Origin of the sequence: Paracoccus sp. S1E-3 (assembly GCF_013868135.1) — a bacterium.
Classification (GTDB): Bacteria; Pseudomonadota; Alphaproteobacteria; order Rhodobacterales; family Rhodobacteraceae; genus Paracoccus.
Genome location: NZ_JACEMU010000015.1, coordinates 112,235 through 217,958, shown reverse-complemented (window position 1 = coordinate 217,958; position 105,724 = coordinate 112,235). Strand labels below are relative to the sequence as shown.

The 105,724-nt window shown below is 65.5% G+C and carries 88 protein-coding genes, 2 tRNA genes and 1 pseudogene; 44 read left to right on the top strand and 47 right to left on the bottom strand.

What is annotated here, in order from left to right:
* Nucleotides 1–68: 68 nt before the first annotated feature.
* The 5 genes from tuf to H1S04_RS14440 all read right to left on the bottom strand — a co-directional run bounded on the left by tuf (nucleotide 69) and on the right by H1S04_RS14440 (nucleotide 6,020).
* On the bottom strand, nucleotides 69–1,244 hold the full coding sequence (gene tuf, locus H1S04_RS14460; RefSeq protein ID WP_181745627.1) for an elongation factor Tu: 1,176 nt from the start codon (nucleotides 1,242–1,244) through the stop codon (nucleotides 69–71).
* A gap of 67 nt (nucleotides 1,245–1,311) precedes the next feature.
* Nucleotides 1,312–3,435 carry an elongation factor G gene (gene fusA, locus H1S04_RS14455; RefSeq protein WP_181746233.1) on the bottom strand — a complete coding sequence of 708 codons (2,124 nt, stop codon included), beginning with the start codon at nucleotides 3,433–3,435 and terminating at the stop codon, nucleotides 1,312–1,314.
* 18 nt (nucleotides 3,436–3,453) lie between these two features.
* Nucleotides 3,454–3,924: a 30S ribosomal protein S7 gene (rpsG, locus tag H1S04_RS14450; RefSeq protein ID WP_166331338.1), complete on the bottom strand. Its 471-nt coding sequence runs from the start codon at nucleotides 3,922–3,924 to the stop codon at nucleotides 3,454–3,456.
* Nucleotides 3,925–3,936: 12 nt separating this feature from the next.
* Nucleotides 3,937–4,308, bottom strand: a complete 372-nt coding sequence (gene rpsL / locus H1S04_RS14445) for a 30S ribosomal protein S12 (protein WP_022705687.1) — start codon at nucleotides 4,306–4,308, stop codon at nucleotides 3,937–3,939.
* 362 nt (nucleotides 4,309–4,670) lie between these two features.
* On the bottom strand, nucleotides 4,671–6,020 hold the full coding sequence (locus H1S04_RS14440) for an ATP-binding protein (RefSeq protein ID WP_181746232.1): 1,350 nt from the start codon (nucleotides 6,018–6,020) through the stop codon (nucleotides 4,671–4,673).
* Between the two features lie 61 nt (nucleotides 6,021–6,081).
* Here H1S04_RS14440 and H1S04_RS14435 point away from each other — a divergent pair, with 61 nt between their 5' ends.
* Both H1S04_RS14435 and H1S04_RS14430 read left to right on the top strand, forming a co-directional pair.
* The gene (locus H1S04_RS14435) at nucleotides 6,082–6,921 is read left to right on the top strand and encodes an MBL fold metallo-hydrolase (protein WP_181746231.1); all 840 of its coding nucleotides are present in this window, start codon (nucleotides 6,082–6,084) and stop codon (nucleotides 6,919–6,921) included.
* Between the two features lie 59 nt (nucleotides 6,922–6,980).
* A tRNA-Asn gene (locus H1S04_RS14430) sits at nucleotides 6,981–7,055 on the top strand.
* 852 nt (nucleotides 7,056–7,907) lie between these two features.
* Here the strand turns inward: H1S04_RS14430 and H1S04_RS14425 are convergent.
* Together H1S04_RS14425 and H1S04_RS14420 are read right to left on the bottom strand one after the other, a co-directional pair.
* Nucleotides 7,908–8,996, bottom strand: coding sequence for a PHB depolymerase family esterase (locus tag H1S04_RS14425; RefSeq protein WP_181746230.1), 1,089 nt, complete (start codon nucleotides 8,994–8,996; stop codon nucleotides 7,908–7,910).
* Nucleotides 8,997–9,027: 31 nt separating this feature from the next.
* A complete protein-coding gene (locus H1S04_RS14420; protein WP_181746229.1) occupies nucleotides 9,028–9,444 on the bottom strand; it encodes a CopG family transcriptional regulator in 417 nt (138 codons plus the stop codon).
* Between the two features lie 183 nt (nucleotides 9,445–9,627).
* Between H1S04_RS14420 and H1S04_RS14415 the strand changes: the two genes are divergently transcribed.
* The 4 genes and pseudogenes from H1S04_RS14415 to H1S04_RS14405 all read left to right on the top strand — a co-directional run bounded on the left by H1S04_RS14415 (nucleotide 9,628) and on the right by H1S04_RS14405 (nucleotide 12,486).
* Nucleotides 9,628–9,807, top strand: coding sequence for an AIR carboxylase family protein (locus H1S04_RS14415; protein ID WP_220185249.1), 180 nt, complete (start codon nucleotides 9,628–9,630; stop codon nucleotides 9,805–9,807).
* A complete protein-coding gene (locus tag H1S04_RS18810) occupies nucleotides 9,801–9,950 on the top strand; it encodes a hypothetical protein (RefSeq protein ID WP_255435629.1) in 150 nt (49 codons plus the stop codon). The genes H1S04_RS14415 and H1S04_RS18810 overlap by 7 nt, the downstream gene beginning before the upstream one ends.
* 21 nt (nucleotides 9,951–9,971) lie before the next feature.
* Nucleotides 9,972–10,325, top strand: a pseudogene (locus tag H1S04_RS14410) (NAD(P)/FAD-dependent oxidoreductase); the annotation flags it as partial.
* 100 nt (nucleotides 10,326–10,425) lie between these two features.
* Complete coding sequence (locus H1S04_RS14405; protein WP_181746227.1) at nucleotides 10,426–12,486, top strand: catalase; 2,061 nt, start codon at nucleotides 10,426–10,428, stop codon at nucleotides 12,484–12,486.
* Nucleotides 12,487–12,619: 133 nt separating this feature from the next.
* On the opposite strand, the gene H1S04_RS14400 is transcribed toward H1S04_RS14405, so the two are convergent.
* The 7 genes from H1S04_RS14400 to H1S04_RS14375 form a co-directional block, all read right to left on the bottom strand.
* Nucleotides 12,620–13,231: a hypothetical protein gene (locus H1S04_RS14400; protein WP_220185248.1), complete on the bottom strand. Its 612-nt coding sequence runs from the start codon at nucleotides 13,229–13,231 to the stop codon at nucleotides 12,620–12,622.
* A gap of 139 nt (nucleotides 13,232–13,370) precedes the next feature.
* On the bottom strand, nucleotides 13,371–13,544 hold the full coding sequence (locus H1S04_RS18985) for a hypothetical protein (protein ID WP_367275798.1): 174 nt from the start codon (nucleotides 13,542–13,544) through the stop codon (nucleotides 13,371–13,373).
* Between the two features lie 213 nt (nucleotides 13,545–13,757).
* A complete protein-coding gene (locus H1S04_RS14395) occupies nucleotides 13,758–14,273 on the bottom strand; it encodes an Imm26 family immunity protein (protein WP_181746225.1) in 516 nt (171 codons plus the stop codon).
* Nucleotides 14,274–14,288: 15 nt separating this feature from the next.
* Entirely contained in the window at nucleotides 14,289–18,644 is a 4,356-nt protein-coding gene (locus tag H1S04_RS14390) for an RHS repeat-associated core domain-containing protein (protein WP_181746224.1), read from the bottom strand.
* A gap of 6 nt (nucleotides 18,645–18,650) precedes the next feature.
* Complete coding sequence (locus H1S04_RS14385) at nucleotides 18,651–19,088, bottom strand: DcrB-related protein (protein WP_181746223.1); 438 nt, start codon at nucleotides 19,086–19,088, stop codon at nucleotides 18,651–18,653.
* A gap of 61 nt (nucleotides 19,089–19,149) precedes the next feature.
* Complete coding sequence (locus H1S04_RS14380) at nucleotides 19,150–21,276, bottom strand: type VI secretion system Vgr family protein (RefSeq protein WP_255435628.1); 2,127 nt, start codon at nucleotides 21,274–21,276, stop codon at nucleotides 19,150–19,152.
* Complete coding sequence (locus tag H1S04_RS14375) at nucleotides 21,273–21,425, bottom strand: hypothetical protein (protein WP_181746222.1); 153 nt, start codon at nucleotides 21,423–21,425, stop codon at nucleotides 21,273–21,275. The genes H1S04_RS14380 and H1S04_RS14375 overlap by 4 nt, the downstream gene beginning before the upstream one ends.
* A gap of 299 nt (nucleotides 21,426–21,724) precedes the next feature.
* Here H1S04_RS14375 and H1S04_RS18980 point away from each other — a divergent pair, with 299 nt between their 5' ends.
* The 3 genes from H1S04_RS18980 to H1S04_RS14360 are packed head-to-tail and all read left to right on the top strand — an operon-like array spanning nucleotide 21,725 to nucleotide 27,237.
* Nucleotides 21,725–23,650 (top strand): ATP-binding cassette domain-containing protein, encoded by a 1,926-nt coding sequence (locus tag H1S04_RS18980; RefSeq protein ID WP_181746221.1) that lies wholly within the window; start codon nucleotides 21,725–21,727, stop codon nucleotides 23,648–23,650.
* A gap of 12 nt (nucleotides 23,651–23,662) precedes the next feature.
* Nucleotides 23,663–25,918 (top strand): glycoside hydrolase family 3 N-terminal domain-containing protein, encoded by a 2,256-nt coding sequence (locus H1S04_RS14365; RefSeq protein ID WP_181746220.1) that lies wholly within the window; start codon nucleotides 23,663–23,665, stop codon nucleotides 25,916–25,918.
* Nucleotides 25,906–27,237: a glucoamylase family protein gene (locus tag H1S04_RS14360; protein WP_181746219.1), complete on the top strand. Its 1,332-nt coding sequence runs from the start codon at nucleotides 25,906–25,908 to the stop codon at nucleotides 27,235–27,237. Before H1S04_RS14365 ends, H1S04_RS14360 begins: the two co-directional genes overlap by 13 nt.
* Here the strand turns inward: H1S04_RS14360 and H1S04_RS14355 are convergent.
* Nucleotides 27,171–27,911, bottom strand: a complete 741-nt coding sequence (locus tag H1S04_RS14355) for an alpha/beta hydrolase (protein WP_181746218.1) — start codon at nucleotides 27,909–27,911, stop codon at nucleotides 27,171–27,173. The genes H1S04_RS14360 and H1S04_RS14355 overlap by 67 nt on opposite strands.
* A 175-nt stretch (nucleotides 27,912–28,086) precedes the next feature.
* Entirely contained in the window at nucleotides 28,087–28,485 is a 399-nt protein-coding gene (locus tag H1S04_RS14350; RefSeq protein WP_181746217.1) for a cupin domain-containing protein, read from the bottom strand.
* A 292-nt stretch (nucleotides 28,486–28,777) separates the two neighbouring features.
* Between H1S04_RS14350 and napE the strand changes: the two genes are divergently transcribed.
* The 7 genes from napE (at nucleotide 28,778) to H1S04_RS14315 (ending at nucleotide 35,664) form a co-directional block, all read left to right on the top strand.
* Nucleotides 28,778–28,960, top strand: coding sequence for a periplasmic nitrate reductase, NapE protein (gene napE / locus H1S04_RS14345; RefSeq protein WP_181746216.1), 183 nt, complete (start codon nucleotides 28,778–28,780; stop codon nucleotides 28,958–28,960).
* A gap of 1 nt (nucleotide 28,961) precedes the next feature.
* Entirely contained in the window at nucleotides 28,962–29,459 is a 498-nt protein-coding gene (locus H1S04_RS14340; RefSeq protein WP_220185247.1) for a ferredoxin-type protein NapF, read from the top strand.
* A complete protein-coding gene (locus H1S04_RS14335) occupies nucleotides 29,452–29,739 on the top strand; it encodes a chaperone NapD (protein ID WP_220185246.1) in 288 nt (95 codons plus the stop codon). Before H1S04_RS14340 ends, H1S04_RS14335 begins: the two co-directional genes overlap by 8 nt.
* Nucleotides 29,736–32,243: a periplasmic nitrate reductase subunit alpha gene (gene napA, locus H1S04_RS14330; RefSeq protein WP_181746215.1), complete on the top strand. Its 2,508-nt coding sequence runs from the start codon at nucleotides 29,736–29,738 to the stop codon at nucleotides 32,241–32,243. The genes H1S04_RS14335 and napA overlap by 4 nt, the downstream gene beginning before the upstream one ends.
* Nucleotides 32,240–32,725 (top strand): nitrate reductase cytochrome c-type subunit, encoded by a 486-nt coding sequence (locus H1S04_RS14325; RefSeq protein ID WP_220185245.1) that lies wholly within the window; start codon nucleotides 32,240–32,242, stop codon nucleotides 32,723–32,725. The genes napA and H1S04_RS14325 overlap by 4 nt, the downstream gene beginning before the upstream one ends.
* On the top strand, nucleotides 32,726–33,424 hold the full coding sequence (locus tag H1S04_RS14320; protein ID WP_181746213.1) for a cytochrome c3 family protein: 699 nt from the start codon (nucleotides 32,726–32,728) through the stop codon (nucleotides 33,422–33,424). It begins immediately after the preceding gene.
* 227 nt (nucleotides 33,425–33,651) lie between these two features.
* The gene (locus H1S04_RS14315; RefSeq protein ID WP_255435627.1) at nucleotides 33,652–35,664 is read left to right on the top strand and encodes a TonB-dependent receptor domain-containing protein; all 2,013 of its coding nucleotides are present in this window, start codon (nucleotides 33,652–33,654) and stop codon (nucleotides 35,662–35,664) included.
* A 129-nt stretch (nucleotides 35,665–35,793) separates the two neighbouring features.
* Here the strand turns inward: H1S04_RS14315 and H1S04_RS14310 are convergent, their stop codons facing one another.
* Complete coding sequence (locus H1S04_RS14310) at nucleotides 35,794–37,380, bottom strand: alpha-amylase family glycosyl hydrolase (protein ID WP_181746211.1); 1,587 nt, start codon at nucleotides 37,378–37,380, stop codon at nucleotides 35,794–35,796.
* Between the two features lie 90 nt (nucleotides 37,381–37,470).
* On the opposite strand from H1S04_RS14310, the gene H1S04_RS14305 reads away from it, so the two are divergent.
* From H1S04_RS14305 to H1S04_RS14235, 15 genes are all read left to right on the top strand, one after another.
* A complete protein-coding gene (locus tag H1S04_RS14305) occupies nucleotides 37,471–39,930 on the top strand; it encodes a glycogen/starch/alpha-glucan phosphorylase (protein ID WP_181746210.1) in 2,460 nt (819 codons plus the stop codon).
* Nucleotides 39,866–42,106, top strand: coding sequence for a 1,4-alpha-glucan branching protein GlgB (gene glgB, locus H1S04_RS14300; protein WP_181746209.1), 2,241 nt, complete (start codon nucleotides 39,866–39,868; stop codon nucleotides 42,104–42,106). Before H1S04_RS14305 ends, glgB begins: the two co-directional genes overlap by 65 nt.
* 24 nt (nucleotides 42,107–42,130) lie before the next feature.
* A complete protein-coding gene (glgC, locus tag H1S04_RS14295) occupies nucleotides 42,131–43,399 on the top strand; it encodes a glucose-1-phosphate adenylyltransferase (RefSeq protein WP_181746208.1) in 1,269 nt (422 codons plus the stop codon).
* 143 nt (nucleotides 43,400–43,542) lie between these two features.
* Entirely contained in the window at nucleotides 43,543–44,994 is a 1,452-nt protein-coding gene (gene glgA, locus H1S04_RS14290) for a glycogen synthase GlgA (protein ID WP_298948305.1), read from the top strand.
* 9 nt (nucleotides 44,995–45,003) lie between these two features.
* Entirely contained in the window at nucleotides 45,004–47,100 is a 2,097-nt protein-coding gene (glgX, locus tag H1S04_RS14285; RefSeq protein WP_181746206.1) for a glycogen debranching protein GlgX, read from the top strand.
* The gene (locus H1S04_RS14280; protein ID WP_181746205.1) at nucleotides 47,097–48,728 is read left to right on the top strand and encodes an alpha-D-glucose phosphate-specific phosphoglucomutase; all 1,632 of its coding nucleotides are present in this window, start codon (nucleotides 47,097–47,099) and stop codon (nucleotides 48,726–48,728) included. Before glgX ends, H1S04_RS14280 begins: the two co-directional genes overlap by 4 nt.
* Before the next feature lie 181 nt (nucleotides 48,729–48,909).
* Complete coding sequence (locus H1S04_RS14275; protein ID WP_181746204.1) at nucleotides 48,910–49,497, top strand: ANTAR domain-containing response regulator; 588 nt, start codon at nucleotides 48,910–48,912, stop codon at nucleotides 49,495–49,497.
* Nucleotides 49,494–50,651, top strand: coding sequence for a CmpA/NrtA family ABC transporter substrate-binding protein (locus H1S04_RS14270; RefSeq protein ID WP_181746203.1), 1,158 nt, complete (start codon nucleotides 49,494–49,496; stop codon nucleotides 50,649–50,651). The genes H1S04_RS14275 and H1S04_RS14270 overlap by 4 nt, the downstream gene beginning before the upstream one ends.
* A 226-nt stretch (nucleotides 50,652–50,877) precedes the next feature.
* Entirely contained in the window at nucleotides 50,878–52,239 is a 1,362-nt protein-coding gene (locus H1S04_RS14265) for a CmpA/NrtA family ABC transporter substrate-binding protein (RefSeq protein ID WP_181746202.1), read from the top strand.
* Between the two features lie 11 nt (nucleotides 52,240–52,250).
* Nucleotides 52,251–53,324: an ABC transporter permease gene (locus tag H1S04_RS14260; protein WP_181746201.1), complete on the top strand. Its 1,074-nt coding sequence runs from the start codon at nucleotides 52,251–52,253 to the stop codon at nucleotides 53,322–53,324.
* Nucleotides 53,325–53,327: 3 nt separating this feature from the next.
* A complete protein-coding gene (locus tag H1S04_RS14255; RefSeq protein WP_181746200.1) occupies nucleotides 53,328–54,971 on the top strand; it encodes an ABC transporter ATP-binding protein in 1,644 nt (547 codons plus the stop codon).
* Nucleotides 54,968–57,400 carry a nitrite reductase large subunit NirB gene (gene nirB, locus H1S04_RS14250; RefSeq protein ID WP_181746199.1) on the top strand — a complete coding sequence of 811 codons (2,433 nt, stop codon included), beginning with the start codon at nucleotides 54,968–54,970 and terminating at the stop codon, nucleotides 57,398–57,400. The genes H1S04_RS14255 and nirB overlap by 4 nt, the downstream gene beginning before the upstream one ends.
* On the top strand, nucleotides 57,397–57,744 hold the full coding sequence (nirD, locus tag H1S04_RS14245; protein ID WP_181746198.1) for a nitrite reductase small subunit NirD: 348 nt from the start codon (nucleotides 57,397–57,399) through the stop codon (nucleotides 57,742–57,744). Before nirB ends, nirD begins: the two co-directional genes overlap by 4 nt.
* 6 nt (nucleotides 57,745–57,750) lie before the next feature.
* Nucleotides 57,751–60,306: a nitrate reductase gene (locus H1S04_RS14240; protein WP_181746197.1), complete on the top strand. Its 2,556-nt coding sequence runs from the start codon at nucleotides 57,751–57,753 to the stop codon at nucleotides 60,304–60,306.
* A 105-nt stretch (nucleotides 60,307–60,411) separates the two neighbouring features.
* On the top strand, nucleotides 60,412–61,068 hold the full coding sequence (locus H1S04_RS14235; RefSeq protein WP_181746196.1) for a trimeric intracellular cation channel family protein: 657 nt from the start codon (nucleotides 60,412–60,414) through the stop codon (nucleotides 61,066–61,068).
* Here the strand turns inward: H1S04_RS14235 and H1S04_RS14230 are convergent.
* The 7 genes from H1S04_RS14230 to H1S04_RS14200 form a co-directional block, all read right to left on the bottom strand.
* Nucleotides 61,035–62,297 (bottom strand): NAD-dependent epimerase/dehydratase family protein, encoded by a 1,263-nt coding sequence (locus H1S04_RS14230; protein WP_181746195.1) that lies wholly within the window; start codon nucleotides 62,295–62,297, stop codon nucleotides 61,035–61,037. The two genes, H1S04_RS14235 and H1S04_RS14230, sit on opposite strands and share 34 nt — an antisense overlap.
* 149 nt (nucleotides 62,298–62,446) lie before the next feature.
* Entirely contained in the window at nucleotides 62,447–63,106 is a 660-nt protein-coding gene (locus tag H1S04_RS14225) for an LUD domain-containing protein (protein ID WP_181746194.1), read from the bottom strand.
* Nucleotides 63,103–64,509: a lactate utilization protein B gene (locus H1S04_RS14220; protein ID WP_181746193.1), complete on the bottom strand. Its 1,407-nt coding sequence runs from the start codon at nucleotides 64,507–64,509 to the stop codon at nucleotides 63,103–63,105. Before H1S04_RS14220 ends, H1S04_RS14225 begins: the two co-directional genes overlap by 4 nt.
* Entirely contained in the window at nucleotides 64,509–65,264 is a 756-nt protein-coding gene (locus H1S04_RS14215; protein ID WP_181746192.1) for a (Fe-S)-binding protein, read from the bottom strand. Before H1S04_RS14215 ends, H1S04_RS14220 begins: the two co-directional genes overlap by 1 nt.
* Before the next feature lie 61 nt (nucleotides 65,265–65,325).
* A complete protein-coding gene (purN, locus tag H1S04_RS14210; RefSeq protein ID WP_181746191.1) occupies nucleotides 65,326–65,913 on the bottom strand; it encodes a phosphoribosylglycinamide formyltransferase in 588 nt (195 codons plus the stop codon).
* The gene (purM, locus tag H1S04_RS14205; protein ID WP_181746190.1) at nucleotides 65,910–66,956 is read right to left on the bottom strand and encodes a phosphoribosylformylglycinamidine cyclo-ligase; all 1,047 of its coding nucleotides are present in this window, start codon (nucleotides 66,954–66,956) and stop codon (nucleotides 65,910–65,912) included. Before purM ends, purN begins: the two co-directional genes overlap by 4 nt.
* A gap of 84 nt (nucleotides 66,957–67,040) precedes the next feature.
* The gene (locus H1S04_RS14200) at nucleotides 67,041–67,235 is read right to left on the bottom strand and encodes a hypothetical protein (RefSeq protein ID WP_181746189.1); all 195 of its coding nucleotides are present in this window, start codon (nucleotides 67,233–67,235) and stop codon (nucleotides 67,041–67,043) included.
* A 90-nt stretch (nucleotides 67,236–67,325) separates the two neighbouring features.
* Here H1S04_RS14200 and H1S04_RS14195 point away from each other — a divergent pair.
* From H1S04_RS14195 to H1S04_RS14170, 6 genes are all read left to right on the top strand, one after another.
* Nucleotides 67,326–67,401 (top strand) — tRNA-Ile (locus tag H1S04_RS14195).
* A gap of 167 nt (nucleotides 67,402–67,568) precedes the next feature.
* Nucleotides 67,569–68,795 (top strand): integrase arm-type DNA-binding domain-containing protein, encoded by a 1,227-nt coding sequence (locus H1S04_RS14190; RefSeq protein WP_181746188.1) that lies wholly within the window; start codon nucleotides 67,569–67,571, stop codon nucleotides 68,793–68,795.
* A 294-nt stretch (nucleotides 68,796–69,089) separates the two neighbouring features.
* Nucleotides 69,090–71,174 carry an AAA family ATPase gene (locus tag H1S04_RS14185; RefSeq protein ID WP_181746187.1) on the top strand — a complete coding sequence of 695 codons (2,085 nt, stop codon included), beginning with the start codon at nucleotides 69,090–69,092 and terminating at the stop codon, nucleotides 71,172–71,174.
* A 17-nt stretch (nucleotides 71,175–71,191) separates the two neighbouring features.
* A complete protein-coding gene (locus H1S04_RS14180) occupies nucleotides 71,192–71,413 on the top strand; it encodes a YozE family protein (protein ID WP_181746186.1) in 222 nt (73 codons plus the stop codon).
* A gap of 103 nt (nucleotides 71,414–71,516) precedes the next feature.
* Entirely contained in the window at nucleotides 71,517–73,310 is a 1,794-nt protein-coding gene (locus H1S04_RS14175; protein ID WP_181746185.1) for a site-specific DNA-methyltransferase, read from the top strand.
* Between the two features lie 26 nt (nucleotides 73,311–73,336).
* Complete coding sequence (locus H1S04_RS14170; protein WP_298948323.1) at nucleotides 73,337–75,919, top strand: DEAD/DEAH box helicase; 2,583 nt, start codon at nucleotides 73,337–73,339, stop codon at nucleotides 75,917–75,919.
* A 1-nt stretch (nucleotide 75,920) separates the two neighbouring features.
* On the opposite strand, the gene H1S04_RS14165 is transcribed toward H1S04_RS14170, so the two are convergent.
* The 12 genes from H1S04_RS14165 to paaG all read right to left on the bottom strand — a co-directional run bounded on the left by H1S04_RS14165 (nucleotide 75,921) and on the right by paaG (nucleotide 87,797).
* Nucleotides 75,921–76,490, bottom strand: a complete 570-nt coding sequence (locus H1S04_RS14165; protein WP_181746183.1) for a recombinase family protein — start codon at nucleotides 76,488–76,490, stop codon at nucleotides 75,921–75,923.
* A gap of 701 nt (nucleotides 76,491–77,191) precedes the next feature.
* Nucleotides 77,192–77,482, bottom strand: coding sequence for an RNA-binding S4 domain-containing protein (locus H1S04_RS14160; RefSeq protein WP_181746182.1), 291 nt, complete (start codon nucleotides 77,480–77,482; stop codon nucleotides 77,192–77,194).
* 12 nt (nucleotides 77,483–77,494) lie between these two features.
* The gene (locus tag H1S04_RS14155) at nucleotides 77,495–77,914 is read right to left on the bottom strand and encodes a TIGR01244 family sulfur transferase (RefSeq protein WP_181746181.1); all 420 of its coding nucleotides are present in this window, start codon (nucleotides 77,912–77,914) and stop codon (nucleotides 77,495–77,497) included.
* Nucleotides 77,915–78,012: 98 nt separating this feature from the next.
* Nucleotides 78,013–78,150 carry a cytochrome bd-I oxidase subunit CydX gene (gene cydX / locus H1S04_RS14150; protein WP_181746180.1) on the bottom strand — a complete coding sequence of 46 codons (138 nt, stop codon included), beginning with the start codon at nucleotides 78,148–78,150 and terminating at the stop codon, nucleotides 78,013–78,015.
* Nucleotides 78,151–78,161: 11 nt separating this feature from the next.
* The gene (gene cydB, locus H1S04_RS14145; protein WP_181746179.1) at nucleotides 78,162–79,325 is read right to left on the bottom strand and encodes a cytochrome d ubiquinol oxidase subunit II; all 1,164 of its coding nucleotides are present in this window, start codon (nucleotides 79,323–79,325) and stop codon (nucleotides 78,162–78,164) included.
* 4 nt (nucleotides 79,326–79,329) lie between these two features.
* A complete protein-coding gene (locus tag H1S04_RS14140) occupies nucleotides 79,330–80,925 on the bottom strand; it encodes a cytochrome ubiquinol oxidase subunit I (RefSeq protein ID WP_181746178.1) in 1,596 nt (531 codons plus the stop codon).
* An 81-nt stretch (nucleotides 80,926–81,006) separates the two neighbouring features.
* Nucleotides 81,007–82,614: an amino acid ABC transporter ATP-binding/permease protein gene (locus tag H1S04_RS18885; protein ID WP_181746177.1), complete on the bottom strand. Its 1,608-nt coding sequence runs from the start codon at nucleotides 82,612–82,614 to the stop codon at nucleotides 81,007–81,009.
* Nucleotides 82,611–84,245, bottom strand: coding sequence for an ABC transporter ATP-binding protein/permease (locus H1S04_RS14130; protein ID WP_181746176.1), 1,635 nt, complete (start codon nucleotides 84,243–84,245; stop codon nucleotides 82,611–82,613). The genes H1S04_RS18885 and H1S04_RS14130 overlap by 4 nt, the downstream gene beginning before the upstream one ends.
* Nucleotides 84,246–84,538: 293 nt before the next feature.
* Entirely contained in the window at nucleotides 84,539–85,135 is a 597-nt protein-coding gene (locus H1S04_RS14125) for a TetR/AcrR family transcriptional regulator (RefSeq protein WP_181746175.1), read from the bottom strand.
* An 89-nt stretch (nucleotides 85,136–85,224) separates the two neighbouring features.
* Nucleotides 85,225–86,541: a phenylacetate--CoA ligase PaaK gene (gene paaK / locus H1S04_RS14120; RefSeq protein WP_181746174.1), complete on the bottom strand. Its 1,317-nt coding sequence runs from the start codon at nucleotides 86,539–86,541 to the stop codon at nucleotides 85,225–85,227.
* A 21-nt stretch (nucleotides 86,542–86,562) separates the two neighbouring features.
* Nucleotides 86,563–86,988 carry a hydroxyphenylacetyl-CoA thioesterase PaaI gene (gene paaI / locus H1S04_RS14115; RefSeq protein ID WP_220185253.1) on the bottom strand — a complete coding sequence of 142 codons (426 nt, stop codon included), beginning with the start codon at nucleotides 86,986–86,988 and terminating at the stop codon, nucleotides 86,563–86,565.
* A gap of 14 nt (nucleotides 86,989–87,002) precedes the next feature.
* Nucleotides 87,003–87,797, bottom strand: a complete 795-nt coding sequence (paaG, locus tag H1S04_RS14110; protein ID WP_181746172.1) for a 2-(1,2-epoxy-1,2-dihydrophenyl)acetyl-CoA isomerase PaaG — start codon at nucleotides 87,795–87,797, stop codon at nucleotides 87,003–87,005.
* Between the two features lie 234 nt (nucleotides 87,798–88,031).
* Here paaG and H1S04_RS14105 point away from each other — a divergent pair, with 234 nt between their 5' ends.
* From H1S04_RS14105 to H1S04_RS14085, 5 genes are read left to right on the top strand one after another with little or no spacing between them, the layout of a single operon-like run.
* On the top strand, nucleotides 88,032–89,168 hold the full coding sequence (locus tag H1S04_RS14105; protein WP_181746171.1) for an ABC transporter substrate-binding protein: 1,137 nt from the start codon (nucleotides 88,032–88,034) through the stop codon (nucleotides 89,166–89,168).
* Nucleotides 89,169–89,220: 52 nt separating this feature from the next.
* Entirely contained in the window at nucleotides 89,221–90,093 is an 873-nt protein-coding gene (locus H1S04_RS14100) for a branched-chain amino acid ABC transporter permease (protein WP_181746170.1), read from the top strand.
* Entirely contained in the window at nucleotides 90,093–91,049 is a 957-nt protein-coding gene (locus tag H1S04_RS14095; RefSeq protein WP_181746169.1) for a branched-chain amino acid ABC transporter permease, read from the top strand. The genes H1S04_RS14100 and H1S04_RS14095 overlap by 1 nt, the downstream gene beginning before the upstream one ends.
* The gene (locus tag H1S04_RS14090) at nucleotides 91,046–91,825 is read left to right on the top strand and encodes an ABC transporter ATP-binding protein (RefSeq protein ID WP_181746168.1); all 780 of its coding nucleotides are present in this window, start codon (nucleotides 91,046–91,048) and stop codon (nucleotides 91,823–91,825) included. The genes H1S04_RS14095 and H1S04_RS14090 overlap by 4 nt, the downstream gene beginning before the upstream one ends.
* Nucleotides 91,818–92,519 (top strand): ABC transporter ATP-binding protein, encoded by a 702-nt coding sequence (locus H1S04_RS14085; protein ID WP_181746167.1) that lies wholly within the window; start codon nucleotides 91,818–91,820, stop codon nucleotides 92,517–92,519. Before H1S04_RS14090 ends, H1S04_RS14085 begins: the two co-directional genes overlap by 8 nt.
* On the opposite strand, the gene H1S04_RS14080 is transcribed toward H1S04_RS14085, so the two are convergent.
* Nucleotides 92,504–92,971, bottom strand: a complete 468-nt coding sequence (locus tag H1S04_RS14080; RefSeq protein WP_298948334.1) for a MarR family winged helix-turn-helix transcriptional regulator — start codon at nucleotides 92,969–92,971, stop codon at nucleotides 92,504–92,506. The two genes, H1S04_RS14085 and H1S04_RS14080, sit on opposite strands and share 16 nt — an antisense overlap.
* 367 nt (nucleotides 92,972–93,338) lie before the next feature.
* Nucleotides 93,339–94,436 (bottom strand): branched-chain amino acid aminotransferase, encoded by a 1,098-nt coding sequence (locus H1S04_RS14075; RefSeq protein ID WP_181746166.1) that lies wholly within the window; start codon nucleotides 94,434–94,436, stop codon nucleotides 93,339–93,341.
* Nucleotides 94,437–94,709: 273 nt separating this feature from the next.
* On the opposite strand from H1S04_RS14075, the gene H1S04_RS14070 reads away from it, so the two are divergent.
* Together H1S04_RS14070 and H1S04_RS14065 are read left to right on the top strand one after the other, a co-directional pair.
* Nucleotides 94,710–94,913: a dodecin family protein gene (locus tag H1S04_RS14070; RefSeq protein ID WP_181746165.1), complete on the top strand. Its 204-nt coding sequence runs from the start codon at nucleotides 94,710–94,712 to the stop codon at nucleotides 94,911–94,913.
* A gap of 319 nt (nucleotides 94,914–95,232) precedes the next feature.
* Entirely contained in the window at nucleotides 95,233–95,931 is a 699-nt protein-coding gene (locus H1S04_RS14065) for a Crp/Fnr family transcriptional regulator (RefSeq protein ID WP_181746164.1), read from the top strand.
* Here H1S04_RS14065 and H1S04_RS14060 read toward each other — a convergent pair.
* From H1S04_RS14060 to H1S04_RS14020, 9 genes are all read right to left on the bottom strand, one after another.
* Nucleotides 95,928–96,188: a cytochrome C oxidase subunit IV family protein gene (locus H1S04_RS14060; protein ID WP_255435626.1), complete on the bottom strand. Its 261-nt coding sequence runs from the start codon at nucleotides 96,186–96,188 to the stop codon at nucleotides 95,928–95,930. The two genes, H1S04_RS14065 and H1S04_RS14060, sit on opposite strands and share 4 nt — an antisense overlap.
* Before the next feature lie 8 nt (nucleotides 96,189–96,196).
* Nucleotides 96,197–96,742, bottom strand: a complete 546-nt coding sequence (locus H1S04_RS14055; RefSeq protein ID WP_255435625.1) for a cytochrome c oxidase subunit 3 — start codon at nucleotides 96,740–96,742, stop codon at nucleotides 96,197–96,199.
* The gene (locus tag H1S04_RS14050; RefSeq protein WP_181746163.1) at nucleotides 96,739–98,676 is read right to left on the bottom strand and encodes a nitric oxide reductase activation protein NorD; all 1,938 of its coding nucleotides are present in this window, start codon (nucleotides 98,674–98,676) and stop codon (nucleotides 96,739–96,741) included. The genes H1S04_RS14055 and H1S04_RS14050 overlap by 4 nt, the downstream gene beginning before the upstream one ends.
* A gap of 83 nt (nucleotides 98,677–98,759) precedes the next feature.
* Complete coding sequence (locus H1S04_RS14045; RefSeq protein ID WP_181746162.1) at nucleotides 98,760–99,572, bottom strand: CbbQ/NirQ/NorQ/GpvN family protein; 813 nt, start codon at nucleotides 99,570–99,572, stop codon at nucleotides 98,760–98,762.
* 3 nt (nucleotides 99,573–99,575) lie between these two features.
* Nucleotides 99,576–100,964, bottom strand: coding sequence for a cbb3-type cytochrome c oxidase subunit I (locus H1S04_RS14040; RefSeq protein ID WP_181746161.1), 1,389 nt, complete (start codon nucleotides 100,962–100,964; stop codon nucleotides 99,576–99,578).
* Nucleotides 100,965–100,975: 11 nt separating this feature from the next.
* Nucleotides 100,976–101,428, bottom strand: a complete 453-nt coding sequence (locus H1S04_RS14035) for a cytochrome c (protein WP_181746160.1) — start codon at nucleotides 101,426–101,428, stop codon at nucleotides 100,976–100,978.
* Nucleotides 101,429–101,525: 97 nt separating this feature from the next.
* Nucleotides 101,526–102,398, bottom strand: a complete 873-nt coding sequence (locus H1S04_RS14030) for an FAD:protein FMN transferase (protein WP_220185243.1) — start codon at nucleotides 102,396–102,398, stop codon at nucleotides 101,526–101,528.
* Nucleotides 102,395–103,585, bottom strand: a complete 1,191-nt coding sequence (locus tag H1S04_RS14025) for an NnrS family protein (protein WP_181746159.1) — start codon at nucleotides 103,583–103,585, stop codon at nucleotides 102,395–102,397. The genes H1S04_RS14030 and H1S04_RS14025 overlap by 4 nt, the downstream gene beginning before the upstream one ends.
* Nucleotides 103,582–105,681, bottom strand: a complete 2,100-nt coding sequence (locus H1S04_RS14020; protein WP_181746158.1) for a NosR/NirI family protein — start codon at nucleotides 105,679–105,681, stop codon at nucleotides 103,582–103,584. The genes H1S04_RS14025 and H1S04_RS14020 overlap by 4 nt, the downstream gene beginning before the upstream one ends.
* Nucleotides 105,682–105,724: the final 43 nt, after the last annotated feature.

The window sequence follows — 105,724 nt, the reverse complement described above, 5'->3', positions numbered from 1 at the left end:
CAACGCAAAAAGGCCGCCCTGTCGGGCGGCCTTTCCATCCTGATCTCCGCGGGCCCGAGGGCCGGGGATCACTTGATGATTTTCGACACCACGCCGGCGCCGACCGTGCGGCCGCCTTCGCGGATGGCGAAGCGCAGCTTTTCTTCCATCGCGATCGGGGCGATCAGCTCGACCTCGAACTTCAGGTTGTCGCCCGGCATCACCATTTCCGTGCCTTCCGGCAGCTTCACCGTCCCGGTCACGTCCGTGGTGCGGAAGTAGAACTGCGGGCGGTAGTTGGCGAAGAACGGCGTGTGGCGGCCGCCTTCTTCCTTGGTCAGGATATAGGCCTCGGCTTCGAAGGTGGTGTGCGGGGTCACCGATTTCGGCTTCACCAGAACCTGGCCACGCTCGACGCCGTCACGGTCGATGCCGCGCAGCAGGACGCCGACGTTGTCGCCAGCCTCCCCGCGGTCCAGCAGCTTGCGGAACATTTCCACGCCGGTGCAGGTGGTCTTCTTGGTGTCGCGGATGCCCACGATTTCCAGTTCGTCGCCGACGTTCACCGCGCCGCGCTCGATCCGGCCGGTCACAACCGTGCCGCGGCCCGAGATCGAGAACACGTCTTCGATCGGCAGCAGGAACGGCTGGTCCACGGCGCGCTCGGGCGTCGGGATGTAGTTGTCAACGGCTTCGATCAGCGCCTTGATCGAGTTCTCGCCGATCTCCGGGTCACGGCCTTCCAGCGCCGCCAGAGCCGAGCCCTTGATGATCGGAATGTCGTCGCCGGGATAGTCGTACGAGCTCAGCAGCTCGCGCACTTCCATCTCGACCAGTTCCAGCAGTTCCTCGTCATCCACCTGGTCGACCTTGTTCAGGTAGACGACCATGTAGGGAATGCCGACCTGACGGCCCAGCAGGATGTGCTCGCGCGTCTGCGGCATCGGGCCGTCGGCCGCGTTCACCACCAGGATCGCGCCGTCCATCTGCGCCGCGCCGGTGATCATGTTCTTCACATAGTCGGCGTGGCCGGGGCAGTCCACATGGGCATAGTGACGGGTCGGCGACTCGTATTCCACATGCGCCGTCGAAATGGTGATCCCGCGGGCCTTCTCTTCCGGCGCGCCATCAATCTGGTCATAGGCACGGAATTCGCCGAAATACTTCGTGATCGCCGCCGTCAGCGTCGTCTTGCCGTGGTCAACGTGACCGATCGTCCCGATGTTGACGTGCGGTTTCGTCCGTTCAAACTTAGCTTTTGCCATGGGCTTAGCTCCTCATTGGTTCAGAGTGTCATGACGGGCGGGGCCGCAAAGCCCCGCCCTGCCCTTGTCAGGCATATTTCTTCTGGATCTCGTCCGAGATGTTCTGCGGCACGGCATCGTAATGGTCGAACTGCATCGTGAACACTGCGCGGCCCGAAGACATCGAGCGCAGGTTGTTGATATAGCCGAACATATTGGCCAGCGGCACGAAGGCGTCGATGACGTTCGCATTGCCGCGGCTGTCCTGACCACGCACCATCCCGCGACGGGAGGTGAGGTCGCCGATGATCGAACCGGTATATTCTTCCGGCGTCACGACTTCGACCTTCATGATCGGTTCCAGCAGCTTCGCGCCGGCCTTTTTCAAACCGTCACGCATCGCAGCGCGCGAGGCGATTTCGAAGGCCAGGACCGACGAGTCAACATCGTGGAACGCACCGTCCAGCAGCGCGACCTTGAAGTCGATCACCGGGAAGCCGGCCAGCGGGCCCGAATCCATGACGGACTTGATGCCTTTTTCGACGCCGGGGATGTATTCCTTCGGCACCGCACCACCCACGATCTTCGATTCGAACGAATAACCTTCGCCCGGCTCGGTCGGGGTGATCGCCAGCTTGACGCGCGCGAACTGACCGGTCCCGCCGGTCTGTTTCTTGTGCGTATAGTCGATCTCGGCAGGCTGCGAGATGGTCTCGCGGTAAGCCACCTGCGGCGCACCGATATTCGCCTCGACCTTGAACTCGCGCTTCATGCGGTCGACCAGGATGTCGAGGTGAAGTTCGCCCATGCCCTTCATGATCGTCTGACCCGATTCCAGATCGGTTTCGACGCGGAAGGACGGGTCTTCGGCCGACAGGCGCTGAAGGGCGAGGCCCATCTTCTCCTGGTCCGCTTTCGACTTCGGCTCCACGGCGATCTCGATCACCGGCTCGGGGAAGGTCATGGTTTCCAGAACCACCGGCTTGGCCGGATCACACAGGGTATCCCCCGTGGTGGTTTCCTTCAGGCCCGCCAGCGCGATGATGTCGCCGGCGAAGGCTTCCTCGATCTCCTCGCGGTTGATGGCGTGCATCACCATCATCCGGCCGACGCGTTCCCGCCGACCTTTGGTCGAGTTCATCATCTGGTCGCCCTTCTTGAGCTGACCGGAATAGATGCGAGTAAAGGTCAGCGAACCGACGAAGGGGTCGTTCATGATCTTGAACGCCAGCGCCGAGAAGGGCGCCGCATCATCGGCGGGACGCTCGATGTTGCGTTCTTCGGTTTCGTCATCGGGGCTGAAGCCCTTCAGGACCGGAACATCCTGCGGCGAAGGCAGGAAGTCGATCACCGCGTTCAGAAGCGGCTGCACGCCTTTGTTCTTGAACGCCGAACCGGCCATGACCGGGAAGAAGGACAGCGACAGCGTGCCCTTGCGGATCAGCTTGCGCAGGGTGTCTTCGTCCGGCTCGTTGCCTTCCAGATAGGCTTCCATGGCGTCGTCGTCCATTTCGACGGCCAGTTCGATCATGTTGGCGCGCCATTCGTCGGCCAGATCTTTCAGCTCGTCGCGGATCGGCTGACGAACCCAGCTTGCGCCGAGATCCTCACCCTTCCAGACCCATTCTTCCATCTTGATCAGGTCGATGATGCCTTCCAGCTTGTCCTCGGCGCCGATCGGCAGGGCGATCGGGCACGGGGTGCCGCCGGTGCGGTCCTTGATCATGCGCACGCAGTTGAAATAGTCGGCGCCGATCTTGTCCATCTTGTTGACGAAAACGATGCGCGGCACGCCATAACGGTCGGCCTGACGCCACACGGTTTCGGTCTGCGGTTCAACGCCGGCATTGGCGTCGAGCAGACAGATGGCACCATCCAGAACCGCCAGCGAGCGTTCGACTTCAATGGTGAAGTCGACGTGGCCGGGGGTGTCGATGATGTTGAAGCGGTTGCGCGCCTCGGGATCTTCCGCGTAATCGGGATCTTCGTGGCGCTGCCAGAAGGTGGTCGTCGCGGCGGACGTGATGGTGATGCCGCGCTCGGCCTCCTGCTCCATCCAGTCCATGGTCGCGGCGCCGTCATGGACTTCGCCGATCTTGTGGGACTTGCCGGTGTAGTAAAGGATACGCTCGGTCGTCGTCGTCTTGCCGGCATCGATGTGGGCCATGATGCCGAAGTTACGATAACGCTGAAGCGGATATTCGCGTGCCATGGTGGGCCTTCCTTCCGGTTACCAGCGGTAGTGGCTGAACGCCTTGTTGGCGTCGGCCATCTTGTGCGTGTCTTCGCGCTTCTTCACGGCGGTGCCGCGGCCGTTGACGGCATCGGCCAGTTCGCCGGCAAGGCGTTCTTCCATCGTGTTTTCGTTGCGGTTCTTCGCGGCGGTGATCAGCCAGCGGATCGCCAGCGCCTCGCGGCGGGTCGGACGGACTTCGACCGGAACCTGGTATGTGGCACCACCGACGCGGCGCGAACGCACTTCGACGGAAGGTTTCACGTTTTCCAGCGCTTCGTGGAAGATCTCGACCGGCTCGCGCTTCAGCTTCGACTGCGCGCGCTCCAGCGCGCTGTAGACGATGCGCTCGGCGACGGATTTCTTGCCGTCAACCATCAGGTTGTTCATGAATTTCGTGAGGACGCGATCGCCATATTTGGCGTCGGGCAGCACTTCGCGCTTTTCAGCGGCGTGACGACGGGACATCTATGGCTCTCCTTACTTCGGACGCTTCGCGCCGTATTTCGAACGGCGTTGACGACGGTCTTTGACACCCTGGGTATCCAGCACACCGCGCAGGATGTGGTAACGGACACCCGGAAGGTCTTTCACCCGGCCGCCGCGGATCAGCACGACGCTGTGTTCCTGCAGGTTGTGCTTTTCGCCCGGAATGTAGGAGATGACTTCGAAGCCATTCGTCAGGCGCACCTTGGCGACCTTACGCATGGCGGAGTTCGGTTTCTTCGGCGTCGTGGTGTAGACGCGGGTGCAGACGCCGCGCTTCTGCGGGCATCCTTGAAGGTGCTGCGACTTCGAGCGCTGCACCTTGGGCTGCCGCGGTTTGCGGATCAGCTGTTGGATCGTAGGCATTCGGTTCCCCGTTTTGCTCTGTCAATACTCGCAACCAATGGTTGCGCCACTTCTCGACGGCCAGTTGCGCGAATCGCAAAAAGCCAAAGCCCTTCCGTTTCCCGTCGCGGGGAAGTCGGAGGGGCTCTCCTAGCGAATTCAGGCGATTAAGCCGAATTCTGACCATCAGGTTCGGTGCCCCAGCGGGGCGAACCCTCTGGGTCGGGCGGGCTATAGGCGGAATCGGCTTGGCTGTCAACACGGTCAGCCCTGCTTGGCCACCCGTCAGATCAGGCGATATAAGCACGCCCCGCCGGCGCGCAACCCCATCGGCGGCAAGATTTCCGCCCCGACCCCAATCCCTTGTGGCAGGGGGCGGGCGATCAGCGGGGAAAGGCGATCTCGGCGCGCAGCCCCCCAAGATCGGCGCTGCGCGACAGCCGCAGTTGCCCACCCAGAAGCCGCGCCGTATCGGCGGCGAGCGCCAGCCCCAGCCCCGCGCCTTCGCCCTTGTTGCGCGAGCGGCCGGGATCCAGCCGGCTGAACGGGCGCATCGCTTCCTCGTGCCGATCATCGGGAATGCCGGGGCCGTCATCCTCGACCGCGATTCTGACCACCCGCGGGCTGAGCGACAGGTCGATGCGGACTCGGGACCCGTAACGCGTCGCATTGCCGATCAGGTTATCCAGCGCTCTGCGCAACGTGTCGGGGCGGAAGGTCGCCTGTGCATCCGCGCCGACATTGGCGGTGGTCAGCTCGATCTGGTGGCCCGCGCGGGCGGCGTCGTCGATGATGCGCTGGATGAAGGGCAGCAGCGCCACCTTTTCGGTCGCACCATCCGCCGCCGCATCGCGCGCGAAGGCCAGAAAGGCGTTGACCATATGCGACATCTCCTCGACATCGCGGCGCATGGCGGCGATTTCCTCGTCGTCGGCGGGCATGTCGGGCGACAGCATCGACAGCGACAGCTGCAACCGCGTCAGGGGCGTGCGCAGATCATGGCTGATCCCGCTGAGCATCAGGCCGCGCTGCTCGGCCAGCCGTTCCAGCCGATGGCGCATATCCAGAAAAGCCGCCCCGGCGCTGCGGATCTCGGCCGCGCCGCCGGCCCGGTAAGGGGTCACGCGGCCCTTGCCGTAATCCTCGGCCGCCTGCGCCAGCCGGCGGATCGGACGCAGCTGGTTGCGCAGGAAAATCCCCGCGATCACCGTCATCAGCGCCGCCGTGAAGCCCAGCAGAACCAGCAGCTGATGCGGGTTCGAGGCACTGACCCGGCTGCGCGCGAAAGTCAGCGTGTAAGGACCGTAAGGGCCCTCCAGACCCACCCGAACCTGCTTCAGATCGCCAAGTTCCACCGCCGTCAGCAGGGGCAAGCTGGCGCGCAGTTCGTCCGCGACGATCCGGCCCGAGACGTCATAGAACACCCGGCTGTTGGTCACCGCCGCGCCGGGTAGGTCGAATTGCAGGTTCAGATTGCGGCTCAGATTGCTGCCGCGGGCGATGGCCGCGGCCAGATCGGGCGCCTGATCAACACTGCGGGCGACGAACCCCACCTCCTGCGCGACCGAGGCCGTCATCTGCCGGGTCACGCCCTCGAAATGACGCTGCAGGAACATCACCGTCACCACCAGCACCATGGTGAAGACCGGCAGCAGCAGGATCAGTACTGCACGCCCATAAAGCCCGCGCGGCATGAACCGCTTCAACCAGCCGAAACTTGGTCCGAATTGCATGGAACCCCCTGCCTGTCGGTCGTAACCTAATCATCGACGCCCCCAAGGAAAACCCGGACCGATGCTGCAGACGATCCTCGCGCCCAATCCCTCGCCCCTGACCGGGCCGGGGACCAACACCTTCCTGCTGGGCGAGGCCGAGATCGCCGTCATCGACCCCGGTCCCGATATTGCCAGCCACCATGCCGCGATCCTGCAGGCGGGGCGCGGCCGCATCACCCATATCCTTGTGACGCACGCGCATCTGGACCACTCTGCCGGCGCTGCGGCGCTGTCCGCGGCAACCGGGGCGCCCGTGCTGGCTTTCGGCGATGCTGATGCGGGCCGCTCGCCGATGATGCAGTCGCTGGTCGAGACCGCCGGCGGCGGCGAGGGCCGCGATACCGCCTTCCGCCCCGATCGGCTGCTGCGCGACGGCGACCGGATCGAGGGCGCGGACTGGGTCCTGACCGCCATCCACACGCCAGGCCATATGGGCAATCATCTCAGCTTCCTGTGGGAGGACCGGCTATTCTGCGGCGACGTGATTCTCGGCTGGTCCTCCACGCTGATTTCCCCGCCGGACGGGGATCTGCTGGATTATTTCCGCAGCCTCGACCGGATCGCGGCCCTGCGCCCGGCCCGCCTTCTGCCAGCCCACGGCGATCCGGTCGCGGGTCCCCTCCCCCGCATCGCCGAATTGCGCGCTCACCGTCAGGACCGCACCGCCCAGATCCTCGCCGCGCTGCGTGACGGCCCCGCGAAGGCGGCGGATCTGGCCGCCCAAATCTACGATATCCCGCCACCCCTGCTACCCGCCGCCGCGCGCAATGTGCTGGCCCACCTGATCGCCCTGACCCAGCTTGGCGTCGCCGCCACCTCCACGAAAATCACCGCGGAGTCGGATTTTTCGCTTCGGTGAATTTTTTGCGTCAAACCCTCTGGACGCCTCCGAGAGTGGTTGCTATACGGCCCACGTGTTCCGGCGTAGCTCAGCGGTAGAGCAGTTGACTGTTAATCAATTGGTCGTAGGTTCGATCCCTACCGCCGGAGCCAAAAATCCACGATGACTCAAAGATTTACGAGATAAGTCCGCGCAAGGGGGCTTTCTTGTATGACTTCTGGGGAACACCGTGGGAACGGCCAAGGGCGCTAAATTTGGCCCCTTAACCCTCCCGCGCCTTCGCGCGCCGCTGGGGTTCATACCGGCACGGCTGCGAACAGCAGACCTGTTCCGGGCGATGCGGCTTGAACGTGGCCTGACAGATCGGGCACTCCCTCGGGCGCAGGGTCCGCTTGCTCTTGCCGTAGCAGTCATGGGTGCAGAACTTCCCGAAGCCCCGCAACACTTTGCCGCAACGCTGGCACGTGCGGCGGGTCTTTTGCATGTCGGACTGTGACCGGCCCTGACAGGTCTTGCTGCAATAGATCACATCGCCGCGCGCCTCTGACGGGATCGGGCCGCTGCACCAGAGACATTTGCGGTCCTGCGGCGCCTCGACCCGTTCCGCCTGCCGCTGATCCCTATAGGTGGCTTCCTTACATACCCCGCAAGCTTCGGCCCGGATCTGCATCCAAGCTGCACCACGTTATCAGCGCCACCCTGCACCAGTGACAGAACGAACCGCCCCCATCCGTAACGTCCGCCGCGAGATTGAGGATATCGGCATGCTGGAAACGCCCGCCGTAGTTCGGGCAGACCCCGGCGCTGACGACATCGTCGATCCACATCATGCGGTCTCCGGCGCCATCCGCGGTAACCGCCCGGTTGTCACCGCCAGCCTGACTTTGGGTCGATCGGCTATCCTGCGAAAGCAGAAGGCGTCGGTCCATCTTTGCCCCCTTTTCATGCGCACAGAGTGGCGAGGGGCCAGCCGCAAGGCAAGGCGCCACCCCGCCGCCGGTTCGTCAGGACGTACTGACGCCATCCTCGGCTATCTGCGTGAAGAACCGCAGCATCTCGGCAGAGGCGTCAGGGCCCAGAGGGTCGGTATAGGACCCTGCCGGATCGCCGCCGAACCAGGCGTGTCCCGCGCGCTCGACCCGCCACAGCTCCGAGCCGTCGCTGTCGATCAGCCGGGACCAACTGCGGCCATTGCCTTCATGCCGGGTCTCGATGCCCGATCCGCCGATCAGCCGGTCGCCGTTGACCGGGGCGACCGTCGCATCCGCCATGCCATGAAAGACGATCATCGGTGTGGTCCGTGGCCGGGACCTTGCGCCAGCGTCGCCCCGCATGGCGGCAAAGGCAGAGACCACGTCGCTGGCGGCACCGGCTGGCAGGCCGGAATGCACGCCGGCGGCGGCAAACAGGTCAGGATAGGCCTCGGCCATGATCGCGGCCATTGCGCCGCCTGCCGACAGCCCGGCCACAAAGGCCCGCCCCTGAGGCAGGTTGAATTCGGCCAGCAATTCGCGCGCGATCCCGGCCAGAATCTCTGGCTCGCCCCGGCCTCTGCTCTGGTCCTCGGGGCGGAACCAGTTCCAGCAGGATTGCAGGTTGTGGGCACGCGACTGTTCGGGATAGGCGACGATATAGCCCGCCTTTTCCGCGGCATCGTTCATCCGCGTGCCCCGCGCGAAATCGTCGGGCGATTGCGTGCAGCCATGCAGCATAAGAATGACGCCGCGCAATCCCTCGGGGCGCTCGCTGGGGATATAGAGTGTGTAGCTGCGCGATCCTGCAGGCCCGGAATGCTCGCGGCTGGTATAGCTTGCCCCGTCCGGCACCGTGATTTGCTTGCCCAGGGCGGCAGGGGGCAGTTTCAGCCCTGACATCAGGCCGCCGCCCGCACAGGGGGTGCATCCGTCGCGCAGCAGGCTGACAAAGGGGTTCGCCGCGGGCGTCTTCGGTGCGTTCTCTGCTTGGGGCGTCGTCTGCGCAGGCTCAGCCCTGCCAGCCAGCGCCTGCTGAATGATCGAAGTTGCCGCAGCGGGATCAGCGGCACGAGCTTTTCCAAGCGCCCGGCGCATGGCCGTCGCGAAATCAGTGGTCATCATTCTGTTCCTTGTGTGGAGGCGCGCGGCCTCAGGTGATGCGGTCTTGAAGGGCGGCCTTGACGGCTTTGGACGCCTGAAGCGAACCCAGCACGTTCAGAGAGCCGATCGCCGCCACCGCCAGTTCCGGCGTGACATCCGCCGCAATCCGCGCCAGCCCGACGACTTTCAGGTGAAGCTTTTCACCAGCGGCGGTGACGGCCTCGAGATCGGCGCGGGTGATGTCGAAAAGACCCAATTGCAGTTCATAGCGGTCAATCGACTGTGCGACCGAGCTGCCCTCGCTGGTCAGCTGGTTGCGGATCGCGGTGCGGATGAAATCCGTCCGGTTGGCATAGAATCCCTCGCGGACCAGCAGGTCGATGCGGCCAAGGTCGACATGGCCGAGATTGATGGTGATCTTTTCAGGTTCTGCTTGCCGCTCGGGCAGGCGTGTGATGTTCTGCATCGTTTTCTCCATCCATGTGGATGGTATATGGATTGTATATGGCTCTTTGCAAGCGGGTCGCGACCCGAACTTGCATATATCAATCCGCCTGCAACCCTGATGTGCCCGCCTTCCATGGATTTTCCAGAACGTTTCCAGCGAGAAACGCATTGGCACATGCCACAGATATCAGCGGAGGGGAAAATGGCCGATCGCGACGCAGAAACGCTGAAGGATGACCTGCAAACGGGCAGGCCGTTCTGGGTCAGGACGCCGCATTCGACCGTGACCGCCGGACGCAAATTGGATGGCCGCCATGTCGAGGTCATCGTGGCTGGCGCCGGCATCAGCAGCGCGCTGATGGCCGCGGCGCTGAGGTGCTGACGGCCGCTCATGCGGTCTTCTGCACCGGCTATGAGCATCTGCCGCAGATGCAAAGCACGTCGCACAGCGCCACCTTGACCTGGGCGCTGGCGTCGCGGCCGCTGAAAAATCTGCCGGACTGGACGGCCGACACCATCGTCTGAGAGGCCGCCGAGCCTTATCTTTACTTCCGCACGGAGGCATCGGGCCGGATCATCGTCGGCGGCGAGGACGAGGATGCAGCGACGACCAATTCGGACCCCGCAAAGCAGGCCCGAGAGGCGAAGGTCATCGCGGCGAAGCTGCGCGAACTGGCCGGCGTGGATATCGGCAAGCCGGCCTATGCCTGGTCGGCGCCATTCAGCGTGACCAAAGACGGCATGCCGATTGTCGACACCGTGCCCGGTTACACGCGCATCCACACGATCATGGGCTTTGGCGGCAATGGCATCACCTTCTCGGTCATCGGCGCGCAGATCATCGCCGCCCGGATCGCGGGCCGAGCCGACGCGGACGCGGCGGTCTTCGCCTTCAGATAAGTTAACTGGCGGAACCGCGATATGGCCGGATCAGTTCTGCTTGCGCGGCAGCGAGACCATTCGCCGCCCGAGCTTAATCCATCTTTGAAAGGCAAGATCGATGGCCGACGACAAGCATTTCAAGACCGAAGAAGGCAATGCGGGCGAACTCCATCAGATCGCAACCGGCGATACCCCTGCCCTGACGACGAATTTCGGGGTTCCGGTTTCGGATAACGAGAACAGTCTGAAGGCTGGTGCACGCGGCCCGACGCTGCTGGAAGATTTCGTCCTGCGGGAGAAGATCTTCCATTTCGACCATGAGCGCATTCCGGAACGGATCGTGCATGCGCGCGGTTCGGCCGCGCATGGCTATTTCGAATGCACCGATCCGATCCCCGAACTCAGCCGAGCCAGCCTGTTCGCCAAGAAGGGCAAGAAGACGCCGGTCTTCACGCGCTTTTCGACCGTGGCTGGCGGCGCAGGTTCGGTCGACACGCCCCGCGACGTGCGCGGTTTTGCGGTGAAGTTCTATACCGACGAGGGCAATTGGGATCTGGTCGGCAACAATATTCCGGTCTTTTTCATTCAGGACGCGATCAAGTTTCCCGACCTGATCCATTCCGTGAAGATGGAGGCCGATCGCGCCTATCCGCAGGCGGCCTCGGCCCATGATACCTTCTGGGATTTCATCTCGCTGATGCCGGAAACCTTCCACACGCTGATGTGGGCCATGTCGGATCGCGGCATTCCGCGCAGCTTGCGGATGATGGAGGGCTTTGGCGTCCACACCTTCAAGCTTGTGAACGAGAAAGGCGAGGAAAGCTTTTGCAAGTTCCACTGGCGGCCAAGACTGGGGACGCAGTCGCTGGTCTGGGACGAATCCGCCAAGTTGCAGGGCGCGGATAACGATTTCCACCGCCGTGACCTATGGGAGGCGATCGACCGGGGCGATCACCCCGAATGGGATTTCGCCGTTCAGGTCTTTGACAAGAAACTGGCGGATTCGTTGCCCTATGACGTGCTGGACGCGACCAAGATCATCCCCGAGGAAATCGTGCCGCTGCGCGTGATCGGCCGCATGGTGCTGGACCGCAATCCCGACAATTTCTTCGCCGAGACCGAACAGGCAGCCTTCCTGCCCTCGAACGTGGTGCCGGGGATCGATTTTACCGACGACCCGTTGCTGCAGGGGCGGCTGTTTTCCTATCTCGACACGCAGAAATCGCGGCTGGGGACGACGAACTTCCACCAGATCCCGATCAACGCGCCGAAATGCCCCTTCGCCAATATGCAGCGTGACGGGATGATGCAGACCCACGTGCCGAAGGGCCGCGCGAATTACGAACCCAACAGCCTGAACGAGGCGGGCGAGGATCCCGGCCCGCGCCCCGTCAGCACCGGTTTCCGCACCGCCGAACAGCCGGTCGAGGGCGACAAGCTGCGGATGCGGCCAGAGACATTCGGCGATGTCTACAGCCAGCCCCGGATGTACTGGAACTCGCTGACCGGAAATGAGCAGGCGCATCTTGCCTCGGCCATCGTGTTCGAATTGTCCAAGGTCTCGCTGGATCATATCCGTGAACGGATGCTGGGCCATTTGCAGGTGATTCACCCCGACCTCGGCAAGCGCGTGGCCGAGGGGATCGGGATGGATCTGCCCAAGCCGGTCAAGCCGTTCAAAGAACCGGTCGATCTGGACCCGTCCGATGCGCTGTCGATCCAGAAGAACTGGAAGGATACGCTGGAAGGACGTCAGGTCGCGATCCTCTTTGACGAGGGGTCCAGCAAATCCGAGATCGAGGCGCTGACAAGGGCGGTCGAGGCCGCCGGGGGCACGGTCTTCACCATCGCGCCGAAGGTCGGCGGCCTGTCCTTGGACGGCGGCAAGATGAAGGCCGACGGGCAATTGGCCGGCTCGCCTTCGGTCCTGTTCGATGCGGTGGCCCTTGTCCTGACCAGCGATGCCGCGGCCCGGCTGGCAAAGGACAGCGCCGCTGTTGGCTTTGTCTCGGACGCCTTCGCGCATCTGAAAGCCATCGGCGCGACGGACGGGGCCAAGGCGCTGCTCGACCGCGCGGGGGTAGAGCCGGATGACGGCGTGACCGATCTGGCCGGCCTGCCGAAGGCAGCCAAGCTGAGATACTGGAGCCGCGAGCAGAAGGTTCGTGACCTGGCGTGACCTGCAGATCTTCGTGATCGGAGCGTGTGCGCGCGACCTGAGTCGTTAACGTCACGGGCACAGGAGAAGAGCATAACCCGGTCGTAAAGGCGCATGATGCCGCCGCCGGCGGGCATATCTGGCGAAGCCACACTCATTGTCCCGCCGCCTGATCGTCTGTCAGCGCCGCGCGCAGCGTTGCGGCGTTTTCCGGCGCAGCCTTTTCCAGCCGATTCCAGACCACGCCATGCGCCAGATCGTGATAGGCTTGGGCTGCTGCGCCCTCCAATGCGACCACCTCGACGCCCGCCGCCGCCTGCGCGGCATCCTCGGTTGCGACCATCGCGGTAAAGGTATCGACCGTCTCGGCCTCGCGCCGAATGGCGGCGTCTTCGATGATCTTGCGTGCCTCGGGAGGGAGGCTGTCGAATTCATCGGCGTTCATGATGATCAGCGTGTCGATCTGCCAGACCTGCGGATCGATGCGCGCCTTGATGAAAGGCGTGATGCCAAGGTCGCCGAAATTGATCGCGGCAATGGCCAGACCATCGACAATGCGCCGTTCAAAGGCTGAAAAGGTCTCGGCCGGGGCCATCATCACATTTGTGGCGCCCAGCCCCTCGAACCATTCCTTATAGGCCGCAGAAGATCGCAGCTTCAGCCCGCTGATATCCGGCTGGCCGCCCGCCGTCATCCGCGGTGGCTCGCTGAGATAAAGGTGAAATCCAGTCCCTCCGCGGAACCAGCCGAGAATGACCGCGTTCATCCGCCCACGCCAGATATTCGACAGGAGCCGCGTTGCACCCGTTTCGCGCGCTTGGATCGGCGACAGTTCCGAAGCTTTCAGCGCGTCGGCGAACAGTGCCCCCTCCCGGTAGCTGGGTAGAACTTCTTCTCGCCATCGATCAACTGCACGATCCCTGCCTCGGACGCTGCGGTTTCCGCACCGCTGAAGCCGCGAATATTGAAGCTCTGTCCGAAGAAGCTTGCGGAGCCGACGCCCGCAACGCCCGGACGGTCGCCAGCGCGTCGCCGATATTGCCGGCGGCAATGTCATTCAGCTCCTGCTGGTCGACCACGGTGACCGATTGCGGAACGGAGGAGGCGACGTTCTCGACCCCCGCGGTCAGAACAATGGGGCGCGGCCGGAACACAGGGCTCCCCGCCGCCGCGCTATCGATCAGCTTTGCGTCGCTGTCAGGATAATGGAGCCTGCGCTATCATGCGAGGCTGTGGGACCCGCTAAAGCCAACGCGCCGGCAACCTCTTGCAACGGAGGGCGCGTGGCAGAGTCAGATGCCTTGCCGCTCCATCTGGCGGACGATTGCCTTGGTGATCTGCTCGGGGTGCTGCGGCATGATCGACCCGACGCGCCAGTTGCCGATATCCTCGTCCGACACCGGGCCTAGCGTTTCACGCTGGTCATTAAGCGTGTAATAGGTCCAGGTTCCCGACCCCATTCCCTGAAAGAACCGCAAATCATACAGGTCATCGGGATAATATTCCGGGTCCTTGTGGATCACCTTCCACGGCCGTTTGCGATTGCGGCTTTCGATGTCGGTGATCAGGATCCCGGTGGGTGCGAACAGCCGCCCCGACTGCACGATCCCTTCATCGAAATCTGGGGTATCGCGCCGCGCCCGGAAGAATTCGGCGATGGTCGCGCCATCCTTGGCGTTCATCAGCCGGCCAAAGGCATATGACCCGTCAGGCAGCGGCACGGCAAATATGTCGCCCGCTTCTACTCCCTTGAACTTGCGCTGGAACCAATCGAAGCCATCGCGCGCCGTCCGTCGTTTTTCTTGCATGGGGTCACCCTTCGGTTAGCTACAGGTCCTGGTCGTCTTGGCGACGCGCTCTCTTTCCTTGTCGTAACCCTTGTTGAACGCGGTTCCGCGGGGGTCAGTGCGGCTCCTGTCGAAAGAGCCCACGCGATTGGCTTCCATCCCCGGACCATATCTTTGCCCCTTGGCTTCATCATACCAGCCGCCGCGCTGTGACGTGTCCAGCGTTCCCTTGCCACCATTGGCGTTTTCCATGTGATACTGCTCGGCACCGCGCGCCTCGGCATAGGTGTCGGCATGGGCGATCCGATATGGGCGCAGGCCGCCGTGCAATCTGCCCGAGTCCCGGTGCTCCTGCATGCGATCGGTATATCGCTGGCTCTCGGTTTGGCCGACATAGACGGTCCGTATCAACTTGCCATTTTCGTCGAACTCACCCAGGCCATAGATGTCATATCCTTGGCCGCCGGCGCCCCGGTAATCCAGTTCGACCAGACCGAACGGGTCGATCCCGGACAGCGGATCCGTCGGATAGGCATAGATATTCGCGCCGCCCAGCAGCCCCAGCGGATCCTGGTTCAGATAGATCCCCGCCGCCGGATCATAGTGGCGGAAGCGGTTGTAATGCAGGCCGGTCTCGACGTCGTGGTACTGGCCCTGGAAGCGAAGGTTCTGTTCGACCCGCTCGATAAGCATGCGGTCGACGCCACCCCAGGCCTTCAGCGAGACCTGCCAGACAAGTTCGCCGTTTTCGTTCGAAAGTTCCTGCGGGGTGCCCAGATGATCCAACCAGTAGATCAGCACCCGCGCCTCCTCGGCGGCCGAGTGGCGGCGGATCTGGGCGGCGGGGCGGAAGCTTCCGGGTTCGTGAACATAGACGATGGCCAGCGGGTCGGCTGCCCCCTCGCCACCGCCACGCCCCTCGGCCAGCAGGACCGGGCCGTTCCAGAGGAACCAGATGGTGTCGTCGCGGACCAGCTCAGCGCTGCTGTCGGTGCCGGGGGCGGTCGGGGTATTCGCCGCCGCGATGATCTCGCGATGGGCCTTGCTGACGCGGCGGCCAAGCGCGTCATAGGTGAAACGGGTGTGGCGTTGGGTGCGGCCACGGGTCTCGTGGACCTCGATCAGGCGATTGTCGTCATTGTAGACATAGTGGAACTGATGCGCCCCGCCCTGCCCGCGCCGCATGGCGATACGGTTCCCGGCATCGTCATAGTCATAGTGGCAATCCCCGCGCATCCGCAGCAGCCCGCGCTCGACCGAGGCGTCGCGCGGATTTTCCACGCCGACCAGCACCGTGTTGGCGGGATCGAAGCCGAAACGCTCCTCCTGATCGGCCGAGGCCGCGCTGCGCAGACGGTCGCGTTCGTCATAGCGGAAGGCGAATTCGCCACGCGTCGCGTCCTCGATCGAGGTGATGTTCGATACGCTGTCATAATTGTAGCCGCGGGCGAAGACCTGCTCGCGCGTGGTGGTGCGGTAGGCCGCCTGCCGGCGGATCCGGCCCTGCGGGTCATAATCGGTCTGGCGCGCGATGGCGCCGGCCTGCCGGTGCAGCTCGCGCCCAATCCGGTCGCGGCGGATATCGACAATCCGCCGGTCGCCGTAATGGATGGCATCGAGCGCGTTGTTCCGGTCATGGCCGTAGCGGATGAAGCGGCCATCGGGCAGCACGGTGGTCAGGCGCATCCCGCGTTCGGCATAGCTGTGCAGCAGCTCGGCCCCGCCCTGCGTCTCGGACAGCACCCGGCCGACCGGATCATGGGTATAGCGCAGGCGGCGCGCAGGGTTGTCGGCGGCGTTCATCCGGCCCAGCAGGTCATAGCCAAATCGCGCCCAGCCGCCATCGCTGCTTTCGGAATGCAGCAGCCGCCCCATCGGGTCGCGCTGATAGCGGTGGTGACGATGCCCGTCACGCATCGACACCAGTTCACCCGCCGGATCATAGCCATATTCCATCCGGCGCCCGTCATAGGTCGTCTCGGCGATCATGTTGCCGTTCAGATCGTATTCCAGCCGGTAGACATCGCCGACCTCGTTGGTCAGCGTGGCGAGGCGCATTTCGGTATCGTATTCATACGTCATGCGGCTGCCGTCGGGGTTGATCCTCAGCACCGGCAGCGACAGGCCGCGCCAGTTCCAGCGCCAGACCGCCCCGCGCGAGTCGCGAATCTCGGCCACGTTGCCGGCCGCGTCATAGGCGGTCCGGGTGCGACTGCCATCCGCCCGGCGGGCTTCGATCACCCGGTCGCAGGCGTCATATGCGTAGCGCACGGGGTCCTGCCCCTCGATCTGCTCGGCGATCAGGCGGCCGAAGCGGTCGCGTTCATAGCTGATGACGCCGCCGGCGGGGGTGCGTTCGGCTTGCAGATAACCGGCCCCGCTCCAGGAATAGCGGCCGAGCGTCCCCTCGGAGTCCTGCACATTCAGCAGCAGCCCGCGGGGATCGCGCAGCAGCCGGACCGTATAGCCGTCGCGGTCGGTGAACTGGACCATGTTGCCGCGCGGGTCGTAATCGCGCTCGGTGGCGTGTCCCAGCGCATCCTGCTCCGATCCGACCTTGCCGAACTTGCGGCTCAACGGGTCGTCGCTGGCATAGCTGATGCGGGTGACCGCGCCGGCGCGATCGGTCAGTTCGATCGTCCGGCCGAATGCGTCCCGCCCCCAGCGGGTTTCGGCGCCATTCGCGTCGCGGATCCGCAGGATCTCGGCGAAGCGGTTGTATTCCATCACGGATTTCTGTCCGGACGGGCCGGTGACATGGGTGACAAGCCCATATTGGTCATAGCCGAAGATCTCGACCGCACCGGTGCCGGTCATGACACGAGTGACGCGCTGAGCCGGGTCGAATTCGAAACTGCGCCAGAACAGATTGCCATCGCCCCAGGTGCGGATGCAGCGCGCCTCGGTGCCACGGGCGGTGTCGTCCCATTCGAAGTGATAGGACAATCCACCCCGCAGGGTCTCCTTCACCAGCAGGTGGCTGCGATAGGCATAACGTTCCTGCGCGCCCAGCGGATCGGCGGTTGCGATCAGGTCGCCATGCTGGTCATAGCGATATTCGACCAGCAACTGCTGTTCGGTACCGTCGCTGCGCGCCACCGAAGCGAAGCGGCCTGTCGCGTCCAGCGTGAACAGATAGACGATGCCATCGGTGCCGGTGACGCGGGTCAGGTTCCCGCCGGCGTCATGGTCGAGGGTGACATGGTTGCCATTGCCGTCCTCCACCCGGTTCAGTTGCAACTGGCCCGCTCCCGCGGGCGCCGGTCCCAGCAGGAAGTCCAGTCCGTTTTCCAGCCGGATCACCCAGTCATCGGCGCCCCGGCAGGTTGCCACCAGCTTTTCGGCGCGGTGATAGAAGCTCTGCCCCGGTTCCAGGTCGGGCAGCATGACCAGGCGTCCTTCCTCGACCCGCAGCAGGTTACAGCCGCGCGCAGGCGCCAGCGCCATGTCCAGCGGGTGATGCCATTTGCGCCCCAACTGGCCGTTCTGGCTGGACGAGGACAGCCACAGCCGGGTCCATTCGATCTCGATCAGGCCCGAGATGGTGAAATCGACCTGTTTGGTGAACAGCTCGCCCGAGGCGACATCGACCGGGTGGCCCGAGAACATCCGGTTGCGGAAGCCGTTCGCGACCCGGCCCCCCAGACCACCGCCGATCATGCCGAACAGCTCCTCGCCGATGATGGCACCGGCTTCGCCGAACAGCGCCCCCCCGATCTGCCCCCCGATCGGAGCGAGAATTGCGGAGCCGACAATGCCGCCGATCGCACTGGCACCGAAGGTCAACAGGCTGCAGATGCCACCGGCGACGAAGGCGGCGGCGGCCCCGAAGACCAGAGCCACCGCGGCGCCGCCGATCACCATGCCCATGGCGACATCGACCATCCATTGCGGAACTTCGGACTGGATTTCCAGGTATTGGGCGGTCTCGGCGCCGATGAAGATATGGTCGATGTCGGATTTGACCGTGCCGTCGCATTCCGAAACATCCTCGTTCCGAACGGCGGGATATTCGTTCAGAAAGACGCTGTCGCTGCCGGTGGCCAGCCGCTTCTTGCCATGGTTCTGGCAGTCGACCGTATCGATCACCGCACGGGCGGCGGCGATGCGGGCGGGGCCGTAAAACACGTTCGACGACCCGGTCGAAATCGGTCCCTTGGGGCTTTTGGCCAGCTGCCCCAGTCGCATGCCTGTCAACGCGCCCCCGCCGGTGGCGGCCACGATCCCGCCCACAGCAGCGATCACCCCCAGCGCAGCGCCGCCGGTGCCGACGATCGCCACCACCGCCACCGCCGCCGCCAGCCCGACAAGCGCCCCCATCAGGAAGCCGAACATGGCCGAGCTGTGTTCGATCTCGTGCCCGATATGGGCGGCTGCGAGGGCGGCGGGCATCAGGCCTTACCGTGTCCAGCTGACGGAGTTCAGGATCTCGTCGAAAACCGGGGTCAGCTCCTCGAAATTGTCACGCGCGGCGGTCAGCACGACGGTCTGCACGATGGGCGAATTCAGGTCGGTCTGGAAGAACAGCTGCTTTTGCTGCAGCATCACGCCCTGCGGGCGCATGGTGAAGCTCAGTTCGACCGCCGGGACGCCGCCGAAGCTGGTCTGCTGCCGGCTGATGAGATCGAAATTCTTGACCCGCCCCATCAGCTCCTTCAGCTGCCGGTTCACGAACTTGTCGAGATCCTCGCCGTTCTGCAATTCGCCCTTGGAGCAGAGCAGGTTTGGCAACACCTTGTAGCTGGGCTTCGGCGGCGCGACCCAGGTAATCATGCTGCGGTCGGCCCATCCGTCGGGAATGGCCAGGGTGAAATTGTCGATCAGGCAAACGGACATGGCGGCTCTTTGATGAGGTCGGGTGTCGACGAGGATGCGGATCTTGCGGCGCGGGTGCGGATCACTCCACGGCAACGGCCTGCGGGCCGCCGCCCGAGGGGGCCGAGCCGCTGGTATCGGGGGCGGTCTCGCGGGGGTTCACATAGGTCTCTGCCCCCTCGATGATGACCTGGCCCTTCGAGACCTGGATGAAGTTGTTCGCATCGGCCTTCAGCAGGATGCTCGGCGCTTCCAGAACGATCCCGGTCGCCGCCTTGATCGAGACCGCGCCCGCTTCCGACACGGTGATGATATCCTGCTTCACCGTCGTGTACTGACCGGCCGCCAGAACCGAGACCCGCCGCTCGCCGGTCTTGACGGTGGTGGTCTGGCTGCCGGTGTCGACCGTCAGCGCGTGGTTGCCTTTGGACACGGTGGTCGAATCATTGCCGGTGACGCTGAGAGTGCGCGCCCCGCTGACGCTCTCGCTGCGATTCTGGGTAACGCTGACCGACATGTTGCCGGTCACGGTCTCGCTGTGATTGCCGCCGACGCTCAGCGTCTTGTTGGCGGAGATGGTTTCGGTGTGGTTGCTGCCGACGGTGATGGTCTTGTTGTTGCCGACCGTTTCCGTCTGGTCGTTGCCGATCGTCTTCGACCGGTCATGGCCGATATTCTGGTTCTGGTCGTTCAGGATCGTCACCCGATGATCCTTCTGACCATGCATGTAGATTTCCTCGCGCCCGGACTGGTCTTCGAAGCTGAGTTCGTTGAAGCCGCTGCCCTGATGCGTCTGCGAGCGCATCACCATCTTGGTCTTGTTTTCGGGCAGCGGATAGGGTGCGTCGTTCATGCCGTTGAAGACGTTGCCCACGACGACCGGCTTGTCGGGATCGCCTTCCAGGAACTCGACCAGCACCTCCATGCCGATGCGGGGGATGACCATACCACCCCAGCCGCCGCCGGCCCAGTTCTGGCTGACCCGGCAGCGCATGGAATAGGCATTCGCCAGATCCCAGTGGAACTTGACCAGAATGCGGCCATATTCGTCGCAGTCGATCTCGCCCTCGCCGACAACCATCGCGGTCTGCGGCCCCTGCACCAGCGCGGCGGCCGTCCGGCGCGGCGGCGCCATGGGCGCGGTGTCAGGCATCAAGACGTAGGAACCGGCAAAGCTGTAGCCGTCGCTGCCCTGCCCGCCCGAGCCGTAAGCTTCCGACACGAAATGATGGCTCGCCGAGAGGCACAGATAGGTCTCGCCCAGACCGGGCACACGATCCCCGGCCAAGGCCACCCGCATCCCCGACCCGAGGCTGACGCAATCGCCCACCGCCCGGTTGCGCCGGTCGGCACCGCGTTCCTGATCGGTCCTCAACCCCGCCACCAGCTTGCCCACATCCTGCGCCAGATAGTCGCCCGGATAATCGAAGCTCTCGATCTGGCCCTGCGGATGGACGGCGTCGCCCAGGAAATTCGCTTCCATCGACTGATGGGGCTTCTTGAAGTTGTAATCGATCAGCCGGACTCCGCCGGTGGTCAGGTTACGCTCGGGCGCCCATTCCCAGAAATGCTCCTGTTCATACTGGTGGTGGCCGTCATAGCGCTTGAAGGGGCGGGCGCCGACATCGTCATGTGCCAGAACGTCATCGGTCAGCACCAGCGTGTGGCTGCCGGGGGCATGGCGGAAATGAAAGCTGATGCCAGCCCGCTCCATCTGGCGGCGGGCGAAATCCAGATCGGATTCGCGGTATTGAACGGTATATTCCAGCTGCGGATAGTCCCGCGACAACAGGAACTGCACCGCCGGCGCGCCCAGCCCGGCATAATCGGCCAGCAGTTCCTGCAGGATCTCGACCACCGTCCTGTCGTGAAAAATCCGCTGGTTGCGGCGCCGCCCGGCCAGCCAGAACCATGGCCGCAAGGTCAGATCATAGCGATGCCCGTTCTCGCCCACACCGGCCCAGCGGACCTGGGTGACGATGCCGTCGAAAGGCCGCATCCGGTCATGGGCCTCGATCTCGACGGTGGCATGGGTGCCGACAAGCGCGTCGAAATCCAGATCGTCGCGCGCCGCCAGCGCCTCGACCCGGTATTCGAAAAGGTCATTGAGATAATCGCTGCCGTCAAAGCGCAGCAGACCGAGGACATCGGGACCCAGCGCGGTTGTCAGACGGCCCAAGCGCTCGGCCTGCTTGAAGGGGGCGTTCATGTCACCTCCGGCAATCGCAAAATACAAAACTCGCCGCGGTTATAGCGGCTCGGGGCGACGCCGAACAGGGTCAACCGGGCGGGACCGGGCGCCCCGTCGCCACTGCGCAGGCGGCCGGACAGCGCGAGCGACCAGCGCATCGCGACCATAGTTTCGGTGAAAGCGCCCAGAAAAGCGCCATTCTACCCGCCAGAACCGGGGTTCGAGCGTTGCCCCGCTGCGACAGTCCGTGCGGCGTTTGCGTTCCCGAAACCGAAAAACGTATCGGCGGTTTACCGCCGATACGTTTGTTTGATATGCTCAACCATACAGCAAGGCCGCCACGCGGCAGAATCGCGCAAGGCGGCTGGAACATACCTGAAAATAAGCCGTTAACGGCCCGCTGGCGAACGCGTGTCGCCGCGGGGGCGAGCAGTCCTATTCGGCAATAATAACAGGGGCAGCGTGGGTGCAACGTTTAACAGGGTTCTGGGGTCTTCTGTCAGCCTATTGGCTGTCTGAACGGTGGCGCGAGGCGTGGCTTCTGACCGCGATCATCTTTGCGATCACCACACTTCTCAGCAAGGCCAGCGTCTGGGTGGCGCTGGCGAGCGCGGATTTCCTGGCCTCACTGGCGAATTTCCACATCACCGCGCCCGAGGCCAATCCGGCACACATCATCCTGCTGGCCGCCGTGGCCTATCTGGGCATCTTCCTCGCCCGCGCGGCCGGCATCGCCCTGCGGCACTATCTTTCGACCACGCTGCACCGGCGCGCGCGCGGCTGGCTGGTCGGGCAGTTCAACGACGCGATCCTGGCCGACGGGCGCGTCGCGCTTGATCTGACCAGCGATCGTTCGGCCCCTCACGGCACGCCGCGCATGCCCGACGCCATCGACCAGCGCGTCGATGAGTGTTCGAACGGTCTTTATGGGGGCGTCATCGGGCTGGCGATGGGGCTGTGGGGGGCGGTGACATCGATCTATTTCGTCGCCGCCGCGCTGCTGGAGCGCAGCCAGCCGGTGCCTTTCCTAGACCGCTGGGGCGCCCAGGCCAACCTCGCGGCCGAGCGCTGGCTCGGCGCCGGATTGGCCGCGCGGATCGATCTCACGCCGGGAAGTTACGGATCGGCCCTGCTGGCGCTCATGCTGGTGGCGATCTACGTCCCCTGCATCACCTTCATCGCCTGGAAGCTGGGCCGCGTTCTGGAACGCCTCAGCGTGCAGCGCCAGCGCCGCGACGGTGCCTGGCGGGGCGAATGGGGCACCATGCTGGGCCGCGTCGGCCGCATGGCCGCAGCGCGGGGGGAACGTGCGCAAAGCCGGATCAACGGCCAGCTTTACGCCGAACTGGACCAGACCTGGGGCAAGCAGAACTGGCTGGGCGCCGGCATCATGATGTTCACCAATGTCTATAATTTCCTTTCCTCGCGGCTGCTGGCCTATCTGCCGGCCCTGCCGGCCTACATGGCCGGGGGGTTGAATTTCCGTGACTTCGCCGCCAGCGGCGAGCTGACGGCGGAACTGATCGGCGATGTGTCATGGTTCATCAATGTGATGCCCGCCATCGCTACGCTGAAGGCCAATGCGGCGCGGCTGAACGAACTGGCCGGCGCGGTCGAGCGTGTCCGCCGCCGGCAGGAATTCTATGCCGAGACCGGCATCAGCGCCTTTGAACGCAGCCACCGGACCGCCGGTCCCCTCCTGGCGCTGGAGGGGTTGCACCTGCACCATCGCGGCCACGACACCCCGGCCTTTCTGTCCGTGCCGCAGCTTCGGCTGTATCCGGGCGACCGGATCTGCCTGCGCGGTCAGAATGGCTGCGGCAAAAGCAGCCTTCTGAAGGCGGTCGCCGGGATCTGGCCCTATGGGTCGGGCCGGGTCGCCCTGCGCGAGGGGGCGCGGCTGTTCTTCGCCGGGCAGGATCCCGACATTCCCGACCGCATGACGCTGAAGGCACTGGTGACCTATCCCGACCATCCCGAACAGCATTCCGACATAGCCGTCGCAGCCGCGCTGGCGCGGGTGGAACTGGACGAGTTCATCCATTGCCTCGATCAGCCGCTCTGTCAGGGGCGCAACTGGCGCAATACGCTCTCGGGCGGCCAGAAACAGCGGCTGGTGCTGGCGCGGATCCTGCTGGCCAGGCCCGACCTCCTGCTGCTGGACGAGGCCACGGCGGCGCTGGATACGGAGGGCGTGATGCGCTTCCATCTGGTGCTGCGCGAAAGTCTGCCGCAGACGGCGGTGCTCGCGGTCCTCCACGGCGAAGCCGCGCCGAGCGACCCGGACGGGGTGCCGTTCTACACCGCCGCGCTCGATATCCGGGACGGTCTGGGGCAGCTTGACCCCATCCAGCGGCCCGATTTCCTCGCCACCCGGCATGCGGCGGAATGATCGCCCGCAGAGATGGACCTGTCATCGAAAGATAGCGATAAGGTCGACACCCTGATGGGGCTGATGACGCTGACCGAAAAGATCGGCCAGCTGAACCTGATGGCGGCGGGCGAAGGACTGCTGACCGGGGCGCGGCAACCCACCTCGCTGGCCGAGCGGCTGGCTGACGGCCAGGTCGGCGCGATCTTCGGAACCAAGTCGCTGGCCACCGCCCGCGCGATGCAAGAGCGCGCGCTGGCGGGTTCGCGGCTGGGCATCCCGCTGTTCTTCGCCGAGGACGTGATCCACGGACACCGCACCGTGTTTCCGCTGAACATTGGCCTCGCCTGCAGCTGGGACATGGATCTGATCGCGGCCACGTCCGCCTTCGCGGCGGCCGAGGCCGCGGCCGAGGGGCTGCATCAGGTCTATGCGCCGATGATCGACATCAGCCGCGACGCCCGCTGGGGCCGCGTCGCTGAAGGTCCGGGCGAGGACCCGCTGCTGGCCGCGCGCATCGCGACTGCGGCGGTGCGCGGCTTTCAGGGCAACGACCCCGGCGGCAAGGGCCGCGTCGCCGCCTGCCTGAAGCATTTCGTGGCTTACGGCGCGCCCGACAGCGGCCGCGACTATGACAACGCATCGCTGGCGTGGGAAGATCTGCTGACCATCTACCTGCCCCCCTTCGCCGCCGGGGTCGCCGCCGGCGCGGCCAGCGTCATGGTGGCGTTCAATGCCGTCAACAAACTGCCCATGCACGCCAACGCCCCGCTGATCGAGGGCTGGCTGCGCGCCGGGACCGGCTTCGACGGGCTGGTCGTCTCGGATTATACCGGGGTGGCGGAACTGACCGCGCACGGTCTTGGGCGGGCCCCGGTGGCGGTGGCCCGTGCGCTGCATGCCGGCGTCGACATGGACATGGTGGGCGAGGATTATCTGCGCGAATTGCCCGGTCTTGCCGAGACGGGTGTGGCCGCGCCCGATGCCGGGATCGCGCTCTCGGCGGTCGAGATCACCGCACTGATCGACCGCGCCTGCCGCCGGGTGCTGCGCTTCAAGCAAAAGCTGGGGCTGCTGGAGGATCCGTTTCGGAGAATGGAGCGGGCCGCCCGCCCGCCCGCGCGGGCCAAGGGCCGTGCGCTGGCGCGCAAGGCCGCCGCCCGTGCGGCGGTGCTGCTGAAGAATGACGGGCTGCTGCCCTTGTCGCCCAAGGCGCGGGTGGCGCTGATCGGGCCTTTCGCAGCGGACCGGGCCAATATGCTGGGGACCTGGGCGGTCTCGGGCCGGGCCGATGACGTGACGCCCCTGCACGAGGCCGTGGCCGCGCTGACCGGCCGCCTGCCCGCCCTTGCCTGGGGGGCGAATATCGTCGACGAATCCTGGCTGGTCGAACGTCTGAACGTGCATGGCGTCACCGTGCAGCAGGACCCCCGCCCCGAGGCCGAGATCCTCGCAGAGGCGCTGGCGGCCGCCGCCGCAGCGGAGGTGATCGTCGCCGCCGTGGGCGAGGCCAAGGAACATGCGGGCGAATCCTCCTCGCGTCTGTCGCCCGATCTGCCGGCGCCGCAGCAGCGACTGGTTGCGGCGCTGGCGCAGACCGGCAAGCCGCTGGTGGTGGTGGTCTTTGCCGGGCGTCCGCTGGCACTGGGGGCGGTGGCCGAACAGGCCGATGCGCTGCTTTACGCCTGGCATGGCGGGGTGGCGGGGCCGGAAGGCGTGGCCGATCTGCTGTTCGGCGCGGCGATCCCCTCGGGCCGGCTGGCGGTCACCCTGCCCGCCCATCCGGGCGAGGTGCCGTCGACCTATGCGGCCGAGCCGACGGGCCGCCCCTCCCCCGGCCGTTTTGCCAAGTTCCGCACCGGCTGGCTGGACCTGCCCGACGATGCGCCACGCTTTCCCTTCGGCTTCGGGCTGAATTTCGGGGATGTGCTTTATGGGCCGCCGCGCCTGTCACGCAGCCGCGCACGCGCCGGTCAGACCGTGACCCTGCAGATCGAGATCACCAACACTTCGGCGCGGGCGGCGATCGAAACCGTCCAGCTTTACGCCAGCGACCCGGTCGCGCGGATCACCCGGCCGCGCCGGTGGCTGATCGACTTCCGGCAGGTGCCGCTCGGCCCCGGCGAAAGCCGCGTGCTGCGGTTCCGCGTGACCGCCGACCAGTTCAGCTACCCGCTCGCCCCGTCGCTGCAGGACGCCGAATGGGTGCGCGATCCCGGAGAGATCCACCTGCATATCGGCGCGAACAGCCGCGACACCCAAAGGACGGAACTGACATGGATGGATTGATCCGGGGCCTCGACGATGCCGCCCTGCGCGACCGCGTGTCGCAGGCGACGGTCCTGTATTTCCTGGACTGGAGCCACTCGGTCAGCGGCATGGCGCGCGAGCGCAGCGGCGGCCGTCATGGCTATGACATCAACGAGACGGTTTGCACCGGCGGGACCGGCTTCGGCCTGCTGGCGCAGATCGTCGCGGTCGAACGCGGCTGGCGTCCCCGTCAGGAAATTTTCGACCGGGTTGCCCGCCTCACCAGCTTTCTCGAGCACGCCGACAGCTTCGATGGCGTCTTTCCGCATTTCCTGCACGGGACCACCGGACGCGTCCTGCCTTTTGCCCGCGGCGATGACGGCGGCGATGTGGTCGAGACCGCCTTTCTGATGCTGGGTCTTCTGGCTGCGGCCGCTTATTTCCGCGAGGAACCCGAACTGGGCGAGCGGATTCAGGCCCTGTTCGACGCGGTAAATTGGACCGCCCATCTGCGCGCGGATGGCGCAATCATGTGGCACCACCATCCCGACCGTCCCTGGGCCGAGAATGCCCTGCCCGTCCGGGGCTGGAACGAGGCACTTCCGGTCTTCATTCTGGGTGCCGGATCGCGCAGCCACCCGATCCCCGCGGCCTCCTATCACGACAGCTGGGCGCGGGCGCCGGCCTTTCGCAATGGCCGGACCTATGGCGGGGTGGTGCTGCCGCTGGGTCCCGACTGGGGCGGTCCGCTGTTTCTGTCGCAATATCCCTTCCTCGGCATCGATCCGCGCGGGCTGCGCGATGCCTATGCCGATTACGGGATGCAGGCCCGCAACCATGCCCTGATCAATCGGTATCACTGTCTGGTCAACCCGCAGGGCTGGGCGGGCTATGGCCGCGATTGCTGGGGCCTCTCCGCCAGCGACGACCCGGCCGACTACGTGGCCCATTCGCCCACCGAGGATACCGGAGTCATCACTCCCACAGCGGCGCTGTCGTCGTTTCCCTTCGCCCCGGCAGAGGCGATGCCGGTGCTGCGCCACCTGCATGACGATCTGGGCAGCCGCATCTGGGGCGACGCAGGCTTCGTCGACGCCTTCAGCCTGTCGCATGACTGGGTTGCGGAAGGCCGGCTGGCCATCGATCAGGCGCCCATCGTCATCGGCCTGGAAAACCACCGTTCGGGGCTGCTGTGGCAGCTGGTTTCGGGGCGGCCCGAGGTGCAGCGCGGCTTGCGGGCGCTGGGATTCAGCGCGCCCTGGCTGCACCGGCCGGGCCCCGAGGATGCGGATCAGGCGCCGATCGCCGTCAGCGCCGCGGCCAGCATCTGGGCGCAGGCGGCCCCCGCCGGACAGTGATGTTCATCCGGCAGCGCGCCGAAGAAGCGGCCATTGGGGGCGGTGTTGAAATAGGTCCGGGCATCATGCAGGCGCACCAACCCGTCTTCCGCCCCAGTGACGACCGCCAGCGGCGCGGTGCTGCGCGCCAGCGAGGGGGCGGCGTCGGCCAGCGGCATCTCGGCATAGAACAGAGGGGCCTCGCGCGCGACCGCCTCGATCGCGGCGCGGCCCATGGCCTGCCGCGCCGACAGCAGCACCATGCCCGAGATCGGCGGCGAAACCGCGAGCAGGTGATGCGCCTCGGGCGCTTCGCCGGCCAGTTGGGCGACGGCAAAGGCGCCGATGCTGTGCCCGGCGAGCGCCAGCGGCGTGTCGGGCCATTGCCGGATCATCCACGCCCAGACCTCGGCCGTGGCCTGAGTGTGGCGGGCGAAGGTCACCTCCTCGGGGGGCCCCGAGGCCGGCAGGGCGATGGAATTGGGCAGCTCGGGCGCGGCCACGCGCCAATCGCGGGCCCGATAGGCCTCGGCGATTTCGGCGATTTGGGGCTGGGTGGGGGCGCCGTTGCGGCCATGGACCAGCAGCACGGTGCCGCGCGGCCGGGCGCGCCCCGCGGCCACCACCACCGGGATGGCGCCGAAGCTGGTTGGAATGTCGAAGCGCGTGGCGCTGTCCGTCCAGATCTGTCGCAATGATACCCCCTGCCCGCGCCACGACGGCCCACATGCAACGCTTTCACGTTCTGAGGCGGTGTCAAGCGCCGTGGCGGCAGAGCGACGGGTCGCGGAATCCCGATCTGGCCGAGACGGATGTCTACCGAAACCTGCGGAACGGCCCCGGCGATGCCGTTTCTCCTTCGACATCGGATCAGCCGCGATAGTCGGCGTCGCTCACCTGTTCCAGCCAGTCGACGACCTTCCCGGATTCGTCCGCCTCGGCGATGGCGATATGGGTCATGGCGTGGTCGGGCGCGGCGCCGTGCCAGTGCCGCGCGCCGGGGGGAAACCAGACGATGTCGCCGGGGCGGATCTCCTCGACCGGGCCGCCATCCTGCTGGGCGCGGCCAAGACCCGAGGTCACGATGACGGTCTGGCCCAGCGGATGGGTATGCCAGGCTGTGCGCGCCCCCGGCTCGAAGGTGACGGTGGCACCGCTGACGCGTGCCGGCGCCTCGGTCGCGAAGGGGGCGTCGATACGGACGCGGCCGGTGAACCAGTCCGCTGGTCCCGTGGTCGAGACGCTGTCGGCATTGCGGGTGATTTTCATGGGATGATTTCCTTCCATTTGCTGGCCCGATCGAAAGGCGGACGCCACGGAATATGGTGCATCTTCATCATGCCGATACCTGCCTGACTTCGATAGGGCTCTCGGCACGCACATCCCACGACGACCGTTCCCTGGCCGGCGCGACATTGACCGAGATCAAGGCAAAGGCGTTTCACACGCGCATATTAAACCACAGAAACCCGGGCGCGATTCGGCGGCCGGACATGAAATATACGGCCTTAATCAGACTTTATGCATGACTGAATTTGATCCAGCCACGGAAGTTATTGCCATGACCGACAGGCCAGATACCCAACCCGCCCCTGCCCCTTCGCGGCGGCGCGAGCTGTTGACCTTCTTCATCCTCGCCTTCGGAATCTGGCCCATCGTGGCTGTGGGAATCGTCGGCAGCTATGGGTTTCTGATCTGGATGTACCAGATCTTCGCAGGGCCGCCCGGACCGATGGGGCATTGAGATGGCCAGCCAGAGCATGGTCACAGGGGTCAGCCGTCGCGGCTTTCTGACCGCGCGGCCCGCGCCTGCCTTCCGCCCGCTGCCGCCCGGTATCACCACGACCTCGCTGGCGGCCTGCACCGGTTGCGGCGATTGCGTCACCGCCTGCCCGCAGCAGATCCTGCTGATCGCCGAGGACCGGGTCGCAATCGACTTCGCGCGCGGCGAATGCACCTTCTGCGATGCCTGCGCGGGCGCCTGCGCCGAAGCGGTCTTCACGCTGCCCGCCGCCATGGGCCATCGCGCCGCCATCTCGGACGGGTGCCTGGCCCGGCGCGGCACCACCTGCATGAGCTGCCGTGACGCCTGCCCCGAAGACGCCATCCGCTTCATCCCGCGCATGGGCGGCCCCTTCCTGCCCGATCTGTCAGCCGCCGCCTGCACCGGCTGCGGTGCCTGCATCGCGCCCTGCCCGGCGGAAGCCATTGCCATGCGCCAGAAGGAACCCGCCCATGCGTGACATCCCATCGCCCGACCAGCCCCGCAAGGGGCGCCGCTATCATCTCTCCAGCGCAGTCGTGGCGGTGCTGCCCGGTCGCGAGACCGAGATCATGGCCGCGCTGCCCGGTCTTGCCGGTGTCGAGGTTCATGCCGTCGAGGGCACGCGCATCGTGGTGACCATCGAAGGCTACAGCACGGGCGAGCTGGGCGACCGGCTGACCACCATTTCCGCCATACCGGGCGTGATCGCCGCGAACATGGTCTTCGAACATTCCGAAGCAGAGGAGCCTCAAGAATGACAACCGATATGACGCGGCGCGATCTGCTGAAGGCACAAGCCGTGGCCGTGGCCGCCAGTGCCGCCGGTCTTTCGCTGCCCGCCGCCGCCCAGCCGGTGGCTGGCGGCGTCGAGGCCCTTGAAATCAAATGGTCCAAGGCCCCCTGCCGCTTCTGCGGCACCGGCTGCGGGGTCATGGTCGGGGTCAAGGACGGCAAGGTCGTGGCCACCCATGGCGATATGCAGGCCGAGGTCAATCGCGGCCTGAACTGCGTCAAGGGCTATTTCCTGTCCAAGATCATGTATGGCCGCGATCGGCTGACCACGCCCCTGATGCGCAAGACCGGCGGCGTCTATGACAAGAACGGCGAGTTCGAGCCGGTCACCTGGGACGAGGCCTTCGACACCATGGCCGCCAAGGTCAAGGAGGTGCTGAAAGCCAAGGGGCCGGAAGGCGTCGGCATGTTCGGCTCCGGCCAGTGGACGATCATGGAAGGCTATGCGGCCTCGAAGCTGATGCGCGGGGGGTTCCGGTCGAACAACCTCGACCCCAATGCGCGGCATTGCATGGCCTCGGCCGCGGTGGCGTTCATGCGGACCTTCGGCATCGACGAGCCCATGGGGTGTTACGACGATTTCGAACATGCGGATGCCTTCGTTCTGTGGGGCTCGAACATGGCGGAAATGCACCCGATCCTGTGGACGCGTCTGGCCGACCGCCGCCTAGGCACACCGGGCGTCAAATGCGCGGTGCTGTCGACCTTCACCCATCGCTCAATGGATCTGGCCGACATCCCGATCGTGTTCAAGCCGGGCACCGATCTGGCGATCCTGAACTATATCGCCAATCACATCATCCAGACCGGCCGCGTGAACGAGGATTTCGTCGCCAGGCATACGGTCTTCAAGATGGGCCAGACCGATATCGGATATGGCCTGCGCCCCGAGCACCCGCTGGAACAGGCCGCCACCGGCGCGGCCGAGGCCGGCAGGATGGACCCGTCCGATTTCGAGGCCTACAAGGCCTTCGTCGCCGATTACACGCTGGATTATGTCAGCGAGCTGTCGGGGGTCGAGCCGGGCTTTCTGCAGGAACTGGCCGAGCTTTATGCCGACCCGGACAAGAAGGTCATGTCGCTGTGGACCATGGGCTTCAACCAGCATGTCCGCGGTGTCTGGGCAAACCAGCTTGTCTATAACATCCACCTGCTGACCGGGAAGATTTCCGAGCCCGGCAACTCTCCCTTCTCACTGACCGGCCAGCCCTCGGCCTGCGGCACCGCGCGCGAGGTCGGGACCTTCGCTCACCGGCTGCCCGCTGACATGGTGGTGACCAATCCCGAACACATCGCGCGCACCGAAGCGGTCTGGAAACTGCCGGCGGGTCTTCTGAACACCAAGCCCGGCTTCCATGCCGTGCTGCAGGACCGGATGCTGAAGGACGGGGTGCTGAATTTCTACTGGATTCAGGTGAACAACAACCTGCAGGCGGCGCCGAACAGTCAGAACGAAACCTATCCCGGCTATCGCAATCCCGACAACATGATCGTCGTGTCCGACGCCTATCCGACGGTCACCGCGCTGGCGGCGGACATCATTCTGCCCGCCGCGATGTGGGTCGAGAAGGAGGGCGGTTACGGCAATGCCGAGCGGCGCACGCATACCTGGCATCAGTTGGTCAATGCGCCGGGCGAGGCGCGCTCGGACCTGTGGCAACTGGTCGAATTCTCGAAGCGCTTCACCACCGACGAGGTCTGGCCGGCCGATCTGCTGGACGCCAATCCCGACTACAAGGGCAAGACCCTGTTCGACGTGCTGTTCGCCAACGGCCAGATCGACCAGTTCCCGGTAAGCGAGCTGCGCGAGGACTATGCCAATCAGGAGGCCAATGATTTCGGCTTCTACCTGCAAAAAGGCCTGTTCGAGGAATATGCCAGCTTCGGGCGCGGCCACGGCCATGATCTGGCGCCTTACGACACCTATCAGTCGGACGAGGTGCGCGGGTTGCGGTGGCCGGTCGTCGACGGCAAGGAAACCCGCTGGCGCTTCCGCGAAGGCTATGATCCCTATGTCGAGGCCGGCAGCGGCGTCCAGTTCTATGGCAATGCCGACAAGCGCGCGGTGATCCTCGCCGTGCCTTACGAGCCGCCGGCCGAAAGCCCGGATGCCGAATACGATTTCTGGCTGGTGACCGGCCGAGTGCTGGAACATTGGCATTCCGGCTCGATGACCATGCGGGTGCCCGAGCTTTACAAGGCCTTTCCGGGCGCGGTGCTGTTCATGAACGCCATGGATGCGCGCGAGCGCGGCTTCAATCAGGGGTCCGAGGTCAGCGTCATCTCCCGCCGGGGCGAGGTGAAGATGCGGGTCGAAACCCGTGGGCGCAACCGGATGCCCAAGGGCGTGGTCTTCGTGCCGTGGTTCGACGCCTCAAAGCTGATCAACAAGGTCACGCTGGACGCGACCGACCCGATCTCCAAGCAGACGGATTTCAAGAAATGCGCAGTCAGGATCGTATCCGCATGAACCCGCTTCGTCTGATCGCCGCCCTGCTGACAGCGCTGCTGTTCGCAGGTGCAGCCCCCGCACAGGACCTGGGTGCCGAGGCAGGGCTGCGCAGCGCCCCCGAGATCAACGGCCCCCAGCCGCCGATGGAGAACGCGGACGCCGCACCCATTCCGCGCTGGATCACCGATGACGTGCGGCTGATGCGGCAATATCCCGAACAGCCCCCCATCATCCCCCATTCGATCGAGGGCTATCAGCTGTCGGTCAATGCCAACCGCTGCATGTCCTGCCACCGCCGCGAGGCGACCGAAGGATCGGGGGCGCCGATGATCTCGGTCACGCATTACATGACGCGCGAGGGGCAGATGCTGGCCGATGTCTCGCCCCGCCGCTATTTCTGCACCGCCTGCCATGTGCCGCAGGCGGACGCCAAGCCGTTGGTCGACAACACCTTCACCGACATGGCCGATATGGGCGTCAAGCAACAGGGAGAGGAGTAGATGCGCTGGATCCTCAACCTGATCCGGCGGATCTGGCGGATCGTCACCACGCCTGCGGTGACGCTGAGCATCGGTTTCCTGACGCTGGGCGGCTTCATCGGCGGCGTAATTTTCTGGGGCGCGTTCAACACCGCGCTGGAAGTCACCAACACGGAAAAATTCTGCACCTCGTGTCATGAGATGCGCAACAACGTCTATGAGGAACTGTCGCACACGATCCACTTCTCGAACCGCTCGGGGGTACGGGCGTCCTGCCCCGATTGCCACGTGCCGCATGACTGGTCCGACAAGATCGCGCGCAAGATGCAGGCCTCGAAAGAGGTCTGGGGCAAGATCTTCGGCACCATCAACACCCGTCAGAAGTTCCTGGAAAAGCGGCTCGAACTGGCCCAGCACGAATGGGTGCGGCTGAAGTCCAATGACAGCCTCGAATGCCGCAACTGTCATACGGCGGCGGCGATGGACTTCTCGCGGCAGGCACCGCGCGCAGCCGAGATGCATGAAACCTATCTGCTGACCGGTCAGGCCACCTGCATCGATTGCCACAAGGGCATCGCGCATGAACTGCCCGACATGACTGGCGAGGATCCGGGCTGGATGCGACCGCGAAACGTCCCGCCTGAGGCGCTGGATAGCGGTGATACCGCGCAGTTGCAGGACTATCTGGGCGCCGAGGCGACACGGACGGCCGCCAACTGATCGCCCGCGAAACACGGCTGAACCGCTCCCGCGCGCCGGGGGCGGTTCCGTAGTGGGCCGCCGCCGGGTCAGCTGTTGCAGGATTGCACCAGGCAGCGACAAAGGCCGCTGGCAGCCCGGATCGGGTTGAACTGGGGCACAGCGGCCCATAACCAACGAAAACAATCGGGAATCGCAGCCAATCTTCAGCCACGCCCTCCCTGCACGCATAAGGGACAAGAATGCTGATGAAACGCCTGCTTCCGCTGGCCGGGGTGTCCACCCTGGCGCTGATGACCGCCGCGCTTGCGCAGGACGCGTCGAACCCGATCGTTCTGGACCAGATCACCTTGGTCGCCGATGGCCAGGAGAATATCGAATCCACCGGCGGCGCGGTGGTGACGCCCGAGGATATCGAGGTCTTGCAACCGAACAATGTGTCCGAGCTGTTCGCCCGCGAATCCGCCGTTTCGGTGTCGGGCGGGGCCGGACCATCCAAGCGCATCCACGTCTTCGGGATCGAACAGTCGAAGCTGGCGGTCACCGTCGACGGCGTGCCGCAGGGCCCGTCGAGCTGGCACCATACCGGGTCGAACATCATCGACCCGGCCTTCATCCGCGCGGTCGAGGTCGAGGCCGGCGCTGCCGCCGCCGATGCGGGCTTTGCCGCCGGTGCGGGGGCGGTGCGCTATGAAACCGTGAGCGCCAAGGACCTGCTGGAAGACGGCAAGGCCCATGGCGCGCGCGCCTCGCTCAGCTATGGCGGCAATGGGCAGGGGATCTCGGGCAGCCTGGCCGGCTATGGCGTCTATGGCAATTTCGACTGGTTCGTGATGCTGCACGCCCAGGATGGCGACAATTACGACGCCGGCAATGGCCGCGAGATGCCGGGCACCGCACCCGCCGCGAAGGGCGCACTGGTGAAGCTGGGCTATGAAATGGAAGGTGGCCGGATCGAACTGGCCTATGACAAGTCCGAAGACGATGCCGACCGCGTCATCAAGATGAACATGGACCTGAACCGGGACGGTGCAGTCTTTCCGCTGAAGGTCGAAAACGAGACGCTGAGCCTGACCTACACCTCGACCGCCCCCACCGAGATGTGGGACCCGGAAGCGAAGCTGTATCTCGGTTCCAGCAGCTATTGGCGGCCGAACTACGTGACCGGGGATCTGCTCGATCCGGCCAATGGCAGCGCCCGTCCGAATGGCGACATGGTGCTGGATCGCGACACGTTCGGCGGGGTGCTGCAGAACACGTTCAGCATCGCACAGGGCACGATCACCGCCGGGGTCGACTTCTCGGACAACGACTACAGCGTCAATAACTACGGCGACCACTCCACTGCCCAGCCGCGCATCCACAACTTCTCGACCCGTCAGGTCGGCACCTTCGCGCAGGGCCGGTTCGAATTCGCCAATGGCTTCGACCTGTCCACCGGCCTCCGCTACGACCACCAGCGCTTCGAAGACTGGAACAACGACCGCTTCAGCTCGGGAGGGGGCAGCGCCAATGCGACGCTGTCCTATCGCTTCAACGACATGATCGAGGTCTTCGCCGGTGCCTCGCACACCTGGATGGGCTACGATGTCGGCGAATACGGGCTGCTGCACGCCCGCAATGCCGATTTCGCCACCGATCCCGATTTCGAACCCGCGACCGCGAAGAACTACAAGATCGGCGTCAATGCCAGCGGCGCGAACTGGAAAGCCGGCCTGACCTTCTTCGATACGCGGCTGGACAAGCTGGCCGAATACGATGTCGAAGCGGGCCTGCTGACCAATGGCGGCGAGGGCCGCAGCAAGGGCTTTACCCTGAATGCCGGTTACGAATGGACCAACACCCGCATCGGCGCCAGCTATACCAAGGCCGACGTGACCACGGATGGCGATTTCGCGTTGCCCGGCGGGGGCACCTTCATGCCGATCGGCGACATGGCCTCGGTCTATATCGACCATGTGATGCCGCAATATGACCTGAAGCTGGGCGCGACGCTGGAATGGGCAGGCGAGCTGTCGGACGAGGCGATGGAGGCTGCTTTCTACAAGCCCCATGACAGCTATTCGGTGGTCAACGCTTACGCCGAATGGTCGCCCGCGCAGCTGCAGGGCGGGATGCTGCGCCTGGGCGTCGACAACCTGTTCGACGAAACCTATTACGAGCGCACGAGCTATGTGATCCGGGCCGTTCCCGGCCGCGACATCCAGCCCGCCTATGCGCCCGGCCGCACCCTGTCGATCAGCTTCACCAAGTCGTTCTGATCCGACGCGCATCACCGGCGCTGTTCCCTCTGCGCCGGTCCCTCGGGAGACCCGTGACACTGGCAGATGCCGGCGTCACGGGTCTTTTTCTGTCGGCCGATCAAGGATCGACCCCAGCAAGGCGCCGCCTCAGGCCGTCACGAAGGCGAAGCCGTTCGGCCCCAGATCCAGCTTGCGCCCCGACAGGCTGGCCGCCTGTCGCGGACCGGTCAGCGCCCCCTCGGCGCCACGCGGCAGGGTGATCCGGCGCGCCTCCACCCCCAGGTTGAAGGCGCAGGTCAGACCGCCGCGGCGGAACATCAATACCGGGTCCGGCGCGCGCAGGAAGCCTGCCATCTCGCGGCCATGCAGTTCCGGGCGCTCGCTGCGGAACTCCAGCATGTGCCGGTAGAAATGCAGGACCGAGTGGTCGTTGGCCTCCTGCCCGGCCACGTTGCGGGCCGATTGCGCATCCTTCACCGGCAGCCAGGGCGTGCCGGTGGTAAAGCCGCCCTGCCGGCTTGTCCCCGCCTCCCAGACCATCGGCGTGCGGCAACCGTCGCGGCCTTTGTAATCGGGCCAGAAACGGATGCCGGGCGGATCGGTCAGTTCGGAAAATTCCAGCTCGGTCTCGGTCTGGCCCAGTTCCTCGCCCTGATACAGGCAGACCGAGCCGGGGAAGGACAACAGCATCGCCGCCGCCAGTTTCGCAAGGCTGTCCTGATCGGCGCCGTGCTCGCGCCAGCGCGTCACGTGCCGGATCACGTCATGGTTCGAAAACGCCCAGGCCGGCCAGCCATCCGGCGCGTTCCTGAAGAAGACCTCGATCGTGCGGCGGAAGTGTTTCGGTGTAAATTCCGGCCCCAGCATGTCGAAGCTGTAGGCCTGATGCAGGTGCCGCGCACCGCTGGTGTATTCGGCCATGATCTCGACCGCGCGGGTCGAATCGCCGACCTCGCCCACCGTGGCGGCGCCGTATTCATCGGTCAGCATCCGCACGCGGGCCAGGAAATCCAGATTCTCGGGCCGCGATTTCGAGAATTTGTGCAGCTGCATCTCGTAGGGGTTCACCTGCGGCGCAATCCGCCGGCGCGGATTGTTGCGCAGCCGCGCGTCGTGAAAATAATAGTTCACCGTATCCAGCCGGAAGCCATCGACGCCCCGTTCCAGCCAGAAACGCATGGTGCCCAGCAGCCAGTCCTGCACCTCGGGGTTGTGGAAATTGAAATCCGGCTGCGAGGGCAGGAAGTTGTGCAGATAATACTGCTTGCGGCCGCCATCCCATTCCCAGGCGCTGCCGCCGAAGACCGACGGCCAGTTGTTCGGCGGCGTGCCGTCGGGCTTCGCATCGGCCCAGACATACCAGTCTGCCTTGGGATTATCGCCCCCCTTGCGGCTTTCGATGAAGAAGGGATGCTGATCCGAGGAATGGCTGATCACCTGATCGACAATGACTTTCAGCCCGAATTCATGGGCCTTGGCGACCAGATGGTCGAAATCGTCCATCGTCCCGAACAGCGGGTCTATGTCCGTGTAATCGGAAACGTCATAGCCCATATCGGCCATGGGCGAGCGGAAGATCGGCGACAGCCAGACCGCATCGACGCCGAGGCTGGCGATATAACGCAGCCGGTCGGTGATGCCTTTCAGATCGCCGATCCCGTCGCCGTTGCTGTCCTGAAACGACCTCGGGTAAACCTGATAGGTTACCGCGCCGCGCCACCATTCTTCGGCCATCCCGCCCCCCTGCCCGATCCACGCCATTGAACACCGCGCCCGACGGCCTTACTGTTGACCGCTAACATTACAGACATATGGAAGGCAATGATGCCGCACCCCGTCGCAAATGCCAGCCCCGCCGGACTTGCCCAGTCGATCCGCGACCACCTGACCTATTCGATCGGCAAGGACGAGGCCCATGCCTCGGTCCATGACTGGCGGATGGCGCTGTCGCTGGCCGTTCGCGACCATATCGTCGAGCCGTGGTTCGCCTCGACCCGCGCCACCTATGACCGGCATCTGAAGCGGGTGCATTACCTGTCGATGGAATTCCTGATCGGGCGCCTGCTGGAGGATTCGGTGGTCAATCTGGGTCTCGACGATGCCGCCCGCACGGTGCTGAAGCACTTCGGCGTCGATTACGACGAGGTGATCCATGATGAACCCGAGGCCGCGCTCGGCAATGGCGGCCTCGGCCGTCTCGCGGCCTGCTACATGGAATCCATGGCCACGCTGGGCGTGCCCGCCTATGGCTACGGCATGCGCTATGAACAGGGGCTGTTCCGGCAGCGCTTCGACCATGGCCGGCAGGTCGAAACCGCCGACAGCTGGCTGAAATCGCGCAACCCGTGGGAGTTCGAGCGCCCCGAGGTCGCCTATGAGATCGGCTTCGGCGGCTGGGTCGAGGGCGACGGTCCGAAAAAGATCTGGCACCCGGCCGAAAGCGTCATCGCCGCCGCGTATGACACCCCGGTGGTGGGCTGGCGCGGGCGTTGGGCCAATACGCTGCGGCTGTGGGCCGGCAAGCCGGTGGGCGAGTTCGATCTCGCCCGTTTCAACCGCGGCGAATATGTCGCGGCCGGCGCCGCCGAGGCGCTGGCGCGGACGATCAGCCAGGTGCTCTATCCCGACGATTCCACCGAGGCCGGCAAGGAACTGCGGCTGAAGCAGGAATATTTCCTGACCGCCGCCTCGGTGCGCGACATCATGCGCCGCTTCGCCTCGGAAGGCGAAAGCATCGCCAGACTTCCCGACCGGGTGGCGATCCAGATGAACGACACCCACCCCGCCATCGCCGGGGCAGAACTGGTTCGGCTGTTGATCGACGATTTCGGCCAGAGCTTCGACGATGCCGCCGACATGGCAGTGCGGGTGCTGAACTATACCAACCATACCCTGCTGCCCGAGGCGCTGGAATCCTGGTCCGAAGGTCTGTTCCGCAAGATCCTGCCGCGCCACATGGATCTGGTCGAGCGCATCGACGATCACCACAAGCGCCGCAACCCTTCGCGCCCGTGGGAGCTGTCGGCCATCCATCACGGGCAGGTCCACATGGGCACGCTGGCCTTCATGCAGTCGGGCCATGTGAACGGGGTGTCGGCGCTGCATACGGAACTGATGAAGGAGACGGTGTTCCACGACCTGAACCAGCTGCATCTCGACCGCATCGTCAACGTAACGAACGGCGTCACCCCGCGCCGCTGGCTGTATTCCGCCAATCCGGCGCTGTCGGGGCTGATCACCGAAACGCTGGGCAATGAGGACTGGGTGGATCATCTGGACCAGCTCACCGGGCTGGAACCGCATGTCGACGACAGCGGCTGGCTGGACCGCTATGCGGCCGCCAAGCGCGACAACAAGGTGCAGCTGTCGAACTGGCTGGGCGGGATACTCGGGATCACCCCCGACCCTGACGCGCTGTTCGATGTTCAGGTCAAGCGCATCCACGAATACAAGCGCCAGTTGCTGAACCTGCTGGACACCATCGCGCTGTGGGACGAGATCCGCCAGAAACCCGATGCGGACCGGCAGCCGCGCGTCAAGATCTTCGCCGGCAAGGCCGCGCCCGGCTATGCGGTGGCCAAGGAGATCATCCACCTCATCAATGACGTGGCCGCGGTGGTGAACAATGACCCGCTGATGAAAGGCCGGCTGCTGGTCGCCTATCCGCCGAATTACAACGTCTCGATGGCGGTGCGGCTGATCCCGGCGGCGGACCTGTCCGAACAGATCTCGACCGCGGGCAAGGAAGCTTCGGGCACCGGCAACATGAAACTGTCGATGAACGGCGCGCTGACCATCGGCACGCTGGACGGTGCCAATGTCGAAATCCGCCAGGAAGTCGGTCCCGAGAACTTCTTCCTGTTCGGGATGACTACCGAGGAGGTCGAGGCCCGCCGCCAGATCCCCGACCATGCCCGTCAGGCCATCGCGGCCAGCCCCTCGCTGTCGCGCGCCATCAGCCTGATCGCCACCGGCACCTTCGGCGGCGACCCCGCGCGCTATGGCCGGATCGTCGACATCCTGACCAACTGGGACAGCTATCTCGTCTGTTCGGATTTCGCCGATTACCAATCGACTCAACGCCGTATTGATGCCTCATATGGGGATAAGGCGGAATGGAATCGCATGGCCGCGCTGAACACCGCGCGCATGGGGTGGTTCTCGTCCGACCGTTCGATTCGTGACTACGTGGAACGAGTTTGGAAGCTGGGGGAGCAAGATGGCCGCAAAGCAGGACGGGCACAGCAGGACGCAGGACGATCTCGAACCGCAGCCCCGGTTTGAACTGAGGCTGCCGCCGGAGCGTATCCGCACCCTGCTTGAAGGGCGCGACCCGGACCCCTTCGCCATCCTGGGTCCCCACCCGGTCGCCGGTGGCTGGCGGGTCGTGGCGCTGGATTTCGGCGCCACCGAGATGTCCATCGCCACCATTGAAGGCGTCTTCCCGATGTCCCCGGTCGAGAGCGCGCCGGGCCTGTTCGCCGGCTATCTGCCCGAGCCGATGCCCTATCTGCTGCGCGGCAGCAATGACGATCGCGAATGGGAATATGAAGACCCCTACCGCTTTGGGCCGGTGCTGGGCCAGATCGACGAATATCTGATCGGTGAGGGCACCCATCACAAGCTGTGGAAGGCGCTCGGCGCCCATGTCATCCGCCATCAGGGCGTGCACGGCACCCATTTCGCGGTCTGGGCGCCCAATGCCCGCCGGGTCGCCGTGCTGGGTGATTTCAACAGCTGGGACAGCCGCCGCCACGGCATGCGCCGACGCGGATCGACCGGCGTGTGGGAAATCTTCATCCCCAATATCGGCGAGGGCGCGCCCTATAAATTCGCCATCACCGGACCCCATGGCGAGCCGTTGCCCGAAAAAGCCGATCCGCTTGGCTTCGGCGCCGAACACCCCCCGGCCACCGCCTCGGTGGTGCGCAAGATCGACGTTTACGACTGGAACGATGCCGGCTGGATGGACCGCCGCGGGATGGCGCAGAACATCGGCGCGCCGATCTCGATCTACGAGGTCCACCTGGGCAGCTGGCGACGCGTGGCTGAGGATGGCAACCGCCCGCTCTCCTATCTGGAACATGCGCGCGAGCTGATCCCCTATGTGGTCGAGATGGGGTTCACCCATCTGGAGCTGATGCCAGTGTCGGAATATCCGTTCGACGGGTCATGGGGCTATCAGCCGGTCGGGCTTTATGCGCCGACGATCCGCTTCGGCACGCCCGACGAATTCCGCGCCCTGATCGACGCGGCGCACGAGGCCGGGATCGGCGTGCTGCTGGACTGGGTGCCGGGGCATTTCCCGTCCGATCCGCACGGGCTGGCGCATTTCGACGGCACGGCGCTTTACGAACATGCCGACCCGCGCGAGGGGTTCCACCAGGACTGGAACACCCTGATCTATAATTACGGCCGCCGCGAGGTGTCCAACTTCCTGACCGCCAACGCACTGTATTGGCTGGAGGAATATCACATCGACGGGCTGCGGGTGGATGCGGTCGCCTCGATGCTCTATCGCGACTATTCGCGCAAGGAAGGCGAGTGGGTTCCGAACATCCATGGTGGACGCGAAAATCTGGAGGCCATCGAGTTCCTGCGCAGCGTCAACACCGTGTCTTATGGCGAGGTCCCCGGCATCATGACCGTGGCCGAGGAATCGACCGCCTTCCCCGGTGTCTCGCGGCCCGTCGATGCGGGGGGCCTCGGCTTTGGGTTCAAGTGGAACATGGGCTGGATGAACGACACGCTCGACTACATCCAGCGCGAGCCGATCCACCGCGCGCATCACCACAACCAGCTGACCTTCGGGCTGGTCTATGCCTTCTCGGAAAACTTCATCCTGCCGATCAGCCATGACGAGGTGGTGCATGGCAAGGGCTCGATGCTGGAAAAGATGCCCGGCGATGTGTGGCAGAAATTCGCCAATCTGCGCGCCTATTACGGCTTCATGTGGACCCATCCGGGCAAGAAGCTTCTGTTCATGGGCTGCGAGTTCGGCCAGTGGAAGGAATGGAACCACAACGCATCGCTGGACTGGCACCTGCTGGACGACCCGCGCCACAAGGGCATCCAAACGCTGATCCGCGACCTGAACCGGCTCTATCGCGAACTGCCGGCGCTGCACCGGCGCGACACCCTGCCTCAGGGCTTCGGCTGGATCGAAGGCGGCGCGGCTTCCGAATCCATTCTGGCCTTCGCCCGCTATGGCGAGGAAGGCGACGCGCCGGTGGTGGTGATCTGCAACTTCACCCCGGTGCCGCGCCATGGCTGGCGCGCAGGCTTGCCGCACGACGGCAAATGGAAGCTGCGCCTGAACAGCGACGCCGGCACCTATGGCGGGTCCGGGATGCAGGCCCCCACCATCATCACCGCCGATGGCGATGAATGGCAGGGCTATGACCAGTCCGCGATGATCGACCTGCCACCGCTTTCCGTTCTTGTCTACGAGGCCGCTTAATCAGTTTTTGTGGGGAGGAGACCCATGAGCTTGCACCGTCCCAACCGCCTGTCATCCCGCGCCATGGCCTATGTTCTGGCCGGCGGCCGCGGCTCGCGCCTGAAAGAGCTGACCGACCGCCGGGCCAAACCGGCCGTCTATTTCGGCGGCAAGTCCCGCATCATCGACTTCGCGCTGTCGAACGCGCTGAATTCCGGCATTCGTCGAATGGCGGTGGCCACCCAATACAAGGCCCACAGCCTGATTCGCCATCTGAACCGGGGCTGGTCCTTCTTTCGGCCCGAGCGGAACGAATTTCTGGATATCCTGCCCGCCTCGCAGCAGATGGACGAGGAGAACTGGTATCGCGGCACCGCCGATGCCGTGACCCAGAACATCGCCATCATCGACAGCTATCACGTCGATTACCTGATCGTGCTGGCCGGCGATCACATCTACAAGATGGATTACGAAATCATGCTGCAACAGCATGTCGACTCGGGCGCGGATGTGACCATCGGTTGCCTGACCGTGCCGCGCAGCGAAGCCTCGGCCTTCGGGGTGATGGATGTGGATGCGGACGGCCGCATCGTCTCGTTTCTGGAAAAGCCCGCCGATCCGCCGGGAATGCCCGACGATCCGAATTCGACGCTGGCTTCCATGGGGATCTATGTCTTCGACTGGAAATTCCTGCGCGAGCTGCTGCTGAAGGATGCAGCCGATGCCAGTTCCAGCCATGATTTCGGCAATGACATCATCCCCGAGATCGTCAGGAATGGTAAAGCGGTGGCGCATCGCTTCACCGAAAGCTGCGTCCGCTCCAGCCCCGACGCGCCGGTCTACTGGCGCGACGTGGGCACGATCGACGCCTTCTGGAAGGCCAATATCGACCTGACCGATTTCTCGCCCGAGCTGGACCTCTACGATCGCGACTGGCCGATCTGGACCTATGGCGAGATCGTGCCGCCGGCGAAATTCATCCATGACGACGAGGACCGGCGCGGCCACGCCATCAGCTCGATGGTGTCGGGGGGCTGCATCATCTCGGGCTCCGAGGTGCGCAATTCGCTGCTGTTCACCGGCGTGCAGGCCAACAGCTATTCGACGCTGAAATCGGTGGTGGCGCTGCCTTACGTCAATATCGGACGGCATGCCCAGCTGACCAATGTGGTCATCGACCGCGGGGTCACCATACCCGAGGGGCTGATCGTAGGCGATGACCCGGAAGCGGATGCGCAATGGTTCCGCGTCACCGATAACGGCGTCACCCTGATCACCCAGGACATGCTGAACCGAAGGGCATTGTCGCTATGACCGAGGAGCCGCCGAAACCCGCGAAGGCTGCGAGATCCGCAAAATCTGCCGCCAAACCGGCGGCCAAGGCGCGCGTTGCGAAAAGGACCTCGGAAGGCGCCAAGGCAGCGGCGAAGGCGCCTGCTCCCGCCGCGCGGGACCTGGTGCCGGAACCTCTGCCCCATCGCGGCGACGTCCTGTCTGTCGCCTCGGAATGTGCGCCGCTGGTCAAGACCGGCGGGCTGGCCGATGTGGTCGGCGCCCTTCCGGGCGCCATGGCGCCGCTTGGCTGGCGACTGCGCACGCTGATCCCGGCCTATCGCGGACTAGTCGAAAAGCTGGAAAACCCGGTGGAGGTCTGGTCCAACCCCGATCTTTACGGTGGGCCGGGCCGGGTTCTGGCCGGAACCGTCGACGGGCTGGACCTGCTGCTGCTGGACGCGCCGCATCTGTTCGACCGCGCGGGCGGCCCCTATCACGACGAGGCCGGGGCCGACTGGGCCGACAATCCGCGCCGTTTCGCGGCGCTCAGCTGGGTGGCGTCGAAGATCGCGCTGGATGGGCTGTCAGATGGCTGGATCCCCTCGGTGCTGCACGCCCATGACTGGCAGGCAGGCTTTGCGCCGATCTGGGTGCATGGGGCGGTCCCCTCGGTCATCACCATCCACAACATCGCCTTTCAGGGCATCGCCCCCGCCGCCGCGATCGAGGAATTGCGCCTGCCCCATTCCTGGTTCAACCCCGGCGGCTTCGAATATTGGGGCCAGATCAGCGCCCTGAAGGCCGGGCTGGTGGCGGCGGATGCGGTCACCACCGTTTCGCCGACCTATGCGCAGGAACTGACCACGCCCGCCTTCGGCTTCGGCCTCGAGGGGGTGATCCGCGGCCGCGCGGGGGCGCTGTCGGGGATTCTGAACGGGGTCGACACCGGCGTCTGGAACCCGGCCACCGACCCCCTGATCGCGGCCAATTACAGCGTGGATGACCTCTCGGGCAAGGCGGTGAACGCGGCCGCCCTGCGCGCGGAATTCGGCCTCGACCCCGAGGGGGGGCCCTTGTGCATCGTGGTCAGCCGGCTGACCCGGCAGAAGGGGCTGGACCTGCTGCTGGCCGCGCTGCCGGCATTGATCGCAGAGGGCGCCCAGCTGGCGGTTCTGGGCAGCGGCGAAAACGACCTGCAGGACGGTTTCCTGCGCGCAGCCGCCAGCCATCCGGGACGCGTCGGCGTCCGCGTCGGCTATGACGAGGCCCTGTCGCATCGCATGTTCGCGGGCGCCGACGTGGTGCTGGTGCCCTCGCGTTTCGAGCCCAGCGGGCTGACGCAGATGTATGGGCTTGCCTATGGCACCCTGCCGCTGGTCGCCCGCACCGGCGGTCTGGCGGATTCCGTCATCGACGCCAATCTGGCGGCCGAGCGGGCCGGCGTCGCCAATGGCTTTCAGTTCGGCCCCGTCGCCACCGAGGAGCTGGTTCGCGCCATCCGCAAGATGTGCGCCCTTTACGTCCGGCAGGATATCTGGCAGCGGATGATCCAGAGCGCGATGCGCTACCCGGTCGGGTGGGACGCCTCTGCCCGCGACTACGCGGCGCTCTATGACAGGCTAAGCGGACGCTGACGAGACCTCATGCAAGACCAGACCTATACGATCACCGCCGGCAATGCCGACCGGCTGGGCGCGACCCCCATGGCCGGAGGCGTCAATTTCGCCGTCTTCTCGGCCCATGCCGAGAAGATCGAGGTCTGTCTGTTCTCCGATGACGGCCTGCACGAGATCCAGCGCCTGACCCTGCCCGACCGGTTGGGCGACATCTGGAACGGCTTCGTGCCGGGCCTGCAACCGGGCCAGCTTTACGGGTTGCGCGCCCATGGTCCCTATGCACCGCAGCTGGGGCACCGCTTCAACCCGGCCAAGTTGCTGATCGATCCCTATGCCCGCCGCCTGTCGGGCAAGCTGATCCAGAGCGATGTGCTGCTGGGTTACGAAAGCCACAAGGCGCAGGTCGACATGTCGATCGACGATCGCGACTCGGCGCCCTTCATGCCGAAATGCGTGGTCACCGCCGACCTCGCGCCGCTTCCGCGCGGCCGCCGCGCCCCCCGCGATCAGGTCGTCATCTACGAGGCCCATCCAAAGGGCCTGACTGCCGCCCATCCCGGCGTGCCGCTGGAACAGCGGGGCCGCTTTCAGGGACTGGCCAGCGAGGCGGTCATCGGCCACCTGACCCGGCTGGGGATCACCACGCTGGAACTGTTGCCCGTGCAGGCCCATGCGGATGAGGCGTTTCTGCTGCGCAAGGGGCTGACGAATTACTGGGGCTACAACACGCTGGCCTTCTTCGCACCCGAACCGGGCTATATGATGACCGGCGATCCGGCCGAGTTCCGCGACATGGTCGCACGCCTGCATGACGCCGGCATCGAGGTGATCCTGGATGTGGTCTATAACCACACCGCCGAAGGGAACGAGCTGGGGCCGACGCTGTCCTTCCGCGGCCTCGACAATGCCAGCTACTACCGGCTGACGGCGGATAATCCGCGCTATTACGTCAATGATACAGGCACCGGGAACACAGTCGATTGCGCCCATCCGATGGTGCTGCGCATGGTGCTGGATTCGCTGCGCTACTGGGTCTTGCAGATGGGTGTGGACGGGTTCCGCTTTGATCTGGCGACCGTGCTGGGACGCGAGCCGGCGGGGTTTGCGCGCGATGGCCGGTTCCTGTCGGCGCTGCGTCAGGACCCGGTGCTCGCCAATGTCCGCCTGATCGCCGAGCCATGGGATATCGGCCCCGGCGGCTATCAGCTGGGCGCTTTCCCGCCGCCGTTTCTGGAATGGAACGACCGCTTCCGCGATGGCGTGCGCCGCTTCTGGCGCGGCGATGGCAGCATCGCCGATCTGGCCGAACGCATCACCGGCTCGGCCCCGATCTTCGACCATTCGGGCCGTGCGCCGCAGGCCACGCTGAATTTCATCACCGCCCATGACGGTTTCACGCTGGCCGATGTGACCAGCTATGACCAGAAACACAACCTGGCCAATCACGAGGGCAACCGCGACGGCCATAACGAGAATTATTCGGATAATCTGGGCGTCGAAGGCCCGACCGACGATCCCGCCATCACCGCCGCCCGCGCCCGGCGCCGCCGCAATCTGTTGGCGACGCTGATGCTGTCGCAGGGCACGCCGATGCTGCTGGCCGGCGACGAGATCGCCAATTCGCAGGACGGCAACAACAACGCCTATTGTCAGGACAACCCAATCGGCTGGACCAGCTGGGAGGCGCCCGACCAGCCGCTGGCGGATTTCACCGCCCGGCTGATCGCGCTGCGCCATGCCCATCCGGTTCTTCATCAGCGCCGGTTCCTGCATTCCATGCCCATCCCCGAAGGCGGGCGCGATCTGGTCTGGCACCTGCCCTCGGGCGCGGAACCCTCGCCCGCGGACTGGCAGAATCCCGGCCTGCGCGCGCTGGCGCTGGAAATCCGCATGTGCGCCAATTCGCCCGAACGCGCCATCGACGCGACCGATGCCGCCTTCATCGCGGTGAATGGCGCCGATCAGGCCACCGAAATGCTGCTGCCGTCCCTGCCGCAGGGACGCTGGGTGCGGGTGCTCGACACCGCCCTGCCATTGACGCAGGATCAACCGGAAACCGGCCCGGCGGCGCAGATCGCCGCCGATTCCATCGCCGTGTTCATGCCAGAGGGAGACCGCGCATGAAGATCATCACCGTCCCCACCACCCCGATCGAGGGGCAGAAGCCCGGCACCTCGGGCCTGCGCAAGAAGACCCGCGTGTTCATGCAGCGCCATTATCTGGAAAACTTCGTGCAGGCGATCATCGACGCCATCGGCGGGGTCGAAGGCAAGACGCTGATCCTCGGCGGCGACGGGCGTTTCTTCAACGACCGCGCCGCGCAGGTGATCCTGCGCATGTGCGCGGCGCAGGGTGCGAGGAAGGTCATCGTCGGCACCAACGCGATCCTGTCGACGCCCGCCGCCTCGAACCTGATCCGGGTGCGCGGCGCCGATGGCGGCTTCATCATGTCCGCCAGTCACAATCCCGGCGGCGAGGACGAGGATTTCGGCCTGAAATTCAACGGCGCGAATGGCGGCCCGGCGCCCGAATCCGTCACCGACCGCATCTTCGCCCGCACGAAGGAACTGACCGAATACCGCATCGCGGAATCGCAGGATGTGGACCTGTCGACGCCCGGAACCGCCCGGCTGGGCGATATGGAGATCGAGATCGTCGATCCGGTCGCCGATTATGCCGCCCTGATGGAGCAGTTGTTCGATTTCGGCGCAATACAGGCGATGCTGGCGGAGGGCTTCACCCTGCGCTTCGACGCCATGCATGCCGTCACCGGCCCCTATGCGACCGAGATTCTCGAACGCCGTCTCGGCGCCGCCCCCGGCAGCGTGGTCAATGCGGTGCCGCTGCCCGATTTCGGCGGCGGCCATCCCGATCCGAACCCGGTCTGGGCCGCGGACCTGATGGCGGTCATGATGGGCGGCGATGCGCCCGATTTCGGCGCCGCCTCGGACGGGGATGGCGACCGCAACATGATCGTCGGGCGCGGCGCCTATATCACCCCCTCGGACAGCCTCGCGGTGCTGGCGGCGAATGCCCCGCTCGCCCCCGGCTATGCGCGCGGGCTGGCGGGGGTGGCGCGCTCGATGCCCACGTCGCGCGCCGCCGATCTGGTGGCGGAAAAGGCCGGGATCGCCAGCTTTGAAACCCCGACCGGCTGGAAATTCTTCGGCAATCTGCTGGATGCGGGCATGGCCACGCTCTGCGGCGAGGAGTCGGCCGGCACCGGCTCGGACCATGTGCGCGAGAAGGACGGGCTTTGGGCGGTGCTGCTGTGGCTGAACATCCTGGCCGCGCGCAAGCAGTCGGTGGCCGAGATCATGCAGGCGCATTGGGCCGAATATGGCCGCAACTATTACTCGCGCCACGATTACGAGGCCGTGCCGACCGAAAGCGCCAATGCCCTTGTCGACCGGCTGCGCGGGATGCTGGCGGCGCTGCCCGGCCAGAGCTTCGCCGGGCTGACCGTCGAAAGCGCCGATGATTTCGCCTATCTCGATCCGGTCGACGGCTCGACCTCGGCCCATCAGGGGATCCGCATCGCCTTCACCGATGGCTCGCGCATCGTCATGCGGCTGTCGGGGACCGGGACCGAGGGGGCGACGCTGCGGGTCTATCTGGAACGCTATCAGCCCGCCGACGGGGCACTGAACCTCGCCGTCGAGGAAGCCCTCGCCCCGGTCGTTCAGGCCGCCGAGGAAATCGCCGAGATCCGCCAGCACACCGGCCGCGACAAGCCCGATGTGACCACCTGAAACCGCGGGCGCGCGGCCCGACCGGTCGCGCGCCGTTTGCCTGAAAACCGGGCAATCCGTCCCCGGTCTGCTTTCCCGAACGGCATCAGAAACCGCACCACGCCCGGCGGCGGCCCGTGGCTTCACGGTGCCGAAAGCGCCCCGCAGGTCGAGAGGGAACAGGCAGCAACCGGGCGGCAGCATGTCCTCGCATCCTCTTTCCATCGTCATCGTCGACAGCGATTCCGAACGCGCGCGCACCATTTGCGACGGGCTGGCGGGCATGGCCGGGGCGAGATACGCCATCGTCCCGCCCGGACCCGGCCTTGCCCGCCGGATCGCGGCGCTGCATCCCGATCTGGTGCTGATCGACGCTGACAACGCCTCGCGCGACGAGATGGAGGAACTGACCCTCGCCTCCGGTCCTATGGAACGCCCGGTGGCGGTCTTCGTGAACCAGTCCGACAGCGCCCTGACCCGCGCCATGGTCGAGGCGGGGGTCGCCGCCTATGTCGTCGACGGGCTGACGCAGGCGCGGGTGGCGCCCGTGGTGGATGCCGCCATCGCGCGCTTCAACATGCTGCAGAAGGTCCGCACCGAGTTGGACGCCACCCGCGCGGCGCTGGAAGACCGCAAGGTCATCGACCGCGCCAAGGGCATTGTCATGCGCGCGCGCAATATCCCCGAGGAGGAGGCCTATGCCCTGCTGCGCCGCAGCGCGATGGAAAAGGGCCGCAAGATCGCCGAGATCGCCCGCGCCGTCGTCACCGCCGCCGAGGTGCTGAAATGACCGACCGGATCGATCTCGGCTTCGTGCCGCTGCTGGACGCAGGCCCGCTGATCATCGCCGCCCGCATGGGGTTCGCCGCCGAGGAGCGGCTGCATCTGCGCCTGCACCCCGCGCGCAGCTGGTCGGCCCTGCGTGACATGCTGGCCAGCGGCCATATCGCCGCCGCGCAGATGCTGTCGGCGGTGCCCATCGCCGGACGGCTGGGTCTGGGTGGCGCTGCCGTCGATTTCGAAGCGCCGTTGGTCCTGTCGCTGGGCGGCCAGATCATCGGCGTCTCGCACGATCTTGCGGCTGCCATGCGCGACGCGGGGCATTCCCCCGGCTTCCACGATGCCTTCGCCACCCGCACCGCGTTGCGCCGGGCGCGCCCCTCGGGCCTGCGGTTCGGGGTGCCCTTTCCCTTTTCGATGCATACGGAACTGCTGCATCAGTGGCTGGGGGACGAACCGGGGTGGCGCACCGTCACCGTCCCGCCCGGCCGCATGCCCGAGGCGCTGATCTCGGGCGAGATCGAGGCCTTCTGCGTGGGCGAGCCATGGGGCTCCTATGCCGTCGAATGCGCTGCGGCGGAGCTGATACTTCCCGGCAGCGCGATCTGGTCGGCTGCCCCCGAAAAGGTTCTTGCCCTGCGCGGGGGCTGGGCCGAGGCGAATCCCGATCTGGCCGGGCGGTTGCTGCGTGCGGTCTGGCGCGCCTGTCGCTGGCTGGTGCAACCCGACAGCCTTGCGGCGGCCTCGGACCTGCTGGCGCGCGGCGACGCGCTGAACGTCGACCCCGAGATGATCGAGCGCGCGCTGAGCGGCCATCTGCTGCTGTCGCGCAGCGGGGTCACTGTCGACAGCCCCGGCTTCGTCAATTTCCACGAGGGCGCGGCGAATTTCCCCTGGCGCTCGCAGGCGGCGTGGCTCGGCTGGCATATGGGGCGCCGGCACGGGCTGGACGGCACGCAGGCCGCCGAAGCCGCCGCCGCCTGTTGGCGGCCCGATCTGTTCCGGCAGCATCTCGGCGCGGATGCCGTACTGCCTGCCGCCTCTGCCAAGGTCGAGGGCGCAAATCCCCTTCCCGTCACCGCCGGCGCGAATCGCGGCACCGTGCTTCTCGGTCGGAACAGGTTCTTCGATGGCCGCATTTTTGATCTTTCCGCGCCTGCCTGACGTTTTTTCGGGCATCATGCCGCATCGCGGCATGAAATTGGCCCGCAAGGCATGACAGCGGCCCGAAGCGGGCGCAGTCTGAACCTCAGGAACAACGACGTTCCGCATCTCCTCCTCCCGCCCGAAAGACCGGGCATCACGGCAAAGCCGCCGAACCCCGCCGCGCTCCCTCTCCCCACTCAGCGGCGGGTGTTTCGGCGGCTTTTTCACGTCTCAAGGACCGATCATGACCCGTTTCGCCCTGATTCTGATGACCAGCACCGCCCTGACCGGACCGGCTTGGGCCGGGATGCTGGCCATCGAAAAGCCGGATCTGACCCTCGGCTTCATCAAGCTGACCGATATGGCGCCGCTGGCCATCGCCTATGAAAAGCAGTTCTTCGAGGACGAGGGCCTGTTCGTCACGCTGGAGCCGCAGGCGAACTGGAAGGTGCTGCTGGACCGGGTGATCTCGGGCGAGTTGGACGGGGCGCATATGCTGGCCGGGCAGCCTCTGGCCGCCACCATCGGCTATGGCACCGCGGCCCATATCGTCACCCCCTTCTCGATGGATCTGAACGGCAATGCGATCACCGTCAGCAACGATGTCTGGGCATTGATGCGGCCCGAAATTCCTGCAGGCCCAGACGGCCGGCCCGCCCATCCGATCAACGCCAGCGCCCTGCGCCCGGCGATCGAGGCGCAGGCGGCGGCCGGGCAGGCTTTCGAAATGGGCATGGTCTTCCCGGTCTCGACCCATAATTACGAACTGCGTTATTGGCTGGCGGCAGGCGGCATCCATCCCGGTTTCTATGCGCCCGGCGACGCGATGGGACAGTCGGGGGCCGAGGTGCTGATTTCGGTCACGCCGCCGCCGCAGATGCCTTCGACGATGGAAGCGGGCACCATCGACGGCTATTCCGTGGGCGAACCGTGGAACCAGCAGGCGGTCTTCAAGGGGATCGGCGTTCCGGTCATCACCGATAACGAAATTTGGAAGAACAACCCCGAAAAGGTTTTCGGCCTGACCGCCGAATTCGCCGAAGAAAATCCGCAGACCGTGCTGGCGCTGACCAAGGCGCTGATCCGCGCGGCGGAGTGGCTGGATGCCGATGGCGGCGCCAACCGGGCCGAGGCCGCCGAGATCCTGTCGCGCCCCGAATATGTGGGCGCCGATGCCGCCGTCATCGCCAATTCCATGACCGGGCATTTCGAATTCGAGAAGGGCGATCTCCGCCCGGCGCCGGATTTCAACATCTTCTTCCGCGAATACGCCACCTATCCCTTCTATTCCGACGCCATCTGGACGCTGACCCAGATGCGCCGCTGGGGCCAGATCGCCGAGGCCAAGCCGGACGACTGGTTTTTCGACACCGCCAGAAGCGTCTACAAACCCGAGATCTACCTGCAGGCCGCCCGGCTGCTGGTCGAGGACGGAAACGCCGATGAGGCCGATTTTCCCTGGCAAAGCGACGGCTTCAAACCGGCCACCGATGCCTTCATCGACGGCATTCCTTACGACAGTCGCACCCCCAACGCCTATCTGCAAAGCCTGCCCATCGGGCTGAAGGATGACCAGACCGTCACCGCCGCCGGCGTGCAGGGCTGAGAGAGGACATCATGACCGCAATAGACCCCACCCAATTGTGCACCGCCGATGAAAAGCGCAGCCGCCGTCTGGCCCGCATTTCCAAAGCGGAAGGCTGGTTCCGCATCCTTGGTCTGCCCTTCATGGCACCGCTGCTGCGCGCGCTTGCCGGCGATGACACGCGCGGGCAGATGAAGATCCTGTGGCGCACGCTGTTCGTGCCGGTCCTGTCGATCCTGTGCTTTCTCGCGCTCTGGGCGAGCCTCGCGCCGAAGGTGCAGACCTCGCTGGGATCGATCCCCGGCCCGGCGCAGGTCTGGCAGCAGGCCCGCGCCCTGAACGCCGATGCCGCGCGTGAGCGCGACCGGCGCGATGCCTTCTATCAACGGCAGGACGCCCGCAACGCCGCGCTGGTGGCCGAGGACAAATCCGATCAGGTCGCCCATCGCGCCTATACCGGACGGCCGACCTTCTACAGCCAGATCTGGACCTCGATCAAAACCGTCTTCGCGGGCTTCCTGATCGGCACGCTGATCGCGGTGCCCCTGGGAATTGCGGCGGGGCTGTCGCCCACCATCAATGCCGCCATCAATCCGCTGGTGCAGATCTTCAAGCCGGTCAGTCCCCTGGCTTGGCTGCCCATCGTGACCATGGTGGTCTCGGCCCTCGCATCGGGCGATGGCGGCGTCCCGCGCAGCTTCATCATCTCGGCCATCACGGTGACGCTGTGTTCGCTGTGGCCGACGCTCATCAACACCTCGCTCGGCGTGGCGTCCATCGACCGCGATCTGGTCAATGTCGGGCGTGTCCTGAAACTGTCGCCGCTGACCAAGGTGCGCCGGCTGGTGCTGCCCTCGGCGCTGCCCTTGATCTTCACCGGACTCCGGCTGTCGCTGGGCGTGGGCTGGATGGTGCTGATCGCGGCCGAGATGCTGGCCCAGAATCCCGGCCTCGGCAAATTCGTCTGGGACGAGTTCCAGAACGGGTCCTCGGACAGCCTCGCCCGGATCATGGTCGCGGTGCTGACCATCGGCATCATCGGCTTCCTTCTGGACCGGATGATGTTCGCAATCCAGCAGATGATCACCTTCTCGGACAAGAGGTAAGCCATGACGATCCTGCAACTGACCGGGCTGCGCAAGGATTTCGGCGACCAGACCGTCCTGCGCGGCATCGACCTGACCGTCGAGGAGGGCGAATTCGTGGCCATCCTCGGTTTCTCCGGCACCGGCAAGACCACGCTGATCGGCCTGATGGCGGGGCTGGAGATGCCGACCGAAGGCGCGGTCACCTTCCGCGGCAAGCCTGTCACCGGGCCGGGGCCGGAACGCGGCGTCGTCTTTCAAAGCTATTCGCTGATGCCCTGGCTGACGGTGGCCGAGAATATCGCCCTCGCCATACGCGCCGCCTGGCCGAAGCTGCCGCGCGCCGAGGTTGCCGCACGCGTCGCCAAATATATCGCCATGGTCGGGCTGACCCATGCCGCAGGCCGCCGGCCGGCAGAACTTTCGGGCGGGATGCGCCAGCGCGTCGGCATCGCCCGCGCTCTGGCGATGGATCCCGAGATCCTGCTGCTGGACGAGCCGCTTTCGGCGCTCGACGCGCTGACCCGCGCCAATCTGGCCGATGAGATCGAGGCGATCTGGCAGACCGACCGCAAGACCGTGGTGCTGATCACCAATGATGTCGACGAGGCAATCGTGCTGGCGGACCGCATCCTGTGCCTCGATCCCGACGGCACAATCGGCGCCGAGTTCCGCGTGGCCCTGCCCCGCCCCCGCGACCGCGCGGCGATGAACCACGATGCGGGTTTCAAGGCGCTGCGGGCGCGGATCACCGGCCACCTGATCGCTGCCGGCGCACAGGCCACGCCCGAACAGCGCCGCAGCCTGCCCAATGTCACGCCCTTGCACGCGCTGCCCCGCGCCTATGCCAGGGCCGCCGTCGCGCGAGCCGATGAGCGCTATCTGCAGTTCTCGAAACTCCACAAGGTCTACCCCACGCCGGACGGTCCGCTGACGGTGGTGGAGGACGTGAACCTGACCCTGAAGAAGGGCGAGTTCGTCAGCCTGATCGGCCATTCCGGCTGCGGGAAATCCACCGTCCTGACCATGGCGGCGGGGCTGAACCCGATCAGCAAGGGGGCGATCATCCTCGATGGCAGCCATGTCGAGGGCGCCGATCCCGAACGCGCCGTGGTCTTCCAGTCGCCCAACCTGTTCCCATGGCTGACGGCACGCGAAAACGTCGCCATCGGCGTCGACCGGGTCTATCCGACTGCCTCGCGCCCCGAGCGGCAGGAAGTGGTGGAATATTATCTGGAACGCGTCGGGCTGGGCGATGCCATGAACAAGCCGGCCGCCGAGATGTCGAACGGCATGCGCCAGCGCGTCGGCATCGCGCGCGCCTTCGCGCTGTCGCCGAAACTGCTGCTGCTGGATGAGCCTTTCGGAATGCTCGACAGCCTGACCCGCTGGGAATTGCAGGAGGTGCTGATGGAGGTCTGGGACCGCACCAAGGTCACCGCCGTCTGCGTCACCCATGACGTGGACGAGGCGATCCTGCTGGCCGACCGGGTGGTGATGATGACCAACGGCCCGCAGGCCACCATCGGCAGGATCACCGAGGTGAACCTGCCCCGCCCGCGCGCGCGCAAGGCGCTGCTGTCGCACCCCGATTACTACCGCTACCGCGAGGAGATCATCGGTTTCCTCGAAGCCTATGAACATGGCCGGAAGAAGGAGGCCGCATGATGGAAAAACTGGTCGTCATCGGGGCCGGCATGGCCTCGGGCCGGATGCTGGAGCATCTGACCGAGGCCGGCGCCCCTTACCAGATCACCCTGTTCAACGCCGAGCCGCGCGGCAATTACAACCGCATCATGCTGTCGCCGGTGCTGTCGGGCGAAAAGACCTACGAGGAAATCGTCACCCATGACGATGCCTGGTATGCGAAACGCGGCATCACCACCCGTTTCGGCGAGCATGTCGTGGGCATCGACCGCGCCCGCAAGGTGGTGGTCGGCCAGCGGGGCGAAGTGGCCTATGACCGGCTGGTCATCGCCACCGGCAGCGCCCCCTTCATGATCCCGGTCGCCGGGCGCGACCTGCCCGGCGTCGTCGCCTACCGCGATCTCGACGACACCAACACCATGATCGCGGCCGCCAGGCCCGGCGCCGAGGCCGTGGTGATCGGCGGCGGCCTTCTGGGCCTCGAGGCCGCCGCCGGCCTTCAGATGCGCGGCATGAAAGTCACCGTCATTCACCTGATGGGCCATCTGATGGAGCGCCAGCTTGACGCCTCGGCCGGGCATCTGCTGCAGAAAACGCTGGAGGCGCGGGGCATCACCGTCCATTGCAAGGGCGCCACCAAGGCCATTCTGGGCGAGAAGCGGGCCGAGGCCGTGCTGCTGGAGGACGGCACCGTCTATGGCGCCGATCTGGTGGTGATGGCGGTCGGCATCCGCCCCGAAACGCGCCTCGCCAATGACGCCGGGATCGAGGTAGAACGCGGCATCACCGTCGACGACCGGATGCTGACCAGCGACCCGGCCATCTTCGCGCTTGGCGAATGCGTCGAACATCGCGGCCAGCTGTTCGGGCTGGTGGCGCCGCTTTACGATCAGGCCAAGGTTCTGGCCGCGACGCTGATGGGCGCGGACGCGGCCTTCCAGCCGGTCCAGACCGCGACCAAGCTGAAAGTGACCGGCTGCGACCTGTTCAGCGCCGGCGATTTCGCCGAAGGACCGGGGCGCGAGGATATCGTTTTCCGCGACCCCGGACGCGGCCTCTACAAGCGGCTGGTGCTGGAAGGCGACCGGCTGGTCGGCGCGGTCATGTATGGCGACACCGCCGACGGCAACTGGTTCTTCGGCCTCATCAAGGACCGAACCGACATCAGCGAGATGCGCGAGACGCTGATCTTCGGGCCGGCCTTTCAGGGCGGCGCCACCGTGGACCCTATGGCGGCCGTTGCAGCATTGCCGCCTGACGCAGAGATCTGCGGCTGCAACGGCGTCTGCAAGGGCCGCATCATGGAGGCCGTGGCCGGCGGCGCCGATACGCTGGACAAGATCCGCGCCACCACCAAGGCCAGCAATTCCTGCGGCACCTGCACGGGACTTGTGCAGCAGGTCATGGCGCTGACCCTCGGCGAAGCCCCTGCCGAGGCCCCGGCGGGCATGTGCGGATGCACCGATCTCAGCCACGAAGATGTGCGCCGCCTCATCAAATCGCGCGGGCTGAAATCCATGCCCGCGGTGATGCAGGAATGCGGCTGGACCACGCCCGATGGCTGCGCGAAATGCCGCCCGGCGCTGAACTATTACCTGCTGTCCGACTGGCCGCTGGATTACCGCGACGACCGGCAGGCGCGGTTTGTCAACGAAAGGAACCACGCCAATATCCAGAAGGACGGCAGCTATTCGGTGGTGCCGCGCATGTGGGGCGGCGTCACCACGCCCGCCGAACTGCGCGCCATCGCCGACGCGGCCGAGAAATACGACGTCCCCATGGTCAAGGTCACCGGCGGGCAGCGCATCGACCTGCTGGGCGTGCGCAAGGAAGACCTGCCCGCGATCTGGGCCGATCTGAACGCTGCCGGCATGGTGTCGGGCCATGCCTATTCCAAGGGGCTGCGCACGGTGAAAACCTGCGTCGGCAAGGAATTCTGCCGCTTCGGCACACAGGATTCCACCGGCCTCGGGGTGCGGCTGGAGAAGCTGATGTGGGGGTCATGGACGCCGCATAAGGTCAAGCTGGGTGTGTCCGGCTGTCCGCGCAACTGCGCCGAGGCGACCTGCAAGGATATCGGCGTCGTCTGCGTCGACAGCGGGTTCCAGATCAGCGTCGCCGGCGCGGCGGGGATGGAGGTGAGGGAGACCGAATTGCTGGCCACCGTCGCCACCGAAGACGAAGCGGTCGAGCTAATCGCCGCCTTCACCCAGGCCTACCGCGAAAACGCCCGTTATCTCGACCGCGCCTATAAATGGGTGGCGAAGGTCGGGCTGGACTGGGTCAAGGCGCAGGTGGTCGACGATCTGGAAAACCGCCGCGCGCTGTCCGACCGGTTCGATCTCAGCCAATCCGTCTATCGCAAGGACCCTTGGGCGGAACACGCCAAACCCGGTGCGCGGGACGAATTCGCCCCCCTCGCCGATATGCAGCTGGAGGCCGCAGAATGACCAACTGGATCGACATCGCCGCACTTGTCGACATCCCCGTCCAGGGCGCACGGCTGATCCGCGCCCGCACCGGCTGCGTGGCGCTGTTCCGCACCCATGACGATCGGGTCTTCGCGCTGGATGACCGCTGCCCCCACAAGGGCGGCCCGCTGTCGGAGGGCATCGTCGCCGGCCATACCGTCGCCTGCCCGCTGCACGCTTGGGTCTTCGATCTGAACACCGGCCGCGCGCAGGGCGCGGACGCGGGCACGGTGGCCACCTATCCGGCCCGTATCGAGAACGGCCGCGTTCTGGTCGGCTCGGCGATCATCAACCGCCGCCCCGCGCCCGTTCCAGCGGGATAGCCTGCGATGAAGGACACCACCTCTCAGCCGATCCGCACGACCTGCCCCTATTGTGGCGTCGGCTGCGGGATTCTGGTCACCCCCGGCCCGGAAGGCGTGACGGTCGCCGGCGATCCCGATCACCCGGCGAATTTCGGGCGGCTCTGCTCCAAGGGCAGCGCGCTTGCCGAAACTCTGGGCACCGAGGGGCGCTTGCTGACGCCGTTGATCGGCGGCAGGACCTCAGGCTGGGATCGCGCGCTGGATCTGATCGCCCGGCGATTCACCCGCACCATCGCCGAATACGGCCCGGATTCGGTCGCGTTCTACGGATCGGGGCAGATGCTGACGGAAGACTATTATGCCGCGAACAAGCTGATGAAGGGCTTTGTCGGCAGCGCCAATATCGACACAAATTCAAGGCTTTGCATGGCATCGTCGGTGGCGGGTCATATCCGGGCCTTCGGCTCGGACACCGTTCCCGGCCTTTATGAGGATTTCGAGCTGGCCGATCTGGTGGTGCTGGTCGGCTCCAATCTCGGCTGGTGCCATCCGGTCCTGTATCAACGCCTGCTGGCCGCCAAGGAGGCACGGCCGGCGCTGCGTGTCGTGGTCATCGACCCGCGCCGCACCGCGACCTGCGACATCGCCGACCTGCACCTGCCCATCACCCCCGGCAGCGATGCGGCCCTGTGGAACGCGCTGCTGGTCGAGATCGACGCGCGCGGCCTCGGGCAGTGGCGGAACCGAGTCGCCGGCTACGACGAGGCTCTGGCGGCGGCCCGCGCGGGCAGCCGCGATTGCGGCACCGACCTGACCGCCTTCATCGAGATGTGGTGCAGCACCGAACGCGTGGTCACGGCGTATTCGCAGGGCATCAACCAGTCCGACAGCGGCACCGACAAGGTGAATGCGATCCTGAACTGCCACCTCGCCACCGGCCGCATCGGGCGCCCCGGCATGGGGCCGTTTTCCGTCACCGGCCAGCCCAACGCCATGGGCGGACGCGAAGTCGGGGGCCTGGCCAATACTCTGACCTGCCACCTGTCGCTGGACGATCCCGCGCACCGCTCCGCTGTCCAGAGCTTCTGGAACAGCCCCCGCATCGCCAGCCGGCCCGGCCTGAAAGCGGTCGAGATCTTCGAGGCCATCGAAGACGGGCGCATCAAGGCGCTGTGGGTCATGGGCACCAACCCCACCATCTCCATGCCCGAAGCCGACCGCGTCGCCCGCGCGCTGGAAAGCTGCGATTTCCTCGTCGCATCGGATATGGTCAGCACCGGCACCACCCGGCGCGCCGATGTGGTCCTGCCCGCCGCGCCCTGGGGGGAACGCAGCGGCCATGTCACCAATTCCGAGCGCCGCATCAGCCCGCAGCGGGCCTTTCTGCCCCCGCTGGGGCTGGCCCGCGCCGACTGGCAGGCCATCGCGGGCGTTGCGCAGCGGATGGGGTTTGCCGGCTTCGACTGGGCCGACGCCGACGCCGTCTTTGCCGAGTTCAAGGCCCTGTCGGGCGTGGCCGGGACGCTGGGGGCGGATTTCGACATCTCGGGCCTGTCTGGCGATGTGCCTGCGCTCTGGGGCAATCGGCCCGATGGGCGTTTCTTCGGGGATGGCCTGTTCCACACCCAGGATGGGCGCGGGCGGATGATCGCAGTGACACCGCGCGCGGCGACGCCGCAGATGCGGCTGAACACCGGCCGCATCCGCGACCAATGGCACAGCATGACCCGCACCGGCCGCGCGCCCCGCCTGAACGCCCATATCGCCGAGCCCTTCGTCGAGGTTCACCCCAAGGATGCCGCCCGGCTGGGGTTGGCGCCTGCCGGCCTCGCAGCGGTGGAAAACCGCCATGGCCGGGCCATTCTCCGGGTTCTCGTCACCGACCGCACCGCGCCCGGACAGGTCTTCGCGCCGATCCACTGGACCGAGGCGAATGCGCCGTCTGGCCGCGTGGGCGCGCTGGTGCCGGGCGCCCCCGATCCGGTTTCGGGGCAACCGGCGCTGAAGGAGGCGTCGGTGACGCTAAGCCCGTTTCGCGCCGCCTGGTTTGGTTTTGCCGCCAGCGCCCGGCCCTTCACCCCCGCCTGCGACTATTGGGCCACCGCCCGTTTCGCGGGCGGTCTGCGCGCCGAACTGGCAGGCACCGCACCCCCATCGGACTGGGAGGACTATGCCCGCACCCTGTTCGGCCTGCCGGGTGCCGAGGCCGCCGTTCTGACCGACCGCGCGCGCGGCCTGATGCGGCTTTCCCTGTCCGAGGGGGGCATCCTGATGGCGGCGCTGTTCTGTGCCGCACAGCCGGTGGCGTTGTCGCGCAAGACCGTCTGCGACATGATCGGCCAGCCCGCGCCCGCGATCCTGACCGGCCAGCCGCCGGTTGGTCGCGCCGATCCCGGACCCACGGTCTGCGCGTGCCTCGGTGTCGGGCGTAACACCATCCGCGACGCGATCCGCGACGGCCGTTGCGGCGATCTCGGCAGTCTCGGGCGCGAACTGGGCGCGGGCAGCAGTTGCGGATCCTGCAAACCCGAACTGCGCGCCCTGCTCGCGACCATGCTGGAACCGGTGCCCTCGGCCTGACGCGCAGGACGGCGCGGACCGCAGGCATGTCCGCCCCGCTGCCCCTTTCCCGTGCGGGCAAAATCTGGCAAGCCCGGATCCAGATCCGCGATCAGGAGGCCGTTGATGAACCCCGATATCGTCTCCACGCTGGCAGGGTATATCTGGGCGCTCGATTACGGCTCGGTGCTGGTTTTCGCGCTGACCGGGGCGCTGGTGGCCAGCCGGCAACAGCTGGATATCACCGGCTTCATCTTCATGGCCGCCCTGACGGCCGTTGGCGGCGGGACGGTGCGGGACCTGGTGCTGGGCCGCGATCCGGTCTTCTGGGTCGAACGGCCGGGGCTGGTCGTCACCGCCGCGGCGGCGGCCTTTTTTGTCTATTGGACGGCGCCCTTCCTCGAAAGCCGCTATCGCTGGCTGTTATGGCTGGACGCCATCGCGCTTGGCGTGGCCGTGCCCGCCGGGGTCGGCGTGGCGCTGGCGACGGGTTACGGGCCGGTCATCGTGGTGATCGCGGGCGTCATCACCGGCTGCATGGGCGGCCTGATCCGCGACGTGGTCGGCAACGAGGTGCCGCTGATCCTGAAAGGATCAGAACTGTATCTGACCGCGGCCTTCGGAGGGGCGCTTGCCGGGGTGCTGCTGGTCTGGCTGGGGCTGCCCCGGCCGATGGCGCTGATCGGCTGCGGGGCGGCGACCTTCATCCTGCGCGCCGGGGCAATGATCCGGGGCTGGTCCCTGCCCGCCTATCGCCCCAGACCGCCGCGCGAGCGGGGTTGAGGCGCCTCTGTCGCCGCATGGGCGTCGCCCAGATGCGATTCCGGGTCGTGATCGACCTTGGTCGCGATCTCCTTGGTCCAAGCGGAAACCGCCGGCACCCTTGTGCGGTCGATGCGATGGGCATAGCGCCTGGCCACCTCCACCACTTCGGTCAGCAGGCCGTCTTCCAGCGTGATCGGGTTCAGACCCAGCGCCAGGAACTGGTCGTTCTTCACGATCAACTCGTTTTCATCGGCCTCCTTGCGGGGGTTGGGCAGGTTCATCACCTTGGCGCCGGTCATCCGCGCCACCAGGTCCGCCAGATCGCGGACGCGGTGTGTCTCGGTCATCTGGTTGAAAATCTTCACCCGTTCGCCCGCGGCAGGCGCATCCGACAGCGCCAGTTCGACGCAGCGCACGCAGTCCTGAATATGGATGAAGGCGCGGGTCTGCCCGCCCGAGCCGTGCACCGTCAGCGGATAGCCGATCGCCGCCTGAATGAGGAAACGGTTCAGCACCGTGCCGTAATCGCCGTCATAGTCGAAACGGTTTATCAGTTGCTCGTGCCGGCGGGTCTGGTCGGTATGGGTGCCCCAGACGATGCCCTGATGCAGATCGGTGATCCGCAGCCCGTCATTCTGGGCAAAGAACTGGAACATGATCTGATCGAGGCTCTTGGTCATGTGATAGACCGAACCGGGCCGCGTCGGATACAGGATCTGCTGGCCCTTCTTTCCCGTGGGGGTGTCGATCTCGATGTCCAGATAGCCTTCGGGGATCGGCGCACCGACCGATGAATAGCCGTAGACACCCATGGTGCCGAGATGGACCAGATGCGCATCGATGCCGGTTTCCACCAGCGCCGCCAGCAGGTTGTGGGTCGCGTTGACGTTGTTGTCGACGGTATAGACCTTGTGGCGGTCCGATTTCATCGAATAGGGCGCGGCGCGCTGTTCGGCGAAATGGATCACTGCATCGGGCTTGTGTTCGGCCAGCCACTGCTTCAGGCGCTCGAACTCCTTGGCGAGGTTCAGCAGGTGGAAATGGATCTGGCGCCCGGTTTCCTGCTTCCAGATCCGGCAGCGTTCCTGAATCGAATCCATCGGGGTCAGCGACTGCACGCCCAGCTCGGTATCGATCCAGCGGCGCGAGAGGTTGTCGATGATATGCACCTCATGCCCCAGATTGGACAGATGAAGCGAGGTCGGCCAGCCGACGAACCCGTCACCACCGAGAACCGCAATACGCATGAGTAGCCTTTCCTGAATGCCTTCGCCGCCTGTTTCGATCGCATCAGACGACGTCTTCGCGTTGATGAGTAAAGGGCACGTATCACCGCTGCAAGACAGTTATGCGACACCTGCGTGACAGGGCGGATTCGCGCCGCGACTGATAAAAATCAACGACTAATCAGAAGAACATGAACGAATCCGGGGCCATGGGCGCCGCGCACGAAATAGCCCTCGATATCGGTCGTGCCCGATGATCCGGTAATCAGCACGGCATTGCGCGGCGCGGGCGCGGCTGGGGCGGCATAATCATCCAGAAAAGGCAGGATGCGGGTTTCGTCCAGCACCACCAGCCAGTGCCGTGGCAGCATGGCGTTGAGGATCGGCTGATCGGGCGCCGAATGAATCACCACCGATCCGGTTTCCGCGATCCCCCACAGTGCCACGCTGATGGCAGCGGCCTCGTCAGGGGCGGTGTCGCGATGCGTTTCAAGGGGCAGCTGCGCCAACCTGTCCAGTCGCGCATCGCCGCTGACAGCGATCCGGGGGCCGAGATCGTGACGCGTCAGATAGGCCGCGACCGCCTGCGGCAGCGCCTCCCACCCCGCCAGCCGTTCCAGTGTCACCCCCAGCGCGGGGTTGGCGCATTTGGCGATGAAGGCGGCAACCGGATCGGGGCCGGACAGCGCGGGGCGGATTTCATCCGGGTCGGCCAGCAGGGCAGCGGCTTCGGCGGCAATCTGCGCGGGCGTCTGCCTCGGCAGCGCACCGTCGCGCCCATGGGTCAGGCCGGTGCGGATCGCGGCGAGGATGTCGTCACGCGCGCTCATTTCCGGGCGTCCTTCTGCTGGCGGCGATACTGGTCCATGAAGCTGCGCGCAGCGGGCGCGGGCAGATCGCGGCTGTCGGTCCAGCCGCCCGCCAGCGGCAACCTGCGGATCCAGCCGCGCCCGAACAGCCGCATCACCGGCAGCGCCATGCGGGCGCCGAGATGGTAAAGCCAGGGCCGGCGCGCCGCGAAGCCCCACAGCCCGAGGCCGTAACGCAGCGGCTTTTCGACCAGGCCCTCGTCCCATGTCCGCACGCGCCAGGCTTTCAGAAGGGTTTTCAGCGGGATGCGGACCGGGCAGACCTCCTCGCAGCGGCCATTCATGGTGCAGGCATGGGGCAGATCGCGGCTTTGCGCCAGCCCGTCCAGCACCGGCGTCAGCACCGCGCCCATCGGGCCCGGATAGGTGCCGCCATAAGCGTGACCGCCAATCTGCCGATAGACGACGCAATGGTTCATGCAGGCGCCGCAGCGGATGCAGCGCAGCATCTGCCGGAACTCGTCGCCGATCATGCGCGTGCGGCCGTTATCGACCAGCACGATATGCATTTCCTCGGGACCGTCGGCATCGCCGGGACGTTTCGGGCCGCAATGGAAAGTGGTGTATTGGGTGATCTCGCCCCCCGTCGCGGAACGCACCAGCACCCGCAGCAGCGCCATGGCGTGATCGGTCGAGGGCACGATTTTCTCGATCCCCGCCGTGACGATATGGATGCGGGGCGGCGTGGTCGACAGTTCGGCATTGCCCTCGTTGGTGACGGTGCAGGTGGCGCCGGTATCGGCGACCAGAAAATTCGCCCCCGAGATCCCCACATCGGCGGCCATGAATTTCGCGCGCAATACCCGCCGGGCCGAGGCCACCATCGCGGCCGGATCATCCGCCTCCGGCGGCGGGTGATGGTCCTTGAAGAACAGGGTGGCGACATCCTCGCGGGTGCGGTGCATGGCGGGCCAGATGATGTGGCTGGGCCGTTCCTGCGCGAGTTGGATGATATGCTCGGCCAGATCGGTTTCGACCCGCTCGATCCCGGCCTCCTCCAGCGCATGAGGCAGGCCGATCTCCTCGCCCAGCATGGATTTGGCGCGGGTCACGATCTTCGCATCCGCATCGGTGCAGATTTTCGTGACGATGGCCGCCGCCTCGGCCGCGTCCCGCGCCCAATGGACCTGCGCGCCGGAGGCCGTGGCATTGCGTTCAAATTCAATCAGATAGTGATCGAGATTGGCAATCACGTGATCCTTGATCGCCGCCGCACGGCTGCGCGCCGCCTGAAATTCGGGGAAAGCCTCGACCGCGATGGCGCGCTTGGTCTCGGCGGTGCCGGTGGTGCGGTCTATGGCGGTCTTCAGGTTCGTATCCGCCAGCGCATCATGCGCGCGCTGCTTGAAGGCGGCATCGGCCATCACGTGTCCTCGCCGATTGCGGGGCCATCCGCCATGCCGGCCAGCACTTCGGCGGTGTGGAAGCAGCGGGTGGCGGCCCCTTCGCGATGCAGGCGCCCGGCCATGTTCATCAGGCAGCCCAGATCGCCCGCCAGCAGCAGATCGGCCCCGGTCGCGGCGATATTGGCGGATTTTTCCGACACGATGGCGGTCGATATCTCGGGATATTTCACGCAGAAGGTGCCCCCGAAACCGCAGCAGACATTGGCCCCGTTCAAAGGCCGCATCTCCAGCCCCTCGACGCTTTCCAGCAGCGCGCGGGGCTGCGCCTCGACCCCCAGTTCGCGCAGGCCAGAGCAGCTGTCGTGATAGGTGGCGGTGGCATCCAGCCGCACGCCGTTCGGCCGCCAGCCCATCACATCGTGCAGAAAGCTCAGGATTTCAAAGGATTTCGCCGCCAGATCCTCGGCCCGCCTGCGCCACCCCGGATTGTCCATCAGTGCGGGATAGGACCGGATCTGCCCCACGCAGGACCCAGAGGGCGCGACCAGATAGTCGAACTTCTCGAAGGCCGCGATCACCTGCTTCGCCAGCGCCGCCGCGGCTTTCCGGTCGCCGCTGTTGCCGGCGGGCTGGCCGCAGCAGGTCTGGGCGCGGGGAACATCGACCCTGCAGCCCGCCTGCTCCAGCAGTTTCAGGGTCGCAAAACCGATCTGCGGGCGCATGGCGTCGACCAGGCAGGTCACGAAAAGGCCAACTGCGGGAGGGGTGGTCATCTGGCATCCTCGGCTGGATCAGCAGAGCCTGCCGGAAAACGAGGCGAGGTTCAACGGGGGGTCAGAGGTCCAGCCGCGTCCGGTCGCCCGCGGCAAAGCGGCGCAGAACCGCCGGATACAGCCGATGCTCCTGCACCAGCACCCGCGCGGCCAGATCGTCGGGCGTATCCCCGGCCAATACCGGCACCCGCGCCTGCCCGAGGATCGGCCCGGCATCCAGATCGGCGGTGACCTCATGGACGGTGCAGCCCGCTTCCAGATCGCCCGCCTCGATCGCGCGGGCATGGGTGTGCAGGCCCGGATATTTCGGCAGCAGCGAGGGGTGGATGTTCAGCATGCGCCCTTCAAAATGGCGCACGAAATCGGGGGTCAGGATGCGCATGAACCCCGCGAGCACCAGAAGATCGGGCTGGGCCGCGTCCAGATGGCGGATCAGTTCGGCCTCAAAACCCGCGCGATCGCGGCCGAAGGGGCGGTGATCGACGGCGAAGGTGCCCACGCCCATCGCGGCGGCCTTGGCCAGCCCGCCCGCATTGGGGTCATTCGACCCCACCAGCACGGCGCGTGCCGGGTGGTCGCCGACCATGCTTTCGATCAGTCGGACCATGTTCGATCCGCCCCCCGAAATCAGAATGGCCGCGCGTTTCACGCCAGCGTGCCGCTGTACCGGACCCCCTGCCCCGGCACCACATCGCCCAGCGGCACCACGGTTTCGCCCATCTGGCCCAGCAACCCGGACAGGTCTCCGGCGCGGGCCGCATCCACCACCAGCACCATGCCGATGCCGCAGTTGAAGGTCTTCAGCATCTCGGGCGCGGTGACGCCGCCTGCTTCGGCCAGCCATGTGAACACCGGCGGCAGCACCCATGCACCAAGGTCGATTTCCGCGCCAAGCCCTTCAGGCAGGATACGCGGCAGGTTTTCGGTCAGCCCGCCGCCGGTGATATGGGCAAGGCCGTGGACGCCGCCCGCCCGGATCGCCGCCAGCGCGGGCTGCACATACAGCCGCGTCGGTACCAGCAGCGCCTGCCCCAAAGTGCCATCCGCGAAGGGGGCGGCATCCTGCCAGCCCAGACCGGCGGCCTCGGCCACGCGGCGGACCAGCGAGAAGCCGTTGGAATGCACCCCGTCCGAGGTCAGCCCCAGCAGCACATCCCCATCCTTCACGCCCTTCGGCAGGTCAGAGCCGCGTTCCATCGCGCCAACCGCAAAGCCCGCCAGATCGAAGTCGCCATCGTGATACATGCCCGGCATTTCCGCCGTCTCGCCCCCGATCAGCGCGCAGCCGGACCGGCGGCAGCCTTCGGCGATGCCGTTGATGACGCGGGCGCCTTCGTCCACGGACAGCTTGCCAGTGGCGAAATAATCCAGGAAAAACAGCGGCTCGGCGCCTTGGCAGACCAGATCGTTGACGCACATCGCCACAAGGTCGATGCCCAGCCCGTCGAGTTCGCCGGTATCAATCCCGATCCGCAGCTTGGTGCCGACGCCATCGGTCGCGGCAACCAGGATCGGGTCGCTATAGCCTGCGGCCTTCACATCGAACAGCGCCCCGAAACCGCCCAGCCCGGACATGGTGCCGGGCCGCCGGGTGGCGGCGGCCGCAGGCTTGATCCGCTCGACCAGTTCGTTGCCCGCGTCGATATCGACGCCTGCATCCGCATAGGAAAGCCCCTTGCCCCGCTCGACCATCGCGATCCCCTTCGGCCCCAAGGCCCTTGCGCTGAATTTGCCCCCCGATAGCGCAAGGGCCCGGCGCTGGCAATCGCGGAAGGGTCAGCGCCCGGCCCGGGACTCCTGCTTTTCCTTCAACCTGGCCGCCTGTCCGACACCCAGACGGCACATCAGCGGCAGAAGCACGCCCGCAACGGCGGCGATGATGACAATGATTTTCACGACTTGCGGGTCGCTTGGCATGTCGTTCAGCGCGGGAAGCGCCCCGGTCGAGAACATGCGCGGGCGCTCTGCCATGGACCAGCACGACAAGGACAGGGGGAATTCGCAATCGCTGCCGCTTGACCCTTCGCCCTGTGCTGACTAGTCAGGCAGAGACTGTTGGACGGGCCTGTAGCTCAATGGTCAGAGCAGGGCGCTCATAACGCCTTGGTTGGGGGTTCAAGTCCCTCCGGGCCTACCAAAATTTTGTCTCCATTCGTCTCAGATTGAACGAAATTAATTTGAAATCAATTAATTAAGCTCGACTACAGTCTTCATGTGTCCAGATGCTTCTCTATGCGTCTCATCTTTTGTTGGTATCGTTTGTTGGTATGATGGCGGCGATACCAACAAATCGGATTCGCTGGAATGCCCCTGACAGATGCCCAATGCCGCGCCGCTAGGCCTGCCGAGAAGGTTCAAAAGCTATCGGACGCGCGCGGGCTGTTCCTGCAAGTGACGCCAGGCGGCTCAAAGCTGTGGCGCATGAATTATCGCTATGAAGGGAAACAGCGCACCGCCGCCTTCGGATCATACCCCGATGTTTCGCTTGCCACGGCCCGCCTAAGAGCCGCCGAACTGAAAGACAAGCTGGCTACCGGGACCGATCCTGCCTTGAAGGAAGGACAAGCCGCTCTGCCCGCGCAGACCTTCAAGGACGCCGCCCGCGAATGGTATCGCGCCCGTGAAGCCCAATGGGTCAGCGGCTACGCTGCGCGCATCTGGGCACGGCTTGACGCGGATGTGTTCCCGAAGATCGGCGCGAAGGACGTCGCAGCCGTCACCCCTGCCGAGGTGCTGGCGCTGTTGCGTGAGGTGGAAAACCGCAACGCCCTCGAAATGGCCAAGCGGCTGCGTCAGACCATGAGTGCGATCTTCCGCTTTTCCGTGGCGAATGGCTGGGCTTCCTCTGACCCTGCCGCGCCGCTGGCCGGGGCGATGAAGTCGGCGCCACGCCAGAAGCACCGCGCCGCGCTACGGGAAGATCAGCTGCACGACTTTTTTGCCGCCCTCGCCACTTATAGCGGGGACCGGGCAACGGCGCTGGGTTTGAAGGTCATCGCCCATACATTCGTGCGCACCTCAGAACTGCGGTTGGCGACATGGGATGAGATCGACGGTGACACATGGCGCATCCCAGCCGGGAAAATGAAGATGCGGAAAGAACACGTTGTCCCTCTGTCCCCTCAGGTGCAGGCGATGTTTTCGGAACTGCAAGACCTGTCGCGCGGCACCCCTTTCGTTCTGCCAGGCCAGTCGGATCGCAAGCCGGTTTCCGAGAACACGCTTATCTATGGGCTTTACCGGATGGGGTATCACAGCCGTGCATCGGTTCACGGTTTCCGTAGCACCGCGTCGACCATCCTGAACGAGTCCGGGCTGTGGCGCGCCGACGCCATTGAGCGGCAGCTTGCCCACGTTCCGGCAAACGAGGTTCGCAGCGCCTATAACGCGGCACTCTATCTTGAGGAACGGCGGCAGATGATGAACTGGTATTCCGACCTTATGAACCGGCACGAAGAGACTAAGCCGAAAAGCCAGCCGGTGAAACAAATGAATCCCGATACCGATTTAACGGATTTGCTTGGCGGGTAATCGGCCAAGGGCTTGTCAGGAGAGACCTTCAAAGGGGGCGGCAAACTGATTAATCGGCGGTCCGACAAGCTGAATGGCTATGAGAATGCCGGAAAATATTCAACTACTGACTTATCTGACCTTCTAAGGCTGTAGTTTCACGCCGCACGTGAAATTATTGTTGTATAACAGCAACTTGATTAACATCCACGCTGTCGCTATATTGGCAGCGTGGCTTTATCTCATTCTGCGTATGGTGCGCAAACGAATAGGGCCACCGGGCGGCAACCCGATGACCCTTTAAAAGATGTTTATATGTCAGAATATAATGATACCCATGGTCGGGATCAAGGCCAAATCGACACTGATCTGAGCGACCTGCTTGGCTCTATTCCCGCAAAACAAGGCTGCGACCTGCCAATAGTCGTTTCCATCTTCCGAGATGTGAAGGCGCAACGGATCGAAGCCGAATGCCTCAGCCTGCGTCAGCTTCAACAACGACTGACCGCCACAACCGCGCCTAACAAGGCAGCGCTGCCGCTGTTGAAGCTGGGCACCTTTGGGGATGCGCGCACCGAAAAGGGCAACAGCCTGCGACACGATGCAAACCTGTTGAGCGTGAGCGGCATCGAAGGCGACTATGATGCAGGTGCTGTATCGCCGCAGGAAGCCAAGGACCAGTTGAGCCGGGCAGGTGTCGCGGCGCTGATCTACACCACGCCCAGCCATACAGCAGAAGCGCCCCGTTGGCGCGTCCTTGCACCTCTCGCGCGGCAGGTGGCACCGGCTGAACGGGAAGCCCTTTGCGCCAAGCTGAACGGCGCTCTGGGTGGTATTCTCGCAGCCGAATCATTCACCAACTCGCAGTCCTATTACTTCGGCAACACGGCAGCGCACCCAGCAGAATCCTTCCTGGTGGAAGGGCAGCCGCTTGACCGCGTGACCGGGCTGACCTCGATAGGGCCGAAGCCCAAGCCGGTAAAATCGGACACTGATCTTTCCGACCTGCTCCGGGAACCGGCTGACCGCGACGAAATCCGTCGCGCGCTGGCCTGCATCAGCGATGCGGATTACCGCGACACATGGCGCGAAATCGGGATGGCGCTTCACGCTGAATTCGCTGGAAGTGATGAGGGCTTCGACCTCTGGTCGCACTGGTCGCGCCAATCTGTGAAATTCAATGAGCGAGACCAGCGCAGGACATGGAAATCGTTCAGGCGCGGCGGGATCGGGATTGGGACGCTGTTCAGGATCGCGATTGAATGCGGTTTCGAGTGGGTGCCGGTTTCCGATGATGACTTTGACGATCTGAACGACGATTCGCGTTCGCTGTTCGACGGGCCTAAGCCGAAACCGTCGACGCTGACCTTCCTCACGCCGGATGAATGCGAGGCGTCATCCGCGCGGAAATACCTGATTAAAGGGTTGCTGGCGGAAAAGGACGTTGCTTGTATCTTCGGCGCGCCCGGTGCCGGTAAATCCCTCATCGCCCCGTTCCTAGGCTATATGGTGGCGCAGGGGCAGGAAGCCTTCCAGATGCGCACGAAAGCGGGCGGCGTGTTCTATGTCGCGTCCGAAGACTCGCACGGGATGCGTGGTCGGGTGAAGGCGCTGCGGAAGGCACACGGCGGCGCGGATGCGTTCAAACTGGTGGAAGGCGTCTCAAATCTGCTGATCAAAGAGTCGCCCGATTTTCTGGCGCTGAAAGAGGCGGTGAAGGCGGAAAGCCCCGCACTGATATTTATCGACACGCTGGCAATGGCGTTCCCCGGCCTGGAAGAAAACAGCGCCGAGGCAATGGGCCGTGTGGTCGCGGTGGCGCGGGCGCTGGCCCGCTGGGGCGCAGCCGTTGTCCTGATCCATCACGACACCAAATCGGAAAGCGGCACGCCGCGCGGGCACAGTGTGTTGAACGGCGCGCTCGATGTTGCCCTGCATGTGAAACGGGACGACGAATACAAGATCATTCGGGGCAAGCTGACCAAGAATCGGAACGGAACGATTGAACGCGATATTGCCTTCATCATCGCCACCGAAGACTTCGGCCAAGATGAAGACGGCGATGCGCTGACCTATCCTCGATGCAATCCGTTGATCGGCGCGCCGAAGAAAGACAAGAAACTGTCGAAAGCTCAACGTGGCGCACTTTCCATCCTGGAACAGGCGGGCGGCAGGCTGACCGAAGAGGAATACGTTTCCCGAATGATGGAGGGCCGCGACGTATCCGCGTCCCCCAACCCGAAGTCCCGGCGCGACGCAGCGACACGGGCACTCCGCGACTTGTGCGACAAAAGCCTGATCCGTTTTGCAAATGGCACCTATACCCAATGCGATGGCTTCGACGCCCTGTCTTCACCCAAGACGGCAGTTTCCAGCGATCTGCCGTTCCTCCTGAACTGAACCAAAGGAAACCGCGAATGCATTTCAAAACCTTCCTGAAAACCTGCGAAGTTGACGACCCGATGGAATTTGATTTCATCAATGACGCAAAATCCGACAGCCGCTTTCCTGATGTGAGGACCTTGGCGGCCCTGACATCCTATCTCTATCACCGGGGCGCTCCCTATCAGGCCATCGAAGCCGCTGAGCAGCTTTGGCAGAAATATGATGAGTCGCGTAAACCGCAGCTTCTGGTGTAGGTCCAGCCCCCGCGAAGGACGAACTCCCCCGCCCTTTCCGCTCTTGCCGGGCGGGCGGGGGAAGTGGTCTAAGGAAGAAAAGACTGATCGAAGGGGCAGGTGCATGACGGAACTGGTATTCAAGGGCAAGGAATTCGTTTGGAACCACCACCTTGCGGTGCCGTTCCGGCCCCTGGAGATGCACGCGGACAAGGGGACTGGCGCGGCGCGGCTGGACGGGAACCTGATCGTGCAGGGCGACAACCTGCACGCGCTGAAGGCGCTGTTGCCTATCTATGCGGGCAAGGTGGACTGCATCTTCATCGACCCGCCTTACAACACCGGGAACGAAGGCTGGGCCTACAACGACAACGTTAACGCGCCGATGATCCGGGAATGGCTGGACGCCAACCCCATAGGCATCGAGGACGGCCTGCGCCATGACAAATGGTGCGCGATGATGTGGCCCCGGCTGCGGTTGCTGCATGAGTTGTTGCACGAGAACGGAAGCCTCTGGGTCACGATTGACGATAACGAAGACCACTTGCTGCGCCAGTTACTGGACGAGGTATTTGGGCGAGACGGGTATGTTACTGAAATCGCATGGCGACATTCAGATAGCAGTAGCAATAACGTCACGCAGTTCTCTCAGGACTTTAACACGATCTTCGTCTACTCGAAGAATGAATACTGGACTCCGAATTTTCTTGATGACCCTGACAAACGGTCCCATTTCCGCAACCCGGACGGTGATCCACGCGGCGCGTGGTTTGACGGGAACAACATCCAGAACCCGGCCATTCGACCCAATCTCCAATTCGACTATCCCGGCCCGAACGGAAACTTGATCAAGCACCCGCCGAACGGGTGGCGCTGGTCAAGAGAAACGATGGAAGCAAAATTTGAAACTGGCGAACTTCGCTTTTCCCCTGATGGGAAGCGGATTATCCGGCGCACCTATCTTGCGGACCAAAGAGGCCTGCCGCCTTCGAGCTTTTGGGCGAACGTGGAAGAAACGGGCCATACTAGGGGCGCTAAAGTCACCTTGAAACAGGTATTTGGCGATGACTACGCCAGCGACCTTTTCGCCACTCCTAAGCCTGTGCAGGTGATCCAAAAGGTGTTGGACCTCGCAACCGACAAGGACTCCATCATCCTCGACTCCTTCGCGGGGTCCGGCACCACGGCCCACGCCGTTCTGGAAGCCAACAAACGGGACGGGGGCGACCGGCGCTTCATCCTGGTCGAGATGGAGGACTATGCCGACCGGCTTACCGCCGAACGTGTGCGACGGGTGATCAATGGTTATGACTTCACCGGAACGCAGAAAACGGAACTGTTGCGCGAGCGGCTGAACTGGCGGGCAATCGAACGGGCGGGCGATCTGGTGGACAAGGTGCAGGGGATCGAAAACCTGCATGGCCATGAATACGACCGGATCAAGAAAGAGGTGAACGACGGCGAATTGATCGTCACCGGCGAAAAGCGGGTGGAGGAACGGGCCGAAGGTCTGGGCGGTGATTTCACCTATTGCACGCTGGGCGACCCCATCGACCTTGACGGTATCCTGACGGGTGCTGCGCTGCCGTCCTATGACGCGCTGGCCGGGTGGCTGTTCCACATGGCCACATCGCAACCGCTCGACCCCGCCAAGCTGGACGAGGGCAACGCCTATGTGGGCGAGGCGAACGGCACGCATGTGTGGCTGATCTATCGCCCCGACCTCGACTGGCTGAAATCGCCCGATGCCGCCCTGACACTGAGTTTCGCGCGACAGGTGGCCGGGGCGCGCCCCGACGCCCGCCACTTCGTCTTTGCCCCCGCCCGCTATGTCAGCCAGCGGATGCTGGACGCCGAAGGATTGCCGGTTGAATTCGTGCCCCTGCCCCATTCGCTCTACCGGATGGAACGAGACTGATGCGCACGCTCGATTATCAGGCGCGGGTGCTGGACACGCTGGATGCCTATCTGGAAGCGCTGAAACCCGAAAAGGCGCGGGCCGACAAGATTGCCGCGATGGCGGCGGCGGACCCGGACCTTGGGCTTGAGGTGCCCGACTTCACGGCGAAGGCTTGGGAAGCGATGAAAAGCGCTGGGCGCTTGCCCGCGTCCCGTGCCGCCATTCCCTTTTCCCCGCGCAAGGATGGCGTGGGCCGCGCCGTGCCCAACGTCACGCTGAAGGTGCCCACGGGCGGCGGAAAGACATGGCTGGCGGTAAATGCGGTCAGTCGGATCATGGGCCGGTATCTGGCGAAGAACACCGGATTCGTGCTGTGGATCGTGCCGAACGAGGCGATCTATTCGCAAACGCTGAAGGCGCTGAAGAACCGCCAGCACCCTTATCGGCAGGCGCTCGACCGAGCGGCGGCGGGGCGCGTGAAGGTGATGGAGAAGGGCGACCGGCTGGACGCACGAGACGTTGACGCGAATCTTTGTGTTATGGTGCTGATGTTGCAGTCAGCAAACAAACAGACAAAAGAAGCACTGCGCATGTTCCGTGATCGGGGCGACGTGCATGGCTTCTTTCCTTCCGAGGGTGATCAGGCAGCGCACGCGCGGGAACTGGAAGCAGTGCCGAATCTCGACGGCTATACCGGCATGTTCACGATGGTGAAGGATTCGCTTGGGAACGCGCTGCGCAAGATCAGGCCGGTTGTGGTGATGGATGAGGGGCAGAAGGCCACGTCCGAGTTGGCGCATGACACGCTCTACGGTTTCAACCCGATCTTCGTTCTAGAATTGACCGCGACGCCCAAGGATGTTGCGTCACGGGGTGGTGCCAATCCCCGCCCAGCGCGCCATGCAAACCTCTTGGTGGAGGTGACAGGGCGCGAGTTGCACGCCGAAGACATGATCAAGATGCCGTTGAACCTTGACCCGAGACAAGGCACGGATTGGCGCGGGACGCTGACGGCGGCGCTGGGCAGGCTGAATACCCTGGACGCCGAGGCGCGCGCCTACGGTGCGGACAAGGGCGCTCTGGGCTATATCCGGCCCATTATGCTGGTGCAGGTCGAGCGGACGGGCAAGGATCAGCGGGACGGGCAGCATATTCACGCGGACGATGTGAAGGAATGGCTGCTGGCGGCGGGGCTGGATGATGCCGAGGTTGCGATCAAGACCGCCGAACAGAACGACCTGAATCAGCCAGAGAACCAAGACCTGTTGTCGCCCACCAACCGGGTGCGGGTGATCGTGACCAAGGCCGCGCTGCAAGAGGGCTGGGATTGCCCCTTTGCCTATGTGCTGTGTTCACTGGCGGCGGCGTCCAACCGCTCCGCCATGACGCAGCTTGTGGGGCGCATCCTGCGCCAGCCCTACGCGCTGAAGACCGGCGTGGCGGCGCTGGACGAATGCTATGTGGTCACGCATCACGCGGCGACGCGCGATGTGGTGGAGGCGATCAAGACCGGGCTGGAACGCGATGGCTTGGCCGATCTGGTGATCGAGGTGCCGCAAGAGGGTGGCGCGACTGGTGGCGGCGAGGCCCGCAAGGTGGAACGGCGGGACAAGTTCAAGAGCTTGCAAATCTACCTGCCCAAGGTGCTGAAAGTGGAAACGGGCGAGGTGCGCGACCTCGATTACGAGACGGACATACTGGCGGCAATCGACTGGCGGGACTTTTCCCCGGCTGGCGTGGTGGCCGAGATACCAGACAATCCTGCACAGGTAGCGGCACAGTTGCAGCGCATCGCCCTGACCGATGCCGGGGAAGACGAGTATTTCCGGGGCGAGGTTGTCGCGGCTGCGGCGGAAACCCTTCGGTTTGACCCCACCTACGCGGTGCGGGTGATCTCCGATCTGGTGCCCAACCCTTTCGTGGCGCGCGGTATCATCGCGGACCTGGTGAAGGGCTTGGAAGCGCGCGGCTTCGACGCGGCCAAGCTGGGCGCTGCATCCGGCGTGATCATCGACCGGCTACGGGTAGCCCTGACCACGGAACGCGATGCCCGGTCTGAAACCTTGTTCCGCGCGGCGGTGAAGGCCAGTGACATTCAATTCCGGCTGCGGCTGGACGGGAACAACTGGCAGATGCCCGACCACATGCTGACCACGGAACCGGCGAACTCGCCACACCTGACCGGCGCGCATGGCGGTGCTCTTGACCGAAGCCTGTTTTCCCCTGTGTTCCGAAACGAGTTGAACGGCGAGGAACAGAACGTCGCCGTGCATTTGGACGGGGATGGCACGGTGAAATGGTGGCACCGCAACGTGGCCAAGGCCAGTTACGGCATGGGGCTGCAAGGCTGGAAGCGCGGGCGCATATACCCTGACTTCATCTTCGCCACGAGCGGCAAGGCGGGCGCTGGGCGGATCGTGGTGCTGGAAACAAAGGGCGACCACCTGCAAAACCCGGACACCGACTACAAGCGCGACGTGCTGGACTTCCTGACACGGAACTTCTCATGGGATCAGGCAGTGCCTGCCGGTCAGCTACAGATAGCCATGACCGGCGAGACGGTGGAATGCGCCTTGGTGCTGATGGAGGACATTCCGGCGAAGCTACCGGCGATCTTGGCGAAGTGAGTCAGTTTGCCCCTTCAAGGTAGCGGTAGACGCTTGACCGTGCGAGGCCCAGCGCCTTGGCAATTGCCGTGGGGGTCATGCCTTGCGCCCGCATGGCGTTCACCCGGTCCCCGTCTATGGTCGCGGGCCTGCCCTTGAACGGGGAGTCCGGTCCTTTGGCCAATGCTGCGTCTATCCCTTCCCGTTGCCGGGCCTTCCTGATTTCCGTCTCGAACTCTGCGACGGCGGAAATCATCGTAAAGAACATGCGGCCTTCCGGCGTCGTGGTATCTATGGCCTGTTCCAGCACCCGTAGCCCGACGCCTTTCGTCGTGAGCGTATGGGCGATATTGTGCAGGTCGCGTGTTGACCGCGCCAGACGATCAAGGCGGGTCACAACAAGCGTGTCGCCCTTGCGAATGCCCCGCGTCAGAAGATCATCCAGCGCCTTCCTGCCGTCCCGCTTGGTGCCAGTCGCCTTCTCGCTGTAAAGGTGTTCGTCACTGACACCCGCAACCCGTAACGCGGCAAGCTGCACGTCCAGCTTCTGCCCGACTGATGAAACCCGCGCATACCCGATCAACTCACCCATGATGGCCCCTTTCGTCCTAATAGGTTGTCCGATAAATCGGTATCGTCCGAAAAATGATTCTACAAGTCAAATAGGACACTTTTGCGAGACTTTAGCACGTCCCGCCCGATTATACTTTAATCGGACACGCAACCGTCTTGATGGGCTACACGTCAAGATCGAACAGGACACATCATTGCACCTGCCGCATCTTGGCTCTGGGTCCTTCCGGGGGTGGGGGTGCGTCGGGCGGGGACACCGACCCGCGAAACCCGAGCGATTTCAAATTTCCCGCAGCGAAGCTGGGCTGGTTGAGCCTGGGCGATGATGGCCGGGAAGCGATCTGTGAACAGAACCCATCTTCCTGTTCCAGTGTGGGGCTTTGGGGCGCGACAGGCGACAGCCCTAAAGGGTGCTGTCGCGTCGGTCGCGTGGTCCCCGGTCATGCCGTGGCTACAGTTACGAATTGCCGCGTGCTGTCGCAGTTTGTCGCCCTGTAGCAATCTGGCATTAGATCGGAGCACGGGCACCGTGAAAGTGCGTCTGTGCGGCTTCTGATGTGAGTTGCGCGATACCAACACGGCGATTATGTGTTGGTATCGCAACACCCGGACGAATCCGGCGAAATGCAACGGATTTGTTGGTATTTTTGTTGGTATCCAGCCCTTTTCGCTTTTGATTCAAAGGGTTTCAGAATCCTCCGGGCCTACCATTTTCGCGCCTCAATCCTCATCGTCGAAGATACCGGCCTGGGCAGGCGGGTCCAGATCGCGGTAGAGAAGCTGCGCCTGCGGGGCGGGGCCGCGGATGTCCGACAGGGCCAGAACCTCGATCCGGCGGCGGGTCCGGCCCTGGCGCAGCTCGATCAGGGCACCGGGGCGGATGGGGCGAGCGGGTTTCACCGGCTGGCCGTCGATGCGGACCTTCGCGGCTTCGATCATCTGCTGGGCAAGCGCGCGGGTCTTGTAGAACCGCGCCGCCCACAGGAACTTGTCCAGCCGGACCGACTCCATCCCCGCGACGCCTTAATCCGGGTCGCGCAATGCGCCTGCGATGCCGCGCAGGTCATAGCCGGCACTGGCGCCCGCGGTCAGGATCTCGTCCCGCGATTTCAGGCCGGATTGCGACAGCGCCCAGATCGTCGCGCTGCGCGTGCCCGAGCGGCAATAGGCCAGCACCGGGCCGGGCATCTCGGCCATGGCCGCGCCGAATTCGGCCACCAGCTCCGGTGTCAGGCCGCCGGGGCGCACGGGGATGAAGCGGAACTCCAGCCCGGCCTCGGCGGCGGCGCGGGCAATCTGGTCCTGACCCGGTTGGCCGGCCTCTTCGCCATCGGGACGGTTGCCGATCACGCTGCGAAAGCCGAGCGCCGCCAGTTCGGCCATTTCCTCGGGCAGAATCTGCGGCGTGACCGAGATCGTGTCGTCGATTTTCCTGATATCCATGTCCATCCCTTTGCCGGGCGCGACCTTGCAGGGCGGCGCGTCACGCCTTCATTTGCCCCGTTTGCGGGGCCAAGGCAACCGCGACGCGCCGGGTCGGCTCAGCGGGCGATGCCGTCATCCTTCTCCGCCGGTCCGGCCTCGGTCCGGCGGTCGTGCTGGAATTCCAGCCACATGGCGTTGACCACCGCGAACAGCGCCGCCATCGCCAAGCCCAGCACCCATGCAAAATACCACATGCGAAACTCCTTCAATAAGCGTGGCTGTCGGGGTCGGAGACTTCCTTAGCGGTCACCTTGCCCCACAACACCCGATAGACCCAGGCGGTGTAGACCATGATCAGGGGCAGGAAGATCGCGCAGGCGACCATCATCACAAACAGCGTCAGTTGCGAGGATGAGGCATCCCAGACCGTCAGCGAGGAGCGCGGATCGGTGTTCGAGGGCAGGATGATGGGGAACATGGTCAGCCCGACCGACGCCACCATCCCGAAGATCGCCAGTTTCGACCAGAGCAGCGGCGAGCGATCCCCGCCCGCGCGAAAGGCGCGCAGCACCATGGCGATGCCCACAAAGCCCAGGACCGGCGCGATGACGATCCAGGGCCGCGCGGCATAGGCCGACAGCCAGCTTCCGCCCTGCGCCACATCGTTCAGCAGCGGGTTCGAGGGGCCGTTCGGATCGGGCTGGGTGACGAAGTGAAAGCCCTCGATCCCCAGGGCCAGCCACAGCCCGCCAAGCGCATAGCCCGCGCCCGCGATCATTGCCGCCACCGTGCCGGTGCGGCGCGCGCGGCTGGCAATCGGGTCTTCGGTCTTCAGGATCAGCCAGGCCGAGCCGTGCATGATCAGCATCGCGAAGGACACCACGCCCGCCAGCAGCGCGAAGGGGCGCAGCAGGCCGGTCAGCTTCTGGAGCGCATTGCCGTCATAGATCGACAGCAGGTCGGGCGTGAGGCGGAAGGGCACGCCCAGCAGGATATTTCCCACCGCAACCCCGAACAGGAGCGCCGGCACCGCGCCGCCATAGCAGAGCGCCCAGTCCCACGCCGTCCGCCAGGCCTTGCCGGGGCGCTTGGAGCGATACTTGAATGCCACCGGCCGCACGATCAGCGCCGACAGGATCACGAACATCGCCAGATAGAAGCCCGAGAAGCTGACCGCATAAAGCAGCGGCCAGGCCGCGAAGATGGACCCACCGCCGAGGATGAACCAGACCTGATTGCCCTCCCAGACCGGGCCGACGGTGTTGATGATGATACGCCGCTCGGTGTCGGTGCGGCCAAGGAAGGGCAAAAGCGCCCCCACCCCCATGTCGAAGCCATCGGTCAGCGCGAAGGCGATCAGCATCACCCCAAGCAGCAGCCACCACAGGACGCGCAGGAATTCCAACGAGAAAAATTCGTGCAGGATCATCGGACTACTCCGCCGGGTTTTGGGTGGGCGAGAGGCGCCGGATATGCGCGGCCTCCCAGTCTTCGGTCAGTTGCACGTCATCGGTCGGCCCCTTGCGGATCGCCTTCAGCATCAGCATCATCTCGATCACGAACAGGATCGAATAGAAGACCGCGAAACCGATCAGCGTCAGCAATACGTCGCTGATGGTCAGGTGACTGACCGACAGCGCGGTGGGCAGCACCCCGTCCACCGTCCAGGGCTGGCGGCCGTATTCGGCCACGATCCAGCCCATTTCGGCAGCGATCCAGGGCGTCGGAACCATCACCACCGCCAGCCACAGCGACCATCGCGGATAGGTCTGCCGGCAGAAGCTGGAGCGCCAGAAGAAGAAGGCCATGGTCAGGATGAAGGTAAAGCCGAGGCCTGCCATGATGCGGAAGGCCCAGAAGATCGGCCAGACATGGGGAATGGTATCCTCGGCCGCCTGGGCGATCTGGGCATCGGTCGCCTTGCGCGGATCGTCGGTATATCGCAGCAGCAGCAGCGCATGGCCGAAATCGTCGGCATTGTCCTCGAACTGGGCGCGTATGGCGGGGTCGCCCATGGCCTGTGGCGTTTCGCGGATTTTCATCACCGCGTCATAGGCGAGGATCCCGCGGCGGACCCGCAGTTCGGCCTGGGCCTCAAGCTGGTTGATGCCGGCGATCGGCTCGGTCAGGCTGCGGGTGCCGATCAGGCCCATGACCCAGGGGATGTGGATGGCGTATTTCGTCTCGCGCGCTTCCTGATCGGGGATGCCGAACACGGTGAAGGACGCGGGCGCGGGTTGAGTGTTCCACATCGCCTCGATGGCGGCCATCTTCATCTGCTGGTTTTCACCAGCATCATAGCCCGATTCGTCCCCCAGCACGACGACCGACAGCGCACCCGCCAGCCCGAACGAGGCCGCGACCGTGATCGAACGTCGCGCAAGTGCGATATGGCGCCCCTTCAGCAGATACCAGGCCGAGACCGCCAGCACGAAGACCGAGCCCATGACATAACCCGCGCTGACGGTATGGACGAATTTCGCCTGCGCCACCGGGTTCATCACCACGTCGTAGAAGCTGGTCATCTCCATCCGCATGGTCATCGGATTGAAGGCCGCGCCGACCGGGTGCTGCATCCAGCCATTCGCGATCAGGATCCACAGCGCCGAGAAATTCGTCGCGATTGCCACCAGCCAGGTCACCATCAGATGCGCCGGCTTCGACAGCCGGTCCCAGCCGAAGAAGAACAGCCCGACGAAGGTGGCCTCCATGAAGAAGGCCATCAACCCTTCCAGCGCCAGCGGCGCGCCGAAGATGTCACCGACATATTGCGAGTAATAGGACCAGTTCATGCCGAACTGGAACTCCATCGTCACGCCGGTGGCGACCCCGATGGCGAAGTTGATCCCGAACAGACTGCCCCAGAATTTTGTCATCTGCCGCCAGATCGGGCGGTTGGTCATCACATAGACCGTTTCCATGATGGCGACGATCACCGACAGGCCGAGGGTCAATGGCACGAACAGAAAATGAAAGAGGGCCGTCAGCGCGAATTGCAGGCGTGACAGATCGACAATGTCCAGCTCCATGGGCGTTCCTTCGGTAGGCCGGTCAGAAGTCCGATACCGGCTGGCCAGAATCTACCCCGAGGGTAGCGTCCCTGATCTCGCTTACCAATGCCGCATTTTGAATGCGACATATCGCCCGAAGACCGGATGATCGCCATGGCGGTGCATGGCGCAGAGGATCGCCGCATCCGGCAACGCGCTGCGCAGACCCGAGAGCATCCGATCGGCGCTGGCATCGTCCAGCCCCTCGGTCGGTTCGTCCAGCAGCAGCAGGCCGGGGCGGCGCAGAATGGCGCGCGCAACTGCCAGCCGCCGGGCCTGTCCGCCCGAAAGCCCCGCGCCGCCTTCGCCCAGCAGCGTGTTCAGGCCCCCGCGCGGGGCGAGCGCTTGCGTCAGGCCCACCGCCTCCAGCGCCTCGGCCATACGGGCGGGATCGTCCTCGCCCGACAGCGCGAGGTTTTCGGCAATCGTCCCCGCGATCAGCGCCGCGCGCTGCGGCACCAGCGTGACGCGGGCGCGCAGGGCGTCCTCGGGCCAGTCCTGCACCGGCACGCCCCAAAGCGCGATGGGGGCGAAGGGCGGCAGAAGCCCGGCGATCTGCCACAGAAGCGTGGTCTTGCCCGATCCGCTGGGACCGGTCAGCGCCGCCATCTGTCCCGCCTCCAGCACCAGATCGGGCTGGCTGAGCCGCAGGACCGGTCCCTGCTCCACCGCAGGGGCGGCCTTCGGCAAAGCTGCGGTGGGACGCAGCAATGGCGCAACCCGCGCTGCGGCATCGCGCATCCGGCCCAACTCGGCCAGACCGCGCGGCAAGGCGGTCAGCGTCTCGCCCAGACCCAGCGCCACGAAAAAGCCGATGGCGGCGGCTGCAGGTCCGGTCTGCCCCTGCCCGATCATCCACGCCCCCGCCAGCAGCGCCAGCGCCCCCGCCAGCGCCGGCAGCAGCGACAATATGGCGCGGGCGGCGCGTTCCGCCCGGTCCAGCCGGGTCGCGGCCGCCCGCGCCGCACGGTCCTGCTGATGAAGCGCATCTTCCAGCGCCGGCAGGCGGCCGGCGACGATCAGCGCCGCGCGGTCGCGCAGCCCGGCGATCAGGTTACGTCGCAGAGCCTGGGTCGCCGCCTCGGCCTGCTGTGCGGGCGCGGTGGCGCGCCGGGCCAGCCGGATCAGCGCAAATGCCGTGCCGGGCAGATAACCGGCCACCACGGTGCAGGCCACCGGCGCCCCGACGATGGCCCAAAGCGCCAGCGCCGCCAGCAGATGCGCGACCAGCCCGGCGGCCAGCGGCAGCATCAGCCGCAGCACCAGCCCATCCAGCGCATCGACATCGGCGGTGATCCGGGTCAGTGCGGCCTCGGAGCGCATGGCGTCCACCTGCCGTGCCGGACGCCCGGCCAGGCCGCGCAGCAGATCGCCCCGCAGCGCGGCGAGGGCGCGCAGCACGGCCTCATGCGTGAAGACACGCTCGCCATAGCGGGCGGCGGTGCGGCCCATGGCGAAGAACCGGATCGAGGCCGAGGGCCGGAACACGTCGAAGGCGATCCCCGCGCCGGCCAGCCCGGCGATCCCGGTCGCGGTGATGAACCAGCCCGAGACCCCCAGCAGCGCCGTCCCGAAGATCAGCACCAGCAGCGCCAGCCCCGCCCCCGCCGCCATCTGCCAGGGCGCGGCGCGCAGGATGCGGTTCAGGATCAGGCGCAGATCGGTCACAGCCGGACCTCGCGGTCCATGGCGGCGATCAGCGCCGGGTCATGGGTGGCGATCAGCAGCGTGTGGCCCTGTGCCTGCAGGGCGCGCAGGCTGTCGATGATCTGGGCGGCGGTCTCGGGATCGAGGTCGGCGGTCGGTTCGTCGGCGATCAGCAATTCGCGCCCGGCGTGAATGGTGCGCGCCAGCAACAGGCGGCGCGCCTCGCCGCCCGAGACACCGGCGCCGGTCTCGCCCAGCCGCGTCTGCAACCCGTCGGGCAGCCGGGCAACCACGCCTTCGACATGGGCGCGGCGCAGAGCCGGCGCGGGATCGCCCGGCCCCAGCCATTCGCGCAGCGTCATGTCGGGCAGATGCAAGCCCTGCGGCATCACCGCCAGCCGCGCCCGCCAGGCATCGGCATTCGCGTCCGTCAGCGGCCGGTCCGCGACCAGCACCTGTCCGCCCTGCAGCGGAACCAGCCCCGAGACGACGCCCAGAAGCGTCGACTTCCCTGCCCCGCTTTCGCCGGTCACCGCCAGCGACTGCCCCGCCCCAAGGTCCAGATCGGGCAGCGCCAGCCCCGCCCCGCCCGGCAGCGCCGCCACCGCGTCGCGCATTTGCAGGCGCAGCGCGCCGGGCAAGGGATCAGCGGGCGCGCCTGCGCCCAGCATCGGCTGGCGCGGCGCGGCCTCGGCCTCGGCCAGTTCGGTGGCGACGGCAAGGGCTGCGGCGCGGTCGTGCCAGGCGGCGGCCAGATCGCGCAGGGGCTGGAAATAATCGGGGGCGAGCAGCAGCAGCAGAATGCCTTGCGCAATGCTCATCTCGCGCCCCCAGGTGCCGAAATTCAGCACGCCCAGAAGGGTGAAGCCGACATAGACCGCCATCAGCGCGACCCCGATTGCGGCGAACAGTTCCAGCACGGTTGAGGACAGGAAGGCGACCCGCAGCACCGCCATGGTCCGCGCGCGCAGGTTGTCCGCGCGGGCATCGAAATCGGCGCCGGCGCGGGCCTCGGCCCCCAGCAGACGCAGGTCGATCAGCGCACCCAGACGCTCCATCAGCAGCGCATTCAGACTGCCGATCTCGGCCAGATGCCTGCGCGAGGCGGATTCCGCGGCCATCCCGATCAGCGCCATGAAGACTGGGATCAGCGGTCCCGCCACCGCCAGGATCAGCGCAGCAGGCCAGGCGATCACGGCGGCGATGGCGATGTGGACGAAAGGCAGCACCCGCGCCCGCGCCATGGCCGGGCGATAGCGGGTGATCCAGGGCAACAGAAGCGGCAGCTTCTCGGCGGCCAGTGCCGCCATCGCCGCCGAGGGCGCGGGTCCGCGCGCGGCCAGTTCCCGCGCGATCAGCGCGGCGCGCTGCTGGCCCAGCACGGCATCGCCGGCCCGGAACAGGATGCCGCCCGCCCGCCAATCCAGCGCCGCCCGAATTACCGCGCCCAGCAGGAACAGCCCCGCCGCCGGTGCGGTGTGGTCAAGATCGCCGCCGACCCAACCGGCGATGGCCCAGGCGATCGCAGCCGCCTGCAAGGGCCAGATCAGCCCGGCCAGAACCGCCAGCGCGCTGGCGCGGGACAGTTGCGCCCGCACCGGGGTTTCGATGCGCCGTGCGGCAAGGGCAGAGGGGGAAGGCGTGCGGTCCATCGGATCCGAAATGCTGGCGAAGACCGGGTCTTAACCCGCATCTGTGGCGCAGGAAAGTCTGCCGCCTGCGACATAGCGCCCTCATCCCGAACAGCCAGCGCTGTTGGTCAAGGTCGCGCGGCCGCCGGGTTGGGACATGGTGGTGATGAAATTTGCGGATCGCACCGTCCGCGCGAATCCGCAAGGCCGCCCGATATTCACGACAGCCTCAACCGCCGATCCGATCCTTGCGCGCCCGTATCGCCGCAGGCGGCAAATGTGCCCTCGCCTGCGCAGGGCGGAACGGCCTGCTCTCAGCGGACGGCCTTAACCCCTTCGAGGATCAGGGTGGTGGCGATGTCGGCGTAATCCTCGCGGGTGATCGGGCCGCCGTCCTTGAACCACATATAGACCCAGTTCATCATTCCGAACAGCGACATGGTCACCGGCATCAGCAGCGGGCGTCCGTTGCGCAATTCGGGATTGATGCGGTCGATGACCAGCGAGAACCGGCGCACGATGCGGCGCTCGATCGCGGCCAGTTGCTGCTGCTGATCCTCGGTCAGCGCGCGCTTGGCATTCAACTGGACGATATGCTCATTATCGGCGCCGCGATAGACATCCAGCACCGCACCGACCAGCTTGCGCAGCCTGTCCCGGTCGGGCAGCGCGGCGTCATCTGCGGCCGCGACCGCTTCGTCCACCTCGGCCAGATGGGTGTGGATGATCGCAAAGATCAGCGCATCCTTGCCCGGATAGTAGTGATAGAGCAGCGCCTTCGAGACGCCGGCGCGTTCGGCGATCTGGGACATGGACGCCTTGTCCATGCCCTGCTCGGCAATGACGGCTGCCGCATTGCGCAGCAGGTCCTGCTGCTTTTCGGCGAAATCGCTGGCGCGGGTTCGGGCCATTCAGCTTCCTGTCTTGCGGCGGCGGGTTCCGCCACCCGCTGCAATAGCGCCCCGGCGCCGGAATGTCACCGGGCCAAGAGCGTGGTGAATTACCGCTCTTTCGGGCGGTTGTCGACGACGCGCCTGGCCTTGCCTTCGGACCGCGCCACGCCCGCGGGGTCGTGGACGACGATTTTCGTCGACACCCCCACCACGGATTTGATGTGATGGGCCAGCAGCTTCGCCGCCGCCTCGCGCGCCGCCGCGTCCGCGGTTTCGGGCAGGCATTCGCAATGCACGGTCATGTTGTCCATGCGGTTGGCGCCGGTGGTCAGCTCGATCTGGAAATGCGGCGCCAGCGCCTTGACCTTGAGGATCTGTTCCTCGATCTGGGTGGGGAAGATGTTCACGCCGCGCAGGATGATCATGTCGTCGCTGCGCCCGGTGATCTTTTCCATCCGCCGCATCGAACGCGCCGTCCCCGGCAGCAGCCGGGTCAGGTCGCGCGTGCGATAGCGGATCATCGGCAGGCCTTCCTTGGTCAGCGTGGTGAAGACCAGCTCGCCCATCTCGCCATCGGGCAGAACCTCGCCGGTTTCGGGATCGATGATCTCGGGGTAGAAGTGGTCTTCCCAGATATGCAGCCCGTCCTTCGTCTCGACGCATTCATTGGCGACGCCTGGCCCCATCACCTCGCTGAGGCCATAGATGTCGACGGCGTGCATGTCGAAGACCTGCTCGATCTCCTCGCGCATCCTGTTGGTCCACGGCTCGGCCCCGAAGATGCCGACCTGCAGCGCGGTTTCGCGCGGATCAATGCCGCGGCGGCGGAACTCGTCCAGGATCGACAGCATGTAGGAGGGCGTCACCATGATGATGCGCGGCTTGAAATCCTGGATCAGGTCGACCTGACGCTCGGTCATCCCGCCCGAGACCGGCACCACCGTGCAGCCCAGCCGTTCCGCGCCGTAATGCGCGCCAAGCCCGCCGGTGAACAGCCCGTAGCCGTAGGCCACATGGCAGATATCGCCCGCACGCCCGCCCGAGGCGCGGATGGAGCGCGCGATCAGATCGGCCCAGTTGTCGATGTCGCCCTTGGTATAGCCCACGACCGTGGGCTTGCCCGTCGTTCCGCTGGAGGCATGGATCCGCGACAGCTGCTCGCGCGGGACGGCAAACATGCCGAAGGGATAGTTGTCGCGCAGGTCCTGTTTGTAGGTGAAGGGAAATTTCGCCAGATCGGCCAGCGTTTGCAGGTCGTCCGGGTGGACGCCCGCCGCGTCGAAGCGTTGGCGGTAGAAGGGCGAGTTCTCATAGGCGTGGTTCAGCGACCATCTCAGCCGCGTCAGCTGGAGCGCGGCAATTTCGTCGCGCGAGGCGATCTCGATCGGGTCCAGCGATGTGCGGTCAGGCGTCAGATCTTCCATGTGTTCCCCCTTGAACCCTGCTCACTCGGCCAGATGCTGCCCGCGCACGGTGCGCGACAAGCCGCGAAAATGCGCGACGGACCGGCCGTTCTGATTGGTGACCTCGACATCATAGACGCCGCTGCGCCCGGCCCGCGAAACCTCGCGCGCGGTGGCGGTCAACCGGTCGCCGAGGGCCGCGGGCGCGACATAGGTGATGGAGGCCTGCTGCCCGACGGTGATGTCGTTATAGGTGTTGCAGGCGAAGGCGAAGGCACTGTCGGCCAGCGTGAAGATATAGCCCCCATGCCCGTTGCCGTGGCCATTGGTCTGCGCTTCGGTCACGGTCATCGACAGCGTGGCCTGACCGGGGGCGATCTGCTCGATCACCATGCCCAGCTGCTGGCTGGCACGGTCGAGGTCCCACATCGCCCTGGCAGAGGCCTCGGCCAGTTCCTGCGGGGTCATATCGGCTGCGCGCGTCATTGGCCCCTGAACTCCGGCTTGCGTTTTTCGAGGAAGGCGGTGACGCCTTCGGCATAGTCGGCCGTGCGGCCCGCCTGCCGCTGGGCATCGCGTTCGGCGTCCAGCTGCGCATCGAGGCTGCGCGTCGCGGCCTCGTGAATAAGCTGCTTGGTCAGGCCAAGCCCCACGGTCGGGCCCGCCGCCAGTTTCAGGGCAATGGCGCGGGCCTCGTCCTGCAGGGTCGCGTCATCGACGGCCTTCCAGATCAGCCCCCAATCGGCGGCCTCCTCGGCGCCCAGGGGTTCGGCCAGCAGGGTCAGTGCCTTGGCACGCGGCTCTCCGATCATGCGGGGCAAGGCCCAGGAGCCGCCGGCATCGGGGATCAGCCCGATCTTCGAAAACGACTGGATGAAGCGGGCGGACCGCGCCGCCAGCACAATATCGCAAGCCAGCGCGATATTGGCCCCTGCCCCGGCCGCCACCCCGTTCACCGCGCAGACGACCGGCTTTTCCAGGGCCCGAATCATCCGCAGATTCGGGTTGTAATAGCTGTCCAGCGTCGCCCCCAGATCGGGCGCGGGACCGCCCTTGCGCGGGTCGCGATCGCCCAGATCCTGCCCTGCGCAGAACCCCCGCCCCGCGCCGGTCAGCAACACGGCGCGCACCTCGGGATCTTCATGCGCCCGCTCCAGCCCGGCGCGCAGCGCCAGATGCATTTCGGGCGTGAAGCTGTTCAGCTTTTCGGGCCGGTTCAGGGTCAGGCCAAGGACGCCGTTTTCCAGCGTGACCAGCACCGTTTCGCTTGCCATCATCGGTTTCCCTCCCCCTCTCGCGTTTCTCCCCGCGGTAAAAAAGATGTTGCATAGACCGACCGGTCAGTCAATTATCTTTGCGAGGATGGGAGGAGACGAGCTTGCCGAATCTTGCGCGGGGATCGCCCGGCGCGGATCGAAAGCAACGGCCCGGTTGTGGCGCACTCTGCCCGAATCACAAAGAAATATCGCCGCCCGCGCGCGGCGCTGTTCAGCAACTGGGAGGAACGCTGAATGACCCTTCGCAATCTGATGACCACGGCGGCGGCACTGTCGGCCCTGGCCGCCCCGGCACTGGCCGACATCAATATCGGCGCCTCGATTTCCGAAACCGGCCCGGCGGCCTTTCTGGGCGACCCGGAGGCCAAGACCCTGCGCATGGAGGTCGAGAAGATCAACGCCGAGGGCGGGATCAACGGCGAAAAGATCAATCTAATCATCTATGACGACGGCGGCGACGCCAACAAGGCCAAGACCTTCGCCACCCGTCTGGTCGAGGATGACGAGGTGGTCGCGGTGATCGGGGGCACCACCACCGGCACCACCATGGCCATGGTGCCGGTGTTCGAGGATGCCGAAATCCCGTTCATCAGCCTTGCCGGGGCGGTCGACATCATCGAGCCGGTGAAGACCTTCACCTTCAAGACGCCGCATACCGACCGCATGGCCTGCGAAAAGATCTTCGCCGACATGAAGGCGCAGGGCTTCACCAAGGTGGGCATGATCTCGGGCTCGGACGGGTTCGGAAAGTCGATGCAGGCGCAATGCAAGGGCGTGGCCGAAGCCTCGGGCGTCGAGATCGTCGCCGATGAGGTCTACGGCCCGCAAGATGCCGACATGACGCCGCAGCTGACCAACATCAAGGGTTCGGGCGCGCAGGCGATACTGAACTCGGGCATGGGTCAGGGTCCGGCGGTCGTCACCCGCAACCACAAGCAGCTGGCGATCGAGGCACCGCTGTATCAGTCGCATGGCGTCGCGTCGAAACAGTTCATCGAACTGGCCGGCGCCCAGGCCGCCGAGGGCGTGCGTCTGCCCGCCGCCGCCCTGCTGGTTGCCGATCAGCTGCCCGATGACGATGCACAGAAGCCGGTCGTGATCGCCTATCGCGATGCCTATCAGGCTGCCACGGGCGAGGATGTGTCGACCTTCGGCGGCCATGCCCATGACGCGCTGGCGATCCTGAAGGCGGCGATCGAACGCGCGGATTCCACCGATCCGGTGGCCATCCGCGACCAGATCGAGGCGACCAAGGATTTCGTCGGCACCGCTGGAAACGTCACCTATTCGCCCGAGGATCACCTCGGCCTGACGCTGGACGCCTTCAAGATGCTGGTCATCAAGGACGGCGACTGGACCATCGCCCAGTGACCTGATCCGGGCGCGAGGCCCCCTCGCGCCCCTTCCCCACGCCGGAGGCAAGATGTCGGAGCTGCTGCAATTCCTGTTCTCGGGGCTGACGGTGGGTGCGGTCTATGCGCTTGTCGCTCTGGGCTTCACCATCATCTACAACGCCTCGGACGTGGTGAACTTCGCCCAGGGCGAATTCGTCATGCTGGGCGGCATGCTGACCGTCTCGGCCTATGCCGCGGGGCTGCCGCTGCCGCTCGCGGCGTTGATCGCCATCGTGGTTACGGCTGGTATCGGCGTGGCGCTGAACAAGCTGGCGATCGAGCCGGCGCGCGGCGCGCCGGTCGTATCGCTCATCATCATCACCATCGGCGCCTCCATCTTCCTGCGTGGGGCGGCGCAGGTGCTGTTCGGCAAACAGATCCACCGCTTTCCATCATTCTCGGGTGACACGCCGCTGCGCATCGGCGGAGCGACCATCCTGCCGCAATCGCTTTGGGTGATGGCGGGCGGCATCGCGGTCTTCATCGCGCTTTATCTGTTCTTCACCCGGACCCTGACCGGCAAGGCGGTGCTGGCCACCTCGAACAACCGGCTGGCGGCGCAGCTGGTGGGCATCAACACCAACTGGGTGATGACCCTGTCCTTCGCGCTGTCGGCCGCCATCGGCGCGCTGGCGGGCGTGCTGATCACGCCGATCACCAACACCTCCTATGATGTCGGCATCGCGCTGGCGCTGAAGGGATTCGCCGCCGCCATGCTGGGCGGCATGGGCAACCCCAAGGGCGCGCTGGTGGGCGGCATCCTGCTGGGCATCATCGAGGCGCTGACGGCGGGCTATCTCAGCTCGCAATACAAGGATGCGGCGGCCTTCGTCATCATCCTGCTGGTGCTGTTCTTCCTGCCGCAGGGCCTGTTCGGGGCCAGGCATACGGAGCGCGTGTAATGCGGCTCGGCCCCAAATCCACCACGCTGCTGGTGCTGGCGGCGCTGATCGCGCTGACGCCGGTCTTCTTCCCGTCGAGCTTCTATTATCGGGTCGGATCGCTGATCTTCATCAACGGGCTGGCGGTGACGGGCATGGTGATCCTGATCGGCTATGCCGGGCAGATCAGCCTCGGCCATGCCGGATTCGCGGGCATCGGCGCCTATTCCTGCGCGCTGATGCCGGTCCATTGGGGCGTGCCCGTGCTGCTGGCCGCCGTGCTGGGCGCGCTGATTTCAGCCGCGCTGGCATGGCTGGTGGGCCGGCCGATCCTGCGGCTCAAGGGCTATTACCTGGCGGTGGCCACGCTGGGCTTCGGCATCCTCGTCTATATGGTGCTGATGAACGAGGCTTGGCTGACCGGGGGCCCCGATGGCACCGCGGTGCCGGATTCGGGGCTGCGCGACATGGCGAAGGCCATTGGCATCAACCTGAAGAATTCGGAATTCTGGTACTGGTTCTGCGGGATCGTGCTGACGATCGGCGCGTGGCTGGCGCTGAACCTGCATGACAGCCCGACCGGCCGGGCGCTGCGCGCGCTCCACGGGTCCGAGATCGCCGCCCGCACCGTCGGCGTCGATGTGGCGAAATACAAGCTGCAGGCTTTCGTGATCTCGGCGGTCTATGCCTCGGTCGCGGGCTCGCTGGTGGCGCTGCAGAACCAGTTCGTAACGCCCGACATCGCCGGCTACATGCACTCGATCGAATGGGTGACGATGACCGTGCTGGGCGGTGCGGGCTCGGTTCTGGGGGCGATCTTCGGGGCCGGCATCCTGACGCTGCTGCCGCAGGTGCTGACCCGTTTCGCGGAATACGAACAGCTTCTGCTGGGTCTCATCATGATGCTGGTGATGATCTTCATGCGCGACGGGCTGCTGCCGCAGGTCCTGCGCCTGATCCGGGGGAAAGACCAATGAGCGCGCTGCTGTCGGTCGAGGGGCTGGGCATCACCTTTGGCGGCCTGCGCGCCGTCCATGATGTCGGCTTCAAGGTCCAGCCGGGCGAGATCCTGTCGGTGATCGGCCCGAACGGGGCGGGCAAGACAACGCTGTTCAACATGATCTCGGGCATCTATCGCCCCGGCACGGGCCGGATCGTGCTGGACGGCGAGGACGTGACTGCCATGCGCCCCGACCTTCTGGCCCGCCGCGGCATGTCGCGGACTTTCCAGAACCTGCAGATCTTCCAGAACATGACGGTGCTGGAAAACGCCATCGCGGGCTATCACCTGACCGAATCGGGCAGCCTTCTGGCCGATCTGTTCAGCCTGCCCGCCTCGCGCGGCCGCGCCCGCGCCGCGAAGGACGGGGCGATGGAACTGCTGGCCCGCGTGGGTCTGGAACGCGCGGCCGAAACCGAGGCGGGCAACCTCAGCTACGGCAAGCTGAAGCGGCTGGAAATCGCCCGCGCGCTGGCGCTGAAGCCCAAGTTGCTGCTGCTGGACGAACCGGCGGCCGGGTGCAATGCCGTCGAAACCGAGGAGATCGACCGCATGATCGCCGAGGTCGCCAGAAGCGGCGTGGCAATCCTGCTGGTCGAGCATGACATGAAGATGGTGATGCGGATTTCCAATCATATCGTCGTGCTGGACCATGGCGAAAAGATCGCCGAAGGCGACCCCGCCACCGTCAGCCGCAACCCCGATGTGATCGCCGCCTATCTGGGCACCGAAACCGAGGCCCTTCATGCTTGAGATCCGCGACCTGCGCTCCCGCTATGGCCGCATCGAGGTGCTTCATGGCATCACGCTGAACGTGCAGTCGGGCGAAATCGTCACCGTGGTCGGCGCAAATGGCGCCGGCAAGACCACGCTGCTGCGCTGTATCTCCGGCATCCAGCCGGTGTCCGCGGGCGGGATCATCTTCCGGGGCGAGACGATCACCACGGTCCCCGCCTATCGGCGCATCCGTCGCGGCATCACCCAATCGCCCGAGGGCCGGCAGATCTTCACCAATCTGACGGTTGAGGAGAACCTGCGTCTCGGCGCGTTCCTGTTCAGCGACGACCGGGTGGACCGCGACATGGAGGACGCTTTCCAGATGTTCCCGATCCTGCGCGAGAAGCGCAACCTGCCTGCTGGTGGCCTCTCGGGCGGGCAGCAGCAGATGCTGGCGATTGCGCGGGCGCTGATGGGCCGGCCGAGCTGCCTGCTGCTGGACGAACCTTCGATGGGTCTGGCGCCCCTTCTGGTGCAGCAGATCTTCGACGTGGTGTCGGGGCTGAAGGCGCGCAACGTGACCGTGCTGCTGGTCGAACAGAACGCCTTCGGGGCGCTGAAGATCGCCGATCGGGGCTATGTCATGGAAACCGGCCGGATCACCATGGATGGCCCCGCCGAAGCGCTGATCGCCGACCCCCGCATCCGTGAGGCCTATCTGGGGATCTGATCCTGTCCGGGTCTTGCCCAATCCATGGCCGCCGCCGTCACGGCGCGGGCAGCAAGGGCGATGAACTGGCGATACTCCTCGTCGCTCAACCCCGGCAGGATGTCGCGCTGCAGGGCCTCGACCACCGGCAATATCTCATCCAGCACCGCCGCTCCTGCCGGCGTCAGCGACAAGGCCCGCGCCCGCCTGTCGCGCGGGCTGACCGCGCGCGCCACCAACCCCCTTTTCTCCAGCCGCTCCACCACCGCACCGATGGTGGCGCGGTCCTTGGCGATCGCCTCGGCCAGACCGGCCTGATCGATACCGGGGCGAAGACGCAGGGCGTCCAGCGTGGCGAATTGCATCACGGTCAGATCGGATCCTGCCGCCTGCATGCGCTGCCCGAACAGCTGCGTCGCGTGCTGGTGCAGGCGACGGATCAAATGGCCGGGCGTGTCGGGGCCGAGCGCCACGGAGCCTCCTGAAAATCAAGCTTCCACCCGAACATAACCGAGAATCAGTAGCATACACATCAATTATTGGATAGCTCTGCCCTCAAATTGCAAACGCCTTTCTTAGTGAGCTCCCGAATGGCTGGGGTGCTCATGCCATGTCACCGCGACGGGTGCGGGCCCGGCGCCCCGAAATTCCCGATGCCGCTGCGGGTCTCCTGGCGACAGAGTCGTGAGGGGGGCGACGCAACGCGCCAGCGGCTGGGCTCGGATCCCCGGCCATGGCGCAGGGCATGGGCAGTTCAGCACAAGCGGCGGACGGACCGCGCCCGGCATGAAAAAGGGCGGCTCAAAGCCGCCCTTTCGATGCGTTGCCGACCGTTTGCGATCAGACGACGCGCTCCAGCCAGTGGCGCGGATCGGGGGCGCGGCCGAACTGGATGTCGGTCAGCGCCTTCTTCAGCCTGGCGGTGATCGGGCCCGGTTCGCCGCCGCGCACGGTCAGATCATAGCCTTTGCCCTTGACCTGACCGATCGGTGCGACCACGGCGGCGGTGCCGCAGGCAAAGACCTCGACCAGCCGGCCCGAGGCCGCGTCGGCCTTCCACTGGTCGATGCCGTAACGCTCTTCGCGCACGGTCAGGCCCATGTCATGCGCCAGCGCAATCAACGAGTTGCGGGTGATACCTGGCAAAATCGTGCCCGACAGCGGCGGCGTCTGCAGGGTGCCGTCGTCGAAGACGAAGAAGATATTCATGCCAGCCAGTTCCTCCACCCAGCGGCGCTCCACCGCATCCAGGAACACCACCTGTTCGCAGCCCTCGCGGGCGGCCTCGGCTTGGGCGGCCAGGGCGCCGGCATAGTTGCCACCGCATTTTGCTGCCCCGGTGCCACCGGGTGCCGCGCGGGTATAGTTTTCCGACACCCACAGCGACACCCCCGCCGCGTCGCCCTTGAAATACGAGGCGACGGGCGAGGCGATCACACAGAACAGGAAGCTGTTCGAGGGATGGGTGCCGATGGCCATTTCGGTGCCGATCATGAAAGGCCGCAGATACAGCGACGCCCCGTCCTGATAGGGCACCCAGTCCTGATCGGTATGCACCAGCGCACGCACGGCATCGACGAACATATCCTCGGGGATCTGGGCCATGGCCAGACGTTCGGCCGAAGCGTTGAAGCGGCTGGCATTGGCGCCGGGGCGGAACAGGGTGACGCCGCCATCGGGCAGCCGGTAGGCCTTCATGCCCTCGAAGATCTCGCCGGCATAATGCAGCACCATGGTGCCCGGACTCATGCCCAGATCGTGCAGGGGCGAGACCTGCGCGTCGTGCCAGCCCCTCTCATGCGTATAGCGGATCGTGACCATGTGGTCGGTCAGGTATTTGCCGAAGCCCGGATTGGTCATGATCGCCTGACGCTCCTGGTCGGTGACCGGCTTGTCCGTCCGCTGAACGGCGATTTCGGTTTGCTGAAGCGTGTCCATTCCTTGCCATCCCCTTGCCGCCGCGATGCGCGTCCGCCGCGCGGCCTGTGTTTCCTGCGCAGAAGCGCCGTGCCGCAGGTCGATTGCCGGCGGCGCCGCCCTGTCATGCGGTGTGCATCCCTGTCTTAGCACCATGAACAGCGCTCCGCATCAGCAGAAGCGATCAATTCGCTGCCGGCGAACCATCGCCCACCGCCTGCAGCGGCGCGCAGCCATGGCAACGATATCCGCAGCGCCGCGTTGAACTTCACCTGTCAACCCAAGGAGGAAGCCATGTCCATTGCACGCGTCACCGAAATCTCGGCCACGTCGGAAAAAGGGTTCGAGGATGCCATCCGTCAGGGCCTTACCCGCGCCAACGAGACCCTGCGCAACGTCAAGAGCGCCTGGGTCAAGGAACAGAGCGTCGACTGCGCGGACGGCACGATCTCGGCTTACCGGGTCAACATGATGGTCACTTTCGTGCTTGACGATTGACCGCAAAGGGCCGGATCGGGCCGTTCCGGCCGGCCCTTTTCCGTCAGGATATTTTGTCCTTTCATATCAGTATATCACATGAAGAATCTGACAGACTTTGCGCCCATATCCCCCGTCGCCGCGTCTGGGGCACGTTTCGGGACGCTGGCCTCCCTGCCCTCAGCGGACGGAAGGGAGTGCACCGTGCGAAGCCGCCCCAAAGGCGGCGCCCTCACGGCAGCCGTATGAACGATGCCCGCTGGCGCGGCCAGGCCCTTGCGCTTGCAGCATTTTCCATTTGGGATAAACGTTTCGCAGCAGCATTGAGCGGACCCACAGCATGACCCCGAATATTATCTCCGCAGCGAAGGCCTCGGTCATGCTGCGCTACCTGCCCGACGCTGTGCTGGAACGCCTGCTCGAGGGCGCCGCGTCGCGCCAGTTCGACGCGGGCGAGACCATCTTCCTGCAGGGCGAGCCGGCGAATTCGGTCTATCTGATCATCGAGGGTTGGGTGAAGCTTTACCGCATCTCGCCCAGCGGGGCCGAGGCGGTCGTCTCGATCCTCAAGCGCAACCGCAGCTTTGGCGAGGCGGTGGCGCTGCGCGACGAAGCCTATCCGGTCTCGGCCGAGGCGATCACCGATTGCCTGCTGGTCCAGATCGACGGCAACCGCATGCGGCGACAGATCCTGGCCGACCCGCAACTGGCGCTGAGCCTGCTGGCCGCCAGCTATGTGCACCTTCACGGGCTGGTCGAACAGGTCGAGCAGCTGAAGGCGCGCTCCGGGGTGCAGCGACTGGCGGAATTCCTGGTCGAACTGGCCGAGGGCCATGACCACGGCGCCCGCCTGCCGCTGCCCTATAACAAGACCCTGATCGCGGGCCATCTGGGCATCAAGCCCGAAAGCCTGTCGCGCGCCTTCGCCCGGCTGCGCGACCACGGCGTCCGCATCGATGGCAACCACGCCATCGTCGAGGATATCGAGAAGCTGCGCGATCTGGCCAGCCAGGACAAGGGCCAGCCCTGGACCCGCTAGAGCCACGCCGCCAGATACAGCCCGGCGGCCGCCAGCAGGACCAGCGACAGTGCGAAGGTGAACCCGCGCAGGATGCGAGGGGCCTCGGCCAGTTCCAGATATTCCGACAGGATGATCCGCGCCTTCAGCCCGGCAAACGCCAGCACCGCCAGCCCGGCAAGCCAGGATACACCCCTCGGCAGCCACGGCTGGCCAAGCGCCACCCCGGTCGCCAGAAGGCTCAACCCCATCAGCCGGATCCAGGCACGTTGCAACATCCTTGGCCCTATTGCAGCAGGTAGATGACAGGGAACAGCAGCATCCAGACCAGATCGACCATGTGCCAGAATTGCGCCCCGGCCTGCACGGCGGCGGGCTGGGGCCGGAACGCCACCAATAGCAGGATAACGATCCCGGCAGCGACATGGGCGGCATGAAACCCGGTCAGAAGATAATAGAAGGTGAAGAAGGCGTTGGTTTCGACCCCAATGCCCTTGCTGATGGCATCGGCATATTCGACCGACTTCAGCCCCAGAAACACCATGCCAAGCCCTGCCGCACCCAACAGCCAGCCCCGCGCCGCCAGAGGCCGCGGCACAGCGGCCACGGCGCGGGCGGCCAGATAGCCAGAGCTGACCAGTACCACCGTGTTGATCCCCGCCGCCGCGCGATGAAGTTGATCCTGCGATTGCGCGAACAGCTCCGGGTCGATCAGGCGTAGCGCCAGCAGGATCAACAGGCAGACGCAGAAGACCGCCAGCTCGCTCACAATCAGCACCCACATGATGAGCTCGCCCGGAAACTCCTCCACCAGCGAGCGCGGCCGGCTCATGCCCCGACCAGCTGGCGATAGATGCGCGGCAGCGCCTCGGTCAGCCTGTCGGGATGCCCAACCAGCGCATAACCGCCCTGCCCGAAGATGCGCGGGAACCAGCTTTTGCCTTCCCGATCGACAGTGATGCCGAAGACGGCCTGCCCCACGCGCCGGGCCTCGCGCACGGCGCGGGCGCTGTCTTCGATGCCGTGGCGGCCTTCGTAATGGTCGAGGTCATTCGGCTTGCCATCAGTCACGATCAGCAACAGCCGCCGCTTGCGCGCCTGCGCCGCCAGCCCGGTCGAGGCGTGGCGGATCCCGGCCCCGAGCCGGGTATAGAATTGCGGTTTCAGCGCGCACAGACGTCGTTCGACCGCCGCGCCCATCGGCTCGTCGAAACGCTTGCAATCGGTGACGAAAACCCGGTCGCGCTTCAGCGACGAGAACGCCTGCACCGCGAAATCGTCGCCGCAGGCATCCAAGCCCCAAGCCAGCGCCGCCAGCGCCTCGCGCTCGATGTCGATCACCGATCGCCCGGTCACCGCGCTTTCGGTCGAGCGCGACACATCCAGCAGGATCGAGACGGCCAGATCGCGCGCAATCGGCCGTGACTGGCGCCAGATCCGGTCACTGCCCTGCCCCGTCGCCCGCAGATCGACCTGCGCGCGCACGGCAAGATCGTCGTCCAGATCGTCACCGTCGCGATGACCCGAGGTGATGACCCGGCCCGGCCGCAGCGCCTCGAACTGGCGGCGCACGGCGCGGATGCGGGCGCGCGCAGCAGGGTCGTCCAGCGGTGCAGTATCCTCGGCCTCGGCGGCCTGATTGACCAGGACGCGCACATGGTCGGGCAGATCGACGCCGCGCCGGGCATCCCATTCGGGATAGGTGAACTGCCCGGCCAATGCCTCGCGGTCGGCATCTTCGGGCGACAGGTCCAGATGCAGCTTCAGCCGCGTCGCCGGTGCCTTGCTGATCTGACCCAGCCCCAACTCCTCCTGATCATCAGCCGCCTTGCGGGCGTCATCGTTGTCGTCATCCTCGATCCGGCGATTGAGGTTCAGAAACTCGGCCCATGACAGGATCGCTTCGAACTTGTGCAGGATCAGACTGTCATTGCGCCGCGCCTGATCGGTGGCGCGGCGGCGGGCGCGGATGACGCGACCGCGCCGATCGTCCTCGGGCGCGCCCTCGGTCTCGCGGCTTTCGACCCGATCACCGGCCGAGGTGCTGACCAGCTCGATCTCGGGCCACAGCGCCACCGGGCGGAACGGGCGATAGTCGCGCGGCGCCCGCACGCCCGACAGGTCATCCATTGCCGCCGCCAGTTCGGCCGCGCGCGGCGACAGCGGCGCCTCCGCCCCCAATTCGCGCCGCACCAATGCCTCCACCGCCGCCTCATCGGGCGGCAGACGGGGCGACGGCCGTTGCGCCAGGACAACCGAAGCCAGATCGTCATGAAGCCTGCGCAGCCCCGGCGCATCGGCCAGCGTCGCCGTCACCATGCACCGCACCGCCGCCAGACGCGCCAGATCGGCGCGCAGGGGGTCGTCATGTGCGGAGATGCCCGCGGAATGGGCCGCCGCCGCCGCGAGCCACAGATACAGCGCCCCATTCAACTCGGCGGTCGGAAACACCGCAAGCGTCTGCGGCAACCGCAAGGCCTCGCCGTCGAAACTGGCGCGAGGCAGCGCTTCGGCCTCGGTCCCCAGCCGACGGCGCCAGCCGATGCGGTGCGGGCTCGCCCGGTCCGCCGTCGCCCGCAACTCGACCGAGGGATCGCCGCCAAGCCCCCGAAACAGGACGGAAATCCGCCCCGCCATATCTTCCAGCACCACCCGCGCCTCGGGATATTCAGGGGCTGCATCCAGCCGGCTGGCATAGGCATGCCACAGCTTTCCGACCGATTCCTCCGGCTCCCACGGCTCAATCTCGCGCCATTTCTGCGCCATCGCGACCCCTTTTCATTCTGGCACAAATATCCTGGGGGTCCGGGGGCGAGGCCCCCGTCCTGCCCCACGCCCCGTCCTGCCCCTCAGCCGAAGACGGCGACGACCAGATCCAGCAGCCCCCGCTTCACATCGGCATCGTCGGTTACAGGCTCGATCATCGCCGCAGCGATGGCGCGGTTGACCGTCATGCCGCCCGCGATCAGCGTGGCGGCATAGACCACCAGCCGGGTCGAGACGCCTTCCTCCAGGTCGTGCCCCTTCAGTGCCCGCAGCTTGCCCGCCAGCCGGACCAGAGCAGCCACCCGGTCGCGGTCCAGACCCGATTCGCGCATGACGATCTGGATCTCCTGCGCGGGGGCAGGAAAATCGAATTCCATCGCCACGAAGCGCTGCCGGGTCGAGGGTTTCAGCGTTTTCAGGATATTCTGGTAGCCGGGGTTGTAGCTGGCCACCAGCAGGAAGCCGGGCGCGGCGGCCAGTTCCTCGCCGGTGCGGTCGATGGGCAGGATGCGGCGGTCGTCGGTCAAGGGATGCAGCACGACGGTCACGTCCTTGCGGGCCTCGACCACCTCGTCGAGATAGCAGATCGCCCCCTCGCGCACGGCGCGGGTCAGCGGGCCATCCACCCAAACGGTTTCGCCCCCCTTCAGCAGATAGCGCCCGATCAGGTCCGCTGCGGAAAGGTCGTCATGGCAGGCCACGGTATACAGCCTGCGCCCCAGCCGCGCCGCCATGTGGCTGACGAAGCGTGTCTTGCCGCTGCCAGTCGGGCCTTTCAGCAGCACCGGCATATCGGCGCGGGCGGCGGCCTCGAAGACCGCAACCTCGTCGGATTGGGGCAGGTAGAAGGAGGCGTGCGCCCCCTTCGGGCTCGGATGTTCGGTCATCGCGTTCATGGCTTACTCCGCTGCCTCCAGATGGCCGTCCTTGTGGCTCTGGACCGGGCCGGGATCGACGACCTCGCGGCGCGGAAACATCACCGACCAGATGAACAGCACCGCCCCCAGCACCACCGCGATTCCGGCGCCGAAGCGCATCCAGTAGAACAGCGGCAGCGCCTCCTGCACATCCATGTAGTAATTGCCCTCGACCCGCTGCAGATGGGTCTGGATGGTGCCGGCGAAGGTCAGCACGAAGGTCATGAACAGCATCCCCCCCGACATCAGCCAGAACGAGGCCATGTTCAGCACCTGATTATAGGGATCGCGGCCCCGCATGATCGGCATCGCATAGGTGATGATGGCGAGGATCAGGCAGACATAGGCGCCATAGAAGGCCAGATGGCCGTGGGCGGCGGTGATCTGGGTGCCATGGGTGTAATAGTTCACCCCGTGCAGCGTGTGCAGGAAGCCCCAGACGCCGCCGCCAAAGAAGGCCAGAACCGAACAGCCCAGCGACCACAGCAGCGCGGCCTTGTTGGGGTGATCGCGCCGGCCCTTCCAGACCATGACGAAGGCGAAGGACATCATCGCGAAAAAGGGCACGATCTCGAAACTGGAAAAGATCGAGCCGATCCATTGCCAATAGCCCGGCAGACCGATCCAGTAGTAATGGTGCCCGGTCCCGAGGATGCCGGAAAACAGCGCAGTGGCGACGATGACATACAGCCATTTTTCCACCACCTCGCGGTCCACACCGGTCAGCTTCAGCATCAGGAAGGCCAGGATCGCGGCCATGATGAGTTCCCACACGCCTTCGACCCACAGATGGACAACCCACCACCAATATTGCTTGTCCAGCACCAGATTGGACGGGTTGTAGAAGGCGAACAGCCACAGAAGCGCCAGCGCCCAGAGTCCCAGCAGCAGCACGTTGGAAATCGCCGTCTTGCGGCCCTGCAGCACGGTCATGGTGACGTTATAGAGGAAGATCAGCGCCGCGACGGTGATGCCGATCTTGACCCAGGTGGGCTGCTCCAGAAACTCGCGCCCCTGCTTGCCCAGCAGCCAGTTGCCTTGGAACAGGTCGAACAGATAGGTCACGACGACACCCGCCGTGCCAAGGATCAGGATCCCCAGTTGCAGATATGCCAGTCTGGGCGAGTAGATCTCGCGCTCGGCCTCCTCCGGGATCATGTAATAGGCCGAGCCGAAGAAGCCCAGCAGCAGCCAGACGATCAGGCTGTTGGAATGCAGCATCCGGGCGATGTTGAAGGGCAGAAGCTCGGACAGGAAATTCGGGCTGACATAGATCCAGCCCATGATCAGCCCCATTGTGACCTGGACGGCGAACAGGGCCATTGCGGCCACGAAATAAGCCATGGCAATGCGTTGCGTGCGATACTTCATGTCAGTACTCCTCAACCCGCCTCATTGGGCGGCCAGCCTTGGGTGTTGATCCTGCTGGTCCAGATCAGGAAATTCGTCAGGTCCTGATATTCTTCGTCGGTCAGATTGAACTGCGGCATCTGGCGGCGGCCCTCGATGCCGGTGGGCATGGCGTCCATCCAGGTCTTCAGCGCCTCGGTGGCGGCGGCGGGGTCGTCCTGCACGCCCCAACGGATCATCACATTGCCCAGTTCGGGCGCGAAATAGGCGCCCTCGCCCAGGATGGTGTGGCAGTTCACGCAGGCATGCTTTTCCCAGACGTGCTTGCCCGCCGCGACGCTTTCGGTCAGCCCGGCTTTGTCGATGGCGGTGCTGGCGGCATAAAGGTGACTGTGCACCGACAGGACACCGAAGATCGCGATGAAGAACAGCGACCCACCATAAAAGACGTTCCGGGCCATGCTCTTGGTCATGATATCGCTCATGCCGACGGTCCCTTCGTTGAGATTGCGGATAGAAGGGACATGAACCCGCGCGGCTCACGAAACCTTGAGAGAAGTCAACTGCCTGCCGTTTCCTGCCCTATCCGTGCAGGATTTCCAGCCTGCAGCCGGGAAAGGCCGCCAGCGCAGATCGGATGGCTCCGGCCTCCATCACGCAGAAAGCCGTGGAAAGCCCGTCGGCAAGCGCGGCCCGAGGTGCGCTGACGGCGACGGTCCCATGCGGCAACCTGTCGCCTCTCGGATCAAGGATATGGGGCCGGTCGCTCGCGGGCCCGATCCGCGTGCCCATGCCCGAGGAGGTCGCCAGCGCCCGGTCGCGCAACGTCATCCGGCGCAGGATCGCCCCTCCGGGATCCGCGATGCCGGCCTGCCAGGCCCGCCCCCCGAGGGCGCGCTGCTCGCCGCAGTCGATCAGCAGATCCGTCAGGTCATGCGCCGCGGCGATCCGGGCCAGCCGGTCGGCGGCCCAGCCCTGCGCGACGCCATTGAAGGTCAGCGCCATGCCCGAACGGCCCAGCCGCACTCGTGTCCTGTCCCAGGCCACCCGGCCCCAATCCGTCAGCGCCCGCGCCTCCCCCTCGGGTGCGCCCCGCGCCCGCGCCAGCCACAGCGGCTGGATCGACGGATTGAACGCGCCTCCCGTCGCCCCATGCAGTCGGTGCGAGAGGTCCAGGAGGTCCAGCATGGCGGCGCTGGGATGAAGCAGCAGGCCGGTGCGGTTCAGCCGCGTCAGTTCCGATTCGCGATGCAGCGAAACGGCGGCCTCGGTCTGGCGCAGGGCGCGCGCGGCCTCGGCGAAGAAGGATCGGGCCTGAAGCGGGTCCGCGCCGTCCAGCCGCAGGGTGGCGGCGGCACCCATGGCGGTACCACGCCAGATCTGCGGCGGCGCACCCATCGCGGGCCACGCGAGGGCGCAGGCCGACAGGGTCAGGAAGCGGCGGCGGGGGATCATGCCTCGTGCCCCCCGTCAACGCGGGGACCGAAGAAGATCGGCCACAAGGCCAGCACATAAAAGACGAAGACGGCAATCCAGATCGCGCCCGAGGAGATGACCCCGAACAGCCACATCCCGTCCCATGCCGAGGCCGCCCATCGCAGCGCCACCGCCAAGGGCAGCAAGGCATAGCCAAGTGCCACCGATGCGGGCGCGACCAGCGGCCGCCCGGAATGGCCGAGACTCGCCCGGCTCATCACCGCCAGCGTCATGCCGCCCAAGGCCCCGATACCCAGAACATGCAGCGCCCCGATTTCCGGGCCGATCCCCAGCAGCGCCAGCCCCCAGACGAACAGCCCCAGCGCCAGCATCGCATAGCCTGCATGGAGTGCCCAGACGATGGGCTGGTGCCGCATCGACCAGCCGCGCCAGCCGATCAGCCGCGCCGCCACCACCGGTCCGGCCAGCATCGCCAGGGCCCCCGCGAACACATCGGGCAGGCCGATCACCACCGCAGTCGCCGTCGCCAGCGGCAGCACGACGCCGGCGATTTCCAGCGGCCTGCGGGTGACGGGGAGCGCGTCCTCGCGCCTCTCCAGCAGCAGCGCGTTGCGCGTGAAGGCCGGCGTCACCCGGCCGCCCAGCACCGCGATCATGGCGCTGATGGTCAGAAGCCCGCCGCGCAGACCCCGCCACTCGGTTGCGGTCACGCCCATCCATTGCAGATGCACCATCAGATTCGCGACCCAGACCAGACCCAGCAGCAGCAGGAACATCATGTTCTGCGGCTTCGGCCGCGCCATCAGCTGGGTCAGCACCTTCGCCCCCAGCACCGGCAGAAAGGCCAGATCGACCACCGCGACCAGCCATGCCGGCAGGATCCCCGACAGGCAGACCGCAATCCGCCCCGCCAGCCACAGCCCGAAAACCAGCATGATGAAGCGTTCGGGCGCCGCCTTCGAGCCGGTCCAGTTCGGCACCGCCGTCAGGAAAAATCCGCCAAGCGCCGCCGGCGCATAGCCGAAGATCATCTCATGCGCGTGCCACATCTGCGGGGGCATGGTCAGGCCCAACTGGCCGGGATCAGCGCCCACGCCCACCATCGCCAGCCAGATCACCCAGAACAACATCGACACGGCGGCCCACAGACCCGCCGCCCAGAAAAACACCCGCCAGCCGGCGTGGAACAGCAATTGAGGTTTCATGTCGTGGCCTCCTCGGCAGGTGTGGGCGCGCGCACCCCCCGCGCCCGGCGCTTCAGCACCGGGCAGGTGTGATCGTCATTCATGATGACCTGACAGCGCAGGCACAGGACGCATTCATTGGGATTGATGCGTCCCAGCGGGTCGATGGCGCCGACGGTGCATTTCGTCTCGCACAGCCTGCATTCGCGCCCGCATTGGGGGCGGCGCTTCAGCCAGTCGAAGACCTTGAGCTTGGCCGGGATCGCCAGGCCGGCGCCGAGCGGACAGAGATAGCGGCAATAGAAGCGCTCGATGAACAGACCCGCGAGCAGGATGGCGGCGACGAACAGAAGGAACGGCCAGGCACGCAGGAAACGCATTGAGATGGCGGTCTTGAACGGCTCGACCTCGGCCGCCACCAGCGCCTTTTCCATGCTGTAGAAGCTGAGCGCGATCAGCAACACGAACAGCGTATACTTGATCACCCAGAGCCGCTCATGCAGCGCCTGCGGCACCGCGATCTGGCGGACACCGAAGCGGATAGCGAGGTTGTTGGTCAGCTCCTGCAAGGCCCCGAAGGGACACAGCCAGCCGCAATAGACCCCGCGCCCCCAGAACAGCAGGCCAAGCGCGACCGCCGACCACAGCATGAAGATGACCGGCGCGATCAGGAAGGTCTCCCATTGAAAACCCGCCAGTAGCGCGTTCAGGAAGGCCATCACCTGCACCACCGAAAGCTGGCCGTTCAACCCCCAGCCGAGCACGAACAGCGTCGCCAGAAGATAGGTGATGCGGACCCGCCGCCACAGTTCCGGCCGGCGCACCAGCCATTCCTGCCCCAGCAGGATCAGCCCCAACGCCGCCAGCATCACCGCGACAACGGCAATGGCCAGCTTCTTCTCCAGCCAGAATTCCAGCCAGAGCGGGGTGTCCACCGGTTCGGCGGTTAGAAAGGCGGCCGGCAGGGCGATGCGGGCCACAATGGGCAGGCGCAGCTGTGCACCGCCGACCGCGGGCCGCATGGCCGTCACCACCAGATCGAAGGGCCTGCGGGGATCGATGCCGCCAGCCGCCGGATCAACATTGATGCGGAACAGGCTGATTTCCTTGAATTCCGGCGCACCTTCGGCAGACAGCCCCTCGAACATGATGAAATCGGCATCAGTCAGCTGCAGGCGGGTGTCGTCCTGCATCAGCGTGATCCGTTCGAACCGGCCCGTGCGCCGCCATTCGGTCCCGCGCGGTGAAAATAGCCCTCGCGACATCACCGCCAGCAATGCCTGCCCCGGCGGGGTGCTGGCAGCGGCTGCGTTGAAGGCGGCCGGCCCAAGCAGATTGCGTCCGACCGTGGGCGTGTCGATCAGCCCGGCATAAAGCTCCAGAAACGGCCTATCCGAGGGCGTCGCCGGCTGCCTGGCCTCCGCGAAGACCTCGGCCGCATCGGCCATGGTCACATTGGTATGAGCAAGCGCGCCCATCCCCAACAGCGCCGGCCAATCGGCATGCTGGAAGCTGACCCGATCGATGGCGCCCTGCCCCACCCCCTGCGCCTGCGCCAGCAGCCGCCCGCTGCGCAGGATGCCATCGCGGATTACCCCGGTCGAAACCGTCGCGCGCGAGATCACGTCGGGAAAATCCGGATCACGCCCCAGCGCGGCATGAGGCCCGGTCAGGTCGGCCCCGGCAAAGCCGTTCACAAAGGCCGCGATATCGGCGTCCGAGATGCCCAGAGTCAGCACCGGTTCGCTTTGCCGCATCAGCCGCGCACCGGCGAGCCGCCCCTCCGGCGTGACCGCGACCAGCACATCCAGCGGCCGTCCCGAATAACCGGTCGAGCCGACCATCTCCCAGGTCGAGCCGATCATGCCGATGGGCCGCGCCCCTTGCGAGACGCGCCAGCCGGGCACCGGCGCCTCCTGCCGGTCCAGCCGCGGCATCTTGTCACCCAGTCCGAAAAGATCGGCTGCGAGGGCCGGATCGGGGCGGGCGGCGGCAGTTGCCGCGGCGGTGTCGGGGCGCTGAGAGGGGGCGGTCTCGGCCCCTGCAATCGCAGGCCAGACGGCCAGCGTCAGGGCGATCGTCAGGCCATGCAGGCAGGTGCGCAGTCGGGGCAGCATCGGGGTATCCGTCCAGGGTTCGGCCCGTTCTGCCGCGCTCTGC

Coding starts and splice junctions, on each gene's coding strand:
- tuf (WP_181745627.1), bottom strand. CDS start 1,244: ATGGCAAAAGCTAAGTTTGAACGGACGAAACCGCACGTCAACATCGGG.
- fusA (WP_181746233.1), bottom strand. CDS start 3,435: ATGGCACGCGAATATCCGCTTCAGCGTTATCGTAACTTCGGCATCATG.
- rpsG (WP_166331338.1), bottom strand. CDS start 3,924: ATGTCCCGTCGTCACGCCGCTGAAAAGCGCGAAGTGCTGCCCGACGCC.
- rpsL (WP_022705687.1), bottom strand. CDS start 4,308: ATGCCTACGATCCAACAGCTGATCCGCAAACCGCGGCAGCCCAAGGTG.
- H1S04_RS14440 (WP_181746232.1), bottom strand. CDS start 6,020: ATGCAATTCGGACCAAGTTTCGGCTGGTTGAAGCGGTTCATGCCGCGC.
- H1S04_RS14435 (WP_181746231.1), top strand. CDS start 6,082: ATGCTGCAGACGATCCTCGCGCCCAATCCCTCGCCCCTGACCGGGCCG.
- H1S04_RS14425 (WP_181746230.1), bottom strand. CDS start 8,996: ATGACCACTGATTTCGCGACGGCCATGCGCCGGGCGCTTGGAAAAGCT.
- H1S04_RS14420 (WP_181746229.1), bottom strand. CDS start 9,444: ATGCAGAACATCACACGCCTGCCCGAGCGGCAAGCAGAACCTGAAAAG.
- H1S04_RS14415 (WP_220185249.1), top strand. CDS start 9,628: ATGGCCGATCGCGACGCAGAAACGCTGAAGGATGACCTGCAAACGGGC.
- H1S04_RS14405 (WP_181746227.1), top strand. CDS start 10,426: ATGGCCGACGACAAGCATTTCAAGACCGAAGAAGGCAATGCGGGCGAA.
- H1S04_RS14400 (WP_220185248.1), bottom strand. CDS start 13,231: ATGAACGCGGTCATTCTCGGCTGGTTCCGCGGAGGGACTGGATTTCAC.
- H1S04_RS14395 (WP_181746225.1), bottom strand. CDS start 14,273: ATGCAAGAAAAACGACGGACGGCGCGCGATGGCTTCGATTGGTTCCAG.
- H1S04_RS14390 (WP_181746224.1), bottom strand. CDS start 18,644: ATGCCCGCCGCCCTCGCAGCCGCCCATATCGGGCACGAGATCGAACAC.
- H1S04_RS14385 (WP_181746223.1), bottom strand. CDS start 19,088: ATGTCCGTTTGCCTGATCGACAATTTCACCCTGGCCATTCCCGACGGA.
- H1S04_RS14380 (WP_255435628.1), bottom strand. CDS start 21,276: ATGAACGCCCCCTTCAAGCAGGCCGAGCGCTTGGGCCGTCTGACAACC.
- H1S04_RS14375 (WP_181746222.1), bottom strand. CDS start 21,425: ATGGTCGCGATGCGCTGGTCGCTCGCGCTGTCCGGCCGCCTGCGCAGT.
- H1S04_RS14365 (WP_181746220.1), top strand. CDS start 23,663: ATGGACCTGTCATCGAAAGATAGCGATAAGGTCGACACCCTGATGGGG.
- H1S04_RS14360 (WP_181746219.1), top strand. CDS start 25,906: ATGGATGGATTGATCCGGGGCCTCGACGATGCCGCCCTGCGCGACCGC.
- H1S04_RS14350 (WP_181746217.1), bottom strand. CDS start 28,485: ATGAAAATCACCCGCAATGCCGACAGCGTCTCGACCACGGGACCAGCG.
- napE (WP_181746216.1), top strand. CDS start 28,778: ATGACCGACAGGCCAGATACCCAACCCGCCCCTGCCCCTTCGCGGCGG.
- H1S04_RS14340 (WP_220185247.1), top strand. CDS start 28,962: ATGGCCAGCCAGAGCATGGTCACAGGGGTCAGCCGTCGCGGCTTTCTG.
- H1S04_RS14335 (WP_220185246.1), top strand. CDS start 29,452: ATGCGTGACATCCCATCGCCCGACCAGCCCCGCAAGGGGCGCCGCTAT.
- napA (WP_181746215.1), top strand. CDS start 29,736: ATGACAACCGATATGACGCGGCGCGATCTGCTGAAGGCACAAGCCGTG.
- H1S04_RS14325 (WP_220185245.1), top strand. CDS start 32,240: ATGAACCCGCTTCGTCTGATCGCCGCCCTGCTGACAGCGCTGCTGTTC.
- H1S04_RS14320 (WP_181746213.1), top strand. CDS start 32,726: ATGCGCTGGATCCTCAACCTGATCCGGCGGATCTGGCGGATCGTCACC.
- H1S04_RS14315 (WP_255435627.1), top strand. CDS start 33,652: ATGAAACGCCTGCTTCCGCTGGCCGGGGTGTCCACCCTGGCGCTGATG.
- H1S04_RS14310 (WP_181746211.1), bottom strand. CDS start 37,380: ATGGCCGAAGAATGGTGGCGCGGCGCGGTAACCTATCAGGTTTACCCG.
- H1S04_RS14305 (WP_181746210.1), top strand. CDS start 37,471: ATGCCGCACCCCGTCGCAAATGCCAGCCCCGCCGGACTTGCCCAGTCG.
- glgB (WP_181746209.1), top strand. CDS start 39,866: ATGGCCGCAAAGCAGGACGGGCACAGCAGGACGCAGGACGATCTCGAA.
- glgC (WP_181746208.1), top strand. CDS start 42,131: ATGAGCTTGCACCGTCCCAACCGCCTGTCATCCCGCGCCATGGCCTAT.
- glgX (WP_181746206.1), top strand. CDS start 45,004: ATGCAAGACCAGACCTATACGATCACCGCCGGCAATGCCGACCGGCTG.
- H1S04_RS14280 (WP_181746205.1), top strand. CDS start 47,097: ATGAAGATCATCACCGTCCCCACCACCCCGATCGAGGGGCAGAAGCCC.
- H1S04_RS14275 (WP_181746204.1), top strand. CDS start 48,910: ATGTCCTCGCATCCTCTTTCCATCGTCATCGTCGACAGCGATTCCGAA.
- H1S04_RS14270 (WP_181746203.1), top strand. CDS start 49,494: ATGACCGACCGGATCGATCTCGGCTTCGTGCCGCTGCTGGACGCAGGC.
- H1S04_RS14265 (WP_181746202.1), top strand. CDS start 50,878: ATGACCCGTTTCGCCCTGATTCTGATGACCAGCACCGCCCTGACCGGA.
- H1S04_RS14260 (WP_181746201.1), top strand. CDS start 52,251: ATGACCGCAATAGACCCCACCCAATTGTGCACCGCCGATGAAAAGCGC.
- H1S04_RS14255 (WP_181746200.1), top strand. CDS start 53,328: ATGACGATCCTGCAACTGACCGGGCTGCGCAAGGATTTCGGCGACCAG.
- nirB (WP_181746199.1), top strand. CDS start 54,968: ATGATGGAAAAACTGGTCGTCATCGGGGCCGGCATGGCCTCGGGCCGG.
- nirD (WP_181746198.1), top strand. CDS start 57,397: ATGACCAACTGGATCGACATCGCCGCACTTGTCGACATCCCCGTCCAG.
- H1S04_RS14240 (WP_181746197.1), top strand. CDS start 57,751: ATGAAGGACACCACCTCTCAGCCGATCCGCACGACCTGCCCCTATTGT.
- H1S04_RS14235 (WP_181746196.1), top strand. CDS start 60,412: ATGAACCCCGATATCGTCTCCACGCTGGCAGGGTATATCTGGGCGCTC.
- H1S04_RS14230 (WP_181746195.1), bottom strand. CDS start 62,297: ATGCGTATTGCGGTTCTCGGTGGTGACGGGTTCGTCGGCTGGCCGACC.
- H1S04_RS14225 (WP_181746194.1), bottom strand. CDS start 63,106: ATGAGCGCGCGTGACGACATCCTCGCCGCGATCCGCACCGGCCTGACC.
- H1S04_RS14220 (WP_181746193.1), bottom strand. CDS start 64,509: ATGGCCGATGCCGCCTTCAAGCAGCGCGCGCATGATGCGCTGGCGGAT.
- H1S04_RS14215 (WP_181746192.1), bottom strand. CDS start 65,264: ATGACCACCCCTCCCGCAGTTGGCCTTTTCGTGACCTGCCTGGTCGAC.
- purM (WP_181746190.1), bottom strand. CDS start 66,956: ATGGTCGAGCGGGGCAAGGGGCTTTCCTATGCGGATGCAGGCGTCGAT.
- H1S04_RS14200 (WP_181746189.1), bottom strand. CDS start 67,235: ATGGCAGAGCGCCCGCGCATGTTCTCGACCGGGGCGCTTCCCGCGCTG.
- H1S04_RS14190 (WP_181746188.1), top strand. CDS start 67,569: ATGCCCCTGACAGATGCCCAATGCCGCGCCGCTAGGCCTGCCGAGAAG.
- H1S04_RS14185 (WP_181746187.1), top strand. CDS start 69,090: ATGTCAGAATATAATGATACCCATGGTCGGGATCAAGGCCAAATCGAC.
- H1S04_RS14180 (WP_181746186.1), top strand. CDS start 71,192: ATGCATTTCAAAACCTTCCTGAAAACCTGCGAAGTTGACGACCCGATG.
- H1S04_RS14175 (WP_181746185.1), top strand. CDS start 71,517: ATGACGGAACTGGTATTCAAGGGCAAGGAATTCGTTTGGAACCACCAC.
- H1S04_RS14165 (WP_181746183.1), bottom strand. CDS start 76,490: ATGGGTGAGTTGATCGGGTATGCGCGGGTTTCATCAGTCGGGCAGAAG.
- H1S04_RS14160 (WP_181746182.1), bottom strand. CDS start 77,482: ATGGAGTCGGTCCGGCTGGACAAGTTCCTGTGGGCGGCGCGGTTCTAC.
- H1S04_RS14155 (WP_181746181.1), bottom strand. CDS start 77,914: ATGGATATCAGGAAAATCGACGACACGATCTCGGTCACGCCGCAGATT.
- cydX (WP_181746180.1), bottom strand. CDS start 78,150: ATGTGGTATTTTGCATGGGTGCTGGGCTTGGCGATGGCGGCGCTGTTC.
- cydB (WP_181746179.1), bottom strand. CDS start 79,325: ATGATCCTGCACGAATTTTTCTCGTTGGAATTCCTGCGCGTCCTGTGG.
- H1S04_RS14140 (WP_181746178.1), bottom strand. CDS start 80,925: ATGGAGCTGGACATTGTCGATCTGTCACGCCTGCAATTCGCGCTGACG.
- H1S04_RS14130 (WP_181746176.1), bottom strand. CDS start 84,245: ATGGACCGCACGCCTTCCCCCTCTGCCCTTGCCGCACGGCGCATCGAA.
- H1S04_RS14125 (WP_181746175.1), bottom strand. CDS start 85,135: ATGGCCCGAACCCGCGCCAGCGATTTCGCCGAAAAGCAGCAGGACCTG.
- paaK (WP_181746174.1), bottom strand. CDS start 86,541: ATGGAAGATCTGACGCCTGACCGCACATCGCTGGACCCGATCGAGATC.
- paaI (WP_220185253.1), bottom strand. CDS start 86,988: ATGACCCCGCAGGAACTGGCCGAGGCCTCTGCCAGGGCGATGTGGGAC.
- paaG (WP_181746172.1), bottom strand. CDS start 87,797: ATGATGGCAAGCGAAACGGTGCTGGTCACGCTGGAAAACGGCGTCCTT.
- H1S04_RS14105 (WP_181746171.1), top strand. CDS start 88,032: ATGACCCTTCGCAATCTGATGACCACGGCGGCGGCACTGTCGGCCCTG.
- H1S04_RS14100 (WP_181746170.1), top strand. CDS start 89,221: ATGTCGGAGCTGCTGCAATTCCTGTTCTCGGGGCTGACGGTGGGTGCG.
- H1S04_RS14095 (WP_181746169.1), top strand. CDS start 90,093: ATGCGGCTCGGCCCCAAATCCACCACGCTGCTGGTGCTGGCGGCGCTG.
- H1S04_RS14090 (WP_181746168.1), top strand. CDS start 91,046: ATGAGCGCGCTGCTGTCGGTCGAGGGGCTGGGCATCACCTTTGGCGGC.
- H1S04_RS14085 (WP_181746167.1), top strand. CDS start 91,818: ATGCTTGAGATCCGCGACCTGCGCTCCCGCTATGGCCGCATCGAGGTG.
- H1S04_RS14075 (WP_181746166.1), bottom strand. CDS start 94,436: ATGGACACGCTTCAGCAAACCGAAATCGCCGTTCAGCGGACGGACAAG.
- H1S04_RS14070 (WP_181746165.1), top strand. CDS start 94,710: ATGTCCATTGCACGCGTCACCGAAATCTCGGCCACGTCGGAAAAAGGG.
- H1S04_RS14065 (WP_181746164.1), top strand. CDS start 95,233: ATGACCCCGAATATTATCTCCGCAGCGAAGGCCTCGGTCATGCTGCGC.
- H1S04_RS14060 (WP_255435626.1), bottom strand. CDS start 96,188: ATGTTGCAACGTGCCTGGATCCGGCTGATGGGGTTGAGCCTTCTGGCG.
- H1S04_RS14055 (WP_255435625.1), bottom strand. CDS start 96,742: ATGAGCCGGCCGCGCTCGCTGGTGGAGGAGTTTCCGGGCGAGCTCATC.
- H1S04_RS14050 (WP_181746163.1), bottom strand. CDS start 98,676: ATGGCGCAGAAATGGCGCGAGATTGAGCCGTGGGAGCCGGAGGAATCG.
- H1S04_RS14045 (WP_181746162.1), bottom strand. CDS start 99,572: ATGAACGCGATGACCGAACATCCGAGCCCGAAGGGGGCGCACGCCTCC.
- H1S04_RS14040 (WP_181746161.1), bottom strand. CDS start 100,964: ATGAAGTATCGCACGCAACGCATTGCCATGGCTTATTTCGTGGCCGCA.
- H1S04_RS14035 (WP_181746160.1), bottom strand. CDS start 101,428: ATGAGCGATATCATGACCAAGAGCATGGCCCGGAACGTCTTTTATGGT.
- H1S04_RS14030 (WP_220185243.1), bottom strand. CDS start 102,398: ATGATCCCCCGCCGCCGCTTCCTGACCCTGTCGGCCTGCGCCCTCGCG.
- H1S04_RS14025 (WP_181746159.1), bottom strand. CDS start 103,585: ATGAAACCTCAATTGCTGTTCCACGCCGGCTGGCGGGTGTTTTTCTGG.
- H1S04_RS14020 (WP_181746158.1), bottom strand. CDS start 105,681: ATGCTGCCCCGACTGCGCACCTGCCTGCATGGCCTGACGATCGCCCTG.